General features: G+C 67.1%; 112 protein-coding genes (2 of these 112 cut by a window edge). 39 read left to right on the top strand and 73 right to left on the bottom strand.

All coding sequences use genetic code 11. The features are described from left to right. On the bottom strand, positions 1–959 hold the beginning of the coding sequence (locus ACZ1H8_RS15170; RefSeq protein ID WP_465178015.1) for a protein-disulfide reductase DsbD family protein. It extends 1,087 nt beyond the left edge of the window; 959 of the gene's 2,046 nt are visible here — the first part of the coding sequence; the start codon lies at positions 957–959; its stop codon lies off the left edge, out of view. Positions 960–1,037: 78 nt separating this feature from the next. Between ACZ1H8_RS15170 and ACZ1H8_RS15165 the strand changes: the two genes are divergently transcribed. Then, positions 1,038–2,720, top strand: coding sequence for an alkaline phosphatase family protein (locus ACZ1H8_RS15165; protein WP_465178014.1), 1,683 nt, complete (start codon positions 1,038–1,040; stop codon positions 2,718–2,720). Between the two features lie 44 nt (positions 2,721–2,764). On the opposite strand, the gene mmsB is transcribed toward ACZ1H8_RS15165, so the two are convergent. The 5 genes from mmsB to ACZ1H8_RS15140 form a co-directional block, all read right to left on the bottom strand. Continuing rightward, a complete protein-coding gene (mmsB, locus tag ACZ1H8_RS15160; protein WP_465178013.1) occupies positions 2,765–3,655 on the bottom strand; it encodes a 3-hydroxyisobutyrate dehydrogenase in 891 nt (296 codons plus the stop codon). A gap of 55 nt (positions 3,656–3,710) precedes the next feature. After that, entirely contained in the window at positions 3,711–4,484 is a 774-nt protein-coding gene (locus tag ACZ1H8_RS15155) for an enoyl-CoA hydratase (RefSeq protein ID WP_465178012.1), read from the bottom strand. 70 nt (positions 4,485–4,554) lie between these two features. Next, positions 4,555–5,595: an enoyl-CoA hydratase/isomerase family protein gene (locus ACZ1H8_RS15150; protein ID WP_465178011.1), complete on the bottom strand. Its 1,041-nt coding sequence runs from the start codon at positions 5,593–5,595 to the stop codon at positions 4,555–4,557. Positions 5,596–5,869: 274 nt separating this feature from the next. Continuing rightward, positions 5,870–7,015, bottom strand: coding sequence for an acyl-CoA dehydrogenase family protein (locus ACZ1H8_RS15145; protein WP_465178010.1), 1,146 nt, complete (start codon positions 7,013–7,015; stop codon positions 5,870–5,872). 159 nt (positions 7,016–7,174) lie between these two features. Then, the gene (locus tag ACZ1H8_RS15140; RefSeq protein WP_465178009.1) at positions 7,175–8,671 is read right to left on the bottom strand and encodes a CoA-acylating methylmalonate-semialdehyde dehydrogenase; all 1,497 of its coding nucleotides are present in this window, start codon (positions 8,669–8,671) and stop codon (positions 7,175–7,177) included. 103 nt (positions 8,672–8,774) lie between these two features. On the opposite strand from ACZ1H8_RS15140, the gene ACZ1H8_RS15135 reads away from it, so the two are divergent. Further along, positions 8,775–9,665, top strand: a complete 891-nt coding sequence (locus tag ACZ1H8_RS15135; RefSeq protein ID WP_465178008.1) for a LysR family transcriptional regulator — start codon at positions 8,775–8,777, stop codon at positions 9,663–9,665. Between the two features lie 144 nt (positions 9,666–9,809). On the opposite strand, the gene ACZ1H8_RS15130 is transcribed toward ACZ1H8_RS15135, so the two are convergent. The 9 genes from ACZ1H8_RS15130 to ACZ1H8_RS15090 all read right to left on the bottom strand — a co-directional run bounded on the left by ACZ1H8_RS15130 (position 9,810) and on the right by ACZ1H8_RS15090 (position 18,988). Next, on the bottom strand, positions 9,810–10,424 hold the full coding sequence (locus ACZ1H8_RS15130; protein WP_465178007.1) for a hypothetical protein: 615 nt from the start codon (positions 10,422–10,424) through the stop codon (positions 9,810–9,812). Continuing rightward, entirely contained in the window at positions 10,421–11,584 is a 1,164-nt protein-coding gene (locus ACZ1H8_RS15125; protein WP_465178005.1) for a M48 family metallopeptidase, read from the bottom strand. Before ACZ1H8_RS15125 ends, ACZ1H8_RS15130 begins: the two co-directional genes overlap by 4 nt. Before the next feature lies 1 nt (position 11,585). Next, complete coding sequence (locus ACZ1H8_RS15120; RefSeq protein WP_465178004.1) at positions 11,586–12,323, bottom strand: hypothetical protein; 738 nt, start codon at positions 12,321–12,323, stop codon at positions 11,586–11,588. A gap of 98 nt (positions 12,324–12,421) precedes the next feature. Continuing rightward, complete coding sequence (locus tag ACZ1H8_RS15115) at positions 12,422–13,222, bottom strand: hypothetical protein (protein WP_465178003.1); 801 nt, start codon at positions 13,220–13,222, stop codon at positions 12,422–12,424. A 411-nt stretch (positions 13,223–13,633) separates the two neighbouring features. After that, positions 13,634–15,136 (bottom strand): Asp-tRNA(Asn)/Glu-tRNA(Gln) amidotransferase subunit GatB, encoded by a 1,503-nt coding sequence (gatB, locus tag ACZ1H8_RS15110; RefSeq protein ID WP_465178002.1) that lies wholly within the window; start codon positions 15,134–15,136, stop codon positions 13,634–13,636. Further along, positions 15,133–15,294 carry a hypothetical protein gene (locus tag ACZ1H8_RS15105; RefSeq protein ID WP_465178001.1) on the bottom strand — a complete coding sequence of 54 codons (162 nt, stop codon included), beginning with the start codon at positions 15,292–15,294 and terminating at the stop codon, positions 15,133–15,135. Before ACZ1H8_RS15105 ends, gatB begins: the two co-directional genes overlap by 4 nt. Position 15,295: 1 nt before the next feature. Further along, the gene (gene gatA / locus ACZ1H8_RS15100; RefSeq protein ID WP_465178000.1) at positions 15,296–16,783 is read right to left on the bottom strand and encodes an Asp-tRNA(Asn)/Glu-tRNA(Gln) amidotransferase subunit GatA; all 1,488 of its coding nucleotides are present in this window, start codon (positions 16,781–16,783) and stop codon (positions 15,296–15,298) included. Beyond that, complete coding sequence (gene gatC, locus ACZ1H8_RS15095; RefSeq protein WP_110149025.1) at positions 16,780–17,067, bottom strand: Asp-tRNA(Asn)/Glu-tRNA(Gln) amidotransferase subunit GatC; 288 nt, start codon at positions 17,065–17,067, stop codon at positions 16,780–16,782. The genes gatA and gatC overlap by 4 nt, the downstream gene beginning before the upstream one ends. Before the next feature lie 55 nt (positions 17,068–17,122). Next, positions 17,123–18,988 (bottom strand): DUF4153 domain-containing protein, encoded by a 1,866-nt coding sequence (locus ACZ1H8_RS15090; protein ID WP_465177999.1) that lies wholly within the window; start codon positions 18,986–18,988, stop codon positions 17,123–17,125. Positions 18,989–19,170: 182 nt separating this feature from the next. Between ACZ1H8_RS15090 and ACZ1H8_RS15085 the strand changes: the two genes are divergently transcribed. Genes ACZ1H8_RS15085 through ACZ1H8_RS15070 form a run of 4 tightly spaced genes read left to right on the top strand, consistent with a single transcriptional unit; the run spans position 19,171 to position 23,006 of the window. Further along, positions 19,171–20,298 (top strand): DUF3089 domain-containing protein, encoded by a 1,128-nt coding sequence (locus ACZ1H8_RS15085; RefSeq protein WP_465177998.1) that lies wholly within the window; start codon positions 19,171–19,173, stop codon positions 20,296–20,298. Further along, positions 20,295–20,756, top strand: a complete 462-nt coding sequence (gene ruvX / locus ACZ1H8_RS15080) for a Holliday junction resolvase RuvX (protein ID WP_465177997.1) — start codon at positions 20,295–20,297, stop codon at positions 20,754–20,756. Before ACZ1H8_RS15085 ends, ruvX begins: the two co-directional genes overlap by 4 nt. A 49-nt stretch (positions 20,757–20,805) precedes the next feature. Beyond that, complete coding sequence (locus ACZ1H8_RS15075) at positions 20,806–21,795, top strand: aspartate carbamoyltransferase catalytic subunit (protein ID WP_465177996.1); 990 nt, start codon at positions 20,806–20,808, stop codon at positions 21,793–21,795. Then, a complete protein-coding gene (locus ACZ1H8_RS15070) occupies positions 21,792–23,006 on the top strand; it encodes a dihydroorotase (protein WP_465177995.1) in 1,215 nt (404 codons plus the stop codon). The genes ACZ1H8_RS15075 and ACZ1H8_RS15070 overlap by 4 nt, the downstream gene beginning before the upstream one ends. A gap of 30 nt (positions 23,007–23,036) precedes the next feature. On the opposite strand, the gene queG is transcribed toward ACZ1H8_RS15070, so the two are convergent. Then, on the bottom strand, positions 23,037–24,167 hold the full coding sequence (gene queG, locus ACZ1H8_RS15065; protein WP_465177994.1) for a tRNA epoxyqueuosine(34) reductase QueG: 1,131 nt from the start codon (positions 24,165–24,167) through the stop codon (positions 23,037–23,039). Between the two features lie 43 nt (positions 24,168–24,210). Here queG and ACZ1H8_RS15060 point away from each other — a divergent pair, with 43 nt between their 5' ends. The 6 genes from ACZ1H8_RS15060 to msrB all read left to right on the top strand — a co-directional run bounded on the left by ACZ1H8_RS15060 (position 24,211) and on the right by msrB (position 29,856). Beyond that, on the top strand, positions 24,211–25,134 hold the full coding sequence (locus ACZ1H8_RS15060) for an ABC transporter ATP-binding protein (protein ID WP_465177993.1): 924 nt from the start codon (positions 24,211–24,213) through the stop codon (positions 25,132–25,134). Further along, positions 25,131–26,396: an ABC transporter permease gene (locus ACZ1H8_RS15055; RefSeq protein WP_465177992.1), complete on the top strand. Its 1,266-nt coding sequence runs from the start codon at positions 25,131–25,133 to the stop codon at positions 26,394–26,396. The genes ACZ1H8_RS15060 and ACZ1H8_RS15055 overlap by 4 nt, the downstream gene beginning before the upstream one ends. 31 nt (positions 26,397–26,427) lie before the next feature. Further along, positions 26,428–27,195 carry a hypothetical protein gene (locus ACZ1H8_RS15050; protein ID WP_465177991.1) on the top strand — a complete coding sequence of 256 codons (768 nt, stop codon included), beginning with the start codon at positions 26,428–26,430 and terminating at the stop codon, positions 27,193–27,195. A 71-nt stretch (positions 27,196–27,266) separates the two neighbouring features. Continuing rightward, a complete protein-coding gene (locus ACZ1H8_RS15045) occupies positions 27,267–28,496 on the top strand; it encodes a cytochrome P450 (protein ID WP_465177990.1) in 1,230 nt (409 codons plus the stop codon). A gap of 188 nt (positions 28,497–28,684) precedes the next feature. Further along, positions 28,685–29,134 carry a hypothetical protein gene (locus tag ACZ1H8_RS15040; RefSeq protein WP_465177989.1) on the top strand — a complete coding sequence of 150 codons (450 nt, stop codon included), beginning with the start codon at positions 28,685–28,687 and terminating at the stop codon, positions 29,132–29,134. A gap of 233 nt (positions 29,135–29,367) precedes the next feature. After that, the gene (gene msrB, locus ACZ1H8_RS15035) at positions 29,368–29,856 is read left to right on the top strand and encodes a peptide-methionine (R)-S-oxide reductase MsrB (protein ID WP_465177988.1); all 489 of its coding nucleotides are present in this window, start codon (positions 29,368–29,370) and stop codon (positions 29,854–29,856) included. A gap of 30 nt (positions 29,857–29,886) precedes the next feature. Here msrB and ACZ1H8_RS15030 read toward each other — a convergent pair whose 3' ends face one another. Then, positions 29,887–30,438: a CHAP domain-containing protein gene (locus tag ACZ1H8_RS15030; protein WP_465177987.1), complete on the bottom strand. Its 552-nt coding sequence runs from the start codon at positions 30,436–30,438 to the stop codon at positions 29,887–29,889. A 446-nt stretch (positions 30,439–30,884) separates the two neighbouring features. Between ACZ1H8_RS15030 and ACZ1H8_RS15025 the strand changes: the two genes are divergently transcribed. Beyond that, the gene (locus ACZ1H8_RS15025; RefSeq protein ID WP_465177986.1) at positions 30,885–31,436 is read left to right on the top strand and encodes a hypothetical protein; all 552 of its coding nucleotides are present in this window, start codon (positions 30,885–30,887) and stop codon (positions 31,434–31,436) included. A gap of 268 nt (positions 31,437–31,704) precedes the next feature. On the opposite strand, the gene ACZ1H8_RS15020 is transcribed toward ACZ1H8_RS15025, so the two are convergent. From ACZ1H8_RS15020 to ACZ1H8_RS14985, 8 genes are all read right to left on the bottom strand, one after another. Continuing rightward, positions 31,705–32,451, bottom strand: coding sequence for an extensin-like domain-containing protein (locus tag ACZ1H8_RS15020; protein WP_465177985.1), 747 nt, complete (start codon positions 32,449–32,451; stop codon positions 31,705–31,707). Next, complete coding sequence (locus ACZ1H8_RS15015; protein ID WP_465177984.1) at positions 32,448–33,194, bottom strand: NUDIX hydrolase; 747 nt, start codon at positions 33,192–33,194, stop codon at positions 32,448–32,450. Before ACZ1H8_RS15015 ends, ACZ1H8_RS15020 begins: the two co-directional genes overlap by 4 nt. Before the next feature lie 94 nt (positions 33,195–33,288). Beyond that, entirely contained in the window at positions 33,289–34,314 is a 1,026-nt protein-coding gene (locus ACZ1H8_RS15010; protein ID WP_465177983.1) for an SMP-30/gluconolactonase/LRE family protein, read from the bottom strand. A 14-nt stretch (positions 34,315–34,328) separates the two neighbouring features. Continuing rightward, positions 34,329–35,663 (bottom strand): GntT/GntP/DsdX family permease, encoded by a 1,335-nt coding sequence (locus ACZ1H8_RS15005; RefSeq protein WP_465177982.1) that lies wholly within the window; start codon positions 35,661–35,663, stop codon positions 34,329–34,331. 11 nt (positions 35,664–35,674) lie between these two features. After that, on the bottom strand, positions 35,675–36,784 hold the full coding sequence (locus tag ACZ1H8_RS15000) for a Gfo/Idh/MocA family protein (RefSeq protein ID WP_465181405.1): 1,110 nt from the start codon (positions 36,782–36,784) through the stop codon (positions 35,675–35,677). Positions 36,785–37,161: 377 nt separating this feature from the next. Further along, on the bottom strand, positions 37,162–38,502 hold the full coding sequence (locus ACZ1H8_RS14995) for an ATP-binding protein (RefSeq protein ID WP_465177981.1): 1,341 nt from the start codon (positions 38,500–38,502) through the stop codon (positions 37,162–37,164). Further along, positions 38,499–39,224 carry a response regulator gene (locus tag ACZ1H8_RS14990; RefSeq protein ID WP_465177980.1) on the bottom strand — a complete coding sequence of 242 codons (726 nt, stop codon included), beginning with the start codon at positions 39,222–39,224 and terminating at the stop codon, positions 38,499–38,501. Before ACZ1H8_RS14990 ends, ACZ1H8_RS14995 begins: the two co-directional genes overlap by 4 nt. A 78-nt stretch (positions 39,225–39,302) precedes the next feature. After that, on the bottom strand, positions 39,303–40,631 hold the full coding sequence (locus ACZ1H8_RS14985) for a dicarboxylate/amino acid:cation symporter (RefSeq protein ID WP_465181404.1): 1,329 nt from the start codon (positions 40,629–40,631) through the stop codon (positions 39,303–39,305). A 75-nt stretch (positions 40,632–40,706) separates the two neighbouring features. On the opposite strand from ACZ1H8_RS14985, the gene ACZ1H8_RS14980 reads away from it, so the two are divergent. Further along, positions 40,707–41,171, top strand: coding sequence for a YbaK/EbsC family protein (locus tag ACZ1H8_RS14980; protein WP_465177979.1), 465 nt, complete (start codon positions 40,707–40,709; stop codon positions 41,169–41,171). A gap of 36 nt (positions 41,172–41,207) precedes the next feature. Here ACZ1H8_RS14980 and ACZ1H8_RS14975 read toward each other — a convergent pair whose 3' ends face one another. The 8 genes from ACZ1H8_RS14975 to ACZ1H8_RS14940 all read right to left on the bottom strand — a co-directional run bounded on the left by ACZ1H8_RS14975 (position 41,208) and on the right by ACZ1H8_RS14940 (position 55,197). Then, complete coding sequence (locus tag ACZ1H8_RS14975; RefSeq protein ID WP_465177978.1) at positions 41,208–47,156, bottom strand: YDG domain-containing protein; 5,949 nt, start codon at positions 47,154–47,156, stop codon at positions 41,208–41,210. Next, positions 47,153–48,286 (bottom strand): two-partner secretion domain-containing protein, encoded by a 1,134-nt coding sequence (locus tag ACZ1H8_RS14970; RefSeq protein ID WP_465177977.1) that lies wholly within the window; start codon positions 48,284–48,286, stop codon positions 47,153–47,155. Before ACZ1H8_RS14970 ends, ACZ1H8_RS14975 begins: the two co-directional genes overlap by 4 nt. An 8-nt stretch (positions 48,287–48,294) precedes the next feature. Further along, the gene (locus tag ACZ1H8_RS14965) at positions 48,295–50,043 is read right to left on the bottom strand and encodes a ShlB/FhaC/HecB family hemolysin secretion/activation protein (protein ID WP_465177976.1); all 1,749 of its coding nucleotides are present in this window, start codon (positions 50,041–50,043) and stop codon (positions 48,295–48,297) included. A gap of 102 nt (positions 50,044–50,145) precedes the next feature. Next, a complete protein-coding gene (locus ACZ1H8_RS14960) occupies positions 50,146–50,688 on the bottom strand; it encodes a hypothetical protein (RefSeq protein WP_465177974.1) in 543 nt (180 codons plus the stop codon). A 141-nt stretch (positions 50,689–50,829) separates the two neighbouring features. Further along, on the bottom strand, positions 50,830–51,324 hold the full coding sequence (locus ACZ1H8_RS14955; RefSeq protein WP_465177973.1) for a hypothetical protein: 495 nt from the start codon (positions 51,322–51,324) through the stop codon (positions 50,830–50,832). Positions 51,325–51,480: 156 nt separating this feature from the next. Next, positions 51,481–52,680: a CaiB/BaiF CoA transferase family protein gene (locus ACZ1H8_RS14950; protein ID WP_465177972.1), complete on the bottom strand. Its 1,200-nt coding sequence runs from the start codon at positions 52,678–52,680 to the stop codon at positions 51,481–51,483. Between the two features lie 86 nt (positions 52,681–52,766). Next, positions 52,767–53,231, bottom strand: a complete 465-nt coding sequence (locus ACZ1H8_RS14945) for an Lrp/AsnC family transcriptional regulator (protein WP_465177971.1) — start codon at positions 53,229–53,231, stop codon at positions 52,767–52,769. Positions 53,232–53,244: 13 nt separating this feature from the next. Then, complete coding sequence (locus tag ACZ1H8_RS14940; RefSeq protein WP_465177970.1) at positions 53,245–55,197, bottom strand: isoaspartyl peptidase/L-asparaginase; 1,953 nt, start codon at positions 55,195–55,197, stop codon at positions 53,245–53,247. Positions 55,198–55,329: 132 nt separating this feature from the next. On the opposite strand from ACZ1H8_RS14940, the gene ACZ1H8_RS14935 reads away from it, so the two are divergent. Then, positions 55,330–58,143: a TonB-dependent receptor plug domain-containing protein gene (locus ACZ1H8_RS14935; protein WP_465177969.1), complete on the top strand. Its 2,814-nt coding sequence runs from the start codon at positions 55,330–55,332 to the stop codon at positions 58,141–58,143. A 120-nt stretch (positions 58,144–58,263) separates the two neighbouring features. On the opposite strand, the gene ACZ1H8_RS14930 is transcribed toward ACZ1H8_RS14935, so the two are convergent. Next, entirely contained in the window at positions 58,264–60,996 is a 2,733-nt protein-coding gene (locus ACZ1H8_RS14930; protein WP_465177968.1) for a hypothetical protein, read from the bottom strand. A 186-nt stretch (positions 60,997–61,182) separates the two neighbouring features. Continuing rightward, positions 61,183–63,201, bottom strand: a complete 2,019-nt coding sequence (locus tag ACZ1H8_RS14925) for a hypothetical protein (RefSeq protein WP_465177967.1) — start codon at positions 63,199–63,201, stop codon at positions 61,183–61,185. Between the two features lie 51 nt (positions 63,202–63,252). On the opposite strand from ACZ1H8_RS14925, the gene ACZ1H8_RS14920 reads away from it, so the two are divergent. After that, positions 63,253–63,906 (top strand): hypothetical protein, encoded by a 654-nt coding sequence (locus tag ACZ1H8_RS14920; RefSeq protein ID WP_465177966.1) that lies wholly within the window; start codon positions 63,253–63,255, stop codon positions 63,904–63,906. An 8-nt stretch (positions 63,907–63,914) separates the two neighbouring features. Here ACZ1H8_RS14920 and ACZ1H8_RS14915 read toward each other — a convergent pair whose 3' ends face one another. The 7 genes from ACZ1H8_RS14915 to ACZ1H8_RS14885 all read right to left on the bottom strand — a co-directional run bounded on the left by ACZ1H8_RS14915 (position 63,915) and on the right by ACZ1H8_RS14885 (position 72,820). Then, a complete protein-coding gene (locus tag ACZ1H8_RS14915; protein WP_465177965.1) occupies positions 63,915–66,470 on the bottom strand; it encodes a hypothetical protein in 2,556 nt (851 codons plus the stop codon). 104 nt (positions 66,471–66,574) lie between these two features. Continuing rightward, positions 66,575–68,635: a hypothetical protein gene (locus ACZ1H8_RS14910; RefSeq protein ID WP_465177964.1), complete on the bottom strand. Its 2,061-nt coding sequence runs from the start codon at positions 68,633–68,635 to the stop codon at positions 66,575–66,577. Further along, a complete protein-coding gene (locus tag ACZ1H8_RS14905) occupies positions 68,635–69,129 on the bottom strand; it encodes a virion core protein, T7 gp14 family (RefSeq protein ID WP_465177963.1) in 495 nt (164 codons plus the stop codon). Before ACZ1H8_RS14905 ends, ACZ1H8_RS14910 begins: the two co-directional genes overlap by 1 nt. 124 nt (positions 69,130–69,253) lie before the next feature. Beyond that, positions 69,254–69,715 carry a hypothetical protein gene (locus ACZ1H8_RS14900; RefSeq protein WP_465177962.1) on the bottom strand — a complete coding sequence of 154 codons (462 nt, stop codon included), beginning with the start codon at positions 69,713–69,715 and terminating at the stop codon, positions 69,254–69,256. After that, positions 69,712–71,514 carry a phage tail protein gene (locus ACZ1H8_RS14895; protein ID WP_465177961.1) on the bottom strand — a complete coding sequence of 601 codons (1,803 nt, stop codon included), beginning with the start codon at positions 71,512–71,514 and terminating at the stop codon, positions 69,712–69,714. The genes ACZ1H8_RS14900 and ACZ1H8_RS14895 overlap by 4 nt, the downstream gene beginning before the upstream one ends. Further along, a complete protein-coding gene (locus ACZ1H8_RS14890) occupies positions 71,514–72,176 on the bottom strand; it encodes a ubiquitin-activating E1 FCCH domain-containing protein (RefSeq protein WP_465177960.1) in 663 nt (220 codons plus the stop codon). The genes ACZ1H8_RS14895 and ACZ1H8_RS14890 overlap by 1 nt, the downstream gene beginning before the upstream one ends. Continuing rightward, positions 72,176–72,820, bottom strand: coding sequence for a phage connector family protein (locus ACZ1H8_RS14885; protein ID WP_465177959.1), 645 nt, complete (start codon positions 72,818–72,820; stop codon positions 72,176–72,178). The genes ACZ1H8_RS14890 and ACZ1H8_RS14885 overlap by 1 nt, the downstream gene beginning before the upstream one ends. Before the next feature lie 136 nt (positions 72,821–72,956). On the opposite strand from ACZ1H8_RS14885, the gene ACZ1H8_RS14880 reads away from it, so the two are divergent. Both ACZ1H8_RS14880 and ACZ1H8_RS14875 read left to right on the top strand, forming a co-directional pair. Beyond that, the gene (locus ACZ1H8_RS14880) at positions 72,957–73,151 is read left to right on the top strand and encodes a hypothetical protein (protein ID WP_465177958.1); all 195 of its coding nucleotides are present in this window, start codon (positions 72,957–72,959) and stop codon (positions 73,149–73,151) included. Positions 73,152–73,271: 120 nt separating this feature from the next. Continuing rightward, positions 73,272–73,820 (top strand): hypothetical protein, encoded by a 549-nt coding sequence (locus ACZ1H8_RS14875; RefSeq protein WP_465177957.1) that lies wholly within the window; start codon positions 73,272–73,274, stop codon positions 73,818–73,820. A 52-nt stretch (positions 73,821–73,872) separates the two neighbouring features. Here the strand turns inward: ACZ1H8_RS14875 and ACZ1H8_RS14870 are convergent, their stop codons facing one another. From ACZ1H8_RS14870 to ACZ1H8_RS14830, 9 genes are all read right to left on the bottom strand, one after another. Then, positions 73,873–74,436, bottom strand: coding sequence for a hypothetical protein (locus tag ACZ1H8_RS14870; protein WP_465177956.1), 564 nt, complete (start codon positions 74,434–74,436; stop codon positions 73,873–73,875). An 88-nt stretch (positions 74,437–74,524) separates the two neighbouring features. Beyond that, entirely contained in the window at positions 74,525–75,034 is a 510-nt protein-coding gene (locus ACZ1H8_RS14865) for a hypothetical protein (protein ID WP_465177955.1), read from the bottom strand. A 243-nt stretch (positions 75,035–75,277) separates the two neighbouring features. After that, positions 75,278–75,544 carry a hypothetical protein gene (locus tag ACZ1H8_RS14860; protein ID WP_465177954.1) on the bottom strand — a complete coding sequence of 89 codons (267 nt, stop codon included), beginning with the start codon at positions 75,542–75,544 and terminating at the stop codon, positions 75,278–75,280. Between the two features lie 14 nt (positions 75,545–75,558). Beyond that, positions 75,559–76,008: a Bbp16 family capsid cement protein gene (locus ACZ1H8_RS14855; protein WP_465177953.1), complete on the bottom strand. Its 450-nt coding sequence runs from the start codon at positions 76,006–76,008 to the stop codon at positions 75,559–75,561. A gap of 44 nt (positions 76,009–76,052) precedes the next feature. After that, a complete protein-coding gene (locus tag ACZ1H8_RS14850; RefSeq protein ID WP_465177951.1) occupies positions 76,053–77,090 on the bottom strand; it encodes a major capsid protein in 1,038 nt (345 codons plus the stop codon). Positions 77,091–77,121: 31 nt separating this feature from the next. Continuing rightward, entirely contained in the window at positions 77,122–77,760 is a 639-nt protein-coding gene (locus tag ACZ1H8_RS14845; protein WP_465177950.1) for a hypothetical protein, read from the bottom strand. Next, the gene (locus ACZ1H8_RS14840) at positions 77,738–78,025 is read right to left on the bottom strand and encodes a hypothetical protein (protein WP_465177949.1); all 288 of its coding nucleotides are present in this window, start codon (positions 78,023–78,025) and stop codon (positions 77,738–77,740) included. The genes ACZ1H8_RS14845 and ACZ1H8_RS14840 overlap by 23 nt, the downstream gene beginning before the upstream one ends. Then, a complete protein-coding gene (locus tag ACZ1H8_RS14835; RefSeq protein WP_465177948.1) occupies positions 78,022–79,932 on the bottom strand; it encodes a portal protein in 1,911 nt (636 codons plus the stop codon). The genes ACZ1H8_RS14840 and ACZ1H8_RS14835 overlap by 4 nt, the downstream gene beginning before the upstream one ends. A 443-nt stretch (positions 79,933–80,375) precedes the next feature. Beyond that, positions 80,376–80,738, bottom strand: coding sequence for a hypothetical protein (locus ACZ1H8_RS14830; RefSeq protein ID WP_465177947.1), 363 nt, complete (start codon positions 80,736–80,738; stop codon positions 80,376–80,378). Positions 80,739–80,904: 166 nt separating this feature from the next. On the opposite strand from ACZ1H8_RS14830, the gene ACZ1H8_RS14825 reads away from it, so the two are divergent. The 7 genes from ACZ1H8_RS14825 to ACZ1H8_RS14795 all read left to right on the top strand — a co-directional run bounded on the left by ACZ1H8_RS14825 (position 80,905) and on the right by ACZ1H8_RS14795 (position 85,922). Continuing rightward, positions 80,905–81,330, top strand: coding sequence for a hypothetical protein (locus ACZ1H8_RS14825; protein ID WP_465177946.1), 426 nt, complete (start codon positions 80,905–80,907; stop codon positions 81,328–81,330). Between the two features lie 78 nt (positions 81,331–81,408). Continuing rightward, positions 81,409–82,083, top strand: a complete 675-nt coding sequence (locus ACZ1H8_RS14820; RefSeq protein ID WP_465177945.1) for a hypothetical protein — start codon at positions 81,409–81,411, stop codon at positions 82,081–82,083. Positions 82,084–82,230: 147 nt separating this feature from the next. Then, positions 82,231–82,794, top strand: coding sequence for a DUF4142 domain-containing protein (locus tag ACZ1H8_RS14815; protein WP_465177944.1), 564 nt, complete (start codon positions 82,231–82,233; stop codon positions 82,792–82,794). A 19-nt stretch (positions 82,795–82,813) separates the two neighbouring features. Then, positions 82,814–84,247: a L,D-transpeptidase scaffold domain-containing protein gene (locus ACZ1H8_RS14810; RefSeq protein WP_465177943.1), complete on the top strand. Its 1,434-nt coding sequence runs from the start codon at positions 82,814–82,816 to the stop codon at positions 84,245–84,247. A gap of 598 nt (positions 84,248–84,845) precedes the next feature. Next, positions 84,846–85,043 (top strand): DUF6771 family protein, encoded by a 198-nt coding sequence (locus tag ACZ1H8_RS14805; protein ID WP_465177942.1) that lies wholly within the window; start codon positions 84,846–84,848, stop codon positions 85,041–85,043. A 62-nt stretch (positions 85,044–85,105) separates the two neighbouring features. Continuing rightward, on the top strand, positions 85,106–85,234 hold the full coding sequence (locus ACZ1H8_RS14800; protein ID WP_465177941.1) for a hypothetical protein: 129 nt from the start codon (positions 85,106–85,108) through the stop codon (positions 85,232–85,234). Between the two features lie 70 nt (positions 85,235–85,304). Beyond that, positions 85,305–85,922 (top strand): DUF3606 domain-containing protein, encoded by a 618-nt coding sequence (locus ACZ1H8_RS14795; protein WP_465177940.1) that lies wholly within the window; start codon positions 85,305–85,307, stop codon positions 85,920–85,922. A gap of 51 nt (positions 85,923–85,973) precedes the next feature. Here the strand turns inward: ACZ1H8_RS14795 and ACZ1H8_RS14790 are convergent, their stop codons facing one another. From ACZ1H8_RS14790 to ACZ1H8_RS14770, 5 genes are all read right to left on the bottom strand, one after another. Then, positions 85,974–86,393, bottom strand: coding sequence for a hypothetical protein (locus ACZ1H8_RS14790; protein ID WP_465181403.1), 420 nt, complete (start codon positions 86,391–86,393; stop codon positions 85,974–85,976). A 200-nt stretch (positions 86,394–86,593) separates the two neighbouring features. Next, positions 86,594–87,067, bottom strand: coding sequence for a Cys-tRNA(Pro) deacylase (gene ybaK / locus ACZ1H8_RS14785; protein ID WP_465177939.1), 474 nt, complete (start codon positions 87,065–87,067; stop codon positions 86,594–86,596). A gap of 203 nt (positions 87,068–87,270) precedes the next feature. Next, positions 87,271–87,924 (bottom strand): hypothetical protein, encoded by a 654-nt coding sequence (locus ACZ1H8_RS14780; protein ID WP_465177938.1) that lies wholly within the window; start codon positions 87,922–87,924, stop codon positions 87,271–87,273. An 84-nt stretch (positions 87,925–88,008) separates the two neighbouring features. Beyond that, a complete protein-coding gene (locus ACZ1H8_RS14775) occupies positions 88,009–88,674 on the bottom strand; it encodes a hypothetical protein (RefSeq protein ID WP_465177937.1) in 666 nt (221 codons plus the stop codon). Between the two features lie 61 nt (positions 88,675–88,735). Beyond that, entirely contained in the window at positions 88,736–89,032 is a 297-nt protein-coding gene (locus ACZ1H8_RS14770) for a hypothetical protein (protein WP_465177936.1), read from the bottom strand. 132 nt (positions 89,033–89,164) lie between these two features. Here ACZ1H8_RS14770 and ACZ1H8_RS14765 point away from each other — a divergent pair, with 132 nt between their 5' ends. From ACZ1H8_RS14765 to ACZ1H8_RS14755, 3 genes are all read left to right on the top strand, one after another. Then, positions 89,165–89,629 (top strand): hypothetical protein, encoded by a 465-nt coding sequence (locus ACZ1H8_RS14765; RefSeq protein WP_465177935.1) that lies wholly within the window; start codon positions 89,165–89,167, stop codon positions 89,627–89,629. A 161-nt stretch (positions 89,630–89,790) separates the two neighbouring features. After that, entirely contained in the window at positions 89,791–90,363 is a 573-nt protein-coding gene (locus tag ACZ1H8_RS14760) for a hypothetical protein (RefSeq protein WP_465177934.1), read from the top strand. 133 nt (positions 90,364–90,496) lie between these two features. Beyond that, complete coding sequence (locus ACZ1H8_RS14755) at positions 90,497–91,051, top strand: hypothetical protein (protein ID WP_465177933.1); 555 nt, start codon at positions 90,497–90,499, stop codon at positions 91,049–91,051. A 243-nt stretch (positions 91,052–91,294) separates the two neighbouring features. Here ACZ1H8_RS14755 and ACZ1H8_RS14750 read toward each other — a convergent pair whose 3' ends face one another. From ACZ1H8_RS14750 to ACZ1H8_RS14740, 3 genes are all read right to left on the bottom strand, one after another. Further along, the gene (locus ACZ1H8_RS14750) at positions 91,295–91,894 is read right to left on the bottom strand and encodes a hypothetical protein (RefSeq protein ID WP_465177932.1); all 600 of its coding nucleotides are present in this window, start codon (positions 91,892–91,894) and stop codon (positions 91,295–91,297) included. Between the two features lie 376 nt (positions 91,895–92,270). After that, positions 92,271–94,910 (bottom strand): hypothetical protein, encoded by a 2,640-nt coding sequence (locus ACZ1H8_RS14745; protein ID WP_465177931.1) that lies wholly within the window; start codon positions 94,908–94,910, stop codon positions 92,271–92,273. A 447-nt stretch (positions 94,911–95,357) separates the two neighbouring features. Beyond that, positions 95,358–95,639, bottom strand: coding sequence for a hypothetical protein (locus tag ACZ1H8_RS14740; RefSeq protein WP_465177930.1), 282 nt, complete (start codon positions 95,637–95,639; stop codon positions 95,358–95,360). A 215-nt stretch (positions 95,640–95,854) separates the two neighbouring features. Between ACZ1H8_RS14740 and ACZ1H8_RS14735 the strand changes: the two genes are divergently transcribed. The 3 genes from ACZ1H8_RS14735 to ACZ1H8_RS14725 are packed head-to-tail and all read left to right on the top strand — an operon-like array spanning position 95,855 to position 96,816. Continuing rightward, on the top strand, positions 95,855–96,070 hold the full coding sequence (locus ACZ1H8_RS14735) for a hypothetical protein (protein ID WP_465177929.1): 216 nt from the start codon (positions 95,855–95,857) through the stop codon (positions 96,068–96,070). Continuing rightward, complete coding sequence (infA, locus tag ACZ1H8_RS14730; RefSeq protein ID WP_346248660.1) at positions 96,067–96,324, top strand: translation initiation factor IF-1; 258 nt, start codon at positions 96,067–96,069, stop codon at positions 96,322–96,324. Before ACZ1H8_RS14735 ends, infA begins: the two co-directional genes overlap by 4 nt. Positions 96,325–96,345: 21 nt before the next feature. Continuing rightward, positions 96,346–96,816: a hypothetical protein gene (locus tag ACZ1H8_RS14725; RefSeq protein WP_465177928.1), complete on the top strand. Its 471-nt coding sequence runs from the start codon at positions 96,346–96,348 to the stop codon at positions 96,814–96,816. A gap of 222 nt (positions 96,817–97,038) precedes the next feature. Here ACZ1H8_RS14725 and ACZ1H8_RS14720 read toward each other — a convergent pair whose 3' ends face one another. Both ACZ1H8_RS14720 and ACZ1H8_RS14715 read right to left on the bottom strand, forming a co-directional pair. Next, positions 97,039–97,374 (bottom strand): ArsR/SmtB family transcription factor, encoded by a 336-nt coding sequence (locus ACZ1H8_RS14720; protein WP_465177927.1) that lies wholly within the window; start codon positions 97,372–97,374, stop codon positions 97,039–97,041. A gap of 6 nt (positions 97,375–97,380) precedes the next feature. Continuing rightward, complete coding sequence (locus ACZ1H8_RS14715) at positions 97,381–97,848, bottom strand: SRPBCC domain-containing protein (RefSeq protein WP_465177926.1); 468 nt, start codon at positions 97,846–97,848, stop codon at positions 97,381–97,383. Between the two features lie 244 nt (positions 97,849–98,092). On the opposite strand from ACZ1H8_RS14715, the gene ACZ1H8_RS14710 reads away from it, so the two are divergent. Both ACZ1H8_RS14710 and ACZ1H8_RS14705 read left to right on the top strand, forming a co-directional pair. After that, positions 98,093–98,353, top strand: a complete 261-nt coding sequence (locus tag ACZ1H8_RS14710; RefSeq protein ID WP_465177925.1) for a cold-shock protein — start codon at positions 98,093–98,095, stop codon at positions 98,351–98,353. A 35-nt stretch (positions 98,354–98,388) separates the two neighbouring features. Beyond that, on the top strand, positions 98,389–98,811 hold the full coding sequence (locus ACZ1H8_RS14705) for a VOC family protein (protein ID WP_465177924.1): 423 nt from the start codon (positions 98,389–98,391) through the stop codon (positions 98,809–98,811). A 12-nt stretch (positions 98,812–98,823) separates the two neighbouring features. On the opposite strand, the gene ACZ1H8_RS14700 is transcribed toward ACZ1H8_RS14705, so the two are convergent. Further along, complete coding sequence (locus ACZ1H8_RS14700; protein WP_465177923.1) at positions 98,824–100,056, bottom strand: hypothetical protein; 1,233 nt, start codon at positions 100,054–100,056, stop codon at positions 98,824–98,826. Between the two features lie 155 nt (positions 100,057–100,211). Here ACZ1H8_RS14700 and ACZ1H8_RS14695 point away from each other — a divergent pair, with 155 nt between their 5' ends. Then, positions 100,212–100,703, top strand: coding sequence for a hypothetical protein (locus tag ACZ1H8_RS14695; RefSeq protein WP_465177922.1), 492 nt, complete (start codon positions 100,212–100,214; stop codon positions 100,701–100,703). 16 nt (positions 100,704–100,719) lie between these two features. On the opposite strand, the gene ACZ1H8_RS14690 is transcribed toward ACZ1H8_RS14695, so the two are convergent. After that, positions 100,720–101,430, bottom strand: coding sequence for a hypothetical protein (locus tag ACZ1H8_RS14690; RefSeq protein WP_465177921.1), 711 nt, complete (start codon positions 101,428–101,430; stop codon positions 100,720–100,722). Positions 101,431–101,564: 134 nt separating this feature from the next. Further along, positions 101,565–101,960 (bottom strand): hypothetical protein, encoded by a 396-nt coding sequence (locus tag ACZ1H8_RS14685; protein WP_465177920.1) that lies wholly within the window; start codon positions 101,958–101,960, stop codon positions 101,565–101,567. Between the two features lie 171 nt (positions 101,961–102,131). Here ACZ1H8_RS14685 and ACZ1H8_RS14680 point away from each other — a divergent pair, with 171 nt between their 5' ends. The 4 genes from ACZ1H8_RS14680 (at position 102,132) to ACZ1H8_RS14665 (ending at position 105,060) form a co-directional block, all read left to right on the top strand. Next, entirely contained in the window at positions 102,132–102,569 is a 438-nt protein-coding gene (locus ACZ1H8_RS14680; protein WP_465177919.1) for a hypothetical protein, read from the top strand. A gap of 71 nt (positions 102,570–102,640) precedes the next feature. Further along, positions 102,641–103,639 carry a DUF6624 domain-containing protein gene (locus ACZ1H8_RS14675; protein WP_465177918.1) on the top strand — a complete coding sequence of 333 codons (999 nt, stop codon included), beginning with the start codon at positions 102,641–102,643 and terminating at the stop codon, positions 103,637–103,639. Positions 103,640–103,832: 193 nt separating this feature from the next. Next, on the top strand, positions 103,833–104,312 hold the full coding sequence (locus ACZ1H8_RS14670; protein WP_465177917.1) for a hypothetical protein: 480 nt from the start codon (positions 103,833–103,835) through the stop codon (positions 104,310–104,312). A gap of 202 nt (positions 104,313–104,514) precedes the next feature. Then, the gene (locus ACZ1H8_RS14665) at positions 104,515–105,060 is read left to right on the top strand and encodes a cytochrome b (protein WP_465177916.1); all 546 of its coding nucleotides are present in this window, start codon (positions 104,515–104,517) and stop codon (positions 105,058–105,060) included. 372 nt (positions 105,061–105,432) lie between these two features. Here ACZ1H8_RS14665 and ACZ1H8_RS14660 read toward each other — a convergent pair whose 3' ends face one another. From ACZ1H8_RS14660 to ACZ1H8_RS14625, 8 genes are all read right to left on the bottom strand, one after another. Further along, a complete protein-coding gene (locus ACZ1H8_RS14660) occupies positions 105,433–105,843 on the bottom strand; it encodes a hypothetical protein (protein WP_465177915.1) in 411 nt (136 codons plus the stop codon). A gap of 196 nt (positions 105,844–106,039) precedes the next feature. Next, complete coding sequence (locus ACZ1H8_RS14655; RefSeq protein WP_465177914.1) at positions 106,040–107,224, bottom strand: YXWGXW repeat-containing protein; 1,185 nt, start codon at positions 107,222–107,224, stop codon at positions 106,040–106,042. 211 nt (positions 107,225–107,435) lie between these two features. Further along, positions 107,436–107,924, bottom strand: coding sequence for a nuclear transport factor 2 family protein (locus ACZ1H8_RS14650; RefSeq protein WP_465177913.1), 489 nt, complete (start codon positions 107,922–107,924; stop codon positions 107,436–107,438). After that, a complete protein-coding gene (locus ACZ1H8_RS14645; RefSeq protein WP_465177912.1) occupies positions 107,896–108,186 on the bottom strand; it encodes a hypothetical protein in 291 nt (96 codons plus the stop codon). The genes ACZ1H8_RS14650 and ACZ1H8_RS14645 overlap by 29 nt, the downstream gene beginning before the upstream one ends. Beyond that, positions 108,183–109,013, bottom strand: a complete 831-nt coding sequence (locus ACZ1H8_RS14640) for a Rossmann-fold NAD(P)-binding domain-containing protein (protein ID WP_465177911.1) — start codon at positions 109,011–109,013, stop codon at positions 108,183–108,185. The genes ACZ1H8_RS14645 and ACZ1H8_RS14640 overlap by 4 nt, the downstream gene beginning before the upstream one ends. Next, the gene (locus ACZ1H8_RS14635) at positions 109,010–109,354 is read right to left on the bottom strand and encodes a winged helix-turn-helix transcriptional regulator (protein ID WP_465177910.1); all 345 of its coding nucleotides are present in this window, start codon (positions 109,352–109,354) and stop codon (positions 109,010–109,012) included. The genes ACZ1H8_RS14640 and ACZ1H8_RS14635 overlap by 4 nt, the downstream gene beginning before the upstream one ends. Before the next feature lie 138 nt (positions 109,355–109,492). Then, on the bottom strand, positions 109,493–109,954 hold the full coding sequence (locus ACZ1H8_RS14630) for a VOC family protein (RefSeq protein WP_465177909.1): 462 nt from the start codon (positions 109,952–109,954) through the stop codon (positions 109,493–109,495). A gap of 182 nt (positions 109,955–110,136) precedes the next feature. Then, the gene (locus tag ACZ1H8_RS14625) at positions 110,137–110,922 is read right to left on the bottom strand and encodes a hypothetical protein (RefSeq protein WP_465177908.1); all 786 of its coding nucleotides are present in this window, start codon (positions 110,920–110,922) and stop codon (positions 110,137–110,139) included. A gap of 115 nt (positions 110,923–111,037) precedes the next feature. Here ACZ1H8_RS14625 and ACZ1H8_RS14620 point away from each other — a divergent pair, with 115 nt between their 5' ends. Beyond that, positions 111,038–111,766, top strand: coding sequence for a DUF3800 domain-containing protein (locus ACZ1H8_RS14620; protein ID WP_465177907.1), 729 nt, complete (start codon positions 111,038–111,040; stop codon positions 111,764–111,766). A 106-nt stretch (positions 111,767–111,872) separates the two neighbouring features. On the opposite strand, the gene ACZ1H8_RS14615 is transcribed toward ACZ1H8_RS14620, so the two are convergent. Then, positions 111,873–112,215, bottom strand: the final stretch of a protein-coding gene (locus tag ACZ1H8_RS14615) for an oxygenase MpaB family protein (protein WP_465177906.1). It continues 512 nt past the right edge of the window; the window shows 343 of its 855 coding nt (coding positions 513–855); its start codon lies off the right edge, out of view; its stop codon occupies positions 111,873–111,875.

Genomic DNA, 112,215 nt, shown 5'->3' with positions numbered 1-112,215 from the left:
AGGCTGAGCGCCTTGAGGCTGAGGATCGGAAAGACGCACGGCATGATGTTGAGGATCAGTCCGCCCAGGACCGCGCCGGCAAAGGCGATCAGCGCGGTCCACCAGAGGCCCCCGCCGTCGCCCGCCGCAGCCGCGCCCTGTGACGCGGGCGCGACCGTACCGGGCACGGCGGTGAGCGCCAGGCCGCGGTCCTTGCCGACCGCCAATACGCCCTCGATCGTGCCGGGCGATCCCTTGGCTTTGGTCTCGATCACCAGCCGGTCGCCATCGCGAGCAACCGCCTGGGGTGCGGCATAGTCGATCGCGCCGTCGGTGATCGGGTAGAAATAGACTTCGCTTGCCGCCGCACCGGCGGGATAGGGGACGGCCAGGCGGAACGCGCCGCCCGCGACCTGATACGTTGCCTGCGAGCCCAGCGGGCGGGGCAGCTTCGCGCGGTAGCCGTCGAATTGCGCACGGCGCTCCGCGGTCACCGCGCCGTCGCCGACCTTCAGCATCGTCGACAGCGTGGCCTTTTCGGGCACGCAGATCTTGTCGGTGCAGACGAGATAGGCGAGGTCGACCTTCACCGGCAGGTCGGTGCCCGGCGCAAGACCAGTGGGCAGCTTCAGCGTGACCAGGGTCGCGAAGGGATGCTCATAGACATAGTTCATCAGCCCGGCGATCACGAGCCGTTCGGGCACCGGATAGCGGATCGCGCCGGCGGTCGCTCCCGCCGGAAGCGTCCATGTCGCCTTGGGCGGGATGCCGGCATCGCCCGGGTTCTGCCAATAGGCGTGCCAGGTCGGTTCGGGCGTCGAGACGAAGGCGAGCATGACCTCGCTCCCCGGCGCGGGAGTAGCGGTTTCGGGCACCAGTTCCATGCGGACATGCGGGCCGTCGCCAGGCGCCTGGGCGAGCGCCGGCCCGGCGAACAGCAGCGCCGCGAGAGTCATCAGCCAGAAACGCAAATACGCCATCGCCCGTCCTTGCCGTGGGGGTGCCCCTCCCCATAGCAAAGTGCAACCCAGTTTGAAGCCGCCGGAGTCCCGCGTCCCATGAAGTTGTTCCAGTCGACCGCCATTGCCCTTGCGCTGATCGCCGCAGCGCCGGTCGCCGCCCAGCAGTCCGCCACCACCCCTGCCCCGGCCGCGCCCGCAACAGCGACGGCAACGGTATCGATGGAGACGCCGCCCAAGCTGATCGTGATGATCTCGGTCGACCAGTTTTCCGCCGACCTGTTCGCCGAATATCGCGCGCAGTTCACCGGTGGCCTGGCGCGGCTAGAGAGCGGCGTGGTGTTCCCCTCGGGCTATCAGAGCCATGCCGCGACCGAGACCTGTCCCGGCCATTCGACGATCCTGACCGGTGCGAGACCCTATCGCACCGGCATCATCGCCAACGACTGGACCGACTTCAGCGTCGCGCGCGCCGACAAGACGATCTATTGCGCCGAGGATCCGAGCGTGCCGGGCAGCAGTTCGAAGGATTACACCGTCTCCGACAAGCATCTGAAGGTGTCGACGCTGGGCGAGTGGATGAAGCTGGCCAATCCGGCGAGCCGGGTCGTGTCGGTCGCGGGCAAGGACCGCGCCGCGGTGATGATGGGCGGGCACAAGATCGACGAGCTCTGGTACTTCTGGGACAAGAGCCGCAGCTTCCAGTCCTATGCCGGGCGACAGGCGCCGGCGCGGGTCAACCAGATGAACGCGCTGGTGACCGAGCGGCTGGCGCAGCCGCGGGAGGGGATGACGCTGCCCGCCTTCTGCAAGCCGCGCCAGCAGGCGTTCAACCTGGGCACCGTGACGGTCGGGGCCGGCACGTTCGAGCGCAAGGCAGGCGATCTGCGCGGGTTCAAGGCGTCGCCCGAGTTCGACGATGCGGTGGTGACGCTGGCCGGCGGGCTGGCGATCGACATGAAGCTGGGCCAGGGCGCGGCGCCCGACCTGTTGATCGTCGGCGCGTCGGCGACCGACTATATCGGTCACGGGCTGGGCACCGAGGGCAGCGAGATGTGCCTGCAGATGTTCGCGCTGGACCAGAAGCTGGGCGAATTGTTCGCGCTGCTCGACAGCACCGGCGTCGATTATGCGGTGGCGCTGACCGCCGATCATGGCGGCACCGACATTCCCGAGCGCAACCAGGCGCATGGTGCGCCCGAGGCGGCGCGGGTGCAGGCAACGGCGGTCGCCAGCGCGATCGGCAAGCAGGTGCAGACCGCGCTGAAGCTGGAGACGCAGCCGCTGACCGGCGGATCGTTCGGCGATGTCTATATCGACCCCAGGCTGCCGAAGAAGAGCCGCGCGGCGGTCCAGGCGGCGGCGATCAAGGCCTATCGCGCGCATCCGCAGGTGCAGACGGTCTACACCCGCGACGAGATCGCGGCGACGCCGATGCCCAAGGGGCCGCCCGAAACCTGGACCCTGCTGGAGCGGGCGCGCGCCTCCTATGATCCGGCGCGATCGGGCGACCTCTATGTCGTGCTGCATCCGCGCGTCGTGCCGATCGCGACGCCGGGGCCGGGCTATGCCTCGACCCATGGCAGCATCTGGGATTACGACCGGCGCGTGCCGATCCTGTTCTGGCGCAAGGGGATGACCGGGTTCGAGCATCCGCTATCGGTCGAGACGGTCGATATCGCGCCGACGCTGGCCGGGCTACTGCATGTGCCGGTGCCCGTAGAGATCGACGGCCATTGCCTCGACCTGGACGCGAGCGCGGCCTCGACCTGCGCCCGTTAGCCTGACCGAGGGGCGCGGACGCCGCGCCCCTCGCACCCCTGAGATCAGCAGCGCGGCTGGTCGCGCAGGCGGCGGATGATGCCGGAAAAGTCCGAGCCGCCATTGCCCTCGGCGACATAGGCTTCGTAGAGTTCGGCGGCGCGCGCACCCATCGGCGTGGCGGCGTCGGCAAGCCCGGCCGCCTCCATCGCCAGCTTCAGGTCCTTCAGCATCAGTGCGGCGGCGAAACCGCCCTGATAGTCGCGGTCGGCCGGCGTCTCCGGACCGACGCCGGGGACGGGGCAATAGCTGGTCATCGACCAGCTCTGTCCCGACGAGACCGAGGCGATGTCGAAGAAGCGCTGCGGGTCGAGGCCGAGCTTTTCCGCCAGCACGAATGCCTCGCAGGTGGCGATCATCTCAGCGCCGAGCAGCATGTTGTTGCAGATCTTGGCCCCCTGCCCCGCGCCGCTGGCGCCGGCATGGATCACCGCCTTGCCCATATCGGCCAGGAACGGCTCGGCGCGGTTGAACCCCGCTTCGGTGCCGCCGACCATGAAGGTCAGCGTGCCGGCATTGGCCGCCGCGATCCCGCCCGACACCGGGGCATCGACCGCCAGCAGCCCGCGCGCATCGGCCGCCTCCGCGACGCGGCGGGCGGTGGCGACGTCGATCGTCGAACAGTCGATCAGGATCGCGCCGGGCTCCGCATGTTCGACGATGTCGCCGGTATAGACCGTCTCGACATGGCTGCCCGCGGGCAGCATCGTGATCACCGCCTCGGCGCCGGCGATCGCCTCGGCCGCGCTGGCCACCGGCAGGCATCCGGCAGCCTTGGCGCGGTCCAGCGCATCCTGCGACAGGTCGAAGGCGCGGACATCATGCCCCGCCTTGGCCAGGTTCGCGGCCATGCCGCCGCCCATATTGCCGAGCCCGATAAACGCTACGCGTGCCATTGCTTCTCTCTCCTGCAGCGTGCGGGCGTCGCTTCGCCCGCCGCCGATGCCTCGCTTACTTGCCGGTCCAGTTGCCCGGGCGCTTCTCGACAAAGGCGGTCATGCCCTCGCTCTGGTCGGCGGTGCCGAACAGCGCGTGGAACAGCCGCCGCTCGAACGCGACGCCCTGCGCCAGCGTTGTCTCGAACGCGGCGTTGACCATTTCCTTGTTCGCCTTGACCGCCAGCGGCGCCATCGACGCAATCGTCGCGGCGGTCTTCACCGCCTCCTCGACCAGGTCGGCGGCGGGGACGATGCGACTGACCAGCCCGGCGCGCTCGGCTTCCTCGGCGCCCATCATCCGGCCGGTCAGGCACATCTCCATTGCCTTGGCCTTGCCCACCGCGCGGGCGAGCCGCTGCGACCCGCCCATGCCGGGGGTGACCGCCAGCTTGATCTCGGGCTGGCCGAACTTCGCCGTGTCTGCCGCGAGGATGAAATCGCACATCATCGCGACCTCGCAGCCGCCGCCCAGCGCGAAGCCCGAGACCGCGGCGATGATCGGCTTGCGCGTGCGGGTGAACACGTCCCAGCCGGCGAAGAAGTCATGGCCGTACATGTCGGCAAAGCCCTGCGCCTGCATCTCCTTGATGTCGGCGCCGGCGGCAAAAGCCTTTTCGCTGCCGGTTAGTACCGCGCAGCCCTGTGACGAATCGGCGTCGAAGGCGCGCATCGCGCCCAGCAACTCGCTCAGCACCTGGCTGTTGAGCGCATTCAGCGCCTGGGGCCGGTTGAGCGTCACCAGCGTGACCGCGCCGCGCTGTTCGACCAGGATCGTTTCGTAGCTCATCTCTTCCCTTTCCCGGCTGCGGCCGGAGTCGTGTCTCTTGCGGCCGCTGTGCCGCGCGCGACGGTTCGGCTCAAGCCGGCGACCATTCCTCGTCCGCCGGAAGCGGGGCGAAAATCTGATCGATCACATGGTCGCTGACGTCCTCGGGCATGGCCGGGTTCCAGCGCGGGGCATTGTCCTTGTCGAGGATGACCGCACGCACACCCTCGATAAAGTCGTGCCGCTGCACGACATGGGAGCCGACCGCATATTCCTGACGCATTTCGTCCTCGAAGGTCGGCATGGTCCGCCCGTCGAGCAACAGCTTGAGGCTGACCTTCATCGCCTGGGGCGACTTGGTCTTCAGCGTTGCCAGCGTGACCGCCGCAAAGGCCGACCCATCAGCCTCGAGCGCGGCGAAGACGTCCTCGAGCGTATCGGATACGAACAGCCGGTCGATCGCCTCGCGGTGGGCGAGCAGCTTCGCCTCGGGCGGCTCGACCGACAGGTCGCGCAGCGCTGCCTCGATCTGCTGCGGCTCGCCGGCAATGCGCGACTTGGCATCTTCGAGCGCGGCGGCGGGCAGATAATGGCTCGCCAAGCCCAGCGCGAGGCATTCGGCGCCGTCGATCCGCGCACCGGTGAGCGCCAGATACTGGCCGATCCGCCCGGGCAGGCGCGACAGATACCAGCCGCCGCCGACATCGGGGAACAGGCCGATCCCGGTCTCGGGCATCGCGAACTTCGTATTCTCGGTCGCCACGCGGTATTTCGCCGGCTGGCTGATACCGACGCCGCCGCCCATGGTGATGCCGTCCATGAAGGCGACCACCGGCTTGGCATAGGTGAACAGCAGGTGGTTGAGTCGATATTCGGTATGGAAGAATTCGCGCGCGGCACTGCCGTCGCCCGCCCCGCTCTCCGCGATCATGCGGATGTCGCCCCCGGCGCAGAAGCCGCGCCCCTCGGCATGGTCGATCAGCACCGCCTCGACCGAGAGGTCGGCGCGCCATTCCTGCAGCGCGGCGAGCATGTCGCGGCACATGCCGGTGTTGAGCGCGTGAATCGCCTTGGGCCGATTGAGCCGGATGCGGCCGACCTGGCCTTCGGTCGAGATGAGGACGTCGGTCATGATGCTCCTTGGGACACCGGAATGTGAGACTGGTTTGGAGTATCTCGATAATGTTCGTCACCCCGGCCGAAGTGCCGGGGTCCGCTCGTCCTCCATCCTGCGCTCCCGGCTGATGCGCGGCAGGCGCCCGGGGAGCGGGTATCGGCGAGGCGGTGCGGCAAGCGCTCACCTCCGGGATGTGCCGCACGGTGGACCCCGGCACTCCGGCCGGGGTGACGGGTGGGGGTTTCCACCGAAGCCTCGCCGCCTCGAGCGAGATGACCGGCGCCGTTGCTCACTGGCGCGTCAGGTCGCGGCCGATGATCATGCGCATCACCTGGTTGGTGCCTTCCAGGATCGAGTGGACGCGCAGGTCGCGCCAGAAGCGCTCGATCGGATAGTCCATCAGATAGCCATAGCCGCCATGAAGCTGCAGCGCGCGATCGGCCACCGCGCTGCCGGTGTCTGTGGCGAAACGTTTGGCCATCGCGGCGAAGCGGGTCTTGTCGGGGGCGCCTTCGGTCACCTTGGCAGCGGCGAGGTAGAGCAGCGCACGGGCTGCCTCCAGCTCGGTCGCCATGTCGGCCAAAGTAAACTGGGTGTTCTGGAACTCGGCGACGGCGCGGCCGAATTGCTGGCGGTCCTTGGTATAGGCGATCGCCTCGTCGAGGCAGCGTTGCGCCCCGCCCAGCGAGCAGGCGCCGATGTTGAGGCGGCCGCCGTCGAGGCCCATCATCGCGATGCGGAAGCCCTCGCCCTCGGCGCCGACCAGATTCTCCACCGGCACGCGGACGCCGTCGAAATTGACCTGGGCGGTCGGCTGCGAGTGCCAGCCGAGCTTGCGTTCCTGCGCGCCGAAGCTGACGCCGGGCATGTCCTTCTCGATCACGAGGCACGAGATGCCCTTGGGCCCCTCCTCGCCGGTGCGGACCATGCAGACATAGAGCTCGTTCTCGCCGCCGCCCGAGATGAACTGCTTCGATCCGGTGACAACATAATGATCGCCGTCGCGCACCGCGCGCGTCTTCAGCGCCGCGGCGTCGGAGCCCGAGCTCGGCTCGGTCAGGCAATAGCTGGCCAGCCAGTCCATCACCGTCAGCTTGGGCAGATACTTGTCCTTCAGCGCCTGCGACCCGAAATGGTCGATCATCCAGGCGGCCATGTTGTGGATCGAGATGAAGGCGCTGGTCGACGGACAGCCATAGGCCATCGCCTCCATGATCAGCGCCGATTCGAGCCGGCCGAGACCGATGCCGCCGCTTTCCTCCGACACATAGATCGCGCCGAAGCCGAGTTCGGCCGCCGCCTTCACCGTATCGCGCGGGAAGATATGCTTCTCGTCCCACTCCGCGGCGTGCGGGATGATCGCGTCGGCAGTGAACTGGCGCGCCAGCTCCTGGATCGTGCGCTGTTCGTCGGTCAGGTCGAACTGGGTGGTCATGCGGCTTTCTCGTGAAGGACGGTCATCGGGACAGGGGCTCAGCGCATGGCGGCGGCGACGCGTTCCCGCGGCGCACGATACGACACGGCCCCGCATCCCCTGACGGAGACGCGAGGCCGGATATCGTTCGAACGGATCGCCAAGGCGCGGTCCCCGGCGTCAGCCCATGGTCGGGATGATGAAGGCGCTGTCGCCCGCGCCGCCATCGGGCCAGCGCTGGGTGATGGTCTTGACCTTGGTCCAGAACTTCACGCCCTCCATGCCGTGCTGGTTGGTGTCGCCATAGGCCGAGCGCTTCCACCCGCCAAAGGTGTGATAGGCGACGGGCACCGGGATCGGCACGTTGATGCCGACCATGCCGACATTCACCCGAGCGGCGAATTCGCGCGCGGCATGGCCGTTGCGCGTGAAGATCGCGACGCCGTTGCCGTACTGGTGATCGCTTGGCAGGCGCAGCGCCTCCTCGAAGTCATTGGCGCGCACGATCTGCAGCACCGGGCCGAAAATCTCTTCCTGATACGCGCTCATCTGCGGCGTGACATGATCGAACAGCGACGGGCCGATGAAGAAGCCCTGCTCATGCCCCTGCAGCGTGAAGCCGCGGCCATCGACCACCAGCTCCGCGCCCTCGTCGACGCCGGTCTGGATCCAGTTCTCGACGCGTGCCTTGTGCGCCGCGTTGACCACCGGGCCGTAATGGGCGTCGGCATCTGTCGACACGCCGACGCGCAGCGCCTCGATCGCCGGGATCAGCTTCTGGCGAAGCGCGACCGCGGTCTTCTCGCCGACCGGCACCACGACCGGAAGCGCCATGCAGCGCTCGCCCGCCGAGCCGAAGGCGGCGCCGGCCAGGTCGGCGACAACCTGGTCGAGATCGGCGTCGGGCATGACGATGCCGTGGTTCTTCGCCCCGCCCATCGCCTGGACGCGCTTTCCGGCGGCGACGCCGCGGCGATAGACATAATGGGCGATGTCGGACGAACCGACGAAGCTGACCGCGCCGATCGCCGGATGATCGAGGATCGCGTCGACCATTTCCTTGTCGCCGTGCACGACCTGAAGAATGCCCTCGGGCAGGCCCGCCTCACGGAACAGCTCGGCCAGCCGCACCGGAACGCTGGGATCGCGCTCGCTGGGCTTGAGAATGAAGGCGTTGCCGCAGGCGATCGCGACGCCCGACATCCATAGCGGGATCATCGCCGGGAAGTTGAACGGAGTGATGCCCGCGCCGATCCCGATCGGCTGGCGCATCGAATAGACGTCGATGCCGGGGCCGGCGCCCTGGGTATATTCGCCCTTGAGCACATGCGGGATGCCGCAGGCGAATTCGATCACCTCCAGCCCGCGCTGGATGTCACCCTTGGCGTCGGCAACGACCTTGCCGTGCTCGGACGAGAGCAGGTGCGCCAGCTCGTCCATGTTCTTCTCGACCAGCGCCTTGAACGCGAACATCACGCGAGCGCGGCGCTGCGGGTTGGTCGCCGCCCAGGCGGGCTGCGCCGCCTGCGCCGCGGCGACCGCAGCGTCGAGATCGGACTGGGTGCCCAGGCGGACCTTCGCCTGGACCTGACCGGTATTGGGATCGAAGATCTCGGACTCGCGCCCGGCACCGGCGCCGCCGGCAGTGCCGGCAATGAAGTGATCGACGATCCGCATGACATGCCTCTCCAAAACTTCGTTGGCGCTGACATTGCATTTGACAGCAATGCAGGCAACTGATGCAAAGTGCAGGTTGAACCTGCAATAACGCAGGCCGTTCATGAACTGGGATGATCTGAAGCTGTTCCTTGCCGTCGCGCGCGCCGGGCGACTGGCCAGCGCCGCCAAGGCGACCGGCCAGGATGCGACGACGGTGTCGCGGCGCATCCGCCGGCTGGAACAGGCGCTGCAGGCGCGACTGTTCGAACATACGCCGTCGGGTCATGTCCTGACCGACCAGGGCGGCGCACTGTTCGAGGCGGCCGAGCGGATGGAGGCGGCGGCGATGGGGATCCAGCGCGATGCCGCCCCCGCCTCGCAACTGGCCGGCGCGATCCGGATCAGCGCATCGGAAGGCTTTGGCAGCCGGATCATCGCGCCGCATGTCGGCGACTTCACCCGCGCGCATCCGCAGGTGCAGATCGACCTGATCGCATCGAGCGGCGTGCTGAACCCGTCGCGGCGCGAGGCCGATATCGCGGTGATGCTGGCCCGGCCCAAGGCGGGGCCGCTGATCGCGCGCAAGCTGACCGACTATGCGCTGGGCCTCTATGCAGCGCCCGACTATCTCGCCGCGTCCCCGCGCCTCGCCAGCCCCGGCGATCTCGCCGCGCATGTGCTGGTCGGCTATGTCCCCGACCAGATCTATGCGCCCGAGCTGCGCTATCTCAGCGAGATCGGATCGCGGCTGGAGGCGACGATCCGCAGCTCGTCGATCAATGCCCAGGCCGAGATGATCGCCGCCGGCACCGGCTGCGGCGTGCTGCCCTGCTTCATCGGCGACGCGGTGCCCGGCCTGGTGCGGGTGCTGCCCGAGATCGGGATCGAGCGCAGCTTCTGGCTGGTGGTGCACCGCGACCTGCGCGGCATAGCCCGGATCGACCGCTTCCTTGCCTGGCTGACGCAGCGGATCGAACAGTTGCGGCCGTTGATGATGGGGCGGGGCAGCTAGACCGGCGAATCCCTTGCGGCTCGAACGGGCCGTGCGATGCGCGTGCCACCCCTCGCGCCAAAGCCCTGCCCCTTCAGCCGTCCGGACGGGTCACGCAGCGACGCGGCCAATCGCCACCTCGCCGCGTGCCAGACACCGCTATTATCAGCTGCCGATCTTGGCGGTTTCGGCGAGCGAGCGGAAGTTCGCCGCGTCCCGATCGAAATAATGAAGCGCCGGCGCTTCGAAGGTCATCATGTAGAGCTTGCCGCCGACCAGCGCAGCGCGGGCTTCTCCCTTGCGACGCAGGCCGTCGGGCTTCACGAAGCTGTAGGTGAAGGCAACGCCGTCAGCTCCGACAAACCGGGCTGGCTTGATCGAATCGATCGTGATCAGCGACGTCTGTTGCGAGACCCGAATGCTGCCTTCCAGGAGCGTGGGGACATCGGTCAACAACATCGTGGGAGAAAAGGTGGGAAGCGGGGCGGTCTTTTTCTGAACGTCCCGGAAGAGCGTCTGTCCGCCGGCCAGCCCGCCATAGAAGGTGATGTCGTTCAGGCCGTCACCATCGAGCGTCCAGCTTTCCGAGCCTTTGACCCGGCGCACGCCCATCCGGTTCCACTCCCGATCGGGGGTCACCATCAGTTTGGATTTGCCCACGGCGACACGCTTGTCCGCTGCTATCAGGCTGTTGCCGGCATGAACGGGCGAAAGCGGAACGACGAGCATCACCGCCAGCAGGGCGGACAGAATCACACGAAAGGACATGTTTTTCCTCATTGCGAAAGCGTTGAGATCATCGCCGCGTCGGATGCATCCGGCCGCAGCGTGAGATAGTGGCGAAGTGCTTCCTTGCCTTCGGCGATGTTCTGCCCACGCAGCAGGGCGAGGCCCATTCCGCGATAGGCGTCGGCGAAGTCGGGCTTCATGGTCATGGCTTGCCGATAGAAATCGGCGGCCGTGACGAAATCACGCGGATTGCCCCGCATGCGATGCAACTCGCCCCTGGCGAACAGCAGCTCGGGGGTCCAACCGACGCCGCCGGCCTGACCCAGAATATAATCCGTGCCGCCGAAATCGTTCAGCTTCAGCTGGTCTTCGATGAACAGCGGCATCCAGGACGCCAGCGCGGCGCGATATGCCTCCGCCGCCTCCTCACCCCTGGCGTCGCCGGCAAGCGTGCGGAGATAGTTCGCGCGCTGAAGGCTGGTGGGATGGCTGGCGAAGAAGGCCACCCGATCATATCGAGGCGCCTTCTGCTTGCGCCCCAGCGCCGAAGCCGAGGCCTCGTCCATCAACCGCTCCCAGATGTCGGCGAAGCAGTTCGGATTATATGGCGAGTTCTGCAGATATTGCAGCGACAGCAGGTCCGCCTCTTCTTCCTGGGCGCGATCAAAGGCGGAGATGGAACCGAGGATCGAGATCTGGGTCGCCGCCGCGTTGATGCCGCCCAGCACCCCGATCCACGCGGCAATATCGAGCGACTGCCGACGCTTCCGATAGGAGGCAAGCGTGTGGCGAAGTTCGAAATGCGCGAACTCATGTCCCAGCACGGCGGCGAGTTCCGCCTCGTCCCGCACGCGAAGAAGGAGCCCGCTCCAGACCTCCATCGCACCATTGGCGCGCATTGTGGCGTTGAAGGTGGCCACGCGCATGACGTAGATCCGGGCGGCGCCGCACCGTTCGGTACCGACCGTGCGGCACAGCACGTCGCGAAGATACGCGTTCAGCTTCTCGTCCTTGATGACGAAGCGTGAATCGCGCTGCGCTCGCTCGTCCTCGTCGGCGAGCATCCACACGCCCCGCTCGTCCAGCGTACGAGGCTCATAGGCGCGGTTGAACGGTCCCAGACCGCCTTTTTGCGCCTGGGCGGTGCCAGCGAACGCTGTGGCAATCCCGAGCCCCAGGACACAGCGGGCCAATAGACGACGGGCGCGCATTTCAGTTCGCCGCGGTTTCGACCACGGGCGGCCGACCCGGAAAATCCTCCAGCAGCTGACCCACGCGCTTGGTCGCGCCTTCCGCGGTCCGGACATCGCCGCCCATCGCCATATCGGCGTTCAGCCAGACCAGCTCTCCCGTCTTGAGATCGACGAGGCCGGCATAACCCTTGTGCTCGCCGGACTTCACCGAGACCGAGGCAAGTGCCATAAACACTTGCAAAACCTTGCGACCCGTCGAACCGATCTGGTCTTCGGTGTAGATGAAAAGCGCATAGTCGCAGCCGGTCTCTGCAGCCAGCTTGCTGACGCCGGGACCCATCGTCCAATCGAAGACACCTGCCCGCTTCTTCGTGGGCAGACGGTTCCCAACGAAGAATTTGTACACGATCACGGACTCCGCGATCACGGTGAAGAGGGCGTTATACTCGGCCAGCAGCATCGCATCATCGCCATAGGCCTCGGGTGCCGTAACGACCTCATTGCCGAGCTTGCCCTGTGCCGCAGTCAGAGCCGCGCCGATATTCTCGCGCGCCTGCGCCGTCCAATCCGCATTCGCGCGGAATGCGCCGCCCGCCGACTGGGCACCGACCGTGATGGTCGGACGGAACAGCAAGATGCGCGCCGATCCTGGCTTGAGGACAAAGCCCTCCTTGATTGCCGACTTCTCCTGCGCGAACGCGGGCGTGGCGACGAGTTGCGCCGCCACGAGCAGCAACGCGATCAAATAGCGAAACATGACATTCCCCCCATTGGCCCCTCCAGCTCCGGCACTCGAGCCGGATCCGATTTCATCAATTAACCTCGGTACTCACGCCGGCCTGTTTCCGGCGCGTATCACTTCGGTGCGTTCGTCGAGATCGACGCCGGTCCCATCGGCCCGGGGCCGACTTCCTCGACTTTGCGTGACTGTTGCTCTTCGCGCTGAGGCGTGATCGGGAAGTCCGGCTCCGGAGTCCCCGGCTTCACCACACGGAACAGAAACGGATAGTCCTCGCCGTACCAGCGCACGATCACGCGAAGTTCCGATCCGGCTTTCAAGCGCAACCGATCGAGGACGATACGGCCTGCATAGCTGTCCCCCGGGTCGACGGTCGTCCGCTGGACGATCTCGTCGCCAAGGCTTTCGATGGTCCGATTCAGGCGATCCTGAACAGCGGACATACCAACTGCCGTTCCGGCGAGCACCACGGCCGCGTCCGCCGCGGCCGTCGGTCGCGAGTAAGTATAGACGCTGCGATAGGTCCCATAGGGGGTCCAAGTCGTGGCCGTGTAGGTATCGCGTTGGGACGCGGCAGCGGTCGCCGCCAGACCACCTGCGACCGCAATACCCACCTGAGCCCAGTTCGAGCGGTTCTCGGCCTGGCGCACAAGGTCATCATAGGACAGGATCGTCGCGATCGCACCGTTGAGGCGCGCATTCACCATGCGGCCATCGAAGTTCGCCGGCGCCTCACCGTCGTTATAGACGGCGACCCCGATCGATATCCGGCCACGATCGAAACGAAGGGGCCGCACCTGCACCATGCCCCGCTGCCCCAGCAACGAAACCGTGGCTGCGCCGCGCTCGTAGCGCACCGAGGCGTCGCCAAGTGGCAATGCCTGGACCACGAACTGGTCGGCAGCCAGCGGCTTCACAGGACCGCTGACAGCGAGCGCTGGCGAGCTCAGCGAGATGCTCGCGAGCAAGGCAACCGATTCTCGAAACATATACCCCCCGACGACCGAGTCCCCACTCGATCGGCCGCTCTATCATAATGACACGATTTCGGGACACAAGTGCGCACGAGTTGCGAGCGATGCGAATACATCCGGTTTGGAAGCATTGTAGCACAGCAGCGGCCAAAGCTTGCGCGGAAATAGCGTTCCATTATCGCTGCGCGTCATGCGGCGCTCGGCGTCTCCTCGATGTTCGCAGCTCACCAAGCCTGCGTTCTTTTTTTGCAGCACCGCGACACGCCCCGAGCCGGCGGACTCTAGCGGTTGAAGACCGGCGGTCAGTTCCGCGAGGTTCCGCGGATTCCAGACCGGCCGAAGCGGCGCCGGGCCTTAGCCCAGCGCCTTCTTCAGCAGTTCATTGACCACTGCCGGATTCGCCTTGCCCGCCATCGCCTTCATCGTCTGGCCGACGAAGAAGCCGAACAGAGCCTCCTTGCCGCCGCGATACTGTTCCAGCTGGTTCGGGTTCTTGGCCAGAACCTCGGCGATCACCGCCTCGATCGCGCCGGTGTCGCTGGTCTGCTTCAGCCCGCGCTCCTCGACGATCTTCTCGGCGCCGTCGCCGGTCTCCAGCATGATCTCGAACACCTGCTTGGCGAGCGGGCCCGACAGCGTGCCGTTGGCGGCAAGCGCGAGGAGTTCGGCGCCCTGCACCGGGCTGACCGGGCTGGTGTCGAGATCCTTGCCGAGGCGGTTGAGCGCGCCGAACAGGTCGGAGATCAGCCAGTTGGCGCTGGCGCGGGCGACTTCCTGCTCGCCCTTGCCCTGGATGCGCGCACCCTCGGCCAGCAGTGCCTCGAACCAGCGGGCGGTGTCGGCATCGGCGGTCAGCACCGCGGCGTTATAGGCGGTCAGGCCCAGATCGCCTTCATAGCGGCGGCGCTTGGCATCGGGCAGTTCGGGCAGGCTGGCGCGGCATTCCTCGAGGAAGCTGTCGTCCAGTTCGAGCGGCAGCAGGTCGGGATCAGGGAAGTAGCGATAGTCGTGCGCATCCTCCTTCGACCGCATCGAGCGCGTCTCGCCCGTGTCCGGATCGAACAGCCGCGTTTCCTGAACGACGCGGCCGCCGCCCTCGATCAGCTCGACCTGGCGCTTCGCCTCGGTCTCGATCGCCTGCATCACGAAGCGCACCGAGTTGACGTTCTTCGTCTCGGTCCGCGTGCCGAACTCGTCGCCGGGCTTGCGCACGCTGACGTTCACGTCGGCGCGCATCGACCCCTGATCCATATTGCCGTCGCACGAGCCGACATAGCGCAGGATCGAGCGCAGCTTGCTGAGATAGGCACCCGCCTCCTGCGGCGAGCGCATGTCGGGACGCGAGACGATCTCCATCAGCGCGACACCCGCGCGGTTGAGATCGACATAGGAGCGGCTCGGATGCTGATCGTGCATCAGCTTGCCGGCATCCTGCTCGACATGGATCCGCTCGATGCCGATCGTCTTGACCTCGGCATCGGGGTTCTTCTCGTCCAGGCTGATGTCCAGCGTCCCCTCACCCACCAGCGGGTGGTAGAGCTGGCTGATCTGATAGCCCTGCGGCAGATCGGCGTAGAAGTAATTCTTGCGATCGAAGCGCGACCATTTGTTGATCACCGCGCCCAGCGCAATGCCGGTGCGGACCGCCTGGCGGATGCACTCCGCGTTCGGCGTCGGCAGCATGCCGGGCATCGCCGCGTCGATCAGGCTGACCTGGCTGTTCGGCTCCGCACCGAACTCGGTCGATGCGCCGGAGAACAGCTTGGCATTGGACGTGACCTGGGCATGGACTTCCAGGCCGATCACGACCTCCCATTCGCCGGTTGCGCCATGGACGCGGTAGGTTGATTCGGTCATCTTCCGCTCTTCTTCATTCGTCTGCGGCGTCCTTGCCGCAATATGGCTTCGCTCGGACCGCCCCGGCCCGTAGGGCGGCGCTTGCCGCGCTTGCCCTTGAACAGCTCGACGATCGCCTCGCCGATCAGCTGGCCGACGATGTCGCCGAGCCAGCTCATCCTACCACCAGGCGTCGGGCCGGGCGGTGAAGCCTGCGCGTTGCTCGATCGCCAGACCCGCGTTCAGCACGCCCTGCTCGTCGAGCGGGCGGCCGATGATCTGCAGGCCGAGCGGCAGCCCGTCCTTGTCGAGGCCACCCGGCACCGACATGGCGGGCAGGCCCGCCAGGCTGGACGGCACGGTGAACACGTCGTTGAGATACATGGCGATCGGATCGGCCGATTTCTCGCCCAGCGCGAAGGCGGCGCTCGGCGCGGTCGGGGTCAGCAGATAGTCGCACAAAGTCCAGGCATTCTCGAAATCGCGCGCGATCAGCGCCCGGACCTTCTGGGCCTGGGTATAATAGGCGTCGTAGAAGCCGGCCGAGAGCACATAGGTGCCGATCAGGATGCGGCGCTTCACCTCGTCGCCGAAACCGGCCGCACGCGTCGCGGCGTACATGTCCTGAAGGTTCGCGCCCTCGGGCAGTTCGCGCAGGCCGTAGCGCACGCCGTCATAGCGCGCGAGGTTGGACGAGGCCTCGGCCGGGGCGATGATGTAATAGGCCGGCAGCGCATATTTGGTGTGCGGCAGCGAGACCTCGACGATCTCCGCGCCGGCATCCTTCATCCACTCGATGCCGCGCTGCCACAGGTCGGCAATCTCCTGCGGCATGCCGTCGACGATATATTCCTTGGGAATACCGATCCGCTTGCCGGTCATGTCGGGCGACAGGCCCGCCTCCCACTGCGGCACGGGCAGGTTCAGCGAGGTCGAATCCTTCGCGTCGAACCCGGCCATCGCCTCGAGCATGATCGCGCAGTCGCGCACGTCGCGCGCCATCGGCCCGGCCTGGTCGAGCGACGAGGCGAAGGCGACCACGCCCCAGCGCGAGCAGCGGCCATAGGTCGGCTTGATCCCCGAAATGCCAGTGAAGGCAGCCGGCTGGCGGATCGAGCCGCCGGTGTCGGTGCCGGTCGCCGCCGGGCACAGCCGTGCCGCGATGGCCGACGAGCTGCCGCCCGACGAGCCGCCGGGCGCCAGCGGCGCATTGCCGCCGTCGCTGCGCCGCCAGGGCGAGATGACGTTGCCGAAATAGCTGGTCTCGTTCGACGATCCCATCGCGAACTGGTCGAGGTTCAGCTTGCCGAGCATGCCGGCGCCGGCGTTCCACAGATTCTGCGAGACGGTCGATTCATAGACCGGCTTGAACCCCTCCAGCATATGGCTGGCGGCGGTGGTCTGGACGCCCTTGGTCGCGAACAGGTCCTTCATGCCGATCGGCACGCCGGCCAGCGGCTTCGGCGTCTCGCCCTTCGCGCGCGCCTCGTCGGCGGCCGTCGCGGCGGCGATGGCATGGGCGGGCGTCTCGACGATGAAGGCGTTCAGCGCCTTGGCGCCGCTCACCTTCGCGGTGAAGGCATCGGCGACTTCGCGCGCCGAAAACTCGCCGGCACGGAAGCCTTCGCGGATGCCTGCGACGCCCAGATCGGTCAGGTCCTGGCTCATTCGACCACCTTCGGCACGGTGAAGAAGCCGTGCTCGCCCTGCGGCGCGTTCTGCAGCACGGCGTCGCGCTGGTTCCCCTCGGTCACGACATCGGCACGCAGGCGCAGCGTGTTGGGGATGACGGCGGTCATCGGCTCGACCGACGAGGTGTCGACCTCGCCGAGCTGCTCGATCCAGCCGAGGATGTTGTTGAGTTCGGGCACGAGCCGGTCGGCATCGGCATCGCTGATCGCGATCCGGGCGAGGCTCGCGACCTTCTTCACGGTGGCGGTATCTACGGACATGGGGCCGCGCCTAGCAGTCGCGGCCCCGGTTCATCAAGCATCGGTTGCGCAGACCCTACTCGAAAGCGTCGCCCACCGGCACGCCGCCGACGAACACCTGGCGCCGCTGGACCGGGCGGACCTCGATCTTGCCCTCGCGATAGGCACGCGAACGGGCAACCCGCTGATCATAGGAAAGGACGGGCCTGACGTCTTTCGCCTCCCGCCAGCGCCCATCGGAGACCACATAATGCCCGACCGGCCGGCAGGGATAACCGCCCGCGTCTGCGTCCACCCCCGGCTCCGCGGGCTCGAATACGACGCGCGGCCCCGATCCTGTCTTCGACGCCGAACTTGGCCTGGGTGTGGGCGTCGGCGGGGGTGCGAAACAGTCATCGCTGAACAGGAGTGCCTCGGTCCCGGTTGCGCCCATGACCAGAGTGCATACGCCGCCATTACCCGGTAAGACGCAGAGATAACTGTCCCCAATCAGATTTCGCAGTTCGACCGGCAACGCGGTACCCGCCGGCACCATGCGGGTCCGGCTCGCCACCGCCTCGCGGCGGGCTGCCTTCTGATCGTCCTTCTGGACCTGATATCGGCTTTCGGCCTGCCCAACTTCGACGGCCTTGGCGCGGATTGTAGTGTTGGCGGAGCGCTTCAGCCGCTCCAGCGCCTTGCGACCCGGCTCGCCGAACTCGAAGGCCAGCGCGCGCCAGTCGAACTTCTCGACCGGCGTGCGGCCGGATTCGAGCCGGGCAACCTGATCGCGGGTCGAGATCGCGTTGAAGCTCACCAGCGGAGTCGCCAGCAGCAGGGCGAGGCCGCACAGGCCGAAGGCAAGGTTGAGGTTCCCCGGGCGCACCCGCCCGGCCCAGTTCAGTCGGCCGAGGACCAGCGAGACGAGATAGACCAGGCCATAGGCACAGGCGATGACGACGAAGGTCAGCCCCCAGAGCCGGTCCGGGGTCAGGCCATATTGACCGATGCGCAGCCCCGTCGCGATCGAGGCGATCACCGCCAGGGGCAGCATCACGAGCGCCAGCCCCATGGCGCCATAGCGCAGCGGCGGCGAGCGGCGTTCTTCGGCCGAGTCGCTGCCGATGACGGCGTTCGCCAGGATCAGCGCGCCGATGATGCATCCGAGCAGCAACGGGGTTGTCGCGCGGGTCGCGTCCCATAGCGAGCTGAGCCCGGTGAAGGGCAGCGCCAGAACGAACAGGACCAGCCCGATCGCCAGAACCGGCGCGAGCACGGCGAGGACGGTCGCGAGCACCCGCTGGAGCAGGTGGACGACGCGATCATGTTCGCGGAACAGCCCGACCGCGCCGCCGAACGCCAGACCGATCAGGCAGCGCGAGAAAAACTCGTCAGCGAGAAGCTCGCGCAGAAAGGACAGCTGGATCAGATCGAACAGCCCGGCCAGCAGGAACATCAGCGCGAAGACCACGCCGACAAAGGCCCAGCAGGCGAACCACAGCACGACATTGGTCCAGGCATGGTCGTGGACCGACATATAGGGGAAGCGGCGCCGCCCCTGGTCACGCGCCGCCTGATAGAGCGGCGCGGCGATGGCGATGCCGAGGAACAGGCTGACGACGCGCCAGCCATTGCCGCCATTCCAGTCGTCCGGCGCGCCATTCCACCACAGGACCAGCCCGGCGAGCAGGCCCATCGCGGCCGAGAAGACGATCGAGGTCCACCACAGCTTCCGCTCGATCGTGAACGCGATCAGGCCCGCAGTCACCGTGACTGCCGCCGCGATCGAAAGCGTCAACGCGCTCGGACTGCTGTCGTAAAACGGGCTATTGCCGAACAGCAGGTGCACCGCGAACCCGGTCACCAGGCCGAGCAGCGCGAGCAGCAACGGCCGCTGGGGCCAGTCGGCGTGCGTCGGTCCCCCGCTGGTCGCGGCATCCGGCGTGGTCAGCGTGTCCGTCATCGTCATCCCCTCGTGATGCGCCAGCGTCCCCGATCGCGCCCGCCAAGTAAAATGGAAAAGGGATGCAGATCCGGTGCAGCGCGCCGCCCGGACAAAGCCGGTTGCATCGGCCGCGCCCATGGCTCAGGAGACGGCGGCACCGCGCCGGCGATCGTCTCGCGTCGCATGATGAAGGGTCCCGCTTGGCTCGCAAATTCCTCTACGCAATCGCGATCTTGATCGTGCTCGCGCTTGCCGCAGCCTTCACCTATCGATTCTGGGGACCGCAACTGATGCGCGCGGCGCTGGTGCCGAGCGCTGAGGTCGTGGCACTGCCGCCGCCGGACGATTATTCGAACAAGGCGCTGTGGCTCGCGCGGCCCGACATCCCCGGCAACGCCGCGCTGTGGGTGCCCGAGGGGCAGAGCGTCGCGACCGAGCCGCCCGCCGCGGTGTTCTTCATCCACCCCACCAGCATGTTCGACGGCAGCCAGTGGAATGCCGCGCTCGACAATGTCGAGGCCAATGCCCGGGCCGAACTGTTCCTGCGGGCGCAGGCAAGCGCGTTCAACGGCGTCGGCGCGATCTGGGCGCCGCGCTATCGCCAGGCGACGTTCGGCGCCTTCCTGACGACCCAGGCCGAGGCGGGCAAAGCGCTGGATTTCGCCTATCGCGACGTGCTCGCCGCGTTCGATGCGTTCGTGAAGCAAGCGGGCGATCGTCCGATCATCCTGGCCGGGCACAGCCAGGGCGCGCTGCACCTGTCGCGCCTGCTGGTCGATCGCGTCGCGGGCAAGCCGATCGCGAAGCGGATCGTCGCGGCCTATGTCGTCGGCTGGCCCGTCTCGGTGACCGCCGACCTGCCGCGCATGGGGCTGCCCGCCTGCGGAAAGCCGGATGAGGCGGGGTGCCTGTTGTCGTGGCAGAGCTTCGGCGAGCCTTCGGCGGATCTGGGCGAGGCGACCGACACCAGCATCGTCACCGACCTGTTCGACGCGAGCAACGGCTATACCGGCCAGCCTCGCGCCGGCACGCAGATGGTCTGCACCAATCCGCTGACCGGCATGGCGGGCGGGTCGGCACCGGCAAGCGCCAATCTCGGCACGCTGATCCCGACCAAGGATCTCAGCAGCGCGACGCTGCAAACGGGTCTCGTCCCCGGGCGCTGCGAGGGTCGCGGCTTCCTGTTGCTCGGGTCGAACCTGCCGGACATGGGCCCCTATGTCCTGCCCGGTCAGAACTACCATGCGTTCGACATCAGCCTGTTCTGGGGGAATGTCCGTGCCGATGCGGCCCGCCGCATGGCCGCCTATGGAGCGCGCGCATCATGATCACCACCGACCGCGCCCCCTTTCGCGCGGCGCTGCCCGAGGGCGGGCGACTGATCGGGCTGGACGTCGGGACCAAGACGATCGGCACCGCGCTGTGCGATGCGGGGTGGAGCTTCGCTTCCCCTGCGCTGCTGATCCGCCGGTCGAAATTCAGCAAGGACAAGGCGGCGCTGGTGCAACTGATCGCCGAGCAGCAGGTAAAGGGCATGGTCATCGGCCTGCCGCTGAACCTGGACGGCAGCGATTCGCCGCGCACCCAGTCGACCCGCGCCTTTGCCCGCAATCTCGACGATCTGGGCCTGCCGATCCTGTTGTGGGACGAGCGCTGGTCGACCGTCGCGGTCGAGCGCACGCTGATCGAACAGGATGCCAGCCGGGCCAAGCGGGCCGAGCTGATCGACAAGATGGCCGCGGCCTATATCCTTCAGGGTGCGATCGACGGATTGATGGCAGGCTGAGCCGGAGTTGCTTGCCACCGCGCGCCAGCGGGACTAACCCGCGCCTTTAATGTCAGCATCCGATCATCGCCCCGCCGCCCAGATCCCGGGCGGCGCCGTTTTCCCGCACCGGCACCTTACCGGCATTGCGGGACTGGAACCGCACCAGATCCTGTTCCTGCTCGACGAGGCGGAACAGTGGATCGAGGCAAACCGCGACCGCGCGCGCGTCGACAAGAGGCTGGCAGGCCTGACCCAGATCAACGCGTTCTTCGAGAATTCGACGCGCACGCTGTTGTCGTTCGAGATCGCCGGCAAGCGGCTGGGCGCCGACGTCGTCAACATGCATGCGGCACAGTCGAGCGTGAAGAAGGGCGAGACGTTGATCGACACGGCGGTCACGCTGAACGCGATGCGCGCCGATGTGATCGTCATCCGCCATTCCAGCTCGGGCGCGGTGCAGCTGATCGCCGACAAGGTCGATTGTCCGGTGCTGAATGCGGGCGACGGCTGGCACGAGCATCCGACCCAGGCGCTGCTCGACGCGCTGACCATCCGCCGTCGGCGCGGTTCGATCGCCGGACAGCGGGTCGTGATCTGCGGCGACATCCTGCACAGCCGCGTCGCGCGGTCCAACATGCTGTCGCTGACCGCGCTGGCCGCCGAGGTGCGCGTGGTCGCGCCGTCGACCCTGATGCCCGCGGCGATCGAGCGGATGGGCGTCACGCCGTTCACCAGCTTCGACAAGGCGCTGGACGGTGCCGATGTCGTGATGATGCTGCGGCTGCAGAACGAGCGGATGAACGGCGCCTATATCCCGTCGACGCGCGAATATCATCAGCTCTACGGCCTGACGCCCGAGCGGCTGGCGCGGGCCAAGCCCGATGCGCTGGTCATGCATCCCGGGCCGATGAACCGCGGGATCGAGATCACCTCGTCGGTGGCGGACGATCCGATGCGATCGGCGATTACCGAGCAGGTGGAAATGGGCGTGGCGGTGCGCATGGCGTGCCTGGACGTGCTGACGCGCCGCGAGCGCGGGATCGAGGGCTGGGCATGACGCGGATCTACGCCAACACGCAGGTGCTGGGCGGCGGCGACCGGCTGGCGGTCCGCGGAGACGTGATCGTCGATGCGGCCGGGACCGAGGGCGCGGACACGATCGACTGCCGCACCCTGGCGCGCGGCGGCGGAATCATCGCGCCGGGGATCATCGACCTGGGGGTGTTCGCGGTCGATCCGGCGGGCTGCCGCGCGGGCGGGATTACCCGCGTCGGGCTGATGCCCGACCAGTCGCCGATCCTCGACGACCCCGGCATCATCCGCCGCGCCGCGCTGATGGGCAAGCCCGAGCTGTGGGTTCACCCCCTCGCCGCGGCGACGCGCGGGCTGCAAGGCAAGGACCTGGCCGAGATGGCGATCAACGCCGATGCCGGCGCACGCGCGGTGGCGACCGGGCGGCGCTGGATCGCGGACTCGGGCGTGATGCGCAAGGTGCTGGCCTATGCCCGCGACTGCGACCTGACCGTGATCGCGCATGCCGAGGATGACGGACTGGCAGGCGACGCCGTCGCGACCGAGGGCGAGACGGCAATGCGCCTCGGCCTGTCCGCCGCGCCGGCCGTGGCCGAGGCGCTGGCGATCGCGCGCGACGTGATGCTGGCCGAGGATAGCGGCGCACGGCTGCATTTCCGTCAGGTGACGACCGCAGCCGGGTTCGAGCTGATCCGCCGGGCCAAGGCGCGCGGCGTTGCCGTGACCTGCGGCATCACCCCGGCGCACCTGCTGCTGTCGGACATCGCGATCTCGGACTTCCGCACCTATGCCCGCCTGTCGCCGCCGCTTCGTGCGGAGAGCGATCGTCAGGCGGCGCTGGCGGCGCTGGCCGACGGGACGATCGACGTGCTCGCATCGGGCCACGACCCGCGCGGTCCGGAGGAAAAGCGCCTGCCGTTCGCCGATGCCGAGCCCGGCATGTCGGGGGCCGAGACCTTGTTCGCGCTGGGCATGACGCTGGTGCACAACGGCACGATCACGCTGGAGAGGCTGTTCGAGCTGCTGGCCGCCAACCCGGCGCGCATCCTCCGCATCGACGCCGGCGTCCTCGCCCCCGGCCGCCCGGCCGACTTCATCCTGATCCACTCGACGCTCGCCTGGCAGATCGATGCCGAGCGGATGGCGGCCAAGGCAGGCAATACGCCGTTCGACGGCACGCCCGTCGAGGGCAAGGTGCTCAAGCTGTGGAAGGGCGGGACCGAAATCGCGGGGTAGGCGCAGCGGGCGCCCGGCCGTCGTCAAGGATCAGCCCGCCCACTCCTCACGCACGGTTTCGTCCGTCTCCCCTGCCGCGCGCGCGCCGCGTTCCACGGCCCATCGCGCTGCGTCCAGCCGAGACAGCGCCCACACCGCCGCGCCCCGCACCTCGGGCGACGGGTCGTCGAGCAGCCCGGCCACCTGCCCCACCAGCGCCGCGCTGCCGCTGTTCCCCGCGGCGATCAGGCAGTTGCGGATCATGCGGTCGCGGCCGATGCGCTTGATCGGGGAGGCGGAGAAGACCTGGCGGAAGTCGGTGTCGTCCAGCGCCATCAGGTCGGCCAGTTCGGGCGCGGTCAGTTCGGCGCGCGGCGCAAAGGCGCGGTTGGTTGCGGCGGCCTCGGCGAACTTGTTCCAGGGGCACACCGCCAGGCAGTCGTCGCAGCCATAGATGCGGTTGCCGATCGCGCTGCGGAATTCGCGCGGGATCGGCCCCTTATGCTCGATCGTGAGGTACGAGATGCAGCGCCGCGCATCGAGGCGATAGGGCGCGGGGAAGGCGTCGGTCGGACATGCCGTCTGGCAGGCGGTGCAGCTGCCGCAGCTGTCGCGTGCGGGCGTGTCGGGCGCCAGATCAAGCGTGGTGTAGATCGCGCCCAGGAACAGCCAGCTGCCATGGTCGCGACTGACCAGATTGGTGTGCTTGCCCTGCCAGCCGACTCCGGCGGCCTCGGCCAGCGGCTTTTCCATCACCGGGGCGGTATCGACGAACACCTTCAGATCGACGCCGCTGTCGGCCGGCGCGCTCTGTGCCAGCCAGCGCCCGAGCGCCTTCAGCGCCTTCTTGACCACGTCGTGATAGTCGCCGCCCTGGGCATAGACCGAGATGCGGCCATGCTCGCCCTCCCCGGCCAGCGCCAGCGGATCGAGCCCCGGGGCATAGCTCATGCCCAGCGAGATGACGCTGCGCACCGCGGGCCACAGCCCGGCCGGGGTCTCGCGGTGATGCGCGCGCTCCTCCATCCAGATCATCGATCCGTGCGCGCCCTCGGCCAGCCACTGGCGCAGCCTCTGCCCGGCCAGCGGCGCGGCGTCGGCAGGCGCGATGCCGCACGCGGCGAAGCCCAGTTCGGCTGCCTTCTCGCGGATACGCAATTCGAGCGACTTGTCTTGCGCCACGCGCACCCGCTACCACGAACCAGGGCAGAGGAGTCACGGGGTTTTGAGCAGCAATCTGGCGGTCAGCGCCGATCATCTCGTCAAGAAGTTCGGCGATCGCCGGGTGGTGAACGGGGTCAGCATCGCGGTGCAGAAGGGCAGCATCTACGGCGTGCTCGGCCCCAATGGCGCGGGCAAGACGACGACGCTCCGCATGCTGCTGGGCATCATCGAGCCCGATGGCGGCGCGCGCACGCTGCTGGGCAGCGACAGCCCGCGCGATGCCAGCGACCGGGTCGGCTATCTGCCCGAGGAACGCGGCCTGTACCCCGCGATGAAATGCCGCGACGCGATCGCCTTCATGGGCGCGCTGCGCGGCCTGCCGTGGCGCGAGGGGCGCCGGCGCGCCGACGTACTGATGGAAGAAGCGGGACTGGGTCACGCCAGGGAAGAGAAGATCCGCAAATTGTCCAAGGGCATGGCGCAGCTGGTCCAGCTGCTGGGATCGGTGGTGCACGAACCCGAATTGCTGGTGCTGGACGAGCCGTTTTCGGGGCTCGATCCGGTCAATCAGGAGAAGCTGGAGCAGCTGATCCTGGCGCAGCGCGACCGCGGCGCGACGATCCTGTTTTCCACGCACGTGATGGCGCATGCCGAGCGGCTGTGCGAGCGGCTGTCGATCATCGCCGGCGGAACGGTCAAATTCGAGGGCACGGTGGCGCAGGCGCGCGGGCTGTTGCCCGCCAAGGCGCTGTACACGCCGCGCAGCGACAGCGACGCGCTGCGCGCGCTGCTGCCCGGCGATGCCGAGCATGAGGAGGGCAGCTGGCGCTTTACCGTGCCGGACGAGGGGATGGAGAGCCTGTTGGTGACGCTGATCGGCGCCGGATACGGCATTTCGGGCCTGTCGATCGAGCGGCCGGGCCTGCACGACGCGTTCGTGCGGATCGTCGGCGCGGATGCGCTGCGCGGGGAGGATGCGGCATGACCCCGTTCGGACGCGGCCTTCGCCAGGCGCTGACCATCGCGCGGCGCGACCTGACCGCGACGGTGATGACGCCGACCTTCATCCTGTTCCTCCTCGCCCCGCTGATGATGCTCGGCTTCGCACTGATCGGTGGCATGGGCGCATCGACCGTCGCGGGCAGCGGCGAGAAGAACCAGCGGATCGTCATCCTGGCGCCCGCAGCGCAATCGGCCGCGATCCTGGCGGCCGACGGCCAGCTGCGCAGCGTGTTCAGCGTGCCGGGCGTCCGTCCGCCGCTGATGATCGAGACGCCCAGGGGCGATGTCCGGGCACAGGCCCGCGCGATGCTGGACCGCAAGGATATCGAGGCGACCGCGATCCTCTCGGGCCCGCTCGACCGACCGCACATCCTGTATGTGCCCAGTGCGCGGGGCGAAGCGAACTTCCTCGCCCAGCTGGCCGAACAGACGCTGCGGGTCGAACGGTCGGGCAGCCTGACGCCGCTGAGCCGGCCCGAACTGGAATCGACCGTCCGCGCCCAGGCGAGCACGAGCGGGCAGAGCCAGGTGGCCTATTTCGCCGCACTCGGCGTGTTCCTGCTGACCGTCATGCTGTCGGGCCAGGCAGTCGGCGCGATGGCAGAGGAACGGTCGAACAAGGTGATCGAGGTGCTGGCCGCCGCGGTGCCGCTGGAAAGCGTGTTCTTCGGCAAGCTGCTGGGCGCGTTCGGCACGGCGTTGCTGTTCGTCGCTTTCTGGGGAACGCTGCTGACCGCGCTGCCGCGGCTGATGCCCGATCTGATGGCGGTCGGCCTGACCGAGCTGGGCGCGGCGGTCGGCCCGGTCTTCCCGCTGCTGTTCCTCGCTTACTTCACCACCGCCTATCTGTTGCTGAGCGCGGTGTTCCTGGGCGTCGGCGCGATGGCATCGACCCAGCGCGAACTGCAGATGCTGTCGCTGCCGATCACGATCGTCCAGGTCGCGGTGCTGGGCTTCGCCACCTATGGCGCGGCGCATCCCGAAAGCTGGCTGGCGCTGGCGGCGGAGGTCTTCCCGCTCAGCTCGCCCAGCGCGATGGCGGCGCGCGCGGCCAATGCGCCCGAGCTGTGGCCGCATCTGCTGGCACTCGCCTGGCAGGCGCTGTGGGTCGGGATCGTCATCGCGATCAGCGCGCGGATGTTCCGCCGCGGGGTGCTGAAATCGGGCAGCCCGAAGCGGCGGACGACACGACGCAAGACCGCGGGCGAGGCGGCAGACACGGCGGAGGCACCGGCGGCGGCGTGACCGGCCGGCGCATCCCTGGGGGAGGGATGGTATGAAAATATTGGGGTATGGATTGCTGGCGCTGGGGGCGCTGGCGTTGCTGTCGGCGGTGCTGCTGCCGCCGGAGTTCGACTATCAGGATGCCTATGACAGCGCCGGCGCTTCCCGCCGGCTGATGCTGGGCATCTTCGGCGGGGTGGTGTTCATCGGCGGCGTGATCCTGGTCGCGGCGCAGTCGATCCTCGACGGGTTGCGACGCGCGCCGGCGCCGAGTCAGACCGCAACGCCCGCCTTAGATCCCTTTGCCTATCGCGAGCCGCTCGCGGTCAGGTCAGCCGACGGGACCGCCCCCGTATCGCCTGCCGCCCCCCGGCGCGACCGATCGGGCAATTCGCTGCTGATCGGGGTCGTGACGATCATTGGCCTGGCTGCGATCCTGGTCATCATCACGCTTGCCATTTTGATGCTGCGCGACGAGCGGCAGGTTGCCGGTTATGGCAATATTCTCGTCGAGGCGAACAGCGCGATCGTCGATCCGGATCCGAGCATTGTCGGCAGCCAGCTCTGGGCGCCTGGCAATGATGCGACGACGCTGGACGATGGGCCGGAACCCACCCTGCCTGCAGTCTCGGAAGAAAATGGCGGGCTCGACAAGATGGTCCCCGGTCTCGATCGCCTGCCCGTGCGCCGCGCGGAGCCCGAGACGGAACCCCCCGCGACCCAGACGCGCGAGGCCCCTGCCCGCCGCGCCGCGCCGGACACGCGCGAGGATCCCTTTGCCGACCCGCCCGCAGCGACCGACGATCCCTTCGCCGACTGAAGCAAGCGCAGTACTATTGACAGTCATGTCAGTTACAGGCCTACTCCCCGCCAACGACTAGGGAGAGGACCATGGCGACGCTTGCCCCGCAGCCCGAGCATGGGGTCGATCCGCTCGATATGAGCCGGCCCGAACTGTACCGCGACGACACCTGGCACGAGCCGTTTCGCGAGCTGCGCGCCAGGGCGCCGCTCTATTATACCGAGCATAGCGCCTTCGGCCCATTCTGGTCGGTGTCGACCTACAAGCCGATCGTCCATATCGAGTCGCTGCCCGAGCTCTTCTCGTCCGAGGCGGGCGGGATCACCGTCGCCGACCTGCAGGACGGCGACATCAAGATGCCGATGTTCATCGCGATGGACCGGCCGAAGCATACCGGCCAGCGCCGCACCGTCGCCCCCGCCTTCACCCCGTCCGAGATGGTGCGGATGACCGACAATATCCGCATGCGCACCGCCGAGATCCTCGACGCGTTGCCGGTGGGCAAGCCATTCGACTGGGTCGACGAGGTGTCGATCGAGCTGACCACCCAGATGCTGGCGATCCTGTTCGACTTTCCCTGGGAGGATCGGCGCAAGCTGACCTACTGGTCCGACTGGGCAGGCGATATCGAGATCGCCAAGGATCCGGTGCGCAAGGTCGAGCGGCAGAACATCCTGTTCGAATGCGCCGCCTATTTCGGCAATCTGTGGCAGGGCAAGATCGGCAAGGAACCGACCCCCGATTTGATCTCGATGATGATCCATTCGGATGCCATGTCGCACATGGACCAGATGGAGTTCCTCGGAAACCTGATCCTGCTGATCGTGGGCGGCAACGACACGACGCGCAATTCGATGAGCGCCTATGCCTGGGGGCTGAACCAGTTCCCCGAGGAGCGCGCGAAGCTGGAGGCCGATCCGGGCCTGATCGCCAATGCGACGCAGGAGATCATCCGCTGGCAGACGCCGCTGTCGCACATGCGCCGCACCGCGACGCAGGACACCGAGGTGGAGGGCGTGCGAATCCGCGAGGGGGACAAGCTGGCGCTGTGGTATGTCTCCGCCAATCGCGACGAGAGCGTGTTCCCCGACGCCGACAGCATCCGCATCGAGCGCGAAAATGCCCGCCGCCACCTGGCCTTCGGCCACGGAATCCACCGCTGCGTCGGCGCGCGGCTGGCCGAGCTTCAGATCGGAATCCTGATGGAGGAAATGGCCAAGCGCCGCCTGCGGGTGAACACGCTGGCCGAACCCGAACGCGTCGCGGCGTGCTTCGTCCATGGCTACAAGAAGATGCCGGTGGAGTTGAGCCGGTATTGAAGGCGGGTCGGCTCAGTCCCCCTTCCGCTTGCGGGAGGGGTCAGGGGAGGGCCTGTTATCCTGTCTGACGTTTTGGTCGGGGACATGCCCTCCCCCAGCCCCTCCCGCGAGCGGGAGGGGAGTTTGTTACCGCATCCTTCCCTCCCATCGCGGGTTGATCCGGCATTGATAATCGGGAGCAGTCGCACATGATCAGATGGCTCGTCCTCGCCGGTGCGCTCGGGCTGAGCGGATGCCAGCCGCCCGTTTTTATCATTCGCGCGGTGGCGATCGACGGGAGGCTGACGTTCGAGGGGCCGGAGGAGAAGATGGTCGGGGACTTCTCGATCCGGTCCGAGGCAGGCGTCATCTGGTCGATCCACGCGAAGGGCAACTGCGCCCCGCGGCACTATCCGGTCCGCTACGGAGCGTTGCCCTCGAACTGCTATGTCCAGGATATCGCCCCGCTCCCGCTGCGGCCGGGCAGGCTCTACCGGGTCGAGGACCGCCAGCAGGGGACCGGGCTATTCATTATCGAGCGAGACCTGACCGTCACGGTGCCGGATTCGGATGAGCGCTGGCGGGAGTCGAACGAGTGGGATGCGCGGATCAGCGAAGTGCCCGAGGTGGAGAATCGCAAGGCCGGGGTGGCGCGGTGAGTTGCGTATCTCCTCCCTCGGAGCGCAGCTCCGGGGGAGGGGGACCGCTCGCGGAGCGAGGGGTGGAGGGGGTATGCGGGACGCTGCCTCTCAAATGGCGCTCGTGGGAAGAGCCCCCTCCACCACGCCCTGCGGGCGCGGTTCCCCTCCCCCGCTTCGCGAGGGAGGAGACGAAGGCTCCCCTTGGCTTGCCCGCACCTCACCCCCACCTATCCCCTTGAAGGAGCAACCCGATGCAGTTCACGCGGCGCAAGCTGCTGGCCGCCGCCGGAGGCGGGGCGGTCGTGGCGGTGGTGGGGTGTTCGCCCGGCGAGAGCCAGGCGGCGCAGAAGTTCGAGTTCACGCTGAGCGATGCCGAATGGCGCAAGCGGTTGAGCCCGCAGGCTTATGACGTGCTGCGCAAGGGGGCGACCGAATGGGCCGGGACCAGCCCGCTCAACAAGGAGCATCGCGCCGGGATCTTCTCATGCGCAGGCTGCGCGCTGCCGCTCTTCTCGTCGACGACCAAGTTCGAGAGCGGCACCGGCTGGCCGAGCTTCTATGCGCCGCTGCCCCGCGCGGTCGTCAGCCGCAGCGATCGCAGCCTGGGGATGGCGCGAACCGAGGTGCTGTGCCGGCGATGCGGCGGGCATCTGGGCCATGTGTTCGATGATGGGCCAAAGCCGACCGGCAAACGCTATTGCATGAACGGGGTGGCGATGAAGTTCACGCCAAAGGCCTGAAGCGGGACCGGACGCCGGTCCTGCGGGCGATCAGCCGCCCAGGCCGGCCTTCTGGGTCAGCGCCGTCATGTCGATCTTGACTGCCGGCGGAGCGACCACGAGTTCGAGCGGCTCTTCGGGGGCGCCGTCGGAATAGATGAAGCCGTTGACCGGGAAAACAGTGGTGCCGAGGCCGCCATTGGGGGCGTACCAGACCTTCACTTCGCTCCAGTCGCCGGCCGCCGAGACGTCGACGGCGCGGACGTTGCGCTCGATGCCGCCGCGATAGGACCAGTTGGCGTGGGTCAGCAGGACTTCGCGCTCGCTGACGATCTTCGAGACCATCGCGACATGGCCGTACGGGTTACGGCCGGTGCGCTTGAACGACATGACCGATCCGACCTTGGGCTGGCCGCCGCGCTCGTAGCGGCCGGCAGCCTGTTCCCACCAGGTCCAGGCATTGCCGCGGATGTCGATGCCCGACACCTGACGGGCGAAGGGAACGCACTGGAGATAGCCCGAGCGGGCCTCCGCCGGGGTGACCATCGCCAGGCAAAGCGCGGCCAGCAGCGCAAAACGCGCAGTTACAGCTTGCAGAGACAATTTCGTGACCCCCCGGTCGGTTTGCGTCGGTGGATGCTGATGACCAGATCGGGCCGCGTCCGTCCACCCATCGGCCCGCCGGACGGGATGAAGCGTTGCGGTCAGCCGATGGGCGGCGACCGATAAACCTGACCCCCCGATGAACCGAGTTTATCCGTCGGTGAGCCGAGTGTGAGCCATGGAACCGAACCGTTCGTCTCGACGACGAAACGGATTCGCGGATTCGCCGGACTAGGTATCCACCCGAAGTGACAGGCCCTGTGGCGAAAGCGCATCAGGTCCTTAGCGAACTGTGCACTGGCCTCCATTCGTCGCAATGCATGTTGCAACGCACAAGGAAAGAAGGTCTGTTGATGAACGCGGGAAAACGGCAGATTAAGCGCTGCGTCAACCGACCGAGCGCATGATCTGTCCTGGTAGTCTCTATCGGGGTGGGAGTTGCTCAAATGGCCTCTAGGATGAAACCGGCAGAAGGCGCGATGACGCTGGCCGAAATGAAGGAATTCGCCGGCTTCACCGCGGCGACCCAGCGTTACATCCGGCGCGCGCTCGACATCGGACTGGAGCGCGAGGACGCGATGCTTCGCTGGTCGCGCGACGTCGTCGAGGCCGCCAGCATCCGCGCCCAGGCACGCATGTACGACCGGCTGGTCGAGGTCCGCGCGCTGCTGCCCAATGAAAGCGGGCTGGACGAGATCGAGCCGTTCCTGGCGCCGCTGATCACCGTCACTGCGTTCGACCTGAGCCAGGGGCGGCTGACCAATTTCTCGGCCTATCGCTTCCTGTACGAGCGGCTGGTCGGTGCCGAGGTGCGGCCATGGCTGCCTGCCGCCTTCTGTTCGGCCGCAGCGCTGCCGCATCTCCATCCCGACCTGCGCCGCAAGCTGCTCCAGTCGATCAGCGAAGCCGCCGCGACCGCCTCGGGCTGGTCGAGCCGGCAGCCGGCCTTCTTCCCGCAATGGGTCGAGAAGGTCGACGGGGCCGCGCTGTCGAATTGAGGTAGCGGATTCCCCTTCTAGGCCAGGGAGGGGAGCCGGTTGTGGTCGTGGCGAAGATTTCTCGCGTCCCGACAGAGTTCCCCTCCCGCGTGCGGGAGGGGTTAGGGGTGGGCGCCCGCTCACCCCGGGAGTCACTCTGAAATAGTGCCAGCGCTACTCTGACGCGACGCGTTCCACGCTTGCTGCGGTTGTGGTTGGCGGGTGCCCACCCCCGGCCCCTCCCGCAAGCGGGAGGGGAGTTACTGCGCGATCATCTACCCTGCCCCCCTCACCGGCACGCGCTCCACCCCATCGCCCCCTGGTCCGCCTGGTCGAAGTGGAAATGGTCGTGGTGCGCCTCGTTGTAATCGGGTGACAGCACCGTGGCGAACAGGTCGCACGCGCCGTCGCGGACGTCGCGCAGGAAGGCCTGGACCGCGGGATCGCGGCTGTTCCAGTCGCCCTTCACCGTGATGCGGGTGGCGTCGTCGAGGCGGAAGGCGGCGATGTCGATCGCGTTGGCGGTGGCGTGCTGGCTCCACACCCCCTCGCCCCGGCCGACGATGCGGCGGCAATTATAGCTGCCATAATGTTCGATCACCGCGACATGATGGCCGAAATGGCGCTGCGCCGCGGGCTGGACGACATTCCATTCCCACATCGCCAGCCCGGCGGCGACCGGGCATGACGTGCCGAGGTCCTTGGGCAGATAGTCGATCGTCAGCGACCCGCCCGGAGTCAGCCGGATGCCGTCCGAATAGCCGCATTGCGCCTGATCGCGCACCTCGACGGGGGCCAAAGTCTGGTAGCGGATGCCCGCGCGCGCCATCAGCCGCTGGCATTTGGGGAAATCCTCGCGCAGCGCGGCGATCTTGCGGCCGGTGAACATGCCGGGCCGTTCGCCCAGGTCGAGCGGCGTCCAGGGCAGGTCCTGCGGCCGATCGCGCGCCAGCATGTAGAGCAGCAGCCCCGCCAGCAGCAACACGAACAGGACGATACCCGTCTTGATCAGCCGTCGCAGCGCGCGCGGCTTCATGCCCGCGTTGCCGTGGCGAGCGGTTCGGCGGTCACCGGATAGCCGAGATCGTCGGGGATGCAGAGCCAGCGCTCGCCGCCGCGATCCTCGATCCAGGGGGTGACGATGCGGATCTCGTGCGCGCGGGCATCGGCGACGGCGTCGTCCCAGCAGGCGTAGAGCGCGAGCCTTTCGAGGTTGCGCCGCGTCGGGAAGATCACATGCGCTCGGCCCGCGGCGCATTCGGCGAGCACGTCGGCGGCGCTCATCCAGAAGGCGCGGCTATTCTCGTTGCCGTCCACGACCGCGGTGGCACTTTCGGGCGCGCGGGCAAGGTAGAAGCGGGTGTCGAAGACCTTGTGATGAACCATCTTCGGCAGCCAACGCGCGAACGGCACCAGGGCTTCCGGATGCAGCGTCGCGCGGGCCGCGACGAAAGCCTCCGCCATCGGCTCGCCGGCATAGAGGGCGCGGCGCAGTTCGGGGATGTGCGAAAAGTCGAGGTCGAGGCCGACCGCGACGCCGGCTTCCTCGATCGTCTCACGGATGCCGGCGATGCGCGCGGCGGTCTCTTCGGGCTCGCCGGCAAGCGTCGCGGCCAGCGCATGGTCGCCGCCATCGACCCGCCCGCCGGGAAAGACCAGCGCGCCGGCGGCGAAGGACATCGCCTTGGCACGCTCGACCATCAGCAGTTCGGGCGGCCCGCCCGCCACCTCGCGCATCACGACGATCGTGGCGGCGGGGTGGATTTCGGGTTCGGCCATGCGACCGGGTTAGGCAGTCGCGCGGGGACCTGCAACCGGGGAGGCGGGTCGGATGTGCGCCTGCCTCCCTCCCCCGCGCGAAGCCCGTCTCAGCTCAGGCGGGCGTTTCCATCAGGAAATAGCCGCGCGCCTTCAGCCGTACGCGAGCCACGCTGTCGCTCGACGTCAGGAACAGGGTCCGACCATCCTCGCCGAACGCGCAATTGGCGACTGCCTTGCCGGTGCCGATGATGCCGAGCAGCTTGCCCCTGGGCGACAGGACATGGACGCCGCCGGGGCCGGTGGCATAGACCCGGCCTTCATTGTCGAGCTTCAGCCCGTCGCAATTGCCGGGCAGCTTCTGCGCCATTTGCGGCCGGGCATCGTGGAACAGGCGCGGCTTGCCCGAGGGCAGTCCGTTCTTGCCCAGCGTATAGGCGAGGATCTCGGGCCGGTCAGGGTCGGAGATGGCGACGAACAGCGTCCCGCGCGTCACGGCGATGCCGTTCGGGCGAGTCAGGCTGCGGTCGATCAGGTCGACCTTGCCGTCCTTCAACCGGAACACGCCGTTGAACGGCAGTTCCTTCAGCGGCGACTGGTCGCCCTCGGCCAGGCCATAGGGCGGGTCGGTGAAATAGATCGCGCCGTCCGAAGAGCGGGCGAGGTCGTTGCAGCTGTTGAAGCGCTTGCCGTCATAGCGATCGGCCAGCACGGTACGCGCCTTGGTCTTGAGATCGACCGCGGCGATCAGCCGGGTGCCGCTGTCGGCCAGGAGCAGCTTGCCGTCATGGACGAGCAGGCCGTTGGCCCCGGCCTCGCGGATGCCCGCAGGGATCGGCCCGGCCAGGCCCGAGGGATTGAGGAATTCCCTCGCGCCCTCGCCCTGTTTCCAGCGATAGACGATGTTCGAGGGAACGTCGGAGAAATAGAGGCACTTGTCCGCCGCGTCCCAGGCCGGTCCCTCGGCCCATTTATAGCCGCTGGCGATGATCTCGATCGGGGCGTTGGCATCGACCACCGCGTCGAGCGCGGGATCGAGCCGGGTGATGCCGCCCACCTCGGCGCGGGCGATCGCGGGGACGAAGGGCAAGGCGGCCATGCCGGCCAGCGCCGCGCGGCGGGTGATGCGGATTGCGGTCATGTCGGTCTTTCCCCTTACGCGAACGGCCACAGGATCAGCGCCATCGCGAACATCGTCAACCCGGCCAGCGTGGCGCAGATCGTCCAGCTGCGAAAGGTCTGAGCCTCGGTCAGCCCAAGATATTGCTTCACCAGCCAGAAGCCGGTGTCGTTGACATGGCTGACCACCGATGCGCCGCCGGCAATTGCGACGGTGACCAGCGCGATGCGATTGGGGTTGAGCGCAGCCGCCTCGATCAGCGGGGCGGCCAGCCCGCCCGCGGTGACCATCGCCACGGTCGCCGATCCCTGGGCAACGCGGACAAAGGCGGCGAGGAGGAAGGCGAAGACCAGCACCGGAACCTGCGCCGCGGTGACCGCGGCGGTCACCTGTTCGCCCGCACCCGATTCGATCAGCACTTCCTTGTACGCCGCGCCGGCACCGATGATCAGCACCATGACACCGGCCGGTTCCAGCGCGCGGGTCATGATGCTGGACAGCGTCTCGAACGACGTGCCGGCGCGCGTGCGCAGCCAGGCGATGGTGCCGAGACAGGCGATGACGAGCGCGGTGAAGGGATGGCCGAGGAACAGGATCGCCGAGCGCAGCGGCCCGGCAGCCATGCCCTGGTTGGCGACCGCGGCGACGATGATCAACGTCAGCGGCACCAGCATCGCGACCAGTGCCGGCCAGAAGCCGATCGGCGCGGTCTGCGGCGCGCCTTCGTCGAGCATCGGCGGCGGGCTCTGGTCGCCCCAGCCGGGCGCCGAATGGAACAGCCGGGCGAAGACGGGCCCCGCGACGATCGCGGCGGGGATGCCGCAGGCGAGACCATAGAGCGCGAGCAGGCCATAGTCGGTGCCGAGCAGTTCGGCGACCGCAACCGGCCCCGGATGCGGCGGCAGCAGCGCGTGCATCGTCATCAGGCCGGCGAGCATCGGCAGCGCGAACCAGGTCACCCGCCGCTGCGCCCGCATCGCCAGCGTCGCGACCAGAGGCGCAAGGATGATCAGCGCCACGTCGAAGAACAGCGGGATGCCGACGATCACGCCGATCGCGGTCAGCGCCCAGGGCATGCGCCGCTCGCCGAACAGGTCGAGCAGCCGGTGCGCGATCGCGCGCACGCCGCCCGACGCCTCGAGCATGCCGCCCAGCAGCGCGCCCAGCCCGATGACGACCGCGACGAAGCCCAGCGCCTCGCCCGTGCCCTTGCGGATCGCGTCGATCACCTTGATCGGGTCGCCGCCGAACGCCAGCCCGGTGACGAGCGCGACGAGCAGCAGCGCGAGGAAGGGCTGCATCTTGAGGCGCAGCACCAGCAGCACGACCGCGGCAATGCTGAGCGCGACGATGGTCAGGGTCATGAACATGGCCGGATCGATCACGCCGTCATGCGGATCGCGCGGCCCTCGCGCGCGGAGGCGTAGATCGCCTCGATCAGGCGCATGTCGCGCAGCCCTTCCTCCCCCGAGGCGCGCGGCTCGCGCCCCTTGATCGCTGCCTTGGCCAGCTCGTCCATCTGCGCCGCCCATTGCGACTTGGCTGCCTTGGGCAGTTCGACCGGTCCGGTCTTGCCGTCGATCCGGGCGAAGATGCTGTGCCCCTCATAGACGGTGGCGGGCTCCATCCCGATCCACCCCTTGGTGCCCGTTGCGCGGAACGCATTGTGGTTCGAGCTGTAGCTGGAGACGCAATTGGCGATCGCGCCCGAGGGGAATTTGAGCTGGAAGTCGATCCGGTCCTCGACCGTGGCGAAGCGCGGGTCGCTGCGGTCGGTCGATTCCATCGCCTGGACCAGCACCGGCTCCTCGCCCGACAGATAGCGTGCGGCGTTGAGGCTGTAGATGCCGATGTCCATCAGCGATCCGCCGCCCGACATCGGCCGGTCGAGCCGCCACTGGCCCGGCCTGGCGTAAAAGCCATGTTCGGAAGTGATCAGCGTGGGTCGACCGATTGCGCCCTTCCTTATCTGGTCGATGACATAGACATTGTGCGGCTCGAAATGGCTGCGATAGCCGATCATCAGCCGGCGGTTCGCTGCCTTCGCCGCGGCGATCATCGCCTCCGCCTCGGCCGCGGTATTGGCCATCGGCTTTTCGCACAGGACATGCTTGCCCGCCTTGCTGGCGCGGATCGAATATTCGGCATGCATCGAATTGGGCAGCACGACATAGACCAGGTCGATGTCGGGATTGTCGCGGATCCGGTCATAGCCGGCATAGTCATAGCGGTGCGTCTTCGGCACGCCGTATTGCGCGCCATATTTCTCGAGCTTTTCGGGCGTGCCGCTGACCAAGGCGGTCAGCTTCGCATAGTCGCATTCCTGGATGCGCGGCAGCAGCTGGTTGACCGCATAGCTGCCCAGTCCGACGACCGCATAGCCTAGCTTGCGCCCGCTCTGCAGCGCATCCGCCAGCGCACAGGACGGCAGGCTGGTCGCCACGACCCCCGAGCCGATCCCGCGCAACATGCCGCGCCGGTCCAGATCCATGCCCATCGCCCCTGCTCCCTCATCGCGCGCCGCCTGGCATGTCCCGAGGGGTGCCGACGTGAGTTATGTTAGCGCTATCTCCGGCAGCATGGCGGGACATGGCGCGGTGCGCAAGATGGGCGATGGTCGGGGGTGATGGGTTCCTTCTCCCCTCCCAACAAGCGGCGGGGTGCACTTGGCTTGGAGCAGCCCCGTGCTCCGGCGAAAGCCGGAGCCCAGCTGAGATGAGCACGGAGGTTCGCGAGAGTCGAGACGCTTTCGCGACTGGGTTCCGGCCTTCGCCGGAACACGGGATCGCCGATAGGCGCGCTCGTACGACCCAGATGCGATTGCCCGGCATTCCAGGTAGTGGATCTGCTGCAATCGCAAGCGGCCCGCTATACCGGCAGCGTCACCCGGGCCAGCAGGCCGCCCTCGGGGTGATTCTCCACCGTCGCGTCGCCGCCATGCGCCAGCGCCACCGCGCGGACGCTGGCGAGGCCCAGGCCGATGCCGCCGGTGTCGCGGTTGCGCGAGCGGTCGCCGCGGAAAAAGGCTTCGAACACGCGGTCGATATCCTCGGCCGGAATGCCGGGGCCGTGGTCGCGCACCTCGATCACGGCCTGGTGCTCGGCGCTCGACAGCGTCACCTCGGCGCTGCCGGCATATTTCAGGGCGTTGCCGATCAGGTTCGACAGCAGCGCCTTCAGCGCGACGACATTGCCCTCGACCACGATCGGATCGCCCGGCGCCAGCGTCACCGGCTCGCCGCGATCGGCGAGGTCGTCGGTGACGTTCTCGGCCAGCGAGCGCAGGTCGAGCGGGCGGCGGGCGACCGCACGGCTGGTGTCGCGGACGAAGGCGAGCGCGGCGGCGATCATCGCCTCCATGTCGCGAATGTCGTTCTCGCAGGCCTGGCGGATCTCGTCCGGCGCATTCTCCAGCCGCAGTTCGAGCCGCATCAGCGGGGTGCGCAGGTCATGGGCGATCGCGGCGATCACGGTGGCGCGGTCGTCGACATAGCGGTTGAGCCGCGCCTGCATCCGGTTGAACGCCTGCGCCGCATCCCCGATTTCGGGCGGCCCGCGCAGCTCGAGCGGGGCGGCCCGGGGATCGCGGCCCAGCCGCTCGGCCGCCTGGGCGAACACGCCGATCGGCTTGGCCAGCCGCCGTGCCAGCGCCCAGGCGAAGGGGAGCACCGCGAGCGCGGCGAAGCCCAGCCACAACACGCCGCGCCAGCGCCACAGGTCGAACCCGCCATGCGCCAGCGTGACCGTGACCCATTGGCCGTCGGGCCGGTGCGCCGAGACCAGGAAGTCGCCGACGATCACCACGTCGCGCGCATCGGCACGGCTGCGCGGCAGCGTGGGCGGCGGGATCCGGCTGCGGTCGAACACCGGCGTCACGTCGCCGCCGGTGTTGGGAAAGCTGAGCAGCACCCTGTCCTCCGGCATCTGCAGTGCGAAGACCATCGCCGCACGGATGCGGCCGACGCGCGGCGTCCAGTCGGCATCGTCCGCCTTGCGCCCGGGCACCAGCTTCAGCTTGCCCTCCGGGTCGTGGCCGCTCGCCAGCACGCGCTCGATCTGGCCGATCGTCGTGACGCGCGCATCGGGCGAAGGCACGACCAGCAGCAGCGCGAGGTTGAGCAGCTGGACCGAGACGACGCAGGCCAGCATCACCAGGAAGATGCGGTGGAACAACGGGATCTCCGCGCCCCCCACGCGGAGCCGCCTCATGCGCGGATCACGCGCGGCACGAACAGATAGCCTTCGTTGCGCACGGTGCGCAGAATCTCGTCCCCGCCGGCGCGAAGCTTTCGCCGCAGCCGGCTGACCTGGACGTCGATCGCCCGGTCATAGGCATCCGAATCGGGACCGCGCGCCGCCGACAGCAACGCCTCGCGCGACAGGACGCGGCGCGGACGTTCGATGAAGACGCGCAGCACCGCAAACTCGCCATCGGTCAGGCTGACCAGCACGCCGCGCGGATCGAACAGCTCGTGCGAGGCAAGGTCGATGCGCCAGCCGTCGAAGGTGAATTGCTGGGCCTCGGCTTTGGTCCCGCCGCCGCGCCGGCGCAGCGCCGCGCGCACCGTTGCCAGGATCTCGCGCGGGCTGCACGGCTTGGTCAGGTAATGGCCGGCGCCGACCTCCAGCCCGAGGATACGGTCATGCTCCTCGCCCAATGCGCTGAGCAGCACGATCTCGGGCCCGTCATCGCGGGCGATGCGGCGGCACGCGCTCAGCCCGTCCTCGCCCGGCATCATCACGTCGAGGATGATCAGGTCGACGGGGATGCGCGCCAGCACCGCGTCCATCTCGCGCGCATTGGCGGCGGTCTCGACGCGGTAGCCGCGCGCGCCGAGGCTGTCGGCAATCAGCTGACGGATGTCGCGATCGTCATCGACGATCAGAAGCGTCGCGGTACTGGAAGTCGTCTGAACAATATTGTGAAGCATGTTTCCGGCCTTGCGCCCGATTGTGTTCCTAATGTTTCCAATAGCATGTCCGACTGAGTCGAGGTGTATCAGAATGTATCAGTCCGGATCGGCTTCGGGCCCGATCGGCGCCGGCGCGGGATCCGGCGCTCCGTCGAGCGCGCGGGCAAGCGCGTCGCGGTCCAGCGCCCCGTCCCATCGCGCGACGACGACGGTGGCGACGGCGTTGCCGATGAAGTTGGTCAGGCTGCGGCATTCGCTCATGAACCGGTCGACGCCCAGGATCAGCGCGATACCCGCCACCGGGACCGAGGGGACGAGGTGCAGCGTCGCCGCCAGGGTGATGAAGCCCGATCCGGTGACGCCGGCCGCGCCCTTCGAACTGAGCATCGCCACCGCCAGCAGGAAGACCTGCTCGCCCAGCGACAGGTGGACGCCGGTCGCCTGGGCGATGAACAAGGCCGCCAGCGTCATGTAGATGTTGGTACCGTCTAGGTTGAACGAATAGCCGGTCGGCACGACCAGCCCGACCACCGACTTGGCGCACCCCGCCCGCTCCATCTTCTGCATCAGCGAGGGCAGCGCGGATTCGGACGAGGACGTGCCGAGCACCAGCAGCAGCTCTGCCTTGAGATAGCGGATCAGTTTCAGGATCGAGAAGCCGGCCAGCCGCGCGACGATGCCGAGCACGCCCAGCACGAAGATCAGCGAGGTGGCGTAGAAGGTCGCGACCAGCTTCCCCAGGCTGAGCAGCGAGGCGAGGCCATATTCGCCGATGGTGAAGGCCATCGCCCCGAACGCGCCGATCGGCGCGGCGCGCATCACGATCGCGACCAGCCGGAACACGACCAGCCCCAGCCGGTCGATCATGTCGACCACCGGCCGTGCCGGCTCCCCCACCATCGCCAGCGACACGCCGAACAGGATCGAGACGAGCAGCACCTGGAGCAGCTGCCCGCCGACCAGCGCCGAGACCAGGGTCGTCGGGATCATCGACAGCAGGAAGCCGGCGATGGTCTGGGCATGCGCCTTTTCCTCGAACCCGTGCACCTGGCTGGCGTCCAGCGTCGCCGGATTGACGTGCATCCCCGCGCCCGGCTGGACCACATTGGCGATGATCAGGCCGACGACCAGCGCGAGGGTGGAGAAGAACAGGAAATAGGCGAACGCCTTGGCCGCGACGCGCCCGGCATCGCCGATGTGGCGCATGCCGGCGATGCCGCTGACCAGGGTCAGGAAGATCACCGGGGCGATGACCATTTTCACCAGCGCGATGAAGGCGTCGCCGACCGGCTTGAACCAGTCGGACGCATGCTGCGGAAAGGCGACGCCCGCGGCGATGCCCAGCGCGATCGCGATCAGCACCTGGACATAGAGATGCCCGAAGACGCCCGGCCGCTTCGCCGGCTTTGCCTGTTCAACGATGATCGCCACGCGCCGCGCCCCTCCCCGATGTTTCCGCCGCTATAGGCGCGGTCGCGCTTCGTGGTAAGCGCCGATGCCATGACGATCGAGACCGCGCGTGCCTGGCTGGACCAGCATGCCCCCGACCTGAAGATCATCGACCACGGCGTCAGCACCGCGACGGTAGCCGAGGCGGCCGCCGCGCTGGGCGTCGAGCCGGCGCGGATCGCCAAGACGCTGGCGATCCGGGTCGGCGAGAACGCTTTCCTGGTCGTGGCGCGCGGCGATGCGCGGATCGACAATGCCAGGACCAAGGCCGAGTTTGGCGGCCGCCCGCGCATGCTGAACCCCGACGAGGCGCTGGCGCTGACCGGCCATCCGGTGGGCGGCGTGTGCCCGTTCGGGCTGGCGACGCCGGTTCCGGTCTATTGCGACGTGTCGTTGCTCGACTTCAGCAGCGTGTTCCCGGCAGCCGGATCGCTGACCAGCTCGGTCGAGATCGCGCCCCAGCGGCTGGCGGAGCTGGTGTCGACGCGCTGGGTGGATATCTGCAAGCTGGCGTGAGGGGCCGGCGAGGAGTTCCGCCGGCCCCTCGCCGCCTCAGTGGACCGTGCAGCTGCTATCCTCGCCGCACAGCGCGTCGCGGTCGATCGTGATCTTCGCTCCGCCGCCATTGGGATCGGCCTGGATCTGCGACGGAAGGAACAGCGCGCGCAGCGACGGCGGCAGCTGGTCCTTCACCGGATCCAGATTGATCGTGAAGGTGCCGGGGGTGAAGGCGATCTCGTAATTGCCGCCCAGGCTGAGCGAGCCGATGCTGATCGCATAGCGGCCGGGGCGCTCCCCCGGTGCGCGGGTGAGGTCGCCGCTGAACTGATCGCCGGCGACCAGCGTGCCCGACACCAGCGTGAAGGTCAGCAGCGGATCCTCCTCGTCGCGGATCTTCGACGCGTCGTCCGCCTTGACCGAGATCGCCCGCTTCAGGATGTCGCCCACCGCGACGGCCGGCATGGTCAGCGTATAGTTGCCGGCATCTGCGCCGTTCAGTGCGGTGCCTGACACGCTGACCGCCCTGCCGCTCCCCGCATTGGCGTCGGCGAAGCGCAGCACCGTGCCGGTCGTGCCGACCTGGTCGCCCTGCACCACGCCGTTCAGCCCGACCGTGCCGCTGGCATCGGTGGTGCCATCATATTGGCGCGAGGTGACCGTGACCGTGCCGGTGATCGCCTTCTTCAGGATATCGGCAAAGGCGCTGGCCGGCAGGGTGACGGTATAGTTGCCGCCATCCACGCCGTTCAGCGTCGTGCCGCTGATCGTCACGAGCTTGCCGGTGCCGGCATTCTTGTCGGAGAAGGTCCAGACGGTGCCGGTGGTGCCGACCTGATCCCCCTGGAGTACGCCGTCCAGCGTGACCGTGCCGGAGCCGGTGGTGGTGCCGTCATAGGTCTTGCCGTTGGCGGTGACGCTGCCGGTAATCGCGCGGCGGAAGATGTCGCCGACTACCGTTTCCGGCATCGAGAGCGCATAGTTGCCCGCATCGGCGCCGGTCAGGCTGGTGCCGGTGACGTTCACCGCCTTGCCGGTGCCGGCATTCTTGTCGGCAAAGGCGAAGCTGGTGCCGGTGATGCCGACATCGTCGCCCTGGATTGCGCCGTCGAAACTGACGGTGCCCGTCGCCGCGGTCGTGCCGTCATAGGTCTTGCCGTTGACGGTCACGCTGACGGTCACCGCCTTGCGCAGGATGTCGGCCACCGCATTGACCGGCAGGCCCAGCGTATAGTTGCCGGAATCGACCCCGGTCAGCATCCCGCCGGAGACGATGACCGTCTTGCCGGTGCCGGTATTCCTGTCGGCGAAGCGCAGCGAGGTGCCCGTCAGTCCGACCGTTTCGCCCGAGACGACACCGTCCAGCGTGACCGTACCGGTCGCGGCGGTGGTGCCGTCATAGGTCTTGCTGTCGGCCTGAACGACCATGTTCAGCGCCTTGCGCGCGATCGATGCGAAGGTGCTGGATGCCAGTTCGAGGCTGTAATTGCCCGCGTCCGCACCCGTCAGTGTGGTGCCGGACACGAGCACCGTCCGGCGTGCCCCGGCATTCTTGTCGGTGAAGGTCCACACGGTCCCGGTCGTGCCCAGCTGGTCGCCCTCGATCACATCCCACAGGTCGATCGTGCCGGTGGCGGCGGTGGTGCCGTCATAGACCTTGCTGTCCGCAGTCACGGTAGCGCCAACCTGCCGCTTGAGGATCGTCGCGGTGGTGCTCGTGCCGGTCAGGGTCAGCGTGTAGTTGTCGGCGTCCTCACCCGAAAGGCGGGTGCCCTCGACCGTCACCGTCTTGCCGACACCGGCATTCTTGTCGCTGAAGTTCCAGATCGAACCGTCGGGATCGACCATGTCGCCATCGACCACACCGGTCAGCGTGACATAACCGCTCGTCTGGGTGATGCCATCATAGACCTTGTCATAGGCGGTGATCGACCCGGTGATCGCCTTGCGGAAGATATCCGCGGTCCCGGTGCCGATGTCGCCCAGCTCGTAATTGCCGGCATCCGCGCCGGTCAGCGTCGTGCCGCCGGCGGTAACCGTCTTGCCGGTCCCGGCATTCTTGTCGGCAAAGCTGAACACGGTGTCGGCGGTGCCGACGCTGTCGCCCTGGACGAGCCCGGTGAGCGTCAGCGTGCCCGTGGCGGCGGTGGTGCCGTCATAGGTCTTGCTGTTGGCGACGACGGCGGCGGTCAGGCTGCGTTGCAGGATATCCGCAACAGCAAATTGCGGCAGCGTGATCGAGTAGTTGCCCGCATCACCAGTGATTGTGGTCCCGGTGACTATCACCGTTTTGCCAAGCCCGGCATTCTTGTCGCTGAAGGAAAAGACCGATCCGGTCGCGCCAAGGTCGTCACCAGCGACAACGCCGTCGAACACCACGCGGCCAGTGGCAGCGGTCGTGCCGTCATAGACCTTGTTGTCCACGATATAACTGCCCCAGATCGCCTTCTGGAAGATCGTGGCGGTCGTGGTCGCGGGAAGGGACAGGTTGTAATTCCCGCTGTCTGCCCCGACGAGGGTAGTGCCCGTCAGAAAGACGGTTTTGCCCACGCCCGCATTCTTGTCCAGGAAGGTCCAGACGCTGCCGGTGGTACCGATCGAGTCCCCCCGTATGACATTTGTTAGCGCGACTCGCCCTGTCGCGTTTGAGGTCCCGTCATAGACCTTGGAATCGGCGATAATATTGGCGTAAATCGTACGCTTTAAAATTGTGCCCAAAGTGCTGGTGGGTAGTTGTAGGTCATAGTTATGGGCATCATATCCGTACAACGTACCGCCCGTCACATTTACAACTTTGCCGGTGCCGGCATTCTTGTCATCGAACATGAACGTTGGTCCGGACACGAATACTGAATCCGTACCCAAAACCCCATTCAGCGTCACAGAACCCGAAGCGTATACGGACCCATCATATTGTTTGGAAACCTCACCGATCGTTCCGGTAATCGCCCGCTTGAAGATCTGCGCGCTCGCGAAGACAGGGGAACTGTCGATAACATAATTCGCGGCTGCGGCACCGGTCAGCTGAGTTCCGGTGGCATATACTATCTTCTGAACTCCGGCGTCATTGCTTTCAAAAGCGAAGGTAGTGCCATTGGCCGCGACCGCGTCTCCGGCCAGTACGCCCGACAACACCACCGATCCCGTCGCGAGAAGCGTGCCGTCATAGACCTTGTCGTTGGCAACGGCCGAAAGCGTCACAGAAAGCGGGTTTATTAGAATATGACCCGAACTAAATTCGAATGCATATCCGCTAGTGCTGCTGAGCGAACCCTCGGACAGTAAGACATCATATAGCGCGCCACCGTTCACCGGGGCACGTGCCGCAAATCCATCAGAAACTATTAAAGGCGATCCGGAAAAAGCCGACGCTGCCGTATCGGCACGGAATGCGCCTTCCACGCCCGGCATAAGGCCGGCGACCGAGTACAGAAGGGCGGGGTCGACCTCGGTGCCATAGGTTTTCTGCAACCAAGGGAATGAGAAGGTTAATTTCGGTTGATAGGAGAAAACATAACGATTGCCACTGATCGTTGAGGGGGCATGACTACCAATCGTTGCGTTCCACAAGGCCGTCTGACCACTGTCTAGGCCATCATAACCACTTACATAGGGATGATCAGCATAAACGACCCAATGACCCGATGCATCCAGAACACCCGACCCAGCGTAGTTAAAGAAATACGATCCAGATAAAGTAATATTACTACCTGATACCTTACTTCCTTCATGCAGAATAGTTTGACTACCGCCAATTAGTTCGATATCACCGTTTGCTTTAATTGCACCCGATATGTCCAAATAGCCAGTATCTGTCTTAACAGAGAGCCCCTGGCCGACAGTTACTGCTCCCAAAATTTCTAGGCCATTTTGCGCGCGGAGAGTAGCCCCGTCACCGATATCGGCCGCCCCCAGAGATAGGGGGCCAAGGGCAGACAGGCTAAGGCTTCCGTTGGCGACCACATCGCCAATCTTGATTGAACCCATTTGCACGAAGACGTCCGTACCGGCCGAAATTTTCTCGACGTAAAGTTGGCCTTTTTCGTCCCTCTCAAGATCTTGTATCCCCAACCTCACGGCGCCATTCGCCGCAAAAAAGGATCGCCCACTAATGTAGCTCTGACTATTAATTGTTATGTCTCGACCAGCAGCTATGTCATTGAGATCGGTAGACCAAGCGTTTATGATCACATCACGATTAGCTTTAAAGACCGCTCCACCAGCATAGCCATATTCAGAACCGTATCGAAATGTGTCGACAGAACCCGCATTTATAATGAGGTCAGCATTCGACCCCGTCACTTCTATTACATCAGCGAACAAGTAAGTGGATGAGGATATTACAGATCCTTTAGCAACCGAAACCTTGCCAATGTTTATCTCACCAGCATCAACAGTGAGAAAGCCACCGATAGACGCGTCATTTATTTGAATTTGACCGGGCGCTTTGATAGTTACATCTGACGGCGTCACAAGATTAAGATAATAGTATGGGTCGTACATTTCCGGCTGAAGGTGCGAAGTAGCAATGTTTATGGCACCTTCAGCAGAAATTGTTGCTGAAACTTTAATAGCATCCAGGTCAACACCGCCGGCAACCTCAAACTTTCCGGCAAGGGAATTTACACCGTTCGCTAACAGGTTGCCACCTATATCCCCGTAAGTTACAGCAATACCACCACCTTGTGCTGAAAAATCACCCGCAACGACTAAATTTGCAGCGATATATTTCGATCCAATGCCCCCCAATAGTACTTGGCCAGCTGAAATGTCGGAGTCAAATCGACTTCCAAAAAGCTCTTCTGGATCGTAAGTATATATGCCGAGAGTATTTTTTACATTCACGGGTACAGCTATATTTGCTATATAGGCACCCACGGTTATATCAGACTTACTTATCAAAGTACCGTTTGCCGACGGAAGGCCATATACCGTTAGGAGGCCAGTTCCATCCAGATCAGAACTGGAAGCAACTTGGACACCGGCCGAAGCAACATTGGCGGTAAGAACTATTCCGCGGTCAGTAGCCTTTGCACCTGTGGCCAAGATCGAACCACCGAATGTTAGAGCGGCGTCGGTCCGATCATTTGGTCGAGAACGAAATGCTCCCAAAGTGACATTGTCACCAATTAGCTTTCCAGCCATCTGGATCAATCCGGGGTTGTTCGCCCCCCCATTGTCCCACGAGCTCCCGCGATTAATGACGAAGGACAGAGGGCTGCCCGGCGCGTTTCGAACCGTTACGTCGCCGGCAGCAATGATTCCGATGTCTCCGCCGGTGGCGGAGATAGCAGGGTCGATTTGGTAGCAATTGCACAGGACTCGGCTGCCCAAGAGCACAATGTCTCCCAGCCGCCCTCCCGACGAACTACCGTTATTTGCTACGGTAATATCCGCCGGGGTGATACCAGACCCGAACTGCACGCCGATGCTCGACGGCGAATTCCCGGAGAAGCGAAGTGCGGCTGACCCATTCAGGAAGTCGTTGTCGTCCGTCAGATTCAGATCGCTGGCAAATAGAGAGCCGGTAGAAACGCGCGATCCGGCACCGAACGTCACGCCTTCACGGTTGATCACATAGACCGCGACATTGCTATCCGACTTCAAGGACCCCAGGATGTTCGATGGACGCCCACTCAAATCCCGGTTCAGCACCGCGATGTTATCCACCCGGTTCGTCACGCCGGCAGTCGCACGCGCGTCCTTGAAATTCACCGACGAGCCCTGCGCGACGTTGAAGCCGTTCCCACCCCAGTTGAGAATCGTCCGGTTGTCGCGCAGGTCGACGCGCAGGTCGGTGCCGGTCTGGGTCTGGGTAGGGGTGAAGGTCGGGTTGGTCGAACCCGGCACTGCGCCGCCCAGGCCGCGGGTACTGACGGTCACGTTGCCCGTGTCGGGGATCGATGGCACCGACTGGGCCAGCGCGGGCACCGCGAACATCAGCGCGGCAGCGAGTGCGGTGGTGCCCTTCAGGGCGAGGCGGAGGCGGTTGGTGGTGGTCATCGTGTCTCTCCTCGCGTCCATGGACGGTTCGCGGTGGCAATCGGGGTTGTGAGGACCACGCCGCGGCCGGCGGCATGGGCATGGGTGGCGGTAAGCGGGTCGAACAGGGCCGCGCCCTCGTCCGCAGCGGCGCCGAGCAGCGCCGCTGAAACGGTAAGGTTGCGGCCGGCAAGGGCGCCGGCGGTCAGGCCGTCCTGCGGCTGGGACGCCGCATCGGCCTGCGCGTCGGCGGGAAGATCGATCGCGACCAGCAGCGGGCTGCCGGCGCGGTTCTGGACGATGATCGGGCCGGTCGGGCCGGCGATCACCACCTGGCCGCCGGGGCCGGCGCCGATGAACACCTCGCCCTCCTGCGGCGCATCGGGATCCTGCGGCGCGTCCTGAATGCGGCCAAGGCCGAAGACGGTGCCGAGCAGGACGACATCGCCCACGCGCTCTCCGCGGCCGTCGGCGGCCTCGCCCGACGCGGCGCTGCCGGTGGCGCGCAGCCGCGCCGGTCCGGTGAAGACGATCGCGCCGTCGCCCTGCTGCGCGCCGAAGCTCAGACGGCCGTCGCCATCGAGAAAGTCGCGGTCGCCGACGTCGCGCGTGCTGGCCAGGAAGGCACCGACATCGATGCGGGCACCGCCGCCGAACAGGATGCCGCGCGAGTTGATCAGATAGACCGCGACATTGGCGTCGGAGCGGATCGCCCCGTCGATGCGCGAGGGCCGTCCCGACAGGTCGCGGTTGAGCACCGCGATCGTCCCGCCGGCGGCGCCGCGCGCATCGCGAAAGCTGACCGAATTGCCCGCGGCGATGTTGAACCCCGTCCCGCGCCAGTCGAGAATGGTGCGCACGCTGCGCAGGTCGATGCGCAGGTCGTTGCCGCCGGGTTGCGGCGCCAGGGTGATGACGGGCGTTCCAGCGGGAACCGAAGGCGGCACGGCCGGCACCGGAATGGCGGGCACGCCCGGCACCATGCCCGCGGGCCCGGTGCGGCCGGTGACCGCGCCGATGTCGGGCAGGCTTGCCGCCGGCGGCATCGTCTGACCCATCGCGGGCACCGCCAGCATCAGCGCGACCGCAAGCGCGCCGGCACCCGTCAGGGCCCGGCGGCGACGATCGGCGATGCGGGCGGCGGCGTGCATGGCCTACCTCAGCGGCGGGGCGCGAACTGCGCGGTCAGCGACAGCAGCACGCGGTCGCTGGCGCGCGGCGCACCGGGGAAGCGAAGCTCGGGATCGAGCGGGCGGGCATACATTGCCTCGAGCGACAGCGCGCCCGGCAGGTACGTGCGAAGGCCCGCACCGACCGAGCGAAGCGTCCGGCCATTCTCGGTCGTGAACGGATCGTCGTTCCAGATCCGCGCGACATCGAGATAGGCGAAGGTCTGGACGCCGACGCGCGATTGCAGCGGGATGTTGGCGCGCGGCTCGATCCGAACCGCCACCGCCTTGTCCCCGGCGGTGACGCCAGGGTCGTAGCCGCGGCCGATCGTCAGGCTGCCGACCGAGAATTCCTCGAAGCTGAACAGCGGCCCGCTGGCCCATTGTGCCTGACCCTGGACGCCCAGGCTGAAGATCGTGCCGGCGCTGAAGAAGCCGTTGACGCCGCCACGCACCACCGTCGCGGTCGCGCTGCCATCGAAACGGCTGGGGGCATAGCCGTCGGCGCTGATCACCCCGCCCTGCGTCGCATCGAAGATATCGAAGCCCTGGCGAAGCTCGAGCGAGGCGGCGACCGACCAGCGATCGATCCCGCTAAACTGCGGCTGGCGCTCGTTATAGCCCAGGCGCAGATAGCCGACGCGCAGCTTGTCGCGGGTCACCGGGATCCCGCCGATGCCCGAGACGTGCAGCTGGAGATTCTGTTCGATCAGTTCGAAGCCGGCGCCGATATCGGCCCCCGCACGAACGCCGCGGCGCAGCGGCATCGCGAAGTCGAGACCGGCGATCATCGAGCGCGAGCGCAGGTCGAGCGCCCCCAAGTCCGGCCGCGACCAGGCATAGCTGAACCGCGCACCCAGCGAGGCACCGTCGTCATTGGCCATCACATGGCCGACCTGGACGACCTTCTGCTCCTGGAAATCCGCGGTCGCCGAGACGCCGACATAGGTGCGGTCGGCATGGCCGGTCAGCCCGTAATATTCGGCGCGCAGCGACCCGCTTTCCCGACCCAGCGTGCGCGATCCGGTGTTCTGGACATTCGCCAGGAACAGGAACGGGGTATAGCTGACCGACAATTCGCCGATCACCTCGCCCGGCGCGCTGCCCGCGGCACGCAGCGCCAGCGTGACCTGAAGCCCCGGCACGTCGTTCGCGCCCAGCAGGATGCTTTCGATCTCGCCGGTGTTGATCGCCGGCAGCGCCTTCAGCCGGGCGACGCGCGCCTCCAGCGTGCGGCGGTGCGGGCCGGCATTGCCCATGATGGTGACGTCGGTCAGCCGCGCCAGGATCACCGTGAAGCGCGCCTCGCCGTCGGTGATTTCCTGCGGCGGGATGGTGATGCCGGCGACATAGCCCTTGCGGCTGAGCGCGGTGGCGGCGGCATCGCGCAGGTCGCACAGCTGGACCAGCCGCTGCTTGCCCGCCAGCGGACGGATGCCGGCCAGCACCGAGGCGACGTCGGCGGGAAGCGCGCTGCCGTCAGCCTGGACGAACCGCAGCCGGTCGACCGCGACCTCGAGCGGCGAATCGGCGAAGGGGCATTCGGTGGCGCGCGGCGTATCGTCGCGCACGGTCAGTCCCGATTGCGGGCGCTGATCGGGAACCGGTCCGGTCTCGACCTGCTGACGGCTGGGCAAGGAACCGGGAAGCGCCTGGGAAAAGGCGGGAGTCGCGAAGGCGAACGCGGACGACACCGCAAGAGACGCCCCCCAAAGGGTGCGACCGGAACGAAACGCCATCGATGTAATTCCCCCAAAACGGACAAGTCGAGTCCGACTTCCGCTGTATCAACGGGATCACGTTGCGGAAAGAGACTATTATCAAAATGCGATGTAAATCTTTTATCGCGAATTGTTTCTGGCGCGGCGAAACAATGCTGTGGCGATTATCCACAGCGCAGCAAAAGCCAGTGTGAAGGGAGGCATGTCCGACCACGACGCACCGAACGCCGCGCCCGCGGCAAGCTGTGCCAGCGCCATGACACCTGTTGCTCGCGCCAGGTTCGCTGCGCCGAAGCCGCCGAGCAGCGCGATTGCCAATCCGAGCGCGGTGATCGCCGGGAAAACAAGATTCGCCGGATCGCTTTCGGCGCCGATGATGCCGACGGCGAGGGTCGCCCAGATCATCGCCGCGCTGCCGATGAGCGCGACTGCAGCCGCCGCGCGATAGGGCGCGCCTTGCCCGCCACGGACCGCAATCTCCATTCCAGCACCGACGAGCGCGATCAAGGCAGCCGCGGCGATGAAGTCGAACGGCGACCACGCAACCTCATCGGTGACCTGCATCGCGACGAGCGGCGCCGCCAACAGCGCGGCGAGCGCGCCCCAGCCGAGAATGCGCAGGCGAGCGACGCTGCGCGGCGGTTGCGGAACGGTCGGGATCATCCTGTGCCTCCGGTTCTGGATCGAGGCTGAGGCAATGGCACCGCGATGTGAAGGGCGTTGCGCGACCGCTGTGGAGATTTGGTGCAGAGGCGCGGCGGAGATCGACCGGGCGCTAGTGTCAAACCCAGGCGGACCGGCTGCCTATCGGATGCTCCAGCTGGGGAAGCATTTGCCACTCCAGGCGCCGTCCCTGCGCCGCATGATGCATAGCGAACCATGGGCGTAGATGCCGCGGCTCGCCGACACCTCGACGAGCGCCAGCGTCCCGTCCTTCGACAGGATCGGCTCGGCGAACGAGGCCCTCATGTCGAGCGATTCGGAGCGCGGCTGGATCGCCTTGCCCGTCCAGCCGCAGGCAGGCAGGAAGTCTCTTGCCTGTCCCTCGCGCTGACGTGCGGCCAGATCCCGGGCTTCATCGGCGGTCAGGCCGACACGCTCGGGCGCATGGTCGGCAAGCATGTCGATGAGCGTCGGTTCTTCCCGCGAGGGGCCAAGATCGACCGGATAGGCCGGCTCGTCCGCGCGAACGAATGCGGTATAGGCCGCCTGAAGGAGCGCGCATGGAGTCGGGGCGCCCTGGGCCGTTGAACCCGCCGCCCCGTTCAGCGCCGCTACCGTAATCAAGGCGACCAGCATGATCGTGGATTACCCCCATTTCATGGATTCGCATATGCCTGAGCCACCGCTTGGGACGGGTGCGATCTCGAGCGCCTCGCGTCCGGGAAGCCCCGGGGGCCACCCTTCCTCCAACCTGGAGCTGATGGGGTGAGTTGGCGACCGTGACCGAGTGGATCAGGCGACCACGCCCTTCGCACGCAACGCCTCGATCGCCGCGGCGTCATAGCCCATCGCCGCCAGCACCTCGTCGCTATGCTGGCCCAGCAGCGGCGGGGCGATCGGGTCGACCACCGGCGTGCGGCCGAGCTTCAGCGGCGAGGCGACCAGCCGGACCTCGCCCGCGGTCGGGTGCGGCACGGTGGCGATCATGTTGCGGGCCAGCGTTTCGGGCGCGGCCTGTGCCTCTGCGACGCCGCGCACCGCGCCGCCCGGGATGCCCGCAGCGCGCAGGCCCTGCAGCCAATGTTCGGTCGGCCGTTCGCGCATAAGTGGCACGATCCGTGCCAGCAATGCCTCGCGATTGCCCACGCGCGCGGAGTTGCGGGCGAAGCGATCGTCCTCGATCAGATCGGGGCGGCCGAGCAGCCGGGCGAAGGCGGCGAACTGGCCGTCATTGCCGACCGCGACGACCACCTGCCCGTCCTGCGTGTCGAACAACTGATAGGGAACGATCGTCGGATGGCCATTGCCGAAGCGGCGCGGCTCGTTGCCCGAGACGAGCGCCGCGCTGCCGACATTGGCCATCATCGCGATCTGATTGTCGTACAGCGCCATGTCGAGATGCTGGCCCAGCCCGTCGCGATCGGCGGCGATCAGTGCGGCCAGGATCGCCTGTGCCGCGGCCATGCCGGTGAACAGGTCGGTCACCGCGACGCCGACCTTCATCGGCTCGCCATCGACCGGGCCGGTGACCGCCATCAACCCGCCCTCGGCCTGGATGACATAGTCATAGCCGGGACGCTCGGCGATCGGCGAGGCACGGCCATAGCCGGAGACCGAGCAATAGACGATGCGCGGGTTGATCGCGGCGATCGAGGCATAGTCGAGCCCGTATTTGTCGAGCCCGCCCAGCTTGTAATTCTCGACCAGCACGTCCGCCCCGGCCGCCATCTCGCGCACGATGCGCTGGCCGTCGGGGGTCGACAGGTCGATCGCGATCGAGCGCTTGTTGCGGTTGGCGCACAGATAATAAGCGGATTCGCCACCAGTATAGGGCGGCCCCCAGTGACGCGTATCGTCGCCGCCTCGCGGATGCTCGACCTTGGTCACCTCGGCGCCGAGATCGGCGAGGACCATCGTGCACCAGGGGCCGGCGAGGACGCGCGAGAGATCGAGGACGCGGCGGCCGGCGAGCGGCGGGAGGGGGGTTGTCATGGCGGGGTCCTAGGCGGGACGGACGGGGCTGCGCAACCGCCTCTCCTCCCCCGGAGCCGCAGGCTCCTGGGGAGGAAATGGGCAGTTCACCGCTGCAACTTCGTCGCGAGGATGATCGACGAGGTCGTCTTCTCCACCCCCTCCAGCATGCCGATCGCGTCGATCAGGTCGTTGAGGCGGTTGACGTGCGGTGCCTCGACCAGGGCGATGAAGTCGTGCTGCCCGCTGATCGCGTAGAGGCCGGTCACCTCGGGCATCGCCGCCAGTTCCTCCTGGGTCCGGGCGGTGACCTTGGGCAGGACCTTGATCATCACATGCGCGCGGATCATGCGGCGGTCGTAATCGGCGCCCAGCCGGACGGTGTAGCCCGCGATCGTGCCTTCGCGCTCCAGCCGGTCGATCCCGGCATAGACGCCGGCGCGCGACACGCCGAGTGCGGTAGCGAGGTCCGACACCGGGCGCCGCGAATCCTCGCGCAACAACGCCAGCAATTGCAGGTCGAACGCGTCCTGCCCGCGCTTTTCCGCAGGCACCGGTGCCGCGCCGGGCACCGGGGGGCCGGGATCAGCGGCCCGGGCCAACCAGCGGCTCGCCGGCATAGATGGCGGTGCGCGCCGCGTCGGTGCTGGTGACCAGCCCGCGATACATGCCCTCGCTGTTCATCGCGAAGGCGGCATTGCCCTTGCCGTCGATCGCGATCAGACCGCCATCGCCGCCCAGCTCGCCGATCGCCTCCATCGTCGCGTCGGCGGCGGCCTTCACGCTTTCCTTCTTCCACGCGATCCGGTCGCAGATCTGACGCGCGGCGCTCTGGCGGATGAAGTACTCGCCGGTGCCGGTGGCCGACACCGCGCAGTCGCCATCGGCGGCATAGGTGCCCGCGCCGATGATCGGGGAATCGCCGATCCGGCCCCAGCGCTTGCCGGTCAGCCCGCCGGTCGAAGTCGCCGCGGCGATGTGGCCGCGCGTGTCCATCGCCACCGCGCCGACCGTGCCGAACTTGTGCGTCTGGTCGATCCCGGCGGTCGAGTTGGTCCGCTTCCATTCGAGATATTCTTGCCAGCGCTTCTCGGTGCGGAAATAGGATGGGTCGACCTGCTCCACGCCCTGTTCGCGCGCGAACTGGTCGGCGCCGGGACCGGTCAGCAGCACGTGGCGCGAATGCTCCATCACCGCGCGCGCCAGCGTGATCGGGTTCTTCGTCCGGCTGACGCCCGCCACCGCACCGGCGCGCAGCGTCGCGCCGTCCATGATCGCAGCATCGAGCTGGTTCTTGCCCTCGGCATCGAACACCGCGCCGCGGCCCGAGTTGAACAGCGGATTGTCCTCGAGCACCCGCACCGTCGCCTCGACCGCGTCCATGCTCGATCCGCCCTCACGCAGCACCTTCGATCCCGCCGCCAGCGCCGCGTCCAGCCCGGCGCGATAGTCGCGGTCCTGCTGCGGGGTCAGGCTGCCGCGCTCGATCACCCCTGCCCCGCCATGGATCGCCAGCGTCCAGCGGGCACCCGGCGGGAACGGCGCACCGGTCAGCTTGCCCGCGACGACCCGTGCGGTGCCGGAGAAAGCGGGCTTGGTTACCTTCAGCGTCTTCAGGTCGATCGCGCCGTCGGTGCCGATGCCGGTGACCTTGACCGCGGCCCAGTCGAGCGGCCTGCCCTTTGCCGCACCCGGCGTGCCCACCGGCTCGACCAGCCAGGCATGGCCGCCATTGCGGCTGTACAGCTTCGCGGCGCCGCTGCTTTCGACGCACAGCGCGCTTTCCTCGTCCACGCCGAGGCCGATTGCCTTCGCGTCACCGTTCGCCCGCGCCTGGGCGACGAAGGCGATCAGCCGGCCCAGCCGGTCGCGCGCGTTGAAATGCGTGTCGGTGACGACATGCGCCATGTACGGCATCTTCAGGAAGTCGCCGACCATCGTCACCGCCGGCCCCATCGGGTCGGCCAGCGCGGTCGCGGAATCGACGCTGCCGCCGTCCATCGCGCCGTACGCCTGCGCGCCCAGGATCGCGAGGCCCGCGCTGGTCCCGGCGATCGGCCGCCCCTTTGCGACATGCGCGTTCAGCGCGTCGGCGACGGGCGTCCCCTTCCAGTAGCGGACATAGTTGGACTGGTCGCCGCCGGCGATGAAGATGCCGTCGGCGCGCGCCAGGCTGGCCAGCACGCGCGGGTCGCTCGCCGCCTTGCGATCGTCGAACACGAAGGTCTCGACCGAGGCGACGCCGCCGATGTCGCGGAAAATCTCCTCGCCCGCATCCGCCCCGCCCGAGGCGCGCAGGATGACGAGGTGACCATTCCCCGCCCGCGACAGGAACCAGCGCCACGCATCATGGCTCCACTCGCCGCCGCCCATCAGCATCATCGCGAACGCGGTCTTGCCCGGGGTCTTCGCCTTCAGGTCGCCTATCTCGTACCGTGTATAGCCCTCCGCCGTCTTCGCCTGAGCGGCCGGCATTGCCAGGGAGAGCGACGCGAGCGCCAGCATCAGCCCGGTTAGCAACCGATTGAAAACCTTCATCGCGCCAACCCCTTTTCCACCCGGCGAACAATTTGATTGCGGTGAGCCGTCAATCCGCATTTTTCTTATTCCATTCTGTCGGCTGCCTATGTCAATATGTCATCGGGTAGCAATAAACGGGGGAATCGGAACATGCGGGTCGGCAGGATCGCGGCGCTTGCGCTGGCGGGCATCAGCTTCACGGCACTTGCCAATGGCGCACAGGCTCAGGACGCCGCGCCGCCGGTGGCGGCGGACGAACCCGCGGAGGAGGGCCAGATCGTCGTGCTGGGATCGCGCATCCCGCGCGTCCAGTCCGAGGGTCCGGCGCCGGTAACGACGATCACCGACCAGGATATCCTGCGCAACGGATATCAGAGCGTGCCCGACGTGCTGCGCGCGATCACCCAGAATGGCGGCGAGACGCAGAGCCAGCAGAGCGCATCGGGCGCCGACTTCACGCCGGGCGCGCAGCAGGTCGACCTGCGCGGCCTGGGCCCGAACCACACGCTGGTGCTGGTCAACGGGCGGCGCATCGCCGACTTCCCCCTGCCCTTCAACGGCAACAGCAATTTCACCGACATCTCGAACATCCCGGTCGGCATGATCGAGCGCGTCGAGGTGCTGAGCGGCAGCGCATCGGCGGTCTATGGCTCCGACGCGATCGCCGGCGTCGTCAATTTCCGGCTGAAGACCAAACCCGACGGCACCCGGGTCGACTATCGCGCCGGCTTCACCGAACATGGCGGCGGATCGTCGCAGCGGCTGTCGCTGTCGACCGGGTGGGAGACCGGCAATTTCCACGGCGTGGTCGGCGTCGAGCTGCTCGATCAGCGGCCCTTGTGGCAATATCAGCGCAAGTTTCAGGATTCGACCGCGGACAATCCCACGACCGCGGTACCGCTGGCGCGCCGCACCTTCCTGCGCACCGACGAGATCAGCGGCTATATCGATCCCGGTTCCGCGACCTGCGACCGGCTCAAGGGGCTGAACGGCGGCACCACCTATTACGCGTCGCGCCCGCGCTATGACACGTTCGACGGACCCGGTTATTTCTGCGGCAGCAACGAATCCGTCGCCTATGGCACGATGATCTCGGATCGGCGATCCGCCAGCGGCTATGGCTCGATGGGCTACACGCTGAGCGACAGCGTCGAACTCTTCATGGACCTCCAGGCGAGCTATTCGGACCTCAAACTGTTCCGCGACGTGCTCAACTGGGCCTATGTCGCGCCCGACGGGAATGAGGAAGGCACCTTCTTCAACCCGAACCTGTCACCCGACGCGACCTATTACGGCACCCAGCTCGACAATTGGAGCCGCCAGTTCACGCCGGAGGAAATGGGCGGGCTGAAGAACGGCCGTACCCGCAACCGGTCGTTCAGCTACAACATCACGCCCGGCGTGAAGGGCAGCTTCGCCGGCAGCTGGTCGTACGAAGTGGCGCTGAACCATGCCGAGTACAGCTCGCGCGTCAGCTTCCCCCAGGTGATCATCTCGAAGGCGAACGACTTCTTCCTAGGCCGGCCGCAGGGGATCGACCCGGATAGCGGCTACGAGATCTTCAACGCCGATGTGAACCGGCTCTATACCCCGCTGACTGTCGAGCAGTATCGCTCGATCACCGCCAATTCGATCTACCGGCCCAAATCCTGGGTCAACAACGTCTCCGCGACGATCAACACGACCGAGCTGTTCCGCCTGCCCGCCGGCCCGGTCGGCTTCGCCGCGGTCGCCGAGGCGGGCAACCAGGGCTATGATTTGCGGCCCGATCCGCTGGCGCTCGAGCAATATTATGTCGGGCTGATCGACTCCGACGGTGCCGGCCGCCGCCAGCATTGGGGCGTGGGCGGCGAGCTTCGCGTGCCGGTCTTCTCGATGCTGACGGTCGAGGGCGCGGGCCGCTATGACCGCTATGCCTTTGCCGGCAACAGCTTCGGCAAGTTCACCTATAATGTCGGTGCCGAGTTCCGGCCGGCCAGCAGCCTGTTGATCCGCGGCGCCTATGGCACCGGCTTCCGCGCGCCCGACCTCAACTATGTGTTCCGCGGGCCGGGCAACACCCACCCCAGCGGCACCGACTATTATCTGTGCCGCCGCGACGAGCCGGATGAGGATATCTCCGACTGCACCTATTCGGACGAGGGCATCGTCTCGCGCCGCACCGGCAATCGCCGCCTGCGTCCCGAAACCTCGACCTCGCTCAACGCCGGCTTCGTGTTCCAGCCATCGCGCCGGTTCGACGTCTCGGTCGACTATTTCCGGGTGAAGATGCGCAACCAGGTGCGCGACATCAGCATCGACCAGCTGCTGCGCGACGAGGCCGATTGCCGGCTGGGTCAAACCGCAAGCGGATCGCCGGTCGACGCCAATTCGCCGACCTGTGTCGACGCAATCGCGCGGGTCGACCGCTATGTCGGCGGCGCGCTGGACGGGGAACTGCGCGGCGTGCGGATCACCCCGATCAACATCGCCGAGGAAACCACCGACGGCATCGACGTGGCGGCGCATCTGCGCCTGCCGACCGCGGGCATCGGCACCTTCTCGCTGGCGGCCGGCTACACCTATGTGTTCAACCACACGATCCGCCAGTATCCGGGCGATCCGGTGATCGACAAGCTGGACTATGCCAGCGGCTATTACATCCCGCATGAAAAGGGCACGGCCAGCCTGACCTGGGAATATGGCCGCCTGACCACGACCCTGAACGGCCAGCGCCTGGGCCGCCTGCCCAACTGGGCCGAAGAGGGCTATATCAAGCCGAGCTACCTCTTCAACCTGTCGGCCCAGTACAACGTCACCGACCGCCTGCGCCTGTCGGGCACGATCAACAACCTGTTCGACCAGAAGCCGATCAAGGACCCGACCTACTCGTCCTATCCCTACTACGACATCTCCTGGTTCGACGGCGTAGGCCGCAGCTTCTACCTGCAGCTGACGTACAAGATGGGTGGGACGAAGTTGTGAGGCAGATATTTTACCACGCCAACGACTCAGCTAATCAGCTAAACAATATTAAATAATATCCAATCGCTTATATCATTACTGAATAAAATAGATGAATCAATCTCCGTTCGACGCCACTTACTATAGCAAAGCCTCAGTATACATTGACACCAGTCGAGGCGGCTCCACCTTGACACGATAATCTTGACCCGCAGGTCCGTTAGACATTTCGAATCTTAACGCCTGCGCTTGCGCGATATTCCAATCGAGCAACGTTTCTCCAAGTTTAGTAAGGCCAGAACCTCCAGGGATCAGGCCATCTACATACCACTCAATTAGGTCCGCAAAAAAACGGTCTGACCTATGCTTGCGTATAACGATAAGCAAATCGCTCCAAGCCGAGATAGGTAGCGTGTAGCTTCCGTCAGTTTCATAGAAGCTGCCTGGTATCCGACAAACACCTCTCACGACCCTGTTACGGACTACGAATCCAAAACCTCCCCCTGTTAAACCGCCAACATAACCCGCGTTGAAAGAACGGTCGTTTGCCAGTAGCAAATGCAAAGAACCAGTATCCGCCCCGTTGATGAGCTGTACTCGGGATTTCAAGCCACCGATCATTCCTATGACACGCGAAGGTCCTCCGACCATAAACGGCGGCGACGGATCGTTAATATACGCCACCACCGTCGAGTTCGGCACCGTCCCGGTCTGAAGCATGAACGTCTTCGACGCCGTCGGCACGATGTCCGCGGCGCTCCCCGTGCGGATCGCGCTCCAGGTCGAGTTCCGCAGATCATGCACACCATTTTCCAGCAGGATCGCCGGGATCTGATTGGCGGTCAGCGGGCGCGGGGTCATCGCTTCGAACACCGCACGGCTGTCGGCAGTGCCGGCGGTCGCGCGGACCTGGGTGGGAAAATAGCCTCGCGCACTGGCCCAGGCGTCCACACCCATCTCGCTGATCTGGCTGGCATAATGGATGCCGTCCCCCTCCAGCCCGGCCTTCACCGCAGCATTGTAGCCGCCGACGATCGCCATATGGTCGAGCACGTCCCAATCGAGCCGGCTTTGCGCGAATTGCCAGCAGACATCGGTCGCCTCGGCCAGCGACAGGTCGTCGAACCCGCCGTTGCGATAGAAGGGATTGCGCTCGAGGATCACCGCAGGCGGATTGGCCATGCCCGACTGGCCGATCGCGGATTCCAGCCGGGGGAGAACCGCCTGATAGTCCGCCGCCTTGTCGTCGCTGACCAGCCAGATGATGTCGGGAGCGAAGTCGCGGATCAGACCCGCCATCAGCGGGACCGATGCGTCGGTGGTGTTCGACCAGGCGTTGCTCGACTGGCCGACCAGATAATAGTTGATCGCCGCGGCGGTGCGCACCTGGACGCCGGGCCACAAGGTGCGGACCGCATTACCCGACAGATGGGTGATGCGGATGCTGCGGTAATTGATCGACGCGAATTCAAGGCGGACCGTAGCCAAGCCGCGCGGGCCATTGGCATCGATGATGAGCTCGCCTCCGGTCAGGCTGTGCGCACTGACGATCTCGTCATCGGTCGGTGTGGTCCAGCCGATGGTGGGACTGGCGACCTGCAGCGTGCTGAATTCGATCTTCACCTTGCCGGCACCCGGTTCGATGATGATCGGGATCAGGACGGTATCGCCACTGATCTGATGGCCCATGATCGATTGCTGGCCGTCGGCGTATTCGACGAATGAGCCGTCGAAGCTGTAATTATAGTCGTATTTCTGACGATAGGACGCGGTGCCGAGAACCGGCACGATCGACACCGCCGAGCTCATGCTGGGGATGCCATAGCCCAGATAGTCGACCCAGGATCCGGGGCTGAAGCTGTAGACCGGCTCCTTCGAATAATGCTGGCCCAGCACCCGCTGGATCGCCCATTGGCCACAGGAATTGGTGGTCAGGCTGTCGCCGAACACCAGGATCCGCGTCTGATCGGTCAGGCCGTAGCGCAGCTTGTAGAGATGGTGCGCCAGCCGGATGCCGGGCGGGCGCGTGCGGGCAAGCTGCATCGGCGCGATCTTGCGCCCCAGCACATCGGCGGCAGTGCCGGGCAGCTCGCCGACCAGCACCGCGCTGCCCCCGGTCTTCGCATAGAGGCGCGCGATGACGCCCGCCCCGCCGATCCGCACCCAGAAGCTGCCGCCCTCCGCCGTCGCCGCCAGGCCGGCGGCGATGCTGGGCCAGGTTGCGCCCGCCGATACGGCGGCGGAAAAGGCCTCCGCGCTCGCGCGCGCCGCCTGGGTCGCGATCCGATCGGAATTGGTCCGCGCGGCATTGTTCGCCGCCACGGTCGCCGCCAGCTGCGACGAGGCCAGATCGGTCGCGATGCCGGCGCGGAACTGCGCCACCGCGCTATCGATGCCCGCCACGCTCGGCTTGCCCGCCGCGTCGAACGACAGGATCTTGCCCGCGCGCGCGCCGGCCGCGGGCAAGGGCGGCACGCTCTCGCCGCGCGGCACCACCAGCGCACGACCGCTGCGCTCCTTCAGCACCAGCGACCGCACCGCGGCGCGATCGAACTGGCGATTGACCGATCGCGGGGTGAACGGCGTCTCGCCGCCGGAAAAGCCGGCTTCCTGGGTAAAGGCCGGTGCCGAGACGACATGGATCGCCCCCGATCCCGCTGCCGGCGCCGCAGCGAAGCGCACGATCCCGCCCTCGACGTCAGGATCGATCGACACGCTGTAGAGCGCGGCGTCCACCAGCTGGCCGGTATCGGGCGGCCCGCGAAACACCCGCACCTCGTCTGCCGACAATGCCTTGAAGGCGAAGCCGAACTCGGTGGTCGCCCCATTGGGTGCGAAGGGCCCGGCGATCACGCTGGTGACGGAGACGGTCATGCTGCTTCCCGATGCTGTTTCGGGGGCAAGGGCTAATGAGGTGGGACAAGCGGGAGGCGCGGTTTGCACAAGGAACGGTCCCGCCGGTCCTGCAGATGGCGTTCATTCGCCAGACGAGCGAGATCGGTGAGGCCATCTATATGGTCTGGGTCGCTCTGCGCGCGCACAAGGTCGAGCAGGCTGCGCTCAGCCGCCACCCGAAGATACCAACGCGCGCTGCCGGGAAGCGCGTTCTGTAAGCCGGCGCGATCGTCCGCGCCGATCAGCGCGTCCATCACGTCTGCGCCGCGTGCTTCCGATATGGCCGCACTCCAGAACGACCACCTGTCCATCGGCTCGGGCTCTGCGTTCAGCGCAATCCTGTCCAGCTGCAGCGCCGCCGCGCCGCCGGTCGCCCCGAGGATCAGGGCCCCGAGCAGATAGGCGGCACGCCCCCCCCCAGCCTGTCCCCTCCATCGTTCTTTGAGCATGCATCATCGTCAGCGTGGTCGCGAACTGGCAAAGGCCAACCACGTCGCGCCCCAGCAATCCCAGAATCGATTCCGGGGCGAATGCCGGATCACCGGCAGTGTCGATGCGCCTGTCTCTCACCGGAAATGCGCGTCGGGCCTGCTCGTCCACCAACACACGCAATCTTCCCCGCGCGGCGGGATCCGCTACGCTGGCAGGGTTCAGCCAGTCGACCCCATCTCCGGACGTCGCCGATGCGGCGCGGATCTGGTCCCATGTATCGGACCGAAAGCCGCTATGCTCCAGAACCGTCCGGAAAGGCGCATCGATGCGCTCGAAATCCAGTGCAGCGAAGTCATGGAGCGCGCCGAGGAATTCCATCGCGAAGGCCCATCGCATACCCCGCACAAAACCGTTCGCTCCGCCACGCCACAGCACCTGACGGGGAACGCGCTCAGCCAGCTCGCCCGTCATTTCCTCGGCCAGCCGACACCCTTGCATCACCGAAAGCTGAGCCAGCCGGCGGGCGATTCTTGCGCTGCGACGCGCGGATGCCTGACCATCGTTATCACGCCGCACAAGGCCGTCCAGCATCTGGGTCAATGTCGAGATCTGGGGCAGCCTGTTCATCTCCCGCGCCAGTTGCTGCGCAGCGGCATCACCGGTCGGCCGAAACTTGGCCTCCCTCTGATCCATCCGCGCCGGCATCGCGTCGTGGAACGCCAGGGAACCGGAGCGCCTGTCCCTTCCTGCAATGACCTCGCCGATCAGGCTCGCCACATCGACCTCCTGTGGGGCAACCTGATCCTGCAGCCAGCGCCAGCCGATATCGGGTTCCGGACCAAAAACCTCCATCAATGCGATGTGCCGCGCCCGCCCGTCGATTTCCGCCATGAAGGCGTCATGGACGCTGCCCGTGCCGAATTGCTCGTTATAATCCAGCCATGCCGTACCGTTACGGAAGCGTAGCGTCTCGATCGGTGCCGCCCCGTCACCGCGACCTGCGGCGGCGGTGACGATCCCCTCGAACCGCGACTGACCGGCCGCGCGCAACGCGTCACCGGTTGCCGCTTGCTCGTCTACCTGTCTGATCGTCGCACCACGGTCCAGCAGCGGTGCTGTGAAGGTCCACCATGCGTCGAAACCCGCGTCGCGAACCCGGGTCACATCATGGTTATGGCCCATGATTTCATTGCGTTCGGCCTTCATCGCCGCGCCGGCCGCATTCGCCCGACGACGCAGCATCGCAAGAACTTGCGCCACACCGTCGGCGATCTCGCGCCCGTTGAGATCCTCGCTGTTCTCTCCGTGCAGCGCGGCGATAACACCGTCCAGATCCGCCCGGTGGCGCAGCTGAGCCGGATCATCGGCACGTCGCGTCACGAGGACGTGATCCAGTGCGAGTTGCGCCTGCTCGCGGATCGCTCGCCACCGGCCGACGAAGCCGGCCACATTCTCGCCCGTGATCCATAGCTTGATAAGCTTCGTGCGATCTGCGGCACTCGCGTCCCCTAATTGCTCCGCCATCGCGCGCTGTCGCTCGACCTGAAGCAATGATCGACGACGCGACTGCATCGACTCCCGTCGAACGTCACCCACGATTGCGCTACTCGCGTTGGAACGGGCCGCGGCGTCGCCCATCCGCGCGCGATCGCGTTCGACCATTGCGGAATATCGCACCCGCAACGCGTCCATCCGGCCCATGTCGATTGAACCATTTCCGATCAGTTTCGGGATGCAGGCGTCGAGTGACATTTCGAAAACCCTTCAGTTGCGGATAAATGGAAAGATGGCGAGGAGAGCGGAATGCGTTTGATCTACTGGGCAGCGGGCGCGACCGTCCTCGTCGGCATTGCAATCGCCACGACCGGGAATGCATCGCGCCATGTCGCAAGCCTGACGTCACCCGTGAGATCACAGGTCCAGGAACACCCCGGGCGCTGGTACTGGATCTTTGGAGGCGACCGCACCCAATACTTCGTCGATCGCGACAGCATCGCAGGTCCCGTCGAGGCTCGTCGCATCCGCCTCGCGGCGTATCACCACCCACCCCTGCTGGGTCACACGCCGCTTACGATACAGCTCGACGCATTTGATTGCACTGCACGGACCGTCCGGACCCGACATTTCGAGGCTTATCTTGTCGACGGCACACCGGTCACGGGCGAACCGCCCGAAGAGATGGACCAGGTCGAACCGGTCGAACATTTTACGATCCAGGCCGCTGAGATGGAGATGGCCTGCGATCAGGACGAGGGCGGTAAAGTCGAGATCGACCGATCGCTCGTGGACACGGCGCGGTTGATCTTCTTGCTGCGCCCTCTTGTTCGAAATCCGGCGCACGCTTCCATACTTGCGTCGATGACGGCCGCTCATGTGCGTCGCCTTACCGACACGGATCTGAGCGATCTTGTCGAACCCGGACGCATAGCCGAGGTCCGGGATCTGCTTGAGCGATGACGCTATCGTCACACGCAGGCCGCCAGCGTTGCGACCCACCCGGCCTCACGATCCAGCTCCGCAAGTGCATCCGCGATCGAGATCGGCTCGTCGGCTAAGTTTAGCCGGACCCTGAGGTCCGGATCTTCGGCCGCGGCCTGTGTGATGTCATGGACCAGGCTCGCGATCTGCGCCATCGCGTCGTCTCCGTCGGGGTCGTCGAACGCACGCGCCGACAGCGTCGTTATTGCCGGGGTCTCGTTCTGCCCGGATTCTTTCCCGACCGCCCCGGCATCGGCGGCAACGACTCGCCAGACCGGGTCATCGGCATCCCACCGCTTCTGCATGCGCAGCGCCAGCGGCTCCGCGGTGACACGCCGGTGCCACGCATTCGCCAACGCCGCTCCGGCTGGCGTCATCTCCCCGCTGCCGCTCAATATGTCGACCGGCAGTCCTGCGTCGCGCGCAACGCCGTACAGCGTAGTCGCCAGCCCTTGCCGCCGCAATTCCGGAGCGACCTGAACGATCGGGCCTCCCCCGCTGACCAAGCGCGCGGCATCGGTCAGCGGGAACCACGCGACCGCGCGGGGACGTCCGACATCGTCACGGTACACGACCTGCGTCGATGCGCGATCCTCGGCATGTTCGACGAAGATGCCGGGATTGCCGGCAGTGCCAGGCATCGCACGCAATTTTTCCTGAACGGCTGGCATCTCCAGGGCGTCCTGGGCCAGCGTCGGACGGAACGGCACGACCGGCGACGCCATCGGTTGCGGATCAATCCTGTCGCCGCGCAAGAGCGCGTCGCGAAGGGGGTCGCGCATGCCGGACGTACGCTCCTCACCGACCCAGCTGCCGTCGTCGTCGACGGTATCGTCATGCGGATCGAGGTCGGCCACGGGCGCGGCAAGCCCGGCTGGAAGCGGGGCCGTGGTCAGCCGGACTGCCTGTGGCGGTAATGGCTCGGCGGCGGCCTCCGCCAGGCGCTCCATCTCGGCATAGACGCGCTCGTTCGCGGCGCGATCACGGCGCGGAAGCGCTTCATGAACAGGCGTGGGCGTCCCGCCGCCCGCGCGCCTCAGCACGGCGTCGGCATAGCCTCGCGTCTTGACGCCCCACAGCTTCCTGTCAGGTCCGCCATGATAGTACATCAGCGCATTGCGGATGTTGCCGCCATGCAGTCTGAGGCCCTGCTCGAAATAGGCGCGCCCGATCCGCAACTGATAGGTCCCCGCTTCGTCGCTCTTGCCACGCATCAAGTCGGGTCGCCAAGGGATGCCAAGCTTGCGCGCCATTTCGGCGCCGGTCCCGTCGAGCACCTGCGTCAGCCCATAGGCGCGACCATAACGCGTCGCGGGGCCTGCGCGTCCGCGAACCCCACCGCTTTCCTGGATCACGAGAGCATCGAACACCCTGTCCACGCTGGGCGATGCCGCGACGGATGCGATCGGAGCCGGCGGCCGGCGCCGTGCCCGCAACGGAAGGACTCGTTCATCGTACGCAACCGCCACCTTGGGCGCTGGACGGGTGGTCCTGTCCACGCCCTCCTTGAACCGGCGACCATAATCGGCAGGCGAAATGTGGCCATGCACCGCGTCTGTAGCGAGATCGAGCCGGTCGGCGTGTGCGTCATCGTTGCGCGATCCAGGGCGGAACGGGCTCGTCGCCCGGATATCGATATCGCGATCCAGTTCGGACACCGCGGCCTTGACCGTCGGCGTGAAATTCTCTTCCCCGATCACCGATTTCACGGTGGATGGCAGTTCCGAGTCTGGAATCGCCGAAAGGTCAGGCATTTGCGGCGCTTCTGGCGCGACCGCGTCGATTGCAGCCGTGATCGCCCCATCATAGACCATGGCAGTACCGGTAGGCGCCTTGGTGACCCGCTCCAGTGATCCCGTTGCCCCGGCCTTCAGCGTATTGAGAAATGCCTCGCCGGCTGTCAGCCGCTCGCCGATGATCTCGCGATTTCGCGCGACGACGGGTTGCTGGATCGCCTCGCCCGCCGCGCCCAGGATGAACTCGCGCCCAACGCCCTGCAACACGGTTCGTCCGCCGCCGCCGACAAACAGCAACCCCAGGTCGACGGGGTCTTCCAGGGACATCGTTGTGGTTCCGGCCCATGCAACGATGCCATCGGCCAAGGTACCGCGGCTACGGCGCCGGACTTCCTGCGCCTTCTCATACTCTTCCCGGTCCCGCTTGGCTTGTGCCTGAAGGATGCCCTCCCCCGTGTCGGGCACGCCTTTCAACGCGCCGGGATAGCGCTGCCGGATGCGACGAATCTCGACTTCCACATCCGTGATGACTGCGTCGGTCCCGACCCTGGCATCGCGGGCCAGCCCCCAGGCGGCATTGGGCTCGGGGATCGGCATCGCGCGAATGCCGTCGGCAGGGTTGAACATCTCGGGCTTGCCCTCGCGCCGACGGATCGCGTTGATCGCGACGACCACCGGTTCGAACGCGCGGCGGGTCAGATCTTGCGAATAGTTGGTGTTGTTCGGACGCTGGATGATACGGCTCGCCTGCCAGGTTTCCCCGAATGTCGCGGGTGGCTGGCTCCACCGTACCGGCTCGGTCTGCACCCATTCGCCTCGCGTCCACCAGGTGTCGCGATGCGCAGGCGTCGGCGAGGGTGCCGGCCTTGGGGCAGCCTTAGCAGGTCGGCGGTTACGAGGTGCGACGCCCATCAGCGCGTCCTTTTCGCAGGGGTCTGCGGTGCGGCGGGGCCCCAGAGGGGCGTCCGGGCGCCATCATCCTGTCGTGGGGGCGCCACCCAGATCGCCGAGGGCGACTTAGGCCGTGGCTTTTGCCGCAACGAGGGCATTGCCAATCGGTTGATATCAAGCTCGGCCTTCCCTCCGCCCGGCTTGCTGCGCGCATAGGAGCCCCGCTTGTCTACCACTTCATACACGCCGTCGCGGCCCGTAGGGACGAGCCGATACTCCCGCATGAAATCACGCTTCGGTATCGGCTTCCCATCCGCGTAGAACAGGTTCGTAGGATCACCGATGTTGCCGACGCGCTTATCGAAGTCGACCTGGCTCATGCCGCGTGGCAGGACCAGCCACTCGCGGTTCCACTTGCCGATGCGTCCGCCGCCTCCAGCTTCCAGAACTTCGTCGACGATTCCGTGAAGGACTTTCTCGTCAAACCCGAGATCGCCGCGCTGGCGATACGCATAGATACTGCGGGTCGCTACCTTGATACGCTCCGTCATGTCAGCCGGAAATGCAGCCAGAGCCGGGCCTGGCCGTTTCGCCCAATATTCGCGAAAGCTGGTTTCCTGGATCTTTGCCTGTTGAGACTCCAGCAGCGTCTCGCCGGTCAGAACCTGACGGATCATCATCGGTGGCAGGCCGATCGACGCGGCGAAAGCCTTGTCGCCCGGTGCGACCTGCTGCGCTGCCGCCATTGACAGCGATCCGTGAAGCTTCGACAGCAATTCGACCGCAGCAGCGCGACTTTCCAGCCCGCCGCCTGCCATATTGCTCAGTCGCTCCGCTTGATCTCTGCCGAGTGGGAGTGCTTGACCATTGTGACCCTGTGCCCAACGGGCTACCTCGACATTGCGCTGTGCCACCGCGGCAGGGTCGTTGAAGTCGAGTTCAGGCCAGTTGGGTTCGGCATTGCGCGCATTTTCGCGGATGCCTGACAGCGCCCTATGCTCGGCCACCAGAACCGGGTTGCGACGCCAATTCCGAGTGCCTTCGATCTGCCCCAGGCGCGTCGTTATCCGCTCGGGTGTCGCATCGGCATATGCTTCGCCTGTCTGACTCGTGACAGCCGCGTCCAGCAATCGTCCAGCCCGCACCGTGTCGCCGCGGCTCGCTGCGCGCTCGGCCATACCTCGAATCTGACCGGCATTGACGATCTGACCGCGAGCGACCTGCTCCAGCACCGTGTCCTCCTCATTCTCCTCCCGCTCGATCCGCAAATCATTCGCACGTTCGGCTGCGACCGCTCTTTTCGTGCGCACGACGTCGATCCGCCCCAGCGCAATCTGATAATCCCGGTCGAACATCGGCGCGCGCCACTCTTCCAGCCAGCTTTGCGCCTCATCCGGATCGGCTTCCGCTTTTGCCACCGCGATCGCGAGCAGCCGCGGAGAAACTTCGGTCTTCACCCGAAGCGCAGTCTGTTCCGGGGACCAGCCATTTGCCGGGTCTGCGCCGTGGGCGGTGATCACATCGACAAGCTTCCCGAGCCTGGCTTGCATCATCTCGGGATTGGCGCCATTCGCGACCAGCTCTTCTCCGGCCAAAACGACTTCCGCGTCGAACAGGCCCTGGTCGTATTCAAATTCTTCGGTTGCCGCGTGTCGTGTCGCCAGCGTTCGATATTCGGCAAGCCGCGCATCCGCGGACTGACGGAACAATTCGCGCGCATAGGGCGTGCTCAGCCCCTTCTCCAGATCGCCCGCCTGTAAGCTCAGCCCGGCCAGCGTCTGATCCAGCTTGTCGATCGCGACTTTACCTCCCGTGGCGAGATAGCCGTCTTTGGGATCGTACAGTATCTTTCCGGCGCTTCTCGCCAGCGCGATTTCCGCCTCGCGGCGCTCACGGTCCGCTTTACGCTTGGCCGCATCGCTTTCCATGCCGGCAACGGCGCCCAGCGCCTTGCCGAGGGTGTCCATGCCGGCCGCCAGTCCCGATGCGACAACACCGGCGCTACTCGCTTCGGTGACGCGCTCGCGTGCCAGCGGCGCGAGCGAAACCGAGGAGTTAGAGAGGATCGGAACGCGCGCCATTAGCGGCCCCACGCCTTCTTTTCTTCACCATATTGCTTGACGCCGCCAAGCACACTCGATGCCATGTCGAACATTCCCTTCAAGAACGCAGCGCCACGTTCCGCGCGTGCAGCACTGGCCTGGGCGCGATAATTCGCACCGCGTCGGTCGGCACCTTGAGCCTCGCGCATCGCATTCTGGCCGATTGTCCAGCTGTCCTCGGCGAAGGCGGCCGCGGCATCGCCCTGAACGACCGCCGCCGATCCGAACGACGGATCGATGCCGTTGGCGGCAAGCGCGGCCCGGATCTGCCCCATCCGAACCGAAGCTGCTTCCTGGGCGCGGCGCTGCTCCACGCGTCCGCGCTCCAGCGAATCGTTCGCCGCATCGCCCTCAAGTTCGGCATTACGCCGCGCGACCTTTTCCTGGTACGCTGCCGCCTGCATCGATGAGATCATCGATACGCCCTTACTCATGGTGGTCACGGCTGCCGTCAATGCCGCCGGACCGCACATGGTCAGATCTCCTCGCCGCGACGGACCGTCGCCAAGTTGTTCATCTCGCGACACCGCGAGCGCGTCACGCCACTGCATAAGGTGGCGCGGTCGGGCTGGTGCAGGAATGCACAGCTGGACAGGATCACGCGGCGGGTCCGCAGTCCTTGTGAAACGCAACGAACTCGACCCCGCCGATCGTCACGGCGGCATCGTCGATGCCGAAACCCCAGTGCCGCAGCATGCGGATCGCATCGCGGTTGCCGCGGGCGACATGGTTCTCCAGCCGGGGAAACCGCGCCTGCATCTCGCCCAGCACATATCGGCCGAGCACCAGCAGCTCGCGCGGGAACCGGCGAACCGCATCGGTGCCCAGGAACCACACGCATCCGCGCCCCTCGATCACGCTGATCGGGGTCACGCCGAACATCGCGATCGGCCTGTCCTGCATCAGCACGGTCGCGCTCAGCGCCGACGCCGCCAGCCCGAGACGCAGCGCCTGGCGCGGCGTCCGACCGAACGCCGCGCACTCCGCCCTGTCCCACTCCCGCATCGTCCGCGCGATCGGCGCAACATGCGCGCGCTTCGCCTCGACCAGCCGGATCACGGCTCGCTCACCACCGGGTCCAGGAAGACCGAGGTGACCGTCATCGGCAACGGCTCGCGCGACCGGATGAACAGCGTAGCCTCGCCCGCGGTCACCGGCTCGGTCCCGACCACCGCCGCGCCGGTGAACAGCGCGCTCGGCGTGCCCAGCGGTTCGGTGGTGCGCGCGCGGGGCTGCTGCATCCGGTCCAGCCGCCGCCCGACCTCGATCGCGCCCAGGCGGGTGTCGGCCACCTGCACCACGACATCGCCCAGCATCTGGCGCTTCGCCTGGATCGACCCGCTCTCCGCCTGCACCGCCAGCGGCAATGTCTCGATCAGCGCCTCATAGCCCAGCCCGATCGTTACCAGCCGCGTCGCTTCCTGGCCCAGATCGACCCAGCCCGCCGCATCGCACGCCAGCCCCCGCACCGCGAAGCCGTCCGCCATCGCATCCACCGTCGCCCCGGCTAGGTGGGGCACCAGGAAACGGCGCTGCGGCGCGTCCAGCCGGAAGGTGACGGCGCAATCGAGATAGCAGCTCAGATCCAGGTCGCTCCACTTGGCCGATGCCAGCCGCTCGAGGAACCGCCGCTTCACGCCCGCAATCTCGCGCTCGACCACCCAATAGACGCGGCTCTCGCCCGCCTCGGGGATCGAACAGATGCTCTCGACCTTCCCCGCCGTCTCGCACAGCGTCCACCCCCATACCTGCTGCTCCAGCTGCCAGGTGAAGGTCGGTACCTTGCCGTCGCTGCGCGCGGTCCACACCACCGACAGCGGCTCCTCGGCATAGGCCCAGGAGGTGATCGTCGTGCCGCGGAACAGCTCGGGCGAAAAGATCGACACGTCGTTCGACCGGTACCCCTCGATCTCGAAGGTGAAGCCCAGCGATCGCACGCCCGATCCCACCGCCGGCTGAAAGAACACCGCCTCGTCCAGCACCAGCGGCTTCAGCCGAGATGCCCCGCGCCCCGACTGGCGCTTGGCCATGGGCGGCGGCGCGGCCGACAGGTAATCGCCCTCCGATCCCGCAATCACGAACACCCCGTCGCCGGTCAGCGCGATCAGATTCTGCAGCGGCACCAGCGCATGAACCGAATTGACCTTCTGTGCCGAGATCCGGATCGAGATCGCATCGTCGGCGCGCGCCGGCCGCGCGATATCCATGTTCGCGAAATCGGCCGATCGCGACGTGAACACGCCGTTGGGCACCTCGCGCGTCCGTGCCCAGATCAGCCTTTGGTCGAAAAAGGTCACGGTCGACGGATTGCGGTTCGGCCCGAACGGATTGCTCGCCTCGGGCGGACCGTCGCTCAGATCGGGATCGATATTGTCGTCGGTAAAGCTCGTGCCCTGCGTCTCGCCGATATAGCCAAAGGCGGATTCATGGTTCGCCTTGTACACCCGGTACCGGTTGGCGCCGGTCACCGCGCCCCAGCTGACGACATTCTTGTTGCGCTTCAGCGTCAGGTCGTTGCTCGCCGACGCGCCGCTCGACGGGCGGCTTTCCTGTCCGGTCACGTCGTTGATCGCGGTGACGGCATAGGTCGCCAGCCGCGGGAAATAGGCGTTGCCGCCATTGTCGGCATCGGTGTTGGCGACGGTCGCATGCACCGCGGTTGCCGCCGGCGCTGCGATCGTCGGCCCCAGCGTCACCGGGGTGAACGCCCAATTGGTATGGCTGCTGCGCACCAGCTGGGTCGGCGCATGATTCAGATGCGCCAGGTACACGACGTCGAACGCCTGGACATGGTCCAGCTCGGACAGCTCCTGCTGATGATAGGGCGTGGGCGTGCGAAAGATCCGGGCGACGCTCATCAGTAATGCGCCTCATATTCGAACCAGCGCCCACCGCCGCCGCCGCCTCCGCCACCACCACCGACGGGCGGCGGCGGCGGTGCGGGCACCGGCTCGGGAACGGGCGGCGGCGGGGGCGGCGGCGGCGGCGGCGCGCTGCGCACGACCGCCTCGGCATCGCCCTCGCCGGTGAACGCACCGAAGCTGGTGCCGTCGACCGGCACGGTGAAGCTGCTCTCGCCCGTCACCGTGACCTTCAGCGTCAGCCCGTTCAGCTCGGTCATGCCCTTCACCTGCTGGAAGAACACCTCGTCGCCGGTGGCATAGCCGTGATGCGATGCGGTGATCGCCACCGGATTGGTCCGCGTCGCATTCTCGATGACCAGCCGGTCCTCGATCATCATGCCGCCGCTCACGCCCAGCCGCATCGTCGCCTGACCGAACAGCATCGCATAGCTCGCCTCATAGGCGCCCTCGAACGGGATCAGCCGCTGCGGCCCGTCCTTGATCTCATAGACCAGACGCGTGCCCGGCCGCTTGGTCAGCCCGCCATATTTCAGGATCAGGACATTCTTCCCCTGGCGGATGCCCGCGGCATAGGGGGCGATGTCCTGACGTCCCCACAGCTCCTTCGACAGGACGCCCTTGCTGAAATTATGCTGTCCGATGCGCGGTCCCGCCATCACGCCCTCCCCAGGCCAAGCGGCGCCAGCTGCACCTCGGCGACGAAATCGGCCGGGCTTTCGCGGTCGCGGTTCATGTCGCCCGCCTTGGCCCGCTCGCGCGCCACCTCGGCCAGTTGCATCAGCTCGCCCTGGCGCGCCCGGTCCTTCTTGATCGGCATCACGATCCGCGCCGCCAGCTCCAGCGCCAGCGCACGCGCGAACCGCGCCGGAAAGCGTGCCTCATCGGGCGCGTTGCTGACATATTCCAGCGTCGCCGCGGGCAGATCGGCATAGAGCACCCCGCCAGCAATGCGGTACGCTTCGCCCGCTTCCTCGCCGCGCAGCCGCCCGCGCCACGACCATCGCTGGCCATCGGCGGACACATCGTCGGCGCTGTACCGCAACAGGTGCCGCGGCATCGCCAGGTCGTGCGGCAGGGCATAGGCATGCGCCCATTCCGCCGGCCGGTCGTTCGCGATCTCCGCCAGCACCGCACGCCGGATCGCGAAGTCATAGCCATGATCCTCCAGCAGCATCTCCAGCGCGGGGCGATAGTGCTCCCGGCACTGCGCCGCCTCGATCGAGACATCATCGATCGTATCGATCCGATCCGCCGGCAGCTCCGCCACCGCCATGTTCCATAGTGCAAGTCTGGAGGTCATGACCGCGAGGTAGCGCGGCGGCGCTGGCGCCGCGGCCGCAATGCACAGGCGCAGTCCGCGCCTCGAAATCCGCGGGCGCTTGCCGTGGCTTCACAAATCGGCGACCCTGTGAGCCCTGACCGGGAGGACACAGGACGTGACCGACATTTCGCTACCGCTCGCCTATTCGCTGGCCGCTCTGGCGATGACGCTGGACCCGTTCCGTCAGGTCACGCCGGGCACCAGGTGGGCGCTGATCGTTACCGGTGTCGTGATCCTGTTCGCGACCCAGTTGCTGGGCATCGCAATCACTGCACCGATCCCGCCGGCGCTCTGGAACGCGGCGCCATGATCTGGCTGATGCTCGCCCTCGCGATCGTCGCGATTTACCACCGGCGACGCACCCATCGCGAAAAGTCGCGCGCCACCGCAGGCTGACCGGGCTTCCGATCCGCATCGAGATCCAGCACAGGTGATCCTTTTCCACCCCGAACCTGCTCCGGCTCATGTCGAACTCGGCGATCAGGGCGATCCCGGATCGGCGTGGCTCGAATGGCCCGATCCGAACCAGTCGATCGATGCCAGCGTCCCGGAAGCCGTCAGGACCAGCATCGCCGAGGCGCTGTCGCTCGTCGGTGGGGTCACTTTCATCATCGAGCGGCCCCATCCCTCGATGGTCGTCACCACCGTCCGCCAAAGCCTTGCGCGCCGGCTGCTGCGCGGACCGCTTCGCCAGGGGACCACGAGCGACCCTCAGGCGGTCGAACTGATCTTCCACGATCCGCTTCAGGCCTGGTGGCTCGGATCGGCCGTCGCGGTCGTGTCCGATCCCGATCGCCCGCCCCCGCTGCTGGACGCCGCCTCCTGGCGGGCGCTGACCGGCCGCCGCTGGACCGAGGCAGCCCGCAGCCTCCCGTCGATCGACGCCGTCCTGCGTGCGGGCACAGATGGTGAAATGGCCGGCTGGTGGAGCCGGAGCCTAGCGTTGCGCGACCAGTTCGCCGCGGCATCGGCGACCTAGGGCTGCAATCCTTCGCCGCGCGGAACAGACCGCCCGCGTCTAACGCGTCAGCCTACTCCGCCGTATCCAGAAAATGCGTGCCGAGCATCATGCCGGTAAAACCAAGCTCCGCTTTGACCGGAGAGGTCGTGGGAACGAACACCGCGCGCATCCCCGACCCCTCTCCGAAAGGCTTGTCCCATTTCTCGACCTGCACGTCGCCAATCATGGTCTTTGCGCTCGTGACCAACGGCGCGAAAACGCCGATCGCACCGTCCGTAACCGGACGCGCGGCGTCCAGATCATACATGCTGCAGCCGATGAGCTTGCGACCACCTTCCAACGGGTTGACGGTCTCGCTGACTGCCAGCTCCAGCCGCCGGCTCCCGACGTCGAGGTGATAGACGACATATTCCGAAGTAAGCCCCTGCGCCTTCAACAGCGGTGCAACCTTGGTGATGGTTGGCGCGACTTGGCTATCCTCAACCGTCGCATAGGCTTTCCATCCCGCCGCGAACAGCGAGGTGGTCAGCGCTGATTTGGACCGTGAGGCGACACATGTTTTCTCAAATGCCGTGACGACCTTGAGGTCGTCGGCAGTTGACGCGAAAACGAGCAGCAGAGTGAGCGCGATCATCTACCGCGCCTATCACGACGCGCCTTGGCATGCGAGCCGGAGCCCGCTTAAGGGCCGCAAAGGTGGCCGCGGCCTCTCGGCGGCCGCCTCAGGTAACCCAACTGCCCGCGCACTCGGCCTTCCACCCGGCGGCGGCGCGACGCACGATGCACATCATGCCATAACCATAGCCAGGCTCCTGAAACGACACTTCGGTGAGGGCCAGCATGCTATCAGCGGAAACGATCGGATAGGTGAAGGACACCCTGTGGAGGTGGCCGTCCTCGTCGAACCGCGGCGCAGGATCCGACATCGGCACGCACAGCGGCCGGAACTTCTCCTCCACATAAAGCGATTGCCGTGCCGCCAGCCCTCCAAACTCGGCCGTGCTCAGCGGAAGGCGCTTGCGATAATCGGGAACGAATCGCGTCAGATCGAGCACGCGAAACGCGGGATCGATATCCCGCGGATAGGCCAGCCGATCGCTGCCGATCGCTGCAGTGTAAGCGGCTTCGATAATCCGGCAGGTCGGATCGGCCGGCGCCGCGGCTTGCCGGACCTCTACGGATGCCGAGCCGCCGGCAAACAGAACGCCCCATAGCACCGCCCCGGCGATCATGTCGGCTCCTCCACACTGTCCGGCGCCAGCCTATCCGCGCAGGCGCGCGTCGCAACGGCCGCACCGCCACTTGCGTCCGGAACGGACTCGATTTCAGACCTGCAAGCGGGCGAACCATGCAAAAAAATCGCCGCGCTTACCGCACCCGCCCTCTGCGCCTCCGCGTCTCTGCGCGCCAACAAGCCGACGGCCGCACCGGGCACCCCGCCCGATACGGCCGCCAACCACGCCGTCACCGACTCACTACCCCCGAGCTACCTCGATCGCGCGCCGGATCGCCGCCACCGTCGCGCCCGGCGCCACCGCCACGCCCTCGGCCGCGCCAACCGCCAGCAGCTCCGCCTTGCGCAGCCCGCTCAGCGCCGCCGGTCGGCGGGGCAGCGAACCGCCCCGCCTTCCGTCGCCGTCGCGGTCCAGCGGATCGACCACGCCCGCCCCGCCCTCGCCCGGCGGGAGCGCGGCATCCACCAGCTGCCCGCCGACGAACGCCTTGCGCGGGATGCGTGCCATGCCCGCCGCCACGGTCAGTATCCGTGGCTCTCGGCCGGCGGCCGCGACTGGACCGGGCTGTCGGTGGTCGAGGTGACGCCCGACGTCACCCGGCCGGCGGTATAGTCGCCGGCATTGGTGGTGTAGCGAAAGCCCAGATAGGCCTTGCTCAGCGGCGGCAGCGCGACGTCGATCGGCCGCTGGCCGACCGCCAGGTTCACCGCGCCCGCGCCGTTCACGACCGTGCGCGAGAACAGCGAGACCACGCCGGCGGTCAGCGCCGCATTGTCCGCCTCGATCACCTCGAAGGTGATGCCGGTCGCGGCGCCATCGGGGGTGAACCCCGTCTCGATTTGGCAGAAGGCGCGCATCCGCCGCCCGCGATCGGCGCCGGCCAGGCCGGTCACCAGGATCGAATCCGTCGACACCGTGTCGACGGTCACTGCCTGCTTGTCGGAGCACAGCAGTTGCTTGTCCGTGTTCATGCTCTTGGTTCCTCTGTCGGAATGGGGAAAGGGTCGCCGCCGCGTCAGGCGACGACGCGCGCCTCGTCGACGTTCAGCGCGTCGATCGACCGGATCGGGATGCCGTCGAACGTCGTGACCTTGCGCCCGCCGATCGTGTCGAAGCCCAACAAGCCGCGCCCGCCGCGGCTGTCGTGCAGCGCCTGGCGACGCAGGAACCCGCCGAGCGGGCGCGGCACATAGAAGGCGGCGTTCGGCCCGATCGACTGCACCCGCTCGATCATCTGCGCCATCGCATCTTCCAGGTCGGCGCCCGTGCTGCGGTCCTTGGTCAGCAGCGAGAAGTCGATGTTCGCCGCGCGCACTGCATGGCGATGGTCCTTGACCGACAGGCCGCAGTCCCACTGGAAGAAGTCGGAATAGCCCAGATAGCTGTTGCCTTCCTCGTCCAGCACCAGGTCGCCGATCGGGAAGCCGTCCGGACCCGACGCCAGGTTGGCGGTCGCGTCCATGTGCATCAGCCCGGCCTTGGTGCCCTTGGGGTACAGGCCGGTGACGGTGTCCTCGCCCCAGTTGACCAGCCACATCGACCGGTTGTCGGTGCCGGTGCCGCCGCAATCGATGATCCAGTCGCCGGTGACGCCGCCCAGCGAATTGTACCGCGGCGCCAGCCCGGTGAACTCCTTGGATTCGATCGCCGAATTGCCGTAGAACAGCGTCTCGGCGAACTCCTCGTTCATCGCGTCGAAGAACGGCTTGGCGAATGCCATGCGCGACTTGGCCGGATTGCCGCCCAGCACCGCCAGGCTGCGGTCCATCTGCGACGTCGCGGCCAGCTGCGCCGACGCTTCGTCGAACGATCCGACATTGCCCTTGGTCCGCGGCACGCCCTGATTGTACCGGCGCCAGCTGACGCCCGGCTTGCTGGTGCGCACCCAGGTGCGCTCGCCGGTCACCAGATTGCCTTCCTTCCAGCTGATATCGTCCAGGATCGCATTGTCCTTGGTCAGGATCTCCGCAATCTGGCCCTGCGCTTCGCCCGCCTCGCCATAGCCGGCGGTGACGTCCATCAGCGTCGCCAGGGCCCCGTTTCGTACTGCCATCTCGTCTCGTCCTTCTGCTTGGGTTTCGGTCTCACCGGGCCTGGAATTCGGCGCCGTAGAGCTTCTGTTCGGCGGCGCGCGGCTGGCGCACGGCATCGCCGCGCTCGAAGCTGCCCTCGCCCAGGTCGCGGCCGATCTGCGCGACGAAGCGGATCAGGTCGGGGTGATTGCCCAGCCCGCTCTCGTCGAGCAGCTGGCGCAGTCCCTCGCCCGCCTTCAGCCCGTAATGGTCGAAGGCACGCGCCGCCTCGCTCAGCGTGCGGGCGCGGTTCGGGCCTCCGAATTCGGGATCGGCCTCGAACGCATCGGCCCATTCGCGCCGGGTGGTCGCGGCATCGCTCATCAGCCGGTCGCCCGCCTGTTTCAGCCCGGCATCGAACATCCGCCGGCCAAACCCGGCCGCCACCGGCACCAGCTTCTGCGCCGCGTCGTTCGACAGGCCCATGTCGCGGAACACCGGCTCGGCCTCGGCCAGCGTGTTGCCGTCCAGCGTGAAGCCTTCGGGCATGTCGAGCGCATAGGCATCGGGCAGCCCGCCCGCTCCGCCGCTATCGGCGGGATCGCCGCCGGCCCCACCCAGCAGGCTCGGCTCGTCACCGTCGCCAACGACATCGACGGAATAATCCGTCTCCTCCTCACCGCCCGCGTCATGCATCGTCTGATCGGTCACTCGTCATCTCCTCTGGGGTCGCCTCGCGCAGGATCGTCGCCAGCACGGTTTCGGTCGTGGCACCAGGCGGCAGTCCCGCCGCGGCCAGCCGGATCATCTCCAGCGCCAGCGCACGCGCCCCCTCGCGCTGGTGCATCTGCGCATCGCCGCTCGCGCCACCGGGCAGCCACAGCCCGCCCAGTCGCGCCAGTCGCAACAGGAACCGGCGGAACGGCGGCGACGTCATCAACAGCTTCATGTCCAGGTCGATGCCGCCGGGGGTCATTGCCCGCCCCCGCCGCCCAGCATCGCCGCCAGCGCGCCGCCGCTGCTCGCATCCGCCTCGGACAATAGCCGCGCGGCTTCCGCCCCGTCCTTCACTGCGGGCATCATCGCCGCCATCTGCTCGGCCTGTTGCGCCTGCGCCCGCTGCTCGCGCATCTGCGCCACCGCGCGCGGATCGCGCAGCCCGCTGCTGACCGCGCCCGACCGCTCCCAGTAATCGCGCACGATCTCGTCGGGATCGATATTGTCCGCCGCACCAGGGAACGCCGCCGCCAGATTGCCGACGAAGCTCACCGCGCGCTCGGTCTGGCCGATGCCCAACATTCGCTGCGCCTGCGCCAGCACCGACACGAAATCGGTGCGGATTTCCGCGCCCTGCAATTCCTCCGGCGGCGGCGGCAGTGCGTTCAACAGGTCGCCGCGCGATTCCAGGATATCGCCGATCCGGTCCGACGCGATCTGCAGCAACTCGACATTGGCGCGGTCGGTCACCGGGCCCAGCTGGGTCAGCTGCTCCTCGTGCCGGCGCATCAGCTCCTCCATGTTGCGCGGCTGGACGCCGGCCATGTTGGTGATCGCCATGAACAGGTCGGCATAGGTCATCCGGTCGATCGCCTGGCGCGCATCGACCACGTCGCGCCCGACCACCTCGATCGTCTGCCACGGCAGCGCATAGACCGGGCGGATGCCGGGGCTGTTCATGTCCATCACCGCCACCGTGGTATGGTTGCCCGGCAGCATGCCCACCCGGTCCACCGTCGGCGGGCCCCAGGTCGGCGGCTTCACCACCATGTCGGTCGCCTCGCCCTTGCGCTTGGCCTGAAGCTGCAGCGCGCGCATGTCGGGCAGCGCCTTCTTGCCGCGCCCGGTGCCCCACACATCGCCCGCCAGCGTCTCCCACCGCGGCGCCATGAACGGCTGCGACCGATATCCCTCGATCGCCAGGAAGGCACGGCGATCCTCCTGCCCCGCTTCCCATTTCATCGACCGGTATCGCATGCCGATCCTGCCGATCCGCCCTGGCACCCAGGCCGGGTTCGGTTCAATCAGCTGGCGGATGGTGAAGCGCTGCTCGTAATTGCCCTTGTCCCACGCCTCGCGCACCCGGCGCGTCACCCGGTCCCAGTGCATCGTCTTGCGGTCGAACCGGTCGGTCACGAACGCGCCGACCATCTGCCGCGCGGTCAGCGTAAAGCTGCGCGCCAGCGCATCGGGGCGCAGGTCGTCGCCCAGCGAGATGCCGTATTCGCCGACGGTCAGCGCATGCGCCACCAGCTTGGGCGACGCCGCGCCCTCATGATTCTGCAACAGGATCGCGCCGGTGCCGAACCCGGCCATCTCACCGTAACAGGCAAGCAGCGCCTCATAGAAATTGGACGCGGCCAGCGCCGAATAGACCAGCTTGTCATAGGCCTCGAGCCAGACGCGGACGGGGTAGAAGTCCATCAACCCCTCATCCTCCAGCACCGACTTGCGCCACGGGCGCGACCGGGAGGACAGGCCGGACAACATGCCGTTGGCGCAGATCTCGAAGCTGCGGATCGGATAGCCGTCATACAGCATGGCGCGCGACGACACCTGAGCGCGCAGCCGCGCCCGATTGCCCTCGACCAGCGCGCGCGACCGCGACGGCATGCACAGCCCGGCAATCTCATACCATTCGGCCAGCTGGTCGCCCGGCGGCATCATCGACTTGAAGCGATGCTCGCAATGCTCGCGCAGCGCCGCATCCTCGGCCCGCCGCAGCTTCTGCGCCTGCTGCGCCGCCGCCCGCCGCGCCGCCGCGTCGCGGCCGCCCTCGTCGCGCGCCCCAGCACCACTCGCGGCCTGTGCCTGGACCAGGCCGTCGCCACCCTCCGGCCGCGACGGCGAAGCCGGGCCGCCGCCGGGAAGATCACCCGCCGCCATGCGCTCAGACGCCCGTGATGTTGGTGGTTGCCGCCGGCCCGCCGGCCGCCGCGATCATCGCCGCGGCATAGCCCCGCCGCCGCCGGTCCCGATCGAGCAACCGCATCCGCGGATCCCCACCCGGATTACGCGCCGCCTGCCGCTCGGGCGCCGCAGGAACGTCAGGAGTACCACCCACACACATGACCAAACTCGCCTGTTGTTGCGGCGATCGGGGTAGGCGCGCGGCAACGGATCAGGCGGGAGAATGCACAGAAGGTGTCGCCATCCCGAAACCTGAACCGATTGCGATTGGATGGCCCCGATCCGGGCTTCACCCCGTGTCGGCAAGACCGCCGTCCAGACACGTGCGAACGCCTGACCTCCGTTCAGGCTGAGCTTATCGAAGCCCGATTAGCCAAGCAGCCGGCACACCTCACAAACCCGTGTCGACAGTCTCAGGATCAGTTGGGATAGGTCATCCGCAGGACACACTCGGTCGTCGCGCCGCCATCACCATAGGAAATGCGCATCGTCCCGTCCTCACCAGCGAGCCGGCCCTTATAGTGCTGCAGCTGGCGACCCTCGCCAAAGGCATCGGGGGCATTGAAGCTGATCGTCTGATAATTCTCGGTCAGCGTGATGTCCGCCATCGGTTTGCCGTTCAGCGTGCCTGAACCGAATGTCTGCCCGGCCAGCATCATCGTCACCTCGACGGCAACCGTCCGGTCACCCTGCTTGCAACTGCCCTGCCAGATTGCGTCCGGTCGCTGATCGAACAGGCCAGGCATCGAAAACGCAGTGGCAATCACGATCCAACTCAACATCTGCCCGCTCCCTGTCCGCTCCATCATTGCTTGCGGTGGTCAGGATCACAATCCCGCCCTCGTCGACTTGAAATTCGCATCAGCGACCTGTTGCGCCAGCGACATGCGTCCTTGCCCGGCTCGACATCGGGCATCATCCTGCACCTTTACCTGTCGAGGCTTTTCGATGCGCCTGCCCCTCCTCCTGATCGCCCTCGCCCTCGCCGCCCCGGCCCACGCCCAGTCCGCCGAAACCGAAGCCGAGGTCGATCGCCTCTGGACCGAGAACGCCGCGCGTCTGCAGGCGGGCGGGATCGATCGTCCCAGCTTCCGCCTCTACCACTATTGGTCCCTCGGCCAGTATATGATCGGCATGTGCGCGCCGCATCTGCCAGACGGCGACGTCCGCCGCTGGCGCGACTGGTGGCAGGACAAGCCGCTGGCCCGCGCGCCCGGCGGACCGGAGCTGATCGAGGGCGGCACGCTTGCCCATGACGCCGGCGTCGCCGACCGAAAGCGCAATCCGATGTCGCGCGACCAGTGCCTGCCCGCCGTCACCAGCTGGGCGCGCGAGTTCGAGACGGTGGTCGCGATGGCCATCGAAACACCCTGAAGCGGCGTAGCAGCGGTAGCCATCGGATTTGGCTGGACGCCCCGGGCTATCAGTGGGAAGCAAGGTCTGGAGGGGCATATGAAAATCAAACATCAAATCTGCACCGCGATCGCCACGGTCGCACCGCTTTGGACCGGGGCGGCGCAGGCCCAGCCTGCGCAAAGGGCACAATTTACCATCGGCAACGTGACAATGGAGGTGCCGGCTCCAGATGGATTCTGCCTGCCCACCAAACAGGCGGCAACCGTGCTGCAGATGCACGACCGGCTCGACACCGTTAACGCCACGCTCGCAATTTTTCTGCCCTGCGCTAAGGCAGACGACCCCAGTTCACTCGATTTTTTCGTGATCAAGAGCCCGAGAGCGACGACCAATACGCCGATTACGCGATCGCAATTGATCAAGACGCTTCGGGAGCAGAGCTCGGCTCTCGGCGATTCCGAGCGCGTACTTTCGGACGACGCCGAAACCGCTATCAACGAGAAAGCGAAAGAGAATGTGGGTGTCGATCCCAAGGTCAAGACCGATCTCCGTGTGATGGGAACCGACGAAGATTGCGTGTACATGGGCGGCACTGTCCTCGTCGCCGCAGTGGAACCTGCCGCGAGCAGTGTCGTCGGCGTATGCATTTCTGCGATCGGTAATCGCATGTTCGCGGCGTACCGGTTCATCTCCGGGAGTCAGATGAGGGAGGCTCGCCCGCTCCTGCCCTTGGCACGCAAGCTGGCAATGTCGGTCCGGTTGAAGCGCTGAGGCCCACTCGGCGGGGAGCAGCGTTTCGGTTTCTCCGCCGGCTCACTTGCTCGCGATCTTCTTTGAGTCGGGACGCCGATCTCACGCGGAACCCGCCACCCTCCAGTGCGTACGCCCTCCCAGGGTCCCACCCAGGGAGAGAAGACCATGAAAGCACTGATGATCGCCGCCGGCGCGGCCGCGATGACCTTGGCCGGTTGCGCCACCACCCGTGACGAACCGCCCGAGATCGCGGTCGATCCCAACTCGCCGCTCGCCGCCCCCGGCTATATGCGCATGGCCGCCAGCAGCGACATGTTCGAGATCGAATCCAGCCGCCTGGCGCTGCAGCGGTCGCAGAATCCGGCGGTCCGCTCGTTCGCGCAGATGATGATCGATCATCACACCCGCACGACGCAGGACCTGATGCGTTGCGGCGCCGATGCCGGGCTGCCGCCGCCCCCGCCGGGCCTGATGCCGCATCACCGCGATGCGCTCGAGCGGCTGCGCATGGCGCCTCCGGGCGAGTTCGACGCCGGCTACAAGCGCGAGCAGATCACCGGACACCGCGAGGCGCTGGCACTGCACCGCAACTATGCCGATCGCGGCGACAATTCGGACCTGCGGCGCTGCGCCGGGGCCACCTGGCCGATCGTCGAGCGTCACCTGCGCGAGGCCGAGGGGCTGCCCGAATGGGCGCCGGCACCGCCGCGCGCGGGCGAGCGGGGGTGACCGGCATCCGTACGCGCCGATGATGCATGACACCCAGCTGCGCACCCGGTTTCACCGCCGGGTGCGCCTTGCCGTCACCGCCGGCCTCGCGCTGGCGGTGGCGATGCCCGCACTGTCCGCCCCGGCCGCGGCGCAATCGGCATCGCGCCGAGCGACCGCGCCCTCGCCTGCGCCGGTTCGCGCCCAGCCCGCCTTGCCCGATCCCGAGCTGGCCGATGCGCTGCGCCGCTCGGGCGGTATCCCGCGAGAGGTCGAGCGCTTCTACGCCGCGCGCGACTGGGCGCCTTTATGGGTCGCGAACGGCCGGGTCGGCCGCGCCGCCGATACGCTGATCGACCTGATCCGCACCGCGCGGCTCGACGGGCTCGATCCCGAAAGCTACCGGCTGCGCCCGATCCTCGACGCGATCGATCGCAGCGCCGACGGCTCGCCGCGCGCGCTTGCCCGGGCGGAGATGCTGCTGACGCGCGGCTACATCGCACTCGCGCGCGACATGGCCCGCCCCCGCGACGTCGGCGTGATCTATGCCGATGCCGAGCTTCGCCCCGAGGCGCCTGATATCGCCGAGCTGCTGCGCCGCGCCGGCGGCGCGCCTTCGCTGAACGCCTGGCTGGAACGCGTCGGCTGGATGAATCCGGCCTATGCCGATCTGCGCATGGCCGCGATCGCCTGGGTCGGCGAGGACGATGTGCGCGACCGCGATCCCGACAAGGTGCGGCTGATCCGCATAAATCTCGACCGCGCCCGCGCCCTGCCGGAGGGGCATGGCGGGCGTTTCGTGCTGGTCGACGCCGCCGCCGCCCGGCTGTGGATGTACGACAAGGGCCGCGTGGTCGACACGATGCGCGTCGTGGTCGGCAAGCCGACCGACCCCACCCCGTTGATGGCGGCGATGATCCGCTATGCCGCGGTCAATCCCTATTGGAACCTGCCGCCCGATCTCGTGCCCAGCCGCGTGGCCCAGGGCGTGCTCGCGCGCGGCGCGGCGCATCTGAAGGCGCGCAATTACGAGATCCTGTCAGACTGGTCGGACGACGCGCGCATCCTGCCCGCCTCCGCGGTCGACTGGCGCGCGGTCGCCGACGGCCGCACCGAGCTTCGCGTGCGCCAGCGCCCCGGCCCCGGCAATCCGATGGGGCGGATCAAGTTCATGTTCCCCAACGAACAGGGCGTGTACCTGCACGACACCAACGAAAAGGGCCTGCTGCGTGGCGGCGAGCGGCTGTTCAGCGCCGGCTGCGTCCGGGTCGAGGATGCGCCGCGCCTGGCGCGCTGGCTGTTCGGCCGCCCGATCCCGCTGACCGGCGCCAGGCCCGAACAGCGCGTCGACCTGCCCGGCGCGGTCCCGGTCTATCTGACCTATCTGACCGCATCGGCGGAAGGGAAGAAGCTGGTGTTCCGCGACGACGTCTATGGCCGCGACGCCCCGGGCGGCGGCTACCGAACCCGCTGAGCCAGGCACCGCCGGGCGGAGAGGGCAGCCCCTCCACCCGGCGTTCAGCGCAGCAAGAGTTCCCCCCACTCGCGCACCGTCCCGTTTCCGAGCCCCCCAGCCGCGGAAAACGCCGATGGCTTAATGGTAAAGACAATTGTGACGCAATCGCGCCGCAACTCATTTTGGGGATGATTTAACGCACAGCAGCCCAGCAGCGCCCCACATGCAAAGTAGCTTCTCGACCAAAGCTGCAGTGAGGTTCGCCCCCCTCTGCGCCTCCGCGCCTCTGCGCGCCAATCAACTCATCTTGCCTTCGGAGTCGCGGCGACAAAATCTCATACGAAGACACAAAGCCACGAAAAGAAGGTCCGTCTGATCCGCTGCAGGTCGACAGATCATAGCACTACCTTCCTTTGTGCCTTTGTGTCTTTGTGCGCCAAATCAGCACCGCTCCGGCCCACACGCACCGAGGAAGATGCTCGCACAAAGGCACAAAGGCACAAAGTATGTCACAAGCCTCGAGACCGACCCCTTTCGTGCCTTCGTGTCTTCGTATGAGTCCGACTTTTTTCCTGAAACCCCTCCCAATGTTCACCATATGTTCTATACTAGGACAATGAACCGAGTCGCACCCGAAGCCGCCGAGATCTCCGCCGCAATCCTGTCCGCACCCGGCTGGGCGCGCGTCGCTATCACCATGCCCGACCCGCGCATGCGCGAACGCGGTGCGGACGAACTCGCGCGCGCCATCGCCACATCGCTGACGGGCGGGCGCGATGACGACCATCGCGATCAGTTCATCCTAGGGCTCTGACTGCGCGCTTGACGGTACCGCCACCCCCGTTCCACCCTCGCGGCGAACGGAGGCAGGCGACGATGGGCGAGTTGATCGGAGGGGTGGTCGAGGTGCTCTTCGCGATCCTGTTCGATCGCTGGCCGTGGCAGACGGTCGCGGTATTCGTCACCATCGCCCTCTTCATCGTGCTCATCGTCTTCCTGCCCTGAGCGGCGCTGCGCGGGCCGAAGGAAACCCGCGCGTGTGAAAAGCGTTGGACGCGAAACGAAAGGATTTCGCATGACGCATCAGCGCCCCATCCCCCAGGATCAGACTTCCCCCTATCCGCTCCAGCCCGAGCCGATCACGGCGGACGCCCCGGCCGATACCGTGAAGCAGAAACAGGCCCGCGCAAAGGCAAAGGCCGACGAGGCGGACGCCTCGGCCGAGACGACCGAAGGCAAGACCGGCCTCTCGAACACCGTGCTGACCGTCGGCGCCGCGATCGGCGTTACCGCGGCGGCTGCGGTCGGCGGCCTGCTCTATTCGCGCCGCCGCGGCGCCAAGGCGGCACCGAAGGCCGACGCCCCCGCCGCCAGGCCGCGCAAGGCGAGGACCTCCACGTCGGCAACGGCCAAGTCGCCTGCAAAAAAGGCCAATGGCTCGAAAAAGGCCGCAGCCGCCAGCGCCGCGCCTGCAACCACCGCGACCAAGCCGGCCGCAAAGCGCAAGTCGGGCGACGACAAGACCAAGCGCGACGGCCGCGACAGCGCCAAGGTATCGGCGACCGAGCCCTATGAGGTGAAGTATTTCGCCCGCAAGCACGGCCTGAGCGCGGACGAGGCGCGCGACATCATCAAGGCCGCCGGCTCGGATCGCAAGAAGGCGAACAAGCTCGCCGAGAGCCGCAGCCGCTGATCACACAAGCAACGGGCCGGCGTGCCATCGGCGCCCGGCCCGCCCTGCATCTTATCGCGTCGCGACGGTCTTGGGCTTCGTATAGGGCACGAAATCGCCCAGGCTGACGAAGCCGGTCTGGAAGCCCGCGCTACGCTCGCGCAGCGTGATCACGTCCAGATTGCACAACTGGCTCGAGATCGTCCGGCTGACCAGGATATCGTCGTCGTCCAGCGACTCCGCACCCGATCGCGGCCGGTTGACGTACAGCGTCGATCCCGACCGATACACGATCGCGGTCCGATCGATCACCGTGCTGTCGCCGGCGCTGCGCAAATTGATGCAGCTCACCGGCTTGCCCGCCTCGCGGCCTTCCAGCATCTTCGCCAGCTTGGCCTCGCCCGCCTCTGCACTGCGCGACTGGGCGAACGCGCCCGGCGCCATGCACAATGTCGCGGCCAGCGCCGCGCCCAGCGTCATCGCCTTCTTCATGCTCGACATGGTTTCCACTCCACATGCGGCGGCCCGCGCCGCCTTTTCCCGAATATAGGCGCTCGGCCTCCCGCTTTCGAGGGCGCCGCCACCCCGACTCAACGGGTCAGCCCGATGGTCGAGACTCTGCGCCAGCCCTGCTTTCGACAGGCTGAACGTGACGCAGGCGAAACCGCTTCCGGCGTGGAACGGGTCGGTCGTCAGGCGACCAGCGGCGCCACGATCGCCCCCAGCACTCGGACCGCATCGCCCGGCGCCATGCGCAGCTGCAACCCGCGCTGCCCGCCATTCAGATAGACCAGCGGATGCACCAGCGCGCTTTCCTCGATCACCACCGGCACCCGGCGTTTCTGCCCGAACGGGCTGATCCCGCCGACGACATAACCGGTCATCCGCTCGGCATCGGCCGGCGGCATCATCGCCGCCGCCTTGCCCTTCACTGCCGCGGCCAGCTTCTTCATCGCGATCTCGCGGTCCGACGGCACGATCGCACAGACCGGCTTGCCATCGACCAAGGTCATCAGCGTCTTGAGCACCCGCCCGGGTTCCTCGCCCAGCGCCTGCGCCGCCTGCATCCCGATCTGCGCCGCGTTCGGGTCATAATCATAGGCAACCGCCTCGAACGCGACCCCCGCCGCCTTCAACGCCAATATCGCCCGCGTCCCCTTCGACATGCAAACTCCCCGTGCGGTCCCGCGCGCGCCGTCCCCCTCCCGTCTGCGGGGGGGAGTTGCGGATCGGTCAAGCCCCCGGCTTGACCTGGACAGCCCGGGGGGCTGTCCACCGCCAACTGGGAGGGCCTGTCCAAGCAACTCCCACCATCCAGAACAGCCCCTGCCCCGACCCGCCAGCAAGCGGGAGGGGAGCGGACAGAGCCCTACTGCTTCACCCGGATCGCCATGGCCAGCTCTCGCACCTGCGGCAGCAGCGGCTGGGCACCCGCCATCGTCGTTCCCTCAGTATAGCGATAAACCATCACCGCCCGCCCGCCGACCGCGGTCGCGCATCCGCCGACGTTCAGCGACATTGTGGCTTCCGCCCTTGCGACGACTACGCCGCCCATATAGGCGCAGTCGGTATCGCGCCCCAGCATGCGCATGTCGGTGGTCACCTTCACTTCGGTCCCGCTCAGATCGCTCAGCGCCTTGCCCGTGTCCTTACCGGCCTTCGACGACAGATTCTCGACCGAGATATTCGGATCGTTCATCTTCGCGGTCAGCGCCTTGAGCAGTTCCTCGCGCTCGATCGACACGTCGGCCAGCGCCCTGATGCTCTTGATCACGAAATAGTCCGAATTGCCCGCCTCGCTCATCCTGTCGCACGGGAAGAAGGTCGCGAGCGTCGCATTGTCCTTTTCCGTCACCGGCAGGGCCTTGCTGACGGCGGCCTGCGCCATCCCCGTGGGCGCGCAGAAGCCCGCGGGTGGGGCGACTTCTAACGCGACGCCGCCGACCGAGAAGCTCACCTTCTGCCCCGTCTGGCCGCTGGCCTGTCCGGCAACCAGCAACCCCGCCGCAGCAACGGCCGTCATTCCGACACGCATCATCTTCCTCCGATTACCCCGGCGTTCCGATCCGGCCCAAGCTTCCCGCCCTCAGAAGCGCGGCCCCTGCCCCTACTTCTTCACCCGGATCGCCATTGCCAGGTTGCGCACCTGCGGCAACAGCGGCTTGGCCGCTTCCATCGTCGTTCCGGGGGCATAGCGATAGACCATCACCATCCGCCCCCCGACCACCGTCAGGCAGGCACCGACACTCAGGGTCACGGTGTCCGCGCCGAACGCCGCGGCGACCACGCCGCCCATATAGGCGCAGTCGGCATCACGCCCCAGCGGAAGGATCTTGGTCGTCACCTTGACGTCGGTGCCGACGGCGTCGCTGACCGACTTGCTGCTGTCCTCACCCGCCTTCTTCGACAGATTGTCCGCCGAGAAGTTCGGGTTGGTCAATTCAGCGGTCAGCGCCGCGAGCAGTTCCTCGCGCTCGAACGTCACGTCGGTCATCGTCTTGATGGTCTTGAGCAGGAAATAGTCGGTGTTCCGCGTCTGGCTCATCTTGTCGCACGGATAGAAGGAGGCGAGCGTCACGTTATTCGGATCCGCCGCCTCTGCCAATTTCGCCGCGGCCTGTGCCATCCCCGTGGGCACGCAGAAGCCGGCGGGCGGCGTGACTTCCATCGCGACGCCCCCGATCGCGAAACTCGCCTCCTGCGCCGTCTGCGCCCCGGCCTGACCGGCCACCAGCATCGCCGCGGCAATCGCAGCCATCATTCCGAAACGCATCCTGTACCCCCTCACAAACCTGTGATCCCATCTGGCCGCGGATGAGCCACGCTGTCCAGCCCTAAGCGCGCGGCCGCCACAGCCCCAGCGCCGCTCCGGCCGCCGCGCCCACCAGTGCCGCAGCCGACATCGCCCCGGCAAAGATCAGCATCGCGACGAAGATCAGCGACCCGCAATCATCGCCGGTGCACGTCGCCACCCGCTCGCCATAGATCATCGCCGGGTAGCAGGTGATGGCCGGCGCCAGGCCGACGATCAGGATCGACACCCACCATCGCACCCGCCCGAGCCACCACATCACCGCCCAGGCGACCACGCCCCATAGCAGTGCCGGCACCGCATAGATCAGCCCGTCCATATCGTCTCCCCGCCCCACCAGACCACACCGGGCCGATGAAGGCGAATGCAAATCGACCCATTTGCCCAGGCGCCTTGCCCCTTCCGTGCCGCTCCGTCACATTGGCCCGATGATCGTCCCGCGCCAATCAGCATGAAGCGGCATCGCGGCAGGCGCACCGGCCGCCGCGCGGCCCTCGCGGCGGCGCGGCCGGGGGAGCCGCGCACCGGCGCCCCCGAGGCCCTGATGGCCAAACTCGCGACGTGGACGACCTTCTCACTCGTCCCCTCTATGCTGCTGATCCTCTGGGCACCCAAACTCGGTTTCGCGCCCGTGCCGATGCCGATCCAGCTTACCCTGCTGGCCCTGCTCGTCCTCTGCCTGATCGTCTCCCGGCGCGACACGGCCGAACCCGACCCGATCGAGCAGGCGCGCGACCGTCGATTCGACGCCCGGCGCGGCCTTGGCTTTTTCCTGATTGGTCTGATTGCTGTCCCGGTAGCGACGCTGGTCACCGGGCGGGACGTCGCCTCCCTGTCCGGGTTGATCTTCGGAACCTTGTTCCTGTCGCTCGTCGCCGGGATCGTCGGCTGCTTCACCGCCCGCGTTCCGCTCTGAGGGCACACACGCCACCCGCGCGGACGAAGCTCGGCGCGCGATACTGCCGATACGGACCCCTTGCATCCCCACACGGAACAGGTCGCGTCGCCGGGCATTGATTCCCCGAACGCGCTTCACCGCGCACATTTGCGACTGCCTCTTGCCGGAAAGCTCTCGAAATGCGCCTTCTGCCCCTCGCCGCCCCCGCCCTGCTCGCCGCGCTGTTCGCCGTCCCGGCCCCCGCCGCCGCGCAGACCCTCACCCCCGTTTCGCACAGCCTGCCGCCCGCCGCGCTCGACTGCGTGCGCGACACCGCGCCCGCCGCGGTGCGCACCCGCATCGCCGACAGCGCGACCGCCGAGGACGATGCCGTGTTCGACGCCGCCCAGGCCGAACTGGCGCCGCTGATCGTCGCCTGCACCAACCGCTTTTCGGTGCCCGAGGAAAAGCGCAACGTCTATGCCGTGTTCGGCACGTCCAGCGTGCTCCTCCCCGAGCTCGCCGACCGGCTGCGCGCCGCCGGGCTCGACCCGCTGATCGCCGACCGCGCCTCGGGCGCAGGCCCCAGCGCCGAGCCCGCCCTGTCGGAAGAGGCGGTCCAGGCGATGATCGTCCGCGTGGTCGACGCCTATGAAAAGGCCAACCCGGGCAAGCTCGACGAAAAGCACGCCCAGCTGCTCGGCCTCTATATCGGCAACCTCGCTAGCTACTGGGCACTGCGCAGCGTACTGGCCAAGGAAACCGTCGCCTGATCGGCCGTCCGGCGGCAGAACGGCCGTCGCGCTGACTGAAGCTGCGCTTTTGTTCTTGCCTGCGACTCGGCCAGCCGCAATGCTGCGTCCCGCGCACCACGCGCCTGTATCTTGTTCGGAAGGCCCATTGCCGATGCGTCTGATCGTATTTGCCGCCTCTGCCATCTCCGCCCTCTTCGCGGCGCACGTCGCCGCCCCGCTGCCCGCCGCTGCCGCCCAGAAACTGTCCGCCGCCGCGCTGGACTGCGTGCGCGACACCGCGCCGGCTGCGCTTCGGACATCGATCGCCGACGGCGCACGAGCGGGTACCGACGACGCGTGGGAGGCGGCGGAGGCAAAGCTTCAGCCGACCGTCGATGCCTGTGCGAGCCGCTTCTCCGTCCCCGCGGACCAGCGCGGCGCCTACACGACCTTCGGCGGCGTCAGCATCGTCATGCCCGAACTGGCCGCGCGCCTGCGTCGCGCCGGCCTCGACCCGGCGATCGCCGACCGCGCGATCGGCGCCGGCCCCGGCAAGCCCGCGCCCGACACCCGCGAACAGGCGATGGGGCTGATGGTCGAGAAGGTGATCAAGGCGTACCAGCAATCCGGCAATCAGAGCCTGGGCACCGAAACCGCCTCACTGCTCGGCCTCTACACCGCCAACGCCGTCAGCTACTGGTATCTGCGCAGCCAGCTGGGCGAGTGACATAGCAACCTGTTCCCCTCCCGCATGCGGGAGGGGCTAGGGGAGGGCCTGTCGCAGATCATCACGCGGCCGCCAAACGGACACGCCCCCCCCCGACCTCTCTCGCATGCGGGAGGAGAGTGAGGCTTGCTCGCGCGTTGAGCCTTCGCCGAGAAACATCACCGGGTGTCGGCGACCACCGGCGCCTCCGATCCGGAAAGCAGTGCCACCCGCCCGCGGTCCGGCCCGTCCAAACACCGCGCCTTACCCGCCCTCGACCCCGCACGCTCGCCCCACCGCCAACGGATCACCCAAGTCGAGCGAGGCGCGGATCTGGCGCTCGAACGCGGCTCCGATCGCCGCATCGTCGCCCAGGCCCGCGCGCGCCATCGCATCGTCCGTCATCCGTGCCATTATGGCGCCCATCGGCGTCCGGACCCGGTCGAGCCAGGGATCGTCGGGATGGTCCTCACGCACCGACTGGGCGCTCCCCTGCAACAGGCCGAGGACCGCGACACACATGATGTCGCGGTCGACGGGATTTTTCGGCAGGTTCGCGGCAGTGACCCGGGCCGGTCGCGGAAACCGCTTCTCGCACTGCGCGATCAGGCCCGCGGCGTCCGCCTTTGCCACCTCGGGCAATGTCTCGGTCATGACCTCACCGAGCCGGTCCAGCATCGGCTTGCCCGCGGGCCGGGCACGCGCGGCATGCAGCGTGTAGAACATGAAACGGGCGTTATCGACAAAGCCCAGATCGTCGCCCTCGATCGTCCGGATCGTCGCCACCGCACAGGTCCGCGCCGCTTTATAGGGATCGGCATCCAGCGTGGCGGTCTGCGCCATCAGCGCGAGCAAGGTCAGCATGTCGGTCCCCGAATTGATCGGCGCCGATCATCGGCGAGCGATCAAGCGCTGACAACCCCGCCCGCTGAAACCCGCTCCGGGCCGAACCGCCCCTGGACCGAGCCGCTCGGCCAGAACGGAGTGCCACTCCAATCCCCCTCCCGCTCGCGGGAGGGGTTAGGGGAGGGCCTGTTCCCGATCACCAGCGCTTTGAAACCGACACGCCCTCCCAGTTGACGGTGGACAGCCCCCCGGGCTGTCCAGGTCAAGCCGGGGGCTTGACCGATCCGCAACTCCCCTCCCGCAAGCGGGAGGGGAGTTGCCAGCGATGCAAGCAGGTCCCGCACCCTGAACACGGGCGAGGCAGCAGGAGCATACCGCCCCGCCCGTGCCTGCCTCACTTGGGCAGGTCCAGCTTGATATTCGGGTCGAACCCCAGCTTCTCGAGCCCCTGCGCCTTGGCCGCGCGCGACTTGGACGCCTCGACCGCGGCCTTGAACTTGGGGCCATATTCCTTGCCCACCATGCCGGTGATGCTCAGCGTCGATTCCTCGGGGAACTGCTTGGCCAGTATCTCGGCGCGCTTGGGCATTTCGCCGGCCAGCTTGGCGACCTGGTCATAGCAGATCTTGTCGGCGCACTGCTTGGTCCACACCGCCTGCGCCAGCTGCGCCCAGGCTTCGGACGCGGACTTGGCCTCGCGCGCCTGTGACGCCACGACCACCCCCTTGGCCTCGCCGTCCGCCACGACGAACAGCGGTGCGATCGTGCCGAGCGAAATATTCGGATTCTGCTCGAACGCACGCCGCCCATTCAGCGTCGTGCCCAGCTTCACGAAGCGGATGCCGACCTTGCAGATCTCGTCCAGGCATTGCGGCGTCCACCGCGCCTCGAACGCGCTCGCCTGCTTGTCCAGCTCGACCTCATAGGGTGAGGTCGCACCCTTGGCGTTGAAGGTGAAGGCGCGCGAGCAGACGGTGCCTTCATGGCATCCGAAATCGACCCCGCCGGGGGGCAGCTCGATCGCCAGCTGCGGGAACCAGATCGGCCAGTCCCAATTGTTGCTCCACACCGACAGGTCGATGAACAGCCGGGCGACGATCCCCGGCGTCACCTTCATCGTGACATTGTACACCGGCTGCTCGACCACGAAGCTGCTCGCCCCGGTGCTGTCGACGCCCAGCGGCATCGCCTTGCCGCTGGTCTGGAGCAACGAGGTGCCGCCCGTCACCAGGTCGCGCATCGTGAATTGCAGCTTGTCCGAATTGGCCTGGACCTGGACCGCGGGAAAGATCTTGCCGCCGAACGCGCCGAAATTGGCGCGCCCGCCGATCAGGTCGAAATCCTCGAACGTCTTGACCATCGTCGGCCCCGGCTGGCCCGGCGTCGGCGGCGTGAACTGGCCGTCGGTGAACGGCGCCGGCAGCTCGTCGGTAAAATCATAGCCGACCGAGATGCCGATGCTGTCCGACCCGATGAACGGTAGTTTCCAGCGCAGCCCGGCACTGGCGCCAACCTGCGCCACCAGTTCCTTGCCCTCGAAGATCTTGGGGCCCATCAAGCCGGTGCCGGCATAGTCCGCGGGACTGCCATTATAGGCCGCCATCACCGGCGTGATCTCGGCACTCGGCGCGCCGCCGCCCTTGCGCATCTGGCGATAGGTCCCGCCGAAGCTCAGCGGAAAGCGCAGCCCGAAGCCGTAATTGAACCCGGCATAGAGCTCGGCATAATAGGTCTTCTTGCACCCGACGAGGCACCATTTGATCGAGGTCTGGATGCGCTGCGACCATTCATATTCGCGGCCCAGGGTGAAGCCCGCCAGATAGGTGAATTTGCCGATGTCGTAGCTGACATCGAGGTCCGCCGGCTTCTTCGGCGCGGGCGGCGGCGGGGGCGGCGGGCTCTTTTTCGCCTGGTCGACATTGTCCTCGTCGGGGACATAGGCGATCTGCTCGATCTGCGTCTCGCTGCTGTTGACCAGTTCGCCGGCCAGCGCATCATCGTCCAGCCCGCTCAGCCGCGCGACCTCGCCCGCGCCGACCTGCTGCACCAGGGTCTGGCGCTGTGCCGGATCGTTCAGCTGCGCGCGGAAATCGGCGACGCTGTTCGCGATGTCGGCCGCGATCTTCGCCGACTGCGCCTGGGCCAACCCGATCGCCTTGGCCCGCTCGCCCGGATCGGCAACATAATGCGGATCGCGCGGATTGGCATAGGCGGCGGTCCGCTGCGCCTCGCTCAAGCGGGTGAAGCATTCCACCCCGGCCGAGGCGAGCTGACGCCGCCGCGACGTGTCGCTGCACGCGCCGGGCTTAAGCCGATAGGTCAGCAGGCTGCGCACCACCAGGCCCTGGCGCAGCTCGACACCCTCCAGCACGTCGCTGCGCACCTCGACCAGCGCCGGCAGCCCGCGCAGCTTCTGCGCGACATTGGGCAAGGCGCGCGGATTGGCGAAGATCGGCGTGAAGTCCGCGCGCGTCCTGCCGATCGTCACCCGCGGATTGCTGCGCAGCGTCGCCACCGACAGCGTCCGCACCGTGGGCAATGCCCGCGCGCTGTCGGCAAAGCTGCCATCCTGGCGCAACAATGTCGCCCTGGGCCGCAGCACGCGCGGCTTGAGCCCGCCCGGCGGCGCCAGCGTCGCTGCGGGCGCGTCGAACTCCTGCACCTGCACCGGGCGCAGCGTGCCGACGGTAAAGCCCGGCCGCGACCCGCCCGCCAGCGGCGCGGCCTGCACCGGTGCAGCCGTCACCGGCCGCCCCACCACGGGCACCGGCCGTCCGGTCGCAGCCGATGGCGCTGCGGCGGGCGCAGGGGTCGCGGCCGGCACGCGCGCCGGCAACCGAACCGGCCGCGCCGTCGTGGTGGGTGCCGGCGTCGCCTCGGGCGTTGGCGTCGGGCTCGGCGTCGGCGTCGCCACCGGCCGCCCCAGCCGGATCGGCGGCGCCCCATCCTGCGCCGCCGCCGGCACCACCATCCCCACCGCCAGCGCCACCGCGCTCGCCATCGTCACGCATCCGCTCATCCGAACCGTCCGCATTGCCACTCTCCCTCGCTCGACACGGCAACACCGCGTCCCGAGGGTGCAGACGGGAGCTCGAGGGAAAAGCGGACACATGAACAGTGGAGCCGGCGACAGCCGCCTCGCCGCCTCCGCCCGACATGCGATGAGAAACCCATCCAACCCGTTGCGATCAGGCCGAAATCCTCTTCCGGAGGGAGAGGGGGACCAGCCGCAGGCTGGTGGAGAGGGCGTTTCCGCAAAGCATCACCTGCGCCTGGTGGATACTCGCTCTCCCCGCTCCGCGGCCCCCTGTCCCTCCAGGCAGGGCAATCGCATCGGGTCTTGCGAGCGCCTCTATCGGCAATTCGGTGTTCCGGTGAAGGCCGGACCCCAGTCGGGAAAGCCTAGCGACTCTAGCAAACCTCTTGCGCACTGGCTGGGCTCCAGCCTTCGCCGAAGCGCAGGGCTGACGCGCAACCCCAGCTACAACCCCACCCCGCGGCACAGCGCATAGAGCCGCCGCACGCGCGCATCGCCCGCGCCGTGCTGTGCCCGGAACCGCGCCTTGGCAGCGCAGGCCGATCGCTGCGCCGCGGTCGGCTTGCGTGCCTGTCGCGCGCCGTCGCGGTTGACCAGTCGGCGGGTGGTGGAATCCTGCAGCACGACCCGCCCATGGTCCTCGACCTGGGTCGTGGGCAGGTCCTGGCGCGCGCCGGCGGTCGGCGCGGCGATCAGGGTCAGGGCAGCGAAGAGCAGGCTCGGCATCGCGGCACTCCTCTCGCGCCGCATCATAGGCCACCGCCCCCGCCGGGTCACGCCCGGCCGACCGCCGTGCGGCACGACCCGCCCCTTTCTCCGCGCGCCACGTGCAATTCGGCGACCGATACCCTATATAGGTTAAATCGCTGGCACACCGACCCGTAGGCGCCAGCGGCTGAGAGACCATCGCGCTCCCGCTTACAGGACGGGAGTTCCGCACCATGGACCTCAATCAACTGCTCCACCGGCATCAGGTCTCGCTGATGTCCGCCAATGCCGCGTCCGGAGCCGAAGCGCGCTGCGCCCATCAGGGGCTCGCCGCGCTCTATGCCGATCGCATCCGCGCGCTCCAGCACCAGCTTGGCGCCGCCGCGATGCTGTCTCCGACCCGTGAATCAGCCACTCCCCAATCAGATTGTGCAGGTGTTACTGAATGAAAGAAGAACTGATGACCTTCGACGCGCTCGTCGAGGAAGTGCTGCCCGATGGTCGCTTCCGCGTCGTGCTCGAGAATGACCACCGCGTGATCGTCTATACCGCCGGCAAGATGCGCAAGTACCGCATCCGCACCCTCGCCGGTGACCGGGTCGAAATCGAGATGTCGCCCTATGATCTCGACAAGGGCCGCCTGGTCCGCCGCGAACGCCTGAACGGCGGCGGTGGCTTTGGTGGCGCGCGCCGCCGCCGCTGACCCCTTTTGCAGGAGAATTGCATGACGCAGACCCCGCCCACCACGAACGAACCCGGTGACGACATGGCCGGTGACGGCTTTGCCGTTGATGACGCGATCGTCGACGCCGCCGGCACCGACGACAGCGACGAGAAGGGCAGCGAAGATCCGATCGTCGTCCCGGATAGCGACGATGCCCCGGGCGCCGAGGCGCCGGTCATCGAGGTCCAGCCCGACGCCCCGGCCGAGCCCGAGGCGCGCACCCGGACCAAGCCGTTCCGCAAGAAATTCACCACTGTCCGCCTCGACCCCGCCAGCGCCGCGCGCCAGAGCCGCATCGCGCTGTTCGCCTGGGACAAGCTTGGCGGCAAGGACGGCGCGTCCGCCTTTCTGAACAGCCATGACGATGCGCTGGGCGGCCGCCCGCTCGACCTGGCCGTGGCCAGCGACGCCGGCCTCGCTGCGGTGGAACAGGCAATCACCGCCCGCGCCGCTTCGGGCACCCGCGGCTGAACGCCGGCGGGGACACGCTACCCCCGCCCCATCCCCGCCCGTCGCCCCGGCCGAAGTGCCGGGGCCCACGGTGCGGCACATCCCGGACGCAAGGCCAGGACGCGGCGGCCACCCCGGGCGCCGGGTCCCGTATCATCCGCGGGCGCTGGATGGAGGAAGGGTGGCCCCCGGCATTGCAGCCGGCGTGACGGCGGTCTTCGGCTGGATCCCGAGCACGTCCGCTCAGCCGCCCTCCCCGCCCAGCAGGGTCGCCAGCCGCTGCATCCGCCGGTCCCATTCGGGCCGGCACGCATCGATCCAGCGCGACAGCGTATCGAGCGCCGCCATTTCCAGCCGGCAGGTGCGCACCCGCCCGATCTTCTGCGTCGTCACCAGCCCGCATTGCTCGAGCACGCGCAGATGCTGGCCGATCGCGGTCAGCGACATGTCGAACGGCTCGGCCAGCGCGGAGACCGACATCGGTCCCCGCCCCAGCATTTCCACCATCCGCCGCCGCGTCGGATCGGCCAGGGCCTGCAGGATGGCGCCTGCATGGGGGGCTGGATCTGGCGCAGTCATGGCCCGCTATGCGACGACGGCGCCCAGCCTGTCGAGCATCACGTTCCAGCCCTGCTCGCGGATCTCCGGCCCGTCCGCCCCCTCGAAAAACGCTCCCTGGAAGGTCAGCACCAGCTCGGTACCCCCGCCCGCCAGCACCAGCTCTGCGGTGACCAGCGCCGCCGAAATATCGGCCTCGCCAAAGGCCATGCGCGACGCCCAGATGATCCGCTCGTCGGGCACGATGTTCAGCACGACATCGGTGTTGGCGATGCTCGCCCCGGCAAAGGGCGTGCCCTCGCGAAACCGGTAGCGCAGCCGCTCGGTCGATCCCTCCCGCAGGTCGGCGGAGAATTCCTCCACCTCATGCTGGTCGCCTTCCGCGAACCAGCGGCGCTTGATGTCGGGATCGGCAAAGGCCTGGAAGACCTGCGCCGGCACGGCGGGGATCGTTCGGCTGAGCGAGAAACTGGCATGGGCGACGGCGCGGGACATATCCACCTCCATTAGTGAAGCAGTAACTTCACTAATGCCAGCAGCACAATAGTCAAGTAGTAACTTCACTATTAACGTGCCACTTTCTCACGCAACCCGGATGACACGGGCGCGTTGACGCCTCGGTCCGGCCGCATATCGGGCAATTGCCGCGCTTGACCTGCCCGCAATACCGGCCCAGCCTGACTAAATTCCGGTTCCCCGCCCGAGTCCCTCGGGCAGGCCCTGACGAGCGAGACGACGCATGATCAACGGAACCGTCCATTTCTATCACCGCGCCTCGGGCTTCGGCATCATCCGCCGCGACCGCGGCGGCCCCGACGCCTTCGTCCATGTTGACGCACTGACTGCCTCCGGGCTGGAGACGCTGGCGCCCGGCCAGCGCCTGACCTTCGAACTGCGCACCGACGCCCGCGGCCAGACCTGCGCGCATGAACTGACCTGCCTCGAAGAGGCGTGCAGCGACGCGGCCTCCGAACCCCAGGTGCTGCGCATCATCGGCTGAGCGGCGGGCGCGCAGACGCAGGCTCAGGCGCCGCCATGCAGCAGCAGCTCTCGGTCATCACCCTCGGCATTGCCGACCTCGTCCGCTCGCGCCGCTTCTATGGCGAGGGATTCGGCTGGACGCCGGTATTCGAGAATGACGAGATCGCCTACTACCAGATGAACGGCTTCGTCCTCGGCACCTGGCTGACGCCGCAGCTCGAGGCGGACATGCAGCGCCCTGACCTCACCCGCCCCGGCGCCGTCGCGCTGGCGCACAATGTCGCCGCGCAGGACCAGGTCCAGCCGCTGATCGACCGGCTGGTCGCCGCCGGCGGCACCCTGCTGCGCACCGCCGACGCGCCCGACCATGGCGGCTTCCGCGGCTATGTCGCCGATCCCGACGACCACGCTTGGGAAATCGCTTGGAACCCCGCCTGGACGATCGATGCGGAGGGGCGGGTGACGTTTTCGGTTTAGTCCGTGCGCCCGTCAGCCTTCGGGCGTGGCCGGCATCTCCGCCTGGCGCAGCGGATCGATGACCCGCAGGTGGTAGCGGCCCGGCGGCAGCATCAGCGCGACATCCTCGCCCTTGCGGATCGCCACCCGGTCCATCGGTACCGAGTCCGCCGGCTCGCCAACCGGGCGCGCCTCGATCACGCGCCAGCCCTTTGACGGCCGAAGCGCGACCGGAATGCCGACCAGCCGATCGCCCGCATCCCTGCGCCACACCGGGCGGTGCCGTTCGAACCGGGCTGTCGGATGGTCGACGACCAGATCGAATGTCCCCGCCGGCTCGGCGGCCGGCAGCATCGACAACCGCGACGTTTCGCCCGAGCCGCGGCATTTGGTCTGCGAGATGGTCAGCGGATCGATGCCCGTCTTCTCCTTCAACCGCGCGGCCATCCACCGCGCACCATCGGGCCGCGGCACTTCGGCTGCGTGCGAATAGCCGACATGGATCAGTACCCGCGCGCCGGGATGCGCGGTCACATAGTCGGCGAGCGTGCGTGCCATCCCTTCCTCGCGCCGTGCAATCTGCTCGTCGCGCGGCAGATCCGCCGGGATGTCGTCGGTGGGCTCATATGCCACAAACCGGTACCCCAGCCGCTTCGCAGTCCTGCCCAGCCTGCCAAAACCCGCTTCGGACAGGTAGAACCCGTCCTCGTCGACGAAATAGGGCAGACCGGGGGTCCGGATAAAGGCGGGCATGTACTCGGCTTTCATGCCCTCGATCGGGGGCGACAGCGTTTCGATCGCCATCGTGTCATAGCCCAGCGGGCGGAGCCGCTGCGCGACTTGCGCGATGAAGCCGCGATGCTCCGACCGCTCATGGCTCTCGTTGACGATCACGATCCGCGTGCCCCGCGCGCGCTTTTCGATCTCGTCCAGCACATCACCCGCCCCTGCCAGCGGGACACAGGGAACCGCCGCATAAGGGGGGCTGCTGCCCGCGATCAGGTCTTCGCGCCCGAACAGGCTGAGCGTCTGGCTCGCCATCGGATCGGCCAGCGGCCGGTCGGGATCGATCTCGGCCAGTTGGACGAACTTGTAGCCGAGCGAGGTCGACGACAGATCGGGAGGCGGCGCCTGCGCGAACGGGGTGACCAGCACGACATCCGCGTCCGGCCGCTCCTGCAGAGCCGCTGCCGGTGCGTCCACTTCGATCGGCGCCGCAAGAGCGATCAAGAGGGCCGCGGCGCCGCCATGGCGAGTCAGGTGCATGAACAGCTGGCTATCGCGGCATGGGCGTCATCGCCAAAGCTACCGTATCCGTTTTGGACCTCGCTGGCGCGATGCGGGGCGAAAACGGTCGACAACCGCCACAACATCCGCCTCAATCATGCAGGCAAACCTCGGCTTCGGCAGGAGACAGGACGATGACGCTTCGACCGGTCCGGATGGCGGCCCCCGCCCTGCTCATCGCCGCCTGCTCGGCCGCGCCGCAGCAGGACGCGCGGCCCGATGCCGCCGTGGCGACGGAAACCGACCGCACTACCCTCGGTGGAGCGCCGGTGACTCTAGTTGCCCGCGATGGCGCCTGCCTGCTCCGGCGCGAGGCCCAGCGCGACATCGCCCTCGCGCCCGCCGCGCCCTGTCGCTTCCTGCGATCGGGCGGACAGGTGCAGCAGCATCGCTATCCCGACCGCGGCGTCGATGCCGTGGTGCTGGTGATCGGCTCTCCCGCCAGCGCCGCGCAAAAGAGCGAGTTCGGCGTCGCGGCCAGCGAGGTCTGCGGCACCGTGGCGCACGGCCTGACGCTGCGCGGCACCACCGTCACCGCCGCCGCCACGCCCCTTCGCGGCGGCATGTTCTGCGTCGACAAGGGCCGCGACGAGAAGGACTTCTACGCCGTCGCGCACGCGGATTGAGCGCACGCCGCCGCCGTCACCGCGTCTTCCCCTCCAGTTGAATCACCCCCAGCGGCGGCAGCGCCAGCATCTCGCGCGCCAGCGTCAGCAATTCGTCGCGTGACTCGATCCGGCAATAGCGCGTCGACCACACATCCACGCCGCCGGAATCGACCACCTTGTCCGCGGGGCAGCGCCGCTGCAGCACCGTGAAGCGCGAAACGATTCCCGCCTCCACGCCGACCGGCGCTTCGCGTGCCAGCAGGACATAGGCGCTGCCGGGCCGGAATCCCCGCTGGATCGCCCAGAGCTCCCAGTTCGCCTGCCCCCGTTGCGCCGACCCCAGCCGGACGAAGAAGCCACGATCATATGGCGCCCGCTTCAGCTCGCCACGCCGGTCAGCCATGCTGAAAATCGCCGCGCAGTGAATCGCCCCGAAATTGATGACCCGCTCCCAATGTTCCTCGCCATAGGCGTCACCGGGATCCGGGGTGAACCGCCAGTCGCCAAACCCCACCCGGCTAGCGCACCCGAGATCGGTCTCGGACTCGAGGCTTCGCGGCCACAGTTCGGGCCATTCGAAATCATAGAGCGGCACCGGCGAATGAAGATAGTCGTCCGCCCGCTCGTCCTCGTCATAGTCGACCGGAGCCGATTGCGCGGCCGCGTCGGGACGCTGCGCCGAAGCCCCGCACGGCGCGCCGATAGCGACCGCTGCAACGAATGCCCAGATCCTCGATCGCTTCACATCATGCTCCTTTCGACGCAAATGCGACCCGCCCGCGCACCTGCGGATCGACCACCGCCGAGAGCATCAGTCGTGAGACAGTGCGCCATCTGGGATCGGCGTCGGATGCAGCAGGCTGATCGATGGCACGCCCTTCATCGCTCTTCCTGGCGCCAGACGGTCCATTGATACCCCAAGCGGACCGCCAGCACGGCGTTGTCACGTCGCCAATGGTCATGGGTTCTTTTGTCGGTCCGCCCATTATTGGTGATGACACGCGATTCGAACACACAATTTACGGCTCGCGCATTCTCACCGAATTTTTGGACAAGATTGCGCGGCGATATGGATACGCATCGAGGATTCCTCACCTCTACGTCGTGAGTGATCTCCGGACAGACCGGTGCTTCTCCCGGCTCCCCGACATCCGAACACGGCTCGTCAAAGCGATCATCGGTCAATGCGAGGGCAATTACCGGTGCCGGCAGCAGATACTCCTGATCCTGAGAGTATATCGCCAAGGCGAAGATGAGTGCGATTGCTGGGGCCATGTTCCAAGATGAATTGCCCGCGCCAAGCGGTCAATCTTCCGCGCAGAAATTATGCGCTGCTTCGGCTCAGCGCCATGACCGAAGGATCATCCGCCCAAACATGGTACACACCCCCTGCTTGTCTTGCGTTACCGACAGGGTAAAACTCGAACAACAGGGGAGGCACGCCGAATGAGCCCGAAGGTCTATCTGCTGATCGGTATCCTGGCCTTCGTTGCCAGCGTCACCGGATCCGACATCGTCGCGCGGATGATGGTCGCCGGCAGCGATCCCGCCACGGCGCTGGCCGATCACCTGGAATGGACGATGCTGACGCCGATCGGCCTCATATTCCTGCTAATCCCCTTCGGCGGAACCACCCTGATCTGCGCCGCGGTCAGCGAGCGCAGCCGGTCGGCGGCCGCGCTCGTCCATGCCATCGCCATGGCCGTGCTCGCCTGCACCTATTTCGACGGCTTCATGACGTCACACCATGCGATGCTCGACGGCCGCTGGACTGCTGCGGCGCTGTCGATCGGGCTGATGCCGCTGTTCGTCGGCCTGCCGGTCCTGCTTGCCGTGGCACTGGCGGCGGCGCTGATCGTCACCGGCCGCCCCCGGCGAAGCTGAGTGCGCGCCGGAGATCCTGACATGAATCGCTCCGCCGTCCCTGTCAGCTCCAGTTGAAGAGGAAAACGGTCATGCGCATCCCGTTGCTCGCCCTCGCCATGTTCGCCGGCACCGCATCGGCACAGCCGGTCCCCGAACCGCTCGCCGGCCAGGTCCGCGATGGTCATTTCGACCCTGGCGATTATCGCTGGCTGCGCGGGCGCGTGCCCGGCGCTGATCCGGCTCAGGTCGCGCAGTGGCGGGCAATTCAGTCCTATATCGATACGTGCGGCGACCATGTCCGCCGGGACGAGGCGGCGCTTGCCGCGCTCGGTCATCGCGCGCCCGACGCTTATTGGTCCGCCTATAAGGGCGATGTCTGCGCCGAGATCCAGATGGCCGCGTCGACCGCGCACGGCTTCGACGACTGGGCCTCCTATTCGCGGGCGATCGCGACCGCGCTCCCGGTCTACCGCACCTATCTGTTCGCCGTCAGCCGGGCGGCAACCGTCGCGCCGACCAACACCGGCGCGTTGCGCGACCAGCTCAACGCGGCGGTCATCCCGGACCAGATGCTGCGCGCCGCGGCGGTCTGGGGTCAGGGGAATGCGTCGGACGCACCGCAGTTGGACGACGATGCGCGCCGCATGCTGATCGCCATGCTGTGGCGTGCCATTCGCGATCAGGACCACCGCAACACGGCTTGGATGAAGATGATTGTCGCACGGGATGGCTGGCCGACCATATCGCGCGTGGGAGAACTCGCCGCCGGCAATGCCTGGCTGATCGTCCAGCATGCCGATGACGACCCGATCTTCCAGCTCCGCATGCTCAAGCTGATGGAGCCGCTGGTTCCCCGCCGCGAAGTCAGTGGCAGCCATTTCGCGCTGCTGTACGATCGCGTGATGCTGCCGCTGACCGGGAAGCAGCGCTACGGTTCGCAGTTCATCTGCGGCGGGAAGGGCTGGCACCCCCAGCCCCTCGAAGACGAAGCCAACGTCGACGATCGCCGCCGCGCCGTCGGCCTCCAACCGCTTGCCGCCTATCGACGCTCGATGATCGACGCCTATGGCGAACGCTGCCCCGGCTGATCGGGGCACGGATGGTCGCCGCCCCGCCGGCAGCGTCGCTTGCCTTCCGATCTGCGCAGATTACACTGCACCGACCGCGGCGACGGACAGTGCAATGACCTGCCGACGGATCACATTCCTGGTGGCTACAATACCGCTGGCACTCGCTGGGTGCGGCGCACCGGCAGGTCCGCCGCGAGGGGCGACCAACGATATGAGCGCGGAGCCCTCGTCCACGCCCGTCAATTTCACATTCCCTACCATCCAACTGGACGAGGATCCTTATGCAGATCCCGAGAAACCGGATGGCCCCGCCAGGTCGATCCGCTTCGATGACGGGACCCGGGTGTCGGTGAGAGGATGGAAGATAAACGGTAAGTTCGGACTGAGCAGCGGACTGTGCGGCGTACGAATAGGGCAACAGCGGCTGGCGACGATAGGCGGCGGCAAAACCGATGCATATACCTGCAAGAGACTGGTCGACGCGGGCGCCTTACCATCAACCCGCACCGGGCGAAGGATCGGTTTGATTTACAACGTCTCCAGCCCATCTCCCCCCATGCCAACCTACCAAACCGCGGTCGTCTTGCTGGGCGACGGTGCAGGCTGGCGCGTCGATGTCGATCGGCTGGGCACCTATGACGGCACCCCGGCGGCCCGCTCGATCAGAGCTCTTGCCAAAGCGGTGCGCTGAATCGGAGCAGCCGTCGCCAGGATCACGACAGTTCGAGCCGCTGTCCGTCAGATGTGGCCTCACCGCCCCCTCGCCCTCCCATCCCGCCCCGCCCCGCCGGACCGCGCCGTTTTCCGAACCGGATCGTTTCCAAAGCGGCGCTTTTCCCCGCCCCGCCGCTGTGACAACACCATCGCCTCCGCCCGGAACGAAGGATCGATCGATGCAGGTTCAGGACCGTTATCCCGCAGCGATGCGGCTCCTCCACTGGACCCGCGCCGCGCTGATCCTCGGCCTGATCCTGCTCGGCTGGATCATGACATCGCTGCCCGAAAGCACCGCCGCGCGGTTCGGCTGGTTCTACCCGGTGCACAAGGAGTTCGGCGTGCTCGCCTTCTTGGTCGGCGTCACCGCACTGTTCGTCCGCGCGCGCAGCGCCGTGCCGCGCCACCCGGCGGGCCTGGCCCGCTGGGAAACCACCCTCTCGACCGTCGTCCAGTACGCGATGCTGGCGCTGGCGGTGATCGTGCCGCTGATGGGCTATGCCATGTCCAGCACCTATTCGCACAGCGACGGCGTGCCGTTCTTCCTCGTCGAGCTGCCCGAGCTGCTGGCCAAGAACGACCAGGCCTCCGCCATCTTCGCCTGGCTGCACGAGAAGCTGGCCTATACGCTGCTGGCGCTGGTGGTCCTCCATGTGGCTGGCGTCCTCAAGCACCGCTTCCTCGACCGCGGCCGCGACACCGACGTGCTGCCGCGGATGCTGTAGGGGCTGGCGCGGCGGGCCGCTTACCGATGGCACCGCGCGTGAAGGTATCGCAGCAGGTCGCGGGCGTGGGTGCCCCAATGGGAGAACAGCAGCCGGAACTGGAAGTGCGCATCGCCCATCCTGCACGCGCGCCACAGGCTCACCCGATTCCGCCTCGGGAACGGCTTCGCTGAGAACCGGCGCGGGTCATGCAGTCGCGACGAAAGGATAGTGTATTCGCGCAGAGACGCAGAGGCGCAGAGAGAGTGGTCCGGAGGAGACCACGACGCCGGACAGCAGGCTACTCTGCGTCTCCGCGCCTCTGCGCGAACCAATTGGCCCATCACCCTCGTCGTCCAATGATGGCCATCACCACAACGGCCACCCTCACGATTACGGCTTCATCACTGGCTGATGATACGCCGCCGGCACGCAACTTGCGCTTGCCTTGCGCACGATCCGGCCGAGCCCGGACTCGAAGCGCTGGTCATCGCTCAGCATCGCCGTCCGCCGGTCGAAGGTGAGCAGCCGCTCCTGGCCGCCGCGATGCACGTTCGACAGTTTCACCGGGTTCGACCGGGCGTCGCTTATCCGGTAACTCTGGTCCGCGCCGCACCGGTCATAGCAATAGGTGCCGGTGGCCAGATCGGCGCTGAAGCTGAGCGTATAGGGGACGCGGGTCGGCGGCTTTGCCCCGACCTGCAGCATCTCGGTCCCGGTGCAGCGCTCCGCGATCCGGTCCGCCGCGAGCGCAGGCGTCGATCCGGCAAGGACCATCGTCGCGACGACTAATGCTGGCTTCATCGATACCCCCTCCTCTGATCTCGCATGGTCATGCGCATGGGTGAGTTTGTTCGCGCAGAGACGCGGAGACGCAGAGGGCACCCGCACGCGGCCCAGGTCATCGATCCTGGTGCAGGGCAAACCTCGCCCATCAGCACACCCTCTCTGCGCCTCTGCGTCTCTGCGCGCATCAATCCCAACCTGTCACCCGGCCGCCTCACCCATGATGGTCCCGCCGGTCGTCCCGCCGCGGTGGGGCCTTGGGGCGAGGCGCTGGTGCCGGATGATAGGCCGGGCGCGGCGGGCCGGCGAAGGGGCGCGGGGCCGGCATTGCCATGCGGCGCGGCGGCGGTGCCGGGCGGTCGCTCCAGCCCGATTGCTGCATCCGCGCGTGATCCGGCGGTGGCGGACGGTCCCAGGGCGCACCGCCGCCGCGGAAGTCAGGCCGCGGTCGCGGTTCGGCCATCGCCCGATCACGCGCGGAGGGCGACGGGCCGCCGCGCCGCTCGTCGACCGGCATCGGGCGGTCCATCCGCGGGTCGCGCGGCACCGCATGCGCTGCCGGCATCGGCATCGGGCGACCCATCCGCGGGTCGCGAAACGCCGCGCGGCCATCGGGCGGCACCATGCCCCGCCCCGGTCCGCCCGACGCCATGCCCGGCCCGCCCGGCCGCCCGCCGAACCGCGCCGGGTCGCCATGCAGCGCCGCCCTCGGCGCCGGCAGCGGCCGCGGCGTCGCGACCAGCGGGGGGCGCCCGCGATTGGCGGTGACGAAGGCACGCGGATCGGTGCGCGCCGCGACCAGATGCTGGAACTGATTGCGCGTCGGCGCCAGATGCGCCTCGTGCGCCGCGATCAGGTCCTGGCGCGCCGGCCGCGCCTGCACCCCGCCCGGTCCGCCATTATAGCTGATCCGGGTGATGTGGTTCACCACCACGTTCTTCTGATAGATGTTGGTGATGTGGACGTTGGTGACGTTGGTCACCACGCGGTTGTAATAGACGTGATTGCCGCGCCAATACCCGCCCTCGAAGCCGAAGCCGGTATAGCCATAGCCATAGGGCACGCCACCGTAGAAACCGACATGAGGGCCCCAATAGCCCGAGTGGAAGATATATTCGCCGCCGCTCCATCCCCACCAGGGCGGGGTCCACAACAGCCCCGGTCGCGGCGCCAGCACCCAGGTGCCCGGCACCCAGTAATAATCGTCGACGACATCGTCCCACGCCCAGTAACCGGGCGTCCAGATATAGTCCGGCCCGGGCAGCGGCGGCTGGTCATAGACCGGCAGCGGGGGCGGGGGCACGCCCACGCTGATCCCGATCGAAATCTGCGCGCCGGCCGGCGCCGCGACCGCCAGGGTGACCCCCAGCGAAACCATTGCCGTCATCAACCTGAACATGCGACCTTCCTCACGAAACCCGCCCGTCGCAAAAGGCTGGTCCCGCGGTCCTGAACGCCCGCTTACAATCGCGCGCCATGAACAAGATGTAATCCGGCGTCCATTCTCGCGCCCGATGCCAGTATCGCCGACATCCAGAATTGACGCCGCTACCGGAAACGTCTGAACGCGGCGCCCAGGCTATTGGAACCGAACTTCGCGCAGCCGCCGACTATTGCTTGTGGCGGGTATAGAATTCGCTCGCGATCTTCCACCGCCCGCCGGCCTTGACCAGTTGCAGCGTCTTCCACCCCCAGCTTCGCCCATCGGCGGCGCTGTTCACGAAGACCAGCCGGACATTGGCCAGCGCCCCATCCTGTTCGATCCGCACCTGCTGAAACCGCTGGGTAAAGGGCCGCCCCTCGAACACCCCTTTTCGGAAACGCTCATAATTGGCGAGGCCAGCCGCGCCGGCGTCGCCGGGCAGCACCGGCGCGATCCCCGAAAAGGGAATGTCCCGGCTCAGCAACAATGTCTCGAACAGCGCCTGGTCCTTGGTCGACACCGCGCGGGTATAGGTCGCCAGCAGCCGCTCGATCGCCTGCCGGTCCTCGCGCACGCTGGCAAAGTCCGCCGGGATCCGCTGCACCGCCGGCCCGGCCGCGTAGACTTTGGCACCTCCCCGATGCCCCTCACCCGTCCCGCCGCTCATAATCCTCATCGCACCGCGGCGCGTCCGGCGCCTGTGCGTCCAGCGAGCGGCGATAGGCGATGCATCCCTGCAGGAATCGCGGCCATTCGGGCACCCGGATCGCCGGATCGATCCGCTCGGGCAGCAGCCCCCACAGCTTCGGGTGATGCCAGCACAGTGCATGCCCGCTGGCGTCGCGATGCTCGCGGATCCCGGCGCGCAGCCGCCGCACCTCGGCGATCAGCGCGTCGCGCGCCATCGCCTCGAGATCGCCGTCGGCGTCCGGCGTCATGCCCCGCTCCGCAGCGTCGGATGCAAGGCCGCGGCATAGTCGCGGAACGATCGCGGCGCCCGGCCCAGCGCGTCGGACACGCCGCCCGCAACCGCGCGGTTGCGCCCGTCCAGCGTGGTCATGAAGAGATCGACCAGCACCGGCACCAGCGCGTCGGGCACCCCGCCGGCGCGCAGATCGGCCTCGAACGCGGCGACCGGCAGTTCCTCGCACAGCACCGGCCGCCCGCTCGCCTCGGCCAGGATCGCGCACGCCTCGGGAAAGCGCAGCGCCTCGGGTCCGGTCACTTCATAGACGCGTCCCATCGCCGCCCCGCCGGTCAGCAGCCGCACCGCGACCTCGGCAATGTCATCGGCGTCGACGAACGGCTCCGCCGCGGTGCCCAGCGGGATCACCACCCGCCCGGCGGCGACCGCGTCGGCCAGGAAGCTCTCGGAGAAATTCTGTGCGAACCAGCTCGACCGGATCACCGCCCAGGCGACCCCCGCCTGCGCCAGCGCTGCTTCCGCCGCCAGCGCGCCCGGCTCTCCGCGCCCGGACAGCAGCACCATCCGCTCCAGCCCGGCCGCCGCCGCAAGCTGCGCGATCCGGCCGATCCGGTCGGCGGCATCGGGCACCGACAGGTCGGGCTGAAAGCTGACATAGGCCGATGCGCATCCGGCCAGTGCCGCCGCCCAGGGCGCGGGATCGTCCCAGTCGAACGCCGGCTCGGTCGAGCGCGACAGCGGCCGGACGCCGTGCCCCGCCGCCGTCAGAAGCTTCGCCACCCGCCGGCCGGTCTTCCCCAGTCCGCCGACAATCGCGATGGGTCGCCGATCGATGCTCATGCCCGTCCTCCCTTGCGCCGTTCGAGATAGGTTTCGCCCCACGCCTCCAGCGCCTCCATGATCCCGGCCAGCTGCGCGCCGTGCGGGGTCAGGTGATAGCGATGGTCGGCGTCGCGCCCGATCACCCCGTCCGCGCTCAGCTCGCGCAGCTGCCGTGTCAGCGACTGGTCGCTGATCGTGCCGACCTGTTCGCGGATCTCGGCATAGCGCCGATGGTCCTGATGGATGCTGCGCAGGATCGCCGGCTTCCACTTGCCGGAAATGACGCTGATCGCCGTCCGCACGGGACAGGCGCGTTCCAGGCCGCCGATCTGGCGGGCATTGCCAAGGGGATCGTCCATGCACCCGAGGGTGGCCCGGCCCGCGGCCGAATTCCACGCCCAATTTCGTGAGTGGCGACGCGCCCGCCCCACGGCCGGGCGGACTCAGCCCCGCCGCCCGTTCGTGCGGAGCCTGTCGAGTCCCGCCCGCGCGCGCAGCTATTCGGGCTTGGGCTCCCAGAACTGGATCCGCGTGCCGTCGGGATCGAGGATCGAGGCGAACTTGCCGAACGGGTCGCTATCGTCGCGCTTCAGGATCGCCACGCCCTTCGCCTTCAGCCGCGCGACGAACGCGTCGAGATCGTCGACCGCAAAGGTCAGCATGAACTCGCGCGTCGACGGCGCCATCTCCCTGGTCGCCAGGTCGAACGCGGTCACGATCACCACCGGCGGATGCTTCGGCGCATCGTAACGCAGCTGCGCGCCGCCCCATGCCTCGACATCGATGCCGAGCACGTCGCGGTACCAGGCCATCAGCGCCTTGGGGTCCTTGCTCTTGAAGAAGATCCCGCCGACCCCGGTGATGTGCCCGGGCAACTGCGGCGCCTGCTGGGCAAGAACGGCGGTCGGCGAAAGCGCCGCGATCAGCGCGGCGGACAGGAACAGCGCAAGATGTCGCACCCGAAACCCCCTTGTCGAAGTCGCGACTCGACATCATCACCGCGCCGCGGACCAAGCGTATCGCGTCACCGCCGCCGGGTCATCGGTGAGGAAACCGCACCGGATCGATCCTCTCATTATAGCGATGGGCCCAGCGCATCGGCGACCCGCTGCGGACGAACCGTGGCTACAGGCCGTCCTGCTTAGGGGGCGCGCAGCCCGATCGTCGCGGTGCGGAACAGGCTGACCAGCTGGAGCCGCTGCACCTGGCGCGCCTCGAACGGCTGGTCCTTCGGCACCCCGGCCAGCGCGGCGCAGCGCATCGTCTCGTCCTCCTCGGCCACTTCCTCGTCGCACCGCGCAACCCAGCCGGCCTTCGCCGCCGCCGCCGCGCGATAGCGCTGCCGCGCCTGGTCGCACAGGTCGGGCCGGGCATCGGTGCACCCCATCGCCAGCCCCAGCCAGGCGAGATAGTCGCGGTCCCACGCCGCGCCGGGCTTCAGCCGCACCGCGCTGCGAGCCGGCACGCTGCGCGCCAGCTGGGCACAGCCCTCGCCATCGATGAACGGCGCCGGATTATGGAGGAAACATGCCTTGGACAGCGCGGCGAACGCCGCCCCGGGCTGCGCCGCCCCGACCGCCCCGTCGCGGTACATCACGCCCAGATAGCGGCAGGCATAGGGCCCGATCCCGACATCGTCCGACGCACACACCGCCGCCATCCGCCGCTCGCCCATCGCCGCATCGCGCAGCGCCGGATCGTTCAGATACAGCTTGCCCGCCTCATAGCATCCGCCCTGCTGAAACCCCGCCTCGCAGGACCGGTCATACGCCGCCAGCGCCGCGACCTTGTCGCCGCGCTTCTCCGCCGCAACGCCCGCGCTCCAGCAGGTGTCGACATTGTTGTCCTGGGCACAGGGGGCGTCTTGCGCCGAATTTGCGCCGGGCGACATCACACCCACCATCATCGTGAGAACCGAGAGCATCATCGTGATGCTCTAACCGAAACCCATCTCTTCACGCCAGCACCCCACCAACCTTGTCGCTCCCACCCGGTCACCAGCGAGAGTTGATTCACAGGAATCAAAGCCGCAAAAGATCGTGGTGACATTCAGCGACTATATTGTCTTCGCCGACGAAAGTGGCGACCATGGATTGGTCACGATTGACCCGCAATTTCCAGTCTTTGCGTTGGCTTTCTGTGCTTTCGACAAGATCGCTTACACCGATCAGGTAGAGCCGGCCTTCCGTCGGCTGAAATTCAAGTATTTCGGGCATGACGCCGCCATTCTCCACGAACGGGAAATCCGTAAACAGGAGCCCCCGTTCGCGTTTCTTCGGCAGGACGCTGCGCTACGCGACACGTTCATGGCGGATTTGAACGCCATCATGGCCGACGCTCCCTTTCGCGCTTACGTTGCCGTGATCGACAAGGTCAGACACAGGGCGCGCTATGCAGACCCGTGGAACCCGTACGAGATTGCCATGCAATTCTGCATGGAGCGACTGAGCATCGCACTGGCGGCAGAGGGCCAGACCGGGCGCCTGACCCATGTGCTCTTCGAGGCGCGAGGGCGGGAGGAAGACCGGCAACTCGAGCTCGAGTTCCGACGCCTCGCTGCCAATGGGAAACGGTGGGGCTGGCGGGAAGTCGATTTCGGTCGGACCCCGCTTGAGCCGGTGTTCATGCCAAAAGCCGCCAATCTCGCAGGTCACCAACTGAGCGATCTGATCGCGCGGCCGCTGGCGCTGCGGGTGATCCGGCCCGATCAAGCCAACCGTGCGTTCGACATCGTCGCCGACCGCATTACGGACTTCGAGATTTTCCCATAATCAAATAAACGAAAGGGCCCCGGTTAGCCCGAAGCCCTGACGTCGACCGGGAAAGCCCAATCCTTGCACCGGATATAAGAGCCGCGCGTACGGCGCGCAACTCCCCTCACTTCACCCCGCCCCCGAACGCCCAGCGCATCGTCCCCGCAATCCCCGCGGTCGCGCTGCGCACCAGCGGGGCCGTCGCGCGCGCCTGGCCCAGCCGGTGCATCTCGCGCGCCCAGTCGGGGAGCAGATCGACCGCGGCGCGCATGATCAGCGCCTGGGCCGGGGCCATCACCAGCGACGGATAGGGCTGGTGCAGCACCTTGTCCGCCACCGCGCGGGTGCGGTCGTCGGCGACCAGTTCGGGGCGGAAGCGCGCGATCAGCGCCTCCGCCTCCGCCCGCGTTCCGGGCACCGGATCAGCATCCAGCGCGCGGGCGATGTCGGCGAATTCCAGGAAATAC

It is taken from the genome of Sphingomonas sp. BL-S-25, assembly GCF_055521555.1.
This window is presented reverse-complemented; position numbering and strand designations above follow the sequence as displayed.

Coding starts and splice junctions, on each gene's coding strand:
- ACZ1H8_RS14800 (WP_465177941.1), top strand. CDS start 85,106: ATGGGCGAGTTGATCGGAGGGGTGGTCGAGGTGCTCTTCGCGATCCTG.
- ACZ1H8_RS14820 (WP_465177945.1), top strand. CDS start 81,409: ATGAAAATCAAACATCAAATCTGCACCGCGATCGCCACGGTCGCACCG.
- ACZ1H8_RS14625 (WP_465177908.1), bottom strand. CDS start 110,922: ATGATGCTCTCGGTTCTCACGATGATGGTGGGTGTGATGTCGCCCGGC.
- ACZ1H8_RS14770 (WP_465177936.1), bottom strand. CDS start 89,032: ATGGACGGGCTGATCTATGCGGTGCCGGCACTGCTATGGGGCGTGGTC.
- ACZ1H8_RS14675 (WP_465177918.1), top strand. CDS start 102,641: ATGCGCATCCCGTTGCTCGCCCTCGCCATGTTCGCCGGCACCGCATCG.
- ACZ1H8_RS15125 (WP_465178005.1), bottom strand. CDS start 11,584: ATGCGCGCCCGTCGTCTATTGGCCCGCTGTGTCCTGGGGCTCGGGATT.
- ACZ1H8_RS14705 (WP_465177924.1), top strand. CDS start 98,389: ATGCAGCAGCAGCTCTCGGTCATCACCCTCGGCATTGCCGACCTCGTC.
- ACZ1H8_RS14805 (WP_465177942.1), top strand. CDS start 84,846: ATGAACCGAGTCGCACCCGAAGCCGCCGAGATCTCCGCCGCAATCCTG.
- ACZ1H8_RS14650 (WP_465177913.1), bottom strand. CDS start 107,924: ATGAGGATTATGAGCGGCGGGACGGGTGAGGGGCATCGGGGAGGTGCC.
- ACZ1H8_RS14885 (WP_465177959.1), bottom strand. CDS start 72,820: ATGACCTCCAGACTTGCACTATGGAACATGGCGGTGGCGGAGCTGCCG.
- ACZ1H8_RS15050 (WP_465177991.1), top strand. CDS start 26,428: ATGAAAATATTGGGGTATGGATTGCTGGCGCTGGGGGCGCTGGCGTTG.
- ACZ1H8_RS15130 (WP_465178007.1), bottom strand. CDS start 10,424: ATGAGGAAAAACATGTCCTTTCGTGTGATTCTGTCCGCCCTGCTGGCG.
- ACZ1H8_RS14995 (WP_465177981.1), bottom strand. CDS start 38,502: ATGAGGCGGCTCCGCGTGGGGGGCGCGGAGATCCCGTTGTTCCACCGC.
- ACZ1H8_RS14965 (WP_465177976.1), bottom strand. CDS start 50,043: ATGGCGTTTCGTTCCGGTCGCACCCTTTGGGGGGCGTCTCTTGCGGTG.
- ACZ1H8_RS14760 (WP_465177934.1), top strand. CDS start 89,791: ATGCGCCTTCTGCCCCTCGCCGCCCCCGCCCTGCTCGCCGCGCTGTTC.
- ACZ1H8_RS14635 (WP_465177910.1), bottom strand. CDS start 109,354: ATGGACGATCCCCTTGGCAATGCCCGCCAGATCGGCGGCCTGGAACGC.
- ACZ1H8_RS14870 (WP_465177956.1), bottom strand. CDS start 74,436: ATGATCGCGCTCACTCTGCTGCTCGTTTTCGCGTCAACTGCCGACGAC.
- ACZ1H8_RS15020 (WP_465177985.1), bottom strand. CDS start 32,451: ATGAAGCCGCGCGCGCTGCGACGGCTGATCAAGACGGGTATCGTCCTG.
- ACZ1H8_RS14740 (WP_465177930.1), bottom strand. CDS start 95,639: ATGCCGAGCCTGCTCTTCGCTGCCCTGACCCTGATCGCCGCGCCGACC.
- ACZ1H8_RS14990 (WP_465177980.1), bottom strand. CDS start 39,224: ATGCTTCACAATATTGTTCAGACGACTTCCAGTACCGCGACGCTTCTG.
- gatB (WP_465178002.1), bottom strand. CDS start 15,136: ATGACCGAATCAACCTACCGCGTCCATGGCGCAACCGGCGAATGGGAG.
- ACZ1H8_RS14685 (WP_465177920.1), bottom strand. CDS start 101,960: ATGGCCCCAGCAATCGCACTCATCTTCGCCTTGGCGATATACTCTCAG.
- ACZ1H8_RS14790 (WP_465181403.1), bottom strand. CDS start 86,393: ATGAAGAAGGCGATGACGCTGGGCGCGGCGCTGGCCGCGACATTGTGC.
- ACZ1H8_RS14890 (WP_465177960.1), bottom strand. CDS start 72,176: ATGGCGGGACCGCGCATCGGACAGCATAATTTCAGCAAGGGCGTCCTG.
- ACZ1H8_RS15055 (WP_465177992.1), top strand. CDS start 25,131: ATGACCCCGTTCGGACGCGGCCTTCGCCAGGCGCTGACCATCGCGCGG.
- infA (WP_346248660.1), top strand. CDS start 96,067: ATGAAAGAAGAACTGATGACCTTCGACGCGCTCGTCGAGGAAGTGCTG.
- gatA (WP_465178000.1), bottom strand. CDS start 16,783: ATGAGCCAGGACCTGACCGATCTGGGCGTCGCAGGCATCCGCGAAGGC.
- ACZ1H8_RS14840 (WP_465177949.1), bottom strand. CDS start 78,025: ATGACCCCCGGCGGCATCGACCTGGACATGAAGCTGTTGATGACGTCG.
- ACZ1H8_RS14755 (WP_465177933.1), top strand. CDS start 90,497: ATGCGTCTGATCGTATTTGCCGCCTCTGCCATCTCCGCCCTCTTCGCG.
- ACZ1H8_RS14815 (WP_465177944.1), top strand. CDS start 82,231: ATGAAAGCACTGATGATCGCCGCCGGCGCGGCCGCGATGACCTTGGCC.
- ACZ1H8_RS15070 (WP_465177995.1), top strand. CDS start 21,792: ATGACGCGGATCTACGCCAACACGCAGGTGCTGGGCGGCGGCGACCGG.
- ACZ1H8_RS14825 (WP_465177946.1), top strand. CDS start 80,905: ATGCGCCTGCCCCTCCTCCTGATCGCCCTCGCCCTCGCCGCCCCGGCC.
- ACZ1H8_RS14960 (WP_465177974.1), bottom strand. CDS start 50,688: ATGATCCCGACCGTTCCGCAACCGCCGCGCAGCGTCGCTCGCCTGCGC.
- ACZ1H8_RS14835 (WP_465177948.1), bottom strand. CDS start 79,932: ATGGCGGCGGGTGATCTTCCCGGCGGCGGCCCGGCTTCGCCGTCGCGG.
- ACZ1H8_RS14850 (WP_465177951.1), bottom strand. CDS start 77,090: ATGGCAGTACGAAACGGGGCCCTGGCGACGCTGATGGACGTCACCGCC.
- ACZ1H8_RS15150 (WP_465178011.1), bottom strand. CDS start 5,595: ATGACCGACGTCCTCATCTCGACCGAAGGCCAGGTCGGCCGCATCCGG.
- ACZ1H8_RS15040 (WP_465177989.1), top strand. CDS start 28,685: ATGATCAGATGGCTCGTCCTCGCCGGTGCGCTCGGGCTGAGCGGATGC.
- ACZ1H8_RS15000 (WP_465181405.1), bottom strand. CDS start 36,784: ATGGATCTGGACCGGCGCGGCATGTTGCGCGGGATCGGCTCGGGGGTC.
- ACZ1H8_RS15010 (WP_465177983.1), bottom strand. CDS start 34,314: ATGACCGCAATCCGCATCACCCGCCGCGCGGCGCTGGCCGGCATGGCC.
- ACZ1H8_RS14750 (WP_465177932.1), bottom strand. CDS start 91,894: ATGCTGACCTTGCTCGCGCTGATGGCGCAGACCGCCACGCTGGATGCC.
- ACZ1H8_RS14970 (WP_465177977.1), bottom strand. CDS start 48,286: ATGCACGCCGCCGCCCGCATCGCCGATCGTCGCCGCCGGGCCCTGACG.
- ACZ1H8_RS15045 (WP_465177990.1), top strand. CDS start 27,267: ATGGCGACGCTTGCCCCGCAGCCCGAGCATGGGGTCGATCCGCTCGAT.
- ACZ1H8_RS14710 (WP_465177925.1), top strand. CDS start 98,093: ATGATCAACGGAACCGTCCATTTCTATCACCGCGCCTCGGGCTTCGGC.
- ACZ1H8_RS14700 (WP_465177923.1), bottom strand. CDS start 100,056: ATGCACCTGACTCGCCATGGCGGCGCCGCGGCCCTCTTGATCGCTCTT.
- ACZ1H8_RS15075 (WP_465177996.1), top strand. CDS start 20,806: ATGTCAGCATCCGATCATCGCCCCGCCGCCCAGATCCCGGGCGGCGCC.
- ACZ1H8_RS14930 (WP_465177968.1), bottom strand. CDS start 60,996: ATGACCGTCTCCGTCACCAGCGTGATCGCCGGGCCCTTCGCACCCAAT.
- ACZ1H8_RS14665 (WP_465177916.1), top strand. CDS start 104,515: ATGCAGGTTCAGGACCGTTATCCCGCAGCGATGCGGCTCCTCCACTGG.
- gatC (WP_110149025.1), bottom strand. CDS start 17,067: ATGTCCGTAGATACCGCCACCGTGAAGAAGGTCGCGAGCCTCGCCCGG.
- ACZ1H8_RS14775 (WP_465177937.1), bottom strand. CDS start 88,674: ATGCGTTTCGGAATGATGGCTGCGATTGCCGCGGCGATGCTGGTGGCC.
- ACZ1H8_RS14745 (WP_465177931.1), bottom strand. CDS start 94,910: ATGCGGACGGTTCGGATGAGCGGATGCGTGACGATGGCGAGCGCGGTG.
- ACZ1H8_RS14695 (WP_465177922.1), top strand. CDS start 100,212: ATGACGCTTCGACCGGTCCGGATGGCGGCCCCCGCCCTGCTCATCGCC.
- ACZ1H8_RS14905 (WP_465177963.1), bottom strand. CDS start 69,129: ATGTGCGGTCCGGCGGCATTGACGGCAGCCGTGACCACCATGAGTAAG.
- ACZ1H8_RS14795 (WP_465177940.1), top strand. CDS start 85,305: ATGACGCATCAGCGCCCCATCCCCCAGGATCAGACTTCCCCCTATCCG.
- ACZ1H8_RS15120 (WP_465178004.1), bottom strand. CDS start 12,323: ATGTTTCGCTATTTGATCGCGTTGCTGCTCGTGGCGGCGCAACTCGTC.
- ACZ1H8_RS14925 (WP_465177967.1), bottom strand. CDS start 63,201: ATGTCACTCGACGCCTGCATCCCGAAACTGATCGGAAATGGTTCAATC.
- ACZ1H8_RS14725 (WP_465177928.1), top strand. CDS start 96,346: ATGACGCAGACCCCGCCCACCACGAACGAACCCGGTGACGACATGGCC.
- ybaK (WP_465177939.1), bottom strand. CDS start 87,067: ATGTCGAAGGGGACGCGGGCGATATTGGCGTTGAAGGCGGCGGGGGTC.
- ACZ1H8_RS14720 (WP_465177927.1), bottom strand. CDS start 97,374: ATGACTGCGCCAGATCCAGCCCCCCATGCAGGCGCCATCCTGCAGGCC.
- ACZ1H8_RS14865 (WP_465177955.1), bottom strand. CDS start 75,034: ATGATCGCCGGGGCGGTGCTATGGGGCGTTCTGTTTGCCGGCGGCTCG.
- ACZ1H8_RS14830 (WP_465177947.1), bottom strand. CDS start 80,738: ATGTTGAGTTGGATCGTGATTGCCACTGCGTTTTCGATGCCTGGCCTG.
- ACZ1H8_RS15005 (WP_465177982.1), bottom strand. CDS start 35,663: ATGTTCATGACCCTGACCATCGTCGCGCTCAGCATTGCCGCGGTCGTG.
- msrB (WP_465177988.1), top strand. CDS start 29,368: ATGCAGTTCACGCGGCGCAAGCTGCTGGCCGCCGCCGGAGGCGGGGCG.
- ACZ1H8_RS14640 (WP_465177911.1), bottom strand. CDS start 109,013: ATGAGCATCGATCGGCGACCCATCGCGATTGTCGGCGGACTGGGGAAG.
- ACZ1H8_RS14660 (WP_465177915.1), bottom strand. CDS start 105,843: ATGAAGCCAGCATTAGTCGTCGCGACGATGGTCCTTGCCGGATCGACG.
- ACZ1H8_RS14935 (WP_465177969.1), top strand. CDS start 55,330: ATGCGGGTCGGCAGGATCGCGGCGCTTGCGCTGGCGGGCATCAGCTTC.
- ACZ1H8_RS15025 (WP_465177986.1), top strand. CDS start 30,885: ATGGCCTCTAGGATGAAACCGGCAGAAGGCGCGATGACGCTGGCCGAA.
- ACZ1H8_RS14645 (WP_465177912.1), bottom strand. CDS start 108,186: ATGACGCCGGACGCCGACGGCGATCTCGAGGCGATGGCGCGCGACGCG.
- ACZ1H8_RS15140 (WP_465178009.1), bottom strand. CDS start 8,671: ATGCGGATCGTCGATCACTTCATTGCCGGCACTGCCGGCGGCGCCGGT.
- ACZ1H8_RS14810 (WP_465177943.1), top strand. CDS start 82,814: ATGATGCATGACACCCAGCTGCGCACCCGGTTTCACCGCCGGGTGCGC.
- ACZ1H8_RS15105 (WP_465178001.1), bottom strand. CDS start 15,294: ATGAGCTGGCTCGGCGACATCGTCGGCCAGCTGATCGGCGAGGCGATC.
- ACZ1H8_RS15165 (WP_465178014.1), top strand. CDS start 1,038: ATGAAGTTGTTCCAGTCGACCGCCATTGCCCTTGCGCTGATCGCCGCA.
- ACZ1H8_RS15145 (WP_465178010.1), bottom strand. CDS start 7,015: ATGACCACCCAGTTCGACCTGACCGACGAACAGCGCACGATCCAGGAG.
- ACZ1H8_RS15135 (WP_465178008.1), top strand. CDS start 8,775: ATGAACTGGGATGATCTGAAGCTGTTCCTTGCCGTCGCGCGCGCCGGG.
- ACZ1H8_RS15155 (WP_465178012.1), bottom strand. CDS start 4,484: ATGAGCTACGAAACGATCCTGGTCGAACAGCGCGGCGCGGTCACGCTG.
- ACZ1H8_RS14680 (WP_465177919.1), top strand. CDS start 102,132: ATGAGCCCGAAGGTCTATCTGCTGATCGGTATCCTGGCCTTCGTTGCC.
- ACZ1H8_RS14855 (WP_465177953.1), bottom strand. CDS start 76,008: ATGAACACGGACAAGCAACTGCTGTGCTCCGACAAGCAGGCAGTGACC.
- ACZ1H8_RS14765 (WP_465177935.1), top strand. CDS start 89,165: ATGAAGCGGCATCGCGGCAGGCGCACCGGCCGCCGCGCGGCCCTCGCG.
- ACZ1H8_RS14655 (WP_465177914.1), bottom strand. CDS start 107,224: ATGTTCAGGTTGATGACGGCAATGGTTTCGCTGGGGGTCACCCTGGCG.
- ACZ1H8_RS14780 (WP_465177938.1), bottom strand. CDS start 87,924: ATGACGGCCGTTGCTGCGGCGGGGTTGCTGGTTGCCGGACAGGCCAGC.
- ACZ1H8_RS14715 (WP_465177926.1), bottom strand. CDS start 97,848: ATGTCCCGCGCCGTCGCCCATGCCAGTTTCTCGCTCAGCCGAACGATC.
- ACZ1H8_RS14940 (WP_465177970.1), bottom strand. CDS start 55,197: ATGAAGGTTTTCAATCGGTTGCTAACCGGGCTGATGCTGGCGCTCGCG.
- ACZ1H8_RS15090 (WP_465177999.1), bottom strand. CDS start 18,988: ATGACGGACACGCTGACCACGCCGGATGCCGCGACCAGCGGGGGACCG.
- ACZ1H8_RS14950 (WP_465177972.1), bottom strand. CDS start 52,680: ATGACAACCCCCCTCCCGCCGCTCGCCGGCCGCCGCGTCCTCGATCTC.
- ACZ1H8_RS14735 (WP_465177929.1), top strand. CDS start 95,855: ATGGACCTCAATCAACTGCTCCACCGGCATCAGGTCTCGCTGATGTCC.
- ACZ1H8_RS14910 (WP_465177964.1), bottom strand. CDS start 68,635: ATGGCGCGCGTTCCGATCCTCTCTAACTCCTCGGTTTCGCTCGCGCCG.
- ACZ1H8_RS14895 (WP_465177961.1), bottom strand. CDS start 71,514: ATGAGCGTCGCCCGGATCTTTCGCACGCCCACGCCCTATCATCAGCAG.
- ACZ1H8_RS15015 (WP_465177984.1), bottom strand. CDS start 33,194: ATGGCCGAACCCGAAATCCACCCCGCCGCCACGATCGTCGTGATGCGC.
- ACZ1H8_RS14860 (WP_465177954.1), bottom strand. CDS start 75,544: ATGGCACGCATCCCGCGCAAGGCGTTCGTCGGCGGGCAGCTGGTGGAT.
- ACZ1H8_RS14975 (WP_465177978.1), bottom strand. CDS start 47,156: ATGACCACCACCAACCGCCTCCGCCTCGCCCTGAAGGGCACCACCGCA.
- ACZ1H8_RS14980 (WP_465177979.1), top strand. CDS start 40,707: ATGACGATCGAGACCGCGCGTGCCTGGCTGGACCAGCATGCCCCCGAC.
- ACZ1H8_RS14670 (WP_465177917.1), top strand. CDS start 103,833: ATGAGCGCGGAGCCCTCGTCCACGCCCGTCAATTTCACATTCCCTACC.
- mmsB (WP_465178013.1), bottom strand. CDS start 3,655: ATGGCACGCGTAGCGTTTATCGGGCTCGGCAATATGGGCGGCGGCATG.
- ACZ1H8_RS14920 (WP_465177966.1), top strand. CDS start 63,253: ATGCGTTTGATCTACTGGGCAGCGGGCGCGACCGTCCTCGTCGGCATT.
- ACZ1H8_RS14955 (WP_465177973.1), bottom strand. CDS start 51,324: ATGCTGGTCGCCTTGATTACGGTAGCGGCGCTGAACGGGGCGGCGGGT.
- ruvX (WP_465177997.1), top strand. CDS start 20,295: ATGATCACCACCGACCGCGCCCCCTTTCGCGCGGCGCTGCCCGAGGGC.